Source organism: Serinicoccus hydrothermalis, from assembly GCF_001685415.1.
Lineage (GTDB): Bacteria > Actinomycetota > Actinomycetes > Actinomycetales > Dermatophilaceae > Ornithinicoccus > Ornithinicoccus hydrothermalis.
On sequence record NZ_CP014989.1, the window covers coordinates 171,096 to 286,438 of the forward strand.

91 protein-coding genes, 1 tRNA gene and 3 rRNA genes (1 of these 95 only partly in view) are annotated in these 115,343 nt (G+C 72.4%); 82 read left to right on the plus strand and 13 right to left on the minus strand.

Annotation, left to right across the window (positions count from 1 at the left end):
* Positions 1-103: 103 nt before the first annotated feature.
* Positions 104-1,018, minus strand: a complete 915-nt coding sequence (locus SGUI_RS00795) for a hypothetical protein (protein ID WP_083190398.1) — start codon at positions 1,016-1,018, stop codon at positions 104-106.
* Between the two features lie 292 nt (positions 1,019-1,310).
* Between SGUI_RS00795 and pheS the strand changes: the two genes are divergently transcribed.
* From pheS to SGUI_RS00915, 25 genes are all read left to right on the plus strand, one after another.
* Positions 1,311-2,414 carry a phenylalanine--tRNA ligase subunit alpha gene (gene pheS / locus SGUI_RS00800; RefSeq protein WP_066635023.1) on the plus strand — a complete coding sequence of 368 codons (1,104 nt, stop codon included), beginning with the start codon at positions 1,311-1,313 and terminating at the stop codon, positions 2,412-2,414.
* A complete protein-coding gene (gene pheT, locus SGUI_RS00805; protein ID WP_066635026.1) occupies positions 2,414-4,951 on the plus strand; it encodes a phenylalanine--tRNA ligase subunit beta in 2,538 nt (845 codons plus the stop codon). Before pheS ends, pheT begins: the two co-directional genes overlap by 1 nt.
* Positions 4,948-5,712 carry an SDR family NAD(P)-dependent oxidoreductase gene (locus tag SGUI_RS00810; protein ID WP_066635029.1) on the plus strand — a complete coding sequence of 255 codons (765 nt, stop codon included), beginning with the start codon at positions 4,948-4,950 and terminating at the stop codon, positions 5,710-5,712. Before pheT ends, SGUI_RS00810 begins: the two co-directional genes overlap by 4 nt.
* Before the next feature lies 1 nt (position 5,713).
* On the plus strand, positions 5,714-6,643 hold the full coding sequence (locus tag SGUI_RS00815) for an aminoglycoside phosphotransferase family protein (RefSeq protein WP_066635034.1): 930 nt from the start codon (positions 5,714-5,716) through the stop codon (positions 6,641-6,643).
* Between the two features lie 173 nt (positions 6,644-6,816).
* Entirely contained in the window at positions 6,817-7,308 is a 492-nt protein-coding gene (gene argR / locus SGUI_RS00820) for an arginine repressor (RefSeq protein ID WP_066642470.1), read from the plus strand.
* Positions 7,309-7,339: 31 nt separating this feature from the next.
* Positions 7,340-8,761, plus strand: coding sequence for an argininosuccinate lyase (gene argH / locus SGUI_RS00825; protein WP_066642467.1), 1,422 nt, complete (start codon positions 7,340-7,342; stop codon positions 8,759-8,761).
* A 4-nt stretch (positions 8,762-8,765) separates the two neighbouring features.
* Positions 8,766-9,395 carry a DNA-3-methyladenine glycosylase gene (locus SGUI_RS00830; RefSeq protein WP_066635036.1) on the plus strand — a complete coding sequence of 210 codons (630 nt, stop codon included), beginning with the start codon at positions 8,766-8,768 and terminating at the stop codon, positions 9,393-9,395.
* 59 nt (positions 9,396-9,454) lie between these two features.
* Positions 9,455-10,717, plus strand: a complete 1,263-nt coding sequence (gene tyrS / locus SGUI_RS00835) for a tyrosine--tRNA ligase (RefSeq protein ID WP_066635039.1) — start codon at positions 9,455-9,457, stop codon at positions 10,715-10,717.
* Positions 10,718-11,088: 371 nt separating this feature from the next.
* Positions 11,089-12,630, plus strand: a 16S ribosomal RNA gene (locus SGUI_RS00840).
* 483 nt (positions 12,631-13,113) lie between these two features.
* A 23S ribosomal RNA gene (locus SGUI_RS00845) occupies positions 13,114-16,248 on the plus strand.
* Positions 16,249-16,374: 126 nt separating this feature from the next.
* Positions 16,375-16,491 (plus strand): 5S ribosomal RNA (rrf, locus tag SGUI_RS00850).
* The 16S, 23S and 5S rRNA genes sit together here, the layout of an rRNA operon.
* A 117-nt stretch (positions 16,492-16,608) precedes the next feature.
* Positions 16,609-17,517, plus strand: coding sequence for a hypothetical protein (locus SGUI_RS00855; RefSeq protein WP_237141417.1), 909 nt, complete (start codon positions 16,609-16,611; stop codon positions 17,515-17,517).
* Complete coding sequence (locus tag SGUI_RS00860; RefSeq protein WP_066635046.1) at positions 17,514-18,344, plus strand: HAD-IIA family hydrolase; 831 nt, start codon at positions 17,514-17,516, stop codon at positions 18,342-18,344. Before SGUI_RS00855 ends, SGUI_RS00860 begins: the two co-directional genes overlap by 4 nt.
* Complete coding sequence (locus SGUI_RS17290) at positions 18,341-18,550, plus strand: hypothetical protein (protein ID WP_157621686.1); 210 nt, start codon at positions 18,341-18,343, stop codon at positions 18,548-18,550. The genes SGUI_RS00860 and SGUI_RS17290 overlap by 4 nt, the downstream gene beginning before the upstream one ends.
* Positions 18,547-19,410, plus strand: a complete 864-nt coding sequence (locus SGUI_RS00865) for a TlyA family RNA methyltransferase (RefSeq protein WP_066635047.1) — start codon at positions 18,547-18,549, stop codon at positions 19,408-19,410. Before SGUI_RS17290 ends, SGUI_RS00865 begins: the two co-directional genes overlap by 4 nt.
* On the plus strand, positions 19,407-20,336 hold the full coding sequence (locus SGUI_RS00870; protein ID WP_066635049.1) for an NAD kinase: 930 nt from the start codon (positions 19,407-19,409) through the stop codon (positions 20,334-20,336). The genes SGUI_RS00865 and SGUI_RS00870 overlap by 4 nt, the downstream gene beginning before the upstream one ends.
* Positions 20,294-22,183 (plus strand): DNA repair protein RecN, encoded by a 1,890-nt coding sequence (recN, locus tag SGUI_RS00875; RefSeq protein ID WP_237141418.1) that lies wholly within the window; start codon positions 20,294-20,296, stop codon positions 22,181-22,183. The genes SGUI_RS00870 and recN overlap by 43 nt, the downstream gene beginning before the upstream one ends.
* A complete protein-coding gene (steA, locus tag SGUI_RS00880; protein WP_066635053.1) occupies positions 22,180-23,352 on the plus strand; it encodes a putative cytokinetic ring protein SteA in 1,173 nt (390 codons plus the stop codon). The genes recN and steA overlap by 4 nt, the downstream gene beginning before the upstream one ends.
* Before the next feature lie 3 nt (positions 23,353-23,355).
* Entirely contained in the window at positions 23,356-24,432 is a 1,077-nt protein-coding gene (locus SGUI_RS00885) for a copper transporter (protein WP_066635056.1), read from the plus strand.
* A gap of 23 nt (positions 24,433-24,455) precedes the next feature.
* On the plus strand, positions 24,456-25,244 hold the full coding sequence (locus SGUI_RS00890) for a hypothetical protein (RefSeq protein WP_066635059.1): 789 nt from the start codon (positions 24,456-24,458) through the stop codon (positions 25,242-25,244).
* A complete protein-coding gene (locus SGUI_RS00895) occupies positions 25,241-26,887 on the plus strand; it encodes a lipid II flippase MurJ (RefSeq protein WP_066635061.1) in 1,647 nt (548 codons plus the stop codon). The genes SGUI_RS00890 and SGUI_RS00895 overlap by 4 nt, the downstream gene beginning before the upstream one ends.
* Before the next feature lies 1 nt (position 26,888).
* Positions 26,889-28,013, plus strand: a complete 1,125-nt coding sequence (locus tag SGUI_RS00900) for a glycosyltransferase (RefSeq protein ID WP_066642482.1) — start codon at positions 26,889-26,891, stop codon at positions 28,011-28,013.
* 66 nt (positions 28,014-28,079) lie between these two features.
* Positions 28,080-29,780, plus strand: a complete 1,701-nt coding sequence (locus SGUI_RS00905) for a CTP synthase (protein ID WP_066635064.1) — start codon at positions 28,080-28,082, stop codon at positions 29,778-29,780.
* Entirely contained in the window at positions 29,777-30,382 is a 606-nt protein-coding gene (locus SGUI_RS00910) for an NUDIX domain-containing protein (RefSeq protein WP_066635067.1), read from the plus strand. Before SGUI_RS00905 ends, SGUI_RS00910 begins: the two co-directional genes overlap by 4 nt.
* 102 nt (positions 30,383-30,484) lie before the next feature.
* Positions 30,485-31,864 (plus strand): sugar porter family MFS transporter, encoded by a 1,380-nt coding sequence (locus tag SGUI_RS00915; RefSeq protein WP_066635070.1) that lies wholly within the window; start codon positions 30,485-30,487, stop codon positions 31,862-31,864.
* 53 nt (positions 31,865-31,917) lie between these two features.
* Here the strand turns inward: SGUI_RS00915 and SGUI_RS00920 are convergent, their stop codons facing one another.
* Complete coding sequence (locus SGUI_RS00920; protein WP_066635072.1) at positions 31,918-32,727, minus strand: hypothetical protein; 810 nt, start codon at positions 32,725-32,727, stop codon at positions 31,918-31,920.
* 329 nt (positions 32,728-33,056) lie between these two features.
* Between SGUI_RS00920 and aspS the strand changes: the two genes are divergently transcribed.
* Complete coding sequence (aspS, locus tag SGUI_RS00925) at positions 33,057-34,859, plus strand: aspartate--tRNA ligase (protein ID WP_066635073.1); 1,803 nt, start codon at positions 33,057-33,059, stop codon at positions 34,857-34,859.
* 84 nt (positions 34,860-34,943) lie between these two features.
* Here aspS and SGUI_RS00930 read toward each other — a convergent pair whose 3' ends face one another.
* Complete coding sequence (locus SGUI_RS00930) at positions 34,944-35,732, minus strand: GNAT family N-acetyltransferase (protein ID WP_066635075.1); 789 nt, start codon at positions 35,730-35,732, stop codon at positions 34,944-34,946.
* An 18-nt stretch (positions 35,733-35,750) separates the two neighbouring features.
* Here SGUI_RS00930 and SGUI_RS00935 point away from each other — a divergent pair, with 18 nt between their 5' ends.
* From SGUI_RS00935 to nusB, 11 genes are all read left to right on the plus strand, one after another.
* Positions 35,751-37,151, plus strand: coding sequence for a replication-associated recombination protein A (locus SGUI_RS00935; RefSeq protein ID WP_066635078.1), 1,401 nt, complete (start codon positions 35,751-35,753; stop codon positions 37,149-37,151).
* A gap of 64 nt (positions 37,152-37,215) precedes the next feature.
* Positions 37,216-39,906 (plus strand): alanine--tRNA ligase, encoded by a 2,691-nt coding sequence (gene alaS / locus SGUI_RS00940; protein WP_066635080.1) that lies wholly within the window; start codon positions 37,216-37,218, stop codon positions 39,904-39,906.
* Positions 39,903-40,439: a Holliday junction resolvase RuvX gene (ruvX, locus tag SGUI_RS00945; protein WP_066635088.1), complete on the plus strand. Its 537-nt coding sequence runs from the start codon at positions 39,903-39,905 to the stop codon at positions 40,437-40,439. The genes alaS and ruvX overlap by 4 nt, the downstream gene beginning before the upstream one ends.
* A complete protein-coding gene (gene mltG, locus SGUI_RS00950) occupies positions 40,436-41,707 on the plus strand; it encodes an endolytic transglycosylase MltG (RefSeq protein WP_066635091.1) in 1,272 nt (423 codons plus the stop codon). The genes ruvX and mltG overlap by 4 nt, the downstream gene beginning before the upstream one ends.
* The gene (locus tag SGUI_RS00955) at positions 41,701-42,540 is read left to right on the plus strand and encodes a shikimate dehydrogenase (RefSeq protein ID WP_191090930.1); all 840 of its coding nucleotides are present in this window, start codon (positions 41,701-41,703) and stop codon (positions 42,538-42,540) included. The genes mltG and SGUI_RS00955 overlap by 7 nt, the downstream gene beginning before the upstream one ends.
* Complete coding sequence (locus SGUI_RS00960) at positions 42,537-43,256, plus strand: prepilin peptidase (protein WP_066635096.1); 720 nt, start codon at positions 42,537-42,539, stop codon at positions 43,254-43,256. The genes SGUI_RS00955 and SGUI_RS00960 overlap by 4 nt, the downstream gene beginning before the upstream one ends.
* A gap of 55 nt (positions 43,257-43,311) precedes the next feature.
* The gene (aroC, locus tag SGUI_RS00965) at positions 43,312-44,574 is read left to right on the plus strand and encodes a chorismate synthase (RefSeq protein ID WP_066635098.1); all 1,263 of its coding nucleotides are present in this window, start codon (positions 43,312-43,314) and stop codon (positions 44,572-44,574) included.
* Positions 44,571-45,083, plus strand: a complete 513-nt coding sequence (locus tag SGUI_RS00970; RefSeq protein WP_066635104.1) for a shikimate kinase — start codon at positions 44,571-44,573, stop codon at positions 45,081-45,083. The genes aroC and SGUI_RS00970 overlap by 4 nt, the downstream gene beginning before the upstream one ends.
* The gene (gene aroB / locus SGUI_RS00975; RefSeq protein ID WP_066642487.1) at positions 45,080-46,186 is read left to right on the plus strand and encodes a 3-dehydroquinate synthase; all 1,107 of its coding nucleotides are present in this window, start codon (positions 45,080-45,082) and stop codon (positions 46,184-46,186) included. The genes SGUI_RS00970 and aroB overlap by 4 nt, the downstream gene beginning before the upstream one ends.
* Before the next feature lie 37 nt (positions 46,187-46,223).
* Positions 46,224-46,784 (plus strand): elongation factor P, encoded by a 561-nt coding sequence (gene efp / locus SGUI_RS00980; RefSeq protein WP_066635107.1) that lies wholly within the window; start codon positions 46,224-46,226, stop codon positions 46,782-46,784.
* A gap of 3 nt (positions 46,785-46,787) precedes the next feature.
* Positions 46,788-47,201: a transcription antitermination factor NusB gene (gene nusB, locus SGUI_RS00985; protein WP_066635110.1), complete on the plus strand. Its 414-nt coding sequence runs from the start codon at positions 46,788-46,790 to the stop codon at positions 47,199-47,201.
* Between the two features lie 133 nt (positions 47,202-47,334).
* Here the strand turns inward: nusB and SGUI_RS00990 are convergent, their stop codons facing one another.
* Entirely contained in the window at positions 47,335-48,477 is a 1,143-nt protein-coding gene (locus SGUI_RS00990) for a hypothetical protein (protein WP_157621687.1), read from the minus strand.
* 186 nt (positions 48,478-48,663) lie between these two features.
* Between SGUI_RS00990 and pyrR the strand changes: the two genes are divergently transcribed.
* From pyrR to SGUI_RS01105, 23 genes are all read left to right on the plus strand, one after another.
* Positions 48,664-49,242, plus strand: a complete 579-nt coding sequence (pyrR, locus tag SGUI_RS00995) for a bifunctional pyr operon transcriptional regulator/uracil phosphoribosyltransferase PyrR (protein WP_066635116.1) — start codon at positions 48,664-48,666, stop codon at positions 49,240-49,242.
* On the plus strand, positions 49,239-50,171 hold the full coding sequence (locus tag SGUI_RS01000) for an aspartate carbamoyltransferase catalytic subunit (protein WP_066635120.1): 933 nt from the start codon (positions 49,239-49,241) through the stop codon (positions 50,169-50,171). The genes pyrR and SGUI_RS01000 overlap by 4 nt, the downstream gene beginning before the upstream one ends.
* Positions 50,168-51,502: a dihydroorotase gene (locus SGUI_RS01005; protein WP_066635123.1), complete on the plus strand. Its 1,335-nt coding sequence runs from the start codon at positions 50,168-50,170 to the stop codon at positions 51,500-51,502. The genes SGUI_RS01000 and SGUI_RS01005 overlap by 4 nt, the downstream gene beginning before the upstream one ends.
* Positions 51,499-52,656, plus strand: coding sequence for a glutamine-hydrolyzing carbamoyl-phosphate synthase small subunit (carA, locus tag SGUI_RS01010; protein WP_066635126.1), 1,158 nt, complete (start codon positions 51,499-51,501; stop codon positions 52,654-52,656). Before SGUI_RS01005 ends, carA begins: the two co-directional genes overlap by 4 nt.
* Positions 52,657-52,659: 3 nt before the next feature.
* A complete protein-coding gene (carB, locus tag SGUI_RS01015; RefSeq protein ID WP_066635133.1) occupies positions 52,660-56,004 on the plus strand; it encodes a carbamoyl-phosphate synthase large subunit in 3,345 nt (1,114 codons plus the stop codon).
* 10 nt (positions 56,005-56,014) lie between these two features.
* Positions 56,015-56,827 carry an iron-sulfur cluster-binding protein gene (locus SGUI_RS01020; protein WP_191090931.1) on the plus strand — a complete coding sequence of 271 codons (813 nt, stop codon included), beginning with the start codon at positions 56,015-56,017 and terminating at the stop codon, positions 56,825-56,827.
* Positions 56,814-57,632 carry a hypothetical protein gene (locus SGUI_RS01025; RefSeq protein WP_066635138.1) on the plus strand — a complete coding sequence of 273 codons (819 nt, stop codon included), beginning with the start codon at positions 56,814-56,816 and terminating at the stop codon, positions 57,630-57,632. Before SGUI_RS01020 ends, SGUI_RS01025 begins: the two co-directional genes overlap by 14 nt.
* A complete protein-coding gene (gene pyrF / locus SGUI_RS01030) occupies positions 57,629-58,498 on the plus strand; it encodes an orotidine-5'-phosphate decarboxylase (RefSeq protein ID WP_066635141.1) in 870 nt (289 codons plus the stop codon). The genes SGUI_RS01025 and pyrF overlap by 4 nt, the downstream gene beginning before the upstream one ends.
* Positions 58,499-58,624: 126 nt before the next feature.
* Positions 58,625-58,942, plus strand: coding sequence for an integration host factor, actinobacterial type (gene mihF / locus SGUI_RS01035; protein ID WP_010148593.1), 318 nt, complete (start codon positions 58,625-58,627; stop codon positions 58,940-58,942).
* A gap of 62 nt (positions 58,943-59,004) precedes the next feature.
* Positions 59,005-59,577 carry a guanylate kinase gene (gene gmk / locus SGUI_RS01040; RefSeq protein ID WP_066635144.1) on the plus strand — a complete coding sequence of 191 codons (573 nt, stop codon included), beginning with the start codon at positions 59,005-59,007 and terminating at the stop codon, positions 59,575-59,577.
* A 7-nt stretch (positions 59,578-59,584) separates the two neighbouring features.
* Positions 59,585-59,854, plus strand: a complete 270-nt coding sequence (rpoZ, locus tag SGUI_RS01045) for a DNA-directed RNA polymerase subunit omega (RefSeq protein WP_022924097.1) — start codon at positions 59,585-59,587, stop codon at positions 59,852-59,854.
* Positions 59,855-59,895: 41 nt separating this feature from the next.
* The gene (coaBC, locus tag SGUI_RS01050) at positions 59,896-61,143 is read left to right on the plus strand and encodes a bifunctional phosphopantothenoylcysteine decarboxylase/phosphopantothenate--cysteine ligase CoaBC (RefSeq protein WP_066635147.1); all 1,248 of its coding nucleotides are present in this window, start codon (positions 59,896-59,898) and stop codon (positions 61,141-61,143) included.
* 84 nt (positions 61,144-61,227) lie between these two features.
* The gene (gene metK, locus SGUI_RS01055; RefSeq protein WP_066635149.1) at positions 61,228-62,442 is read left to right on the plus strand and encodes a methionine adenosyltransferase; all 1,215 of its coding nucleotides are present in this window, start codon (positions 61,228-61,230) and stop codon (positions 62,440-62,442) included.
* A 23-nt stretch (positions 62,443-62,465) separates the two neighbouring features.
* Entirely contained in the window at positions 62,466-64,592 is a 2,127-nt protein-coding gene (locus SGUI_RS01060; protein WP_066635154.1) for a primosomal protein N' family DNA-binding protein, read from the plus strand.
* A gap of 251 nt (positions 64,593-64,843) precedes the next feature.
* Positions 64,844-66,676, plus strand: a complete 1,833-nt coding sequence (locus SGUI_RS01065; RefSeq protein ID WP_083190403.1) for an ABC transporter substrate-binding protein — start codon at positions 64,844-64,846, stop codon at positions 66,674-66,676.
* A 250-nt stretch (positions 66,677-66,926) separates the two neighbouring features.
* The gene (locus SGUI_RS01070) at positions 66,927-68,459 is read left to right on the plus strand and encodes an ABC transporter permease (RefSeq protein ID WP_066635160.1); all 1,533 of its coding nucleotides are present in this window, start codon (positions 66,927-66,929) and stop codon (positions 68,457-68,459) included.
* Between the two features lie 67 nt (positions 68,460-68,526).
* The gene (locus SGUI_RS01075; protein ID WP_066635162.1) at positions 68,527-69,522 is read left to right on the plus strand and encodes an ABC transporter permease; all 996 of its coding nucleotides are present in this window, start codon (positions 68,527-68,529) and stop codon (positions 69,520-69,522) included.
* Position 69,523: 1 nt separating this feature from the next.
* A complete protein-coding gene (locus SGUI_RS01080; protein WP_066635164.1) occupies positions 69,524-71,365 on the plus strand; it encodes an ABC transporter ATP-binding protein in 1,842 nt (613 codons plus the stop codon).
* A 6-nt stretch (positions 71,366-71,371) separates the two neighbouring features.
* Positions 71,372-72,313 carry a methionyl-tRNA formyltransferase gene (fmt, locus tag SGUI_RS01085; RefSeq protein ID WP_066635166.1) on the plus strand — a complete coding sequence of 314 codons (942 nt, stop codon included), beginning with the start codon at positions 71,372-71,374 and terminating at the stop codon, positions 72,311-72,313.
* Positions 72,306-73,817: an RsmB/NOP family class I SAM-dependent RNA methyltransferase gene (locus SGUI_RS01090; RefSeq protein WP_066635172.1), complete on the plus strand. Its 1,512-nt coding sequence runs from the start codon at positions 72,306-72,308 to the stop codon at positions 73,815-73,817. Before fmt ends, SGUI_RS01090 begins: the two co-directional genes overlap by 8 nt.
* Positions 73,818-73,821: 4 nt before the next feature.
* Entirely contained in the window at positions 73,822-74,499 is a 678-nt protein-coding gene (gene rpe, locus SGUI_RS01095; RefSeq protein WP_066635174.1) for a ribulose-phosphate 3-epimerase, read from the plus strand.
* Positions 74,500-74,501: 2 nt separating this feature from the next.
* On the plus strand, positions 74,502-75,227 hold the full coding sequence (gene pnuC / locus SGUI_RS01100) for a nicotinamide riboside transporter PnuC (RefSeq protein WP_066635176.1): 726 nt from the start codon (positions 74,502-74,504) through the stop codon (positions 75,225-75,227).
* Positions 75,224-75,673, plus strand: coding sequence for a PH domain-containing protein (locus tag SGUI_RS01105; RefSeq protein WP_066635179.1), 450 nt, complete (start codon positions 75,224-75,226; stop codon positions 75,671-75,673). Before pnuC ends, SGUI_RS01105 begins: the two co-directional genes overlap by 4 nt.
* Positions 75,674-75,677: 4 nt before the next feature.
* Here the strand turns inward: SGUI_RS01105 and SGUI_RS01110 are convergent, their stop codons facing one another.
* A complete protein-coding gene (locus SGUI_RS01110) occupies positions 75,678-76,832 on the minus strand; it encodes an FUSC family protein (RefSeq protein WP_066635184.1) in 1,155 nt (384 codons plus the stop codon).
* Between the two features lie 39 nt (positions 76,833-76,871).
* Positions 76,872-77,519, minus strand: a complete 648-nt coding sequence (locus tag SGUI_RS01115; protein ID WP_083190404.1) for a TIGR03085 family metal-binding protein — start codon at positions 77,517-77,519, stop codon at positions 76,872-76,874.
* Between the two features lie 97 nt (positions 77,520-77,616).
* Here SGUI_RS01115 and SGUI_RS01120 point away from each other — a divergent pair, with 97 nt between their 5' ends.
* The 12 genes from SGUI_RS01120 to SGUI_RS01175 all read left to right on the plus strand — a co-directional run bounded on the left by SGUI_RS01120 (position 77,617) and on the right by SGUI_RS01175 (position 88,460).
* The gene (locus SGUI_RS01120; protein ID WP_066635189.1) at positions 77,617-79,458 is read left to right on the plus strand and encodes an ABC transporter ATP-binding protein; all 1,842 of its coding nucleotides are present in this window, start codon (positions 77,617-77,619) and stop codon (positions 79,456-79,458) included.
* A complete protein-coding gene (locus SGUI_RS01125; protein WP_066635190.1) occupies positions 79,455-81,272 on the plus strand; it encodes an ABC transporter ATP-binding protein in 1,818 nt (605 codons plus the stop codon). The genes SGUI_RS01120 and SGUI_RS01125 overlap by 4 nt, the downstream gene beginning before the upstream one ends.
* A 2-nt stretch (positions 81,273-81,274) precedes the next feature.
* Positions 81,275-81,703, plus strand: a complete 429-nt coding sequence (locus tag SGUI_RS01130) for a hypothetical protein (RefSeq protein WP_066635191.1) — start codon at positions 81,275-81,277, stop codon at positions 81,701-81,703.
* 17 nt (positions 81,704-81,720) lie between these two features.
* Positions 81,721-81,933, plus strand: coding sequence for an HGxxPAAW family protein (locus tag SGUI_RS01135; RefSeq protein WP_066635193.1), 213 nt, complete (start codon positions 81,721-81,723; stop codon positions 81,931-81,933).
* Positions 81,934-81,982: 49 nt separating this feature from the next.
* The gene (gene trpC / locus SGUI_RS01140) at positions 81,983-82,816 is read left to right on the plus strand and encodes an indole-3-glycerol phosphate synthase TrpC (protein WP_066635195.1); all 834 of its coding nucleotides are present in this window, start codon (positions 81,983-81,985) and stop codon (positions 82,814-82,816) included.
* Complete coding sequence (gene trpB, locus SGUI_RS01145) at positions 82,813-84,087, plus strand: tryptophan synthase subunit beta (RefSeq protein WP_066635197.1); 1,275 nt, start codon at positions 82,813-82,815, stop codon at positions 84,085-84,087. Before trpC ends, trpB begins: the two co-directional genes overlap by 4 nt.
* A complete protein-coding gene (gene trpA / locus SGUI_RS01150; RefSeq protein WP_066635199.1) occupies positions 84,084-84,869 on the plus strand; it encodes a tryptophan synthase subunit alpha in 786 nt (261 codons plus the stop codon). The genes trpB and trpA overlap by 4 nt, the downstream gene beginning before the upstream one ends.
* Positions 84,866-85,372, plus strand: coding sequence for a MauE/DoxX family redox-associated membrane protein (locus SGUI_RS01155; RefSeq protein WP_237141419.1), 507 nt, complete (start codon positions 84,866-84,868; stop codon positions 85,370-85,372). Before trpA ends, SGUI_RS01155 begins: the two co-directional genes overlap by 4 nt.
* A gap of 1 nt (position 85,373) precedes the next feature.
* Positions 85,374-86,105, plus strand: coding sequence for a DsbA family protein (locus tag SGUI_RS01160; RefSeq protein WP_066635205.1), 732 nt, complete (start codon positions 85,374-85,376; stop codon positions 86,103-86,105).
* Positions 86,106-86,158: 53 nt separating this feature from the next.
* Positions 86,159-87,619 carry a pyruvate kinase gene (gene pyk / locus SGUI_RS01165; protein ID WP_066635207.1) on the plus strand — a complete coding sequence of 487 codons (1,461 nt, stop codon included), beginning with the start codon at positions 86,159-86,161 and terminating at the stop codon, positions 87,617-87,619.
* 55 nt (positions 87,620-87,674) lie between these two features.
* Positions 87,675-87,760, plus strand: a tRNA-Leu gene (locus SGUI_RS01170).
* Between the two features lie 166 nt (positions 87,761-87,926).
* A complete protein-coding gene (locus SGUI_RS01175) occupies positions 87,927-88,460 on the plus strand; it encodes an ANTAR domain-containing response regulator (protein WP_237141485.1) in 534 nt (177 codons plus the stop codon).
* 57 nt (positions 88,461-88,517) lie between these two features.
* Here SGUI_RS01175 and SGUI_RS01180 read toward each other — a convergent pair whose 3' ends face one another.
* On the minus strand, positions 88,518-88,976 hold the full coding sequence (locus SGUI_RS01180) for a PaaI family thioesterase (RefSeq protein WP_066635210.1): 459 nt from the start codon (positions 88,974-88,976) through the stop codon (positions 88,518-88,520).
* Between the two features lie 19 nt (positions 88,977-88,995).
* Here SGUI_RS01180 and polA point away from each other — a divergent pair, with 19 nt between their 5' ends.
* The 5 genes from polA (at position 88,996) to SGUI_RS01205 (ending at position 95,865) form a co-directional block, all read left to right on the plus strand.
* The gene (gene polA, locus SGUI_RS01185) at positions 88,996-91,701 is read left to right on the plus strand and encodes a DNA polymerase I (RefSeq protein WP_066635216.1); all 2,706 of its coding nucleotides are present in this window, start codon (positions 88,996-88,998) and stop codon (positions 91,699-91,701) included.
* 136 nt (positions 91,702-91,837) lie between these two features.
* Positions 91,838-93,157: a branched-chain amino acid ABC transporter permease gene (locus tag SGUI_RS01190; protein ID WP_083190405.1), complete on the plus strand. Its 1,320-nt coding sequence runs from the start codon at positions 91,838-91,840 to the stop codon at positions 93,155-93,157.
* Positions 93,158-93,168: 11 nt separating this feature from the next.
* Positions 93,169-94,158 (plus strand): branched-chain amino acid ABC transporter permease, encoded by a 990-nt coding sequence (locus tag SGUI_RS01195; RefSeq protein ID WP_066635218.1) that lies wholly within the window; start codon positions 93,169-93,171, stop codon positions 94,156-94,158.
* The gene (locus SGUI_RS01200; protein WP_157621688.1) at positions 94,148-95,080 is read left to right on the plus strand and encodes an ABC transporter ATP-binding protein; all 933 of its coding nucleotides are present in this window, start codon (positions 94,148-94,150) and stop codon (positions 95,078-95,080) included. Before SGUI_RS01195 ends, SGUI_RS01200 begins: the two co-directional genes overlap by 11 nt.
* The gene (locus SGUI_RS01205) at positions 95,077-95,865 is read left to right on the plus strand and encodes an ABC transporter ATP-binding protein (protein ID WP_066635221.1); all 789 of its coding nucleotides are present in this window, start codon (positions 95,077-95,079) and stop codon (positions 95,863-95,865) included. Before SGUI_RS01200 ends, SGUI_RS01205 begins: the two co-directional genes overlap by 4 nt.
* 116 nt (positions 95,866-95,981) lie before the next feature.
* On the opposite strand, the gene SGUI_RS01210 is transcribed toward SGUI_RS01205, so the two are convergent.
* On the minus strand, positions 95,982-97,331 hold the full coding sequence (locus SGUI_RS01210) for an ABC transporter substrate-binding protein (protein ID WP_066635224.1): 1,350 nt from the start codon (positions 97,329-97,331) through the stop codon (positions 95,982-95,984).
* Between the two features lie 69 nt (positions 97,332-97,400).
* Entirely contained in the window at positions 97,401-98,273 is an 873-nt protein-coding gene (locus tag SGUI_RS01215; RefSeq protein WP_066635230.1) for a class I SAM-dependent methyltransferase, read from the minus strand.
* 160 nt (positions 98,274-98,433) lie between these two features.
* Here SGUI_RS01215 and rpsA point away from each other — a divergent pair, with 160 nt between their 5' ends.
* The 4 genes from rpsA to SGUI_RS01235 all read left to right on the plus strand — a co-directional run bounded on the left by rpsA (position 98,434) and on the right by SGUI_RS01235 (position 105,289).
* Positions 98,434-99,894, plus strand: a complete 1,461-nt coding sequence (gene rpsA, locus SGUI_RS01220) for a 30S ribosomal protein S1 (RefSeq protein WP_066635233.1) — start codon at positions 98,434-98,436, stop codon at positions 99,892-99,894.
* A 171-nt stretch (positions 99,895-100,065) separates the two neighbouring features.
* Positions 100,066-101,853, plus strand: a complete 1,788-nt coding sequence (locus SGUI_RS01225) for a BCCT family transporter (RefSeq protein WP_066635239.1) — start codon at positions 100,066-100,068, stop codon at positions 101,851-101,853.
* A 104-nt stretch (positions 101,854-101,957) separates the two neighbouring features.
* A complete protein-coding gene (gene uvrB / locus SGUI_RS01230; protein WP_066635241.1) occupies positions 101,958-104,066 on the plus strand; it encodes an excinuclease ABC subunit UvrB in 2,109 nt (702 codons plus the stop codon).
* A gap of 89 nt (positions 104,067-104,155) precedes the next feature.
* On the plus strand, positions 104,156-105,289 hold the full coding sequence (locus SGUI_RS01235; RefSeq protein WP_237141420.1) for a TerC family protein: 1,134 nt from the start codon (positions 104,156-104,158) through the stop codon (positions 105,287-105,289).
* Here the strand turns inward: SGUI_RS01235 and SGUI_RS01240 are convergent.
* The 4 genes from SGUI_RS01240 to gltB are packed head-to-tail and all read right to left on the minus strand — an operon-like array spanning position 105,261 to position 112,901.
* The gene (locus tag SGUI_RS01240) at positions 105,261-106,154 is read right to left on the minus strand and encodes an EamA family transporter (RefSeq protein ID WP_066642517.1); all 894 of its coding nucleotides are present in this window, start codon (positions 106,152-106,154) and stop codon (positions 105,261-105,263) included. The two genes, SGUI_RS01235 and SGUI_RS01240, sit on opposite strands and share 29 nt — an antisense overlap.
* Entirely contained in the window at positions 106,148-106,834 is a 687-nt protein-coding gene (locus tag SGUI_RS01245; protein ID WP_066635244.1) for an MBL fold metallo-hydrolase, read from the minus strand. Before SGUI_RS01245 ends, SGUI_RS01240 begins: the two co-directional genes overlap by 7 nt.
* A gap of 27 nt (positions 106,835-106,861) precedes the next feature.
* A complete protein-coding gene (locus SGUI_RS01250) occupies positions 106,862-108,322 on the minus strand; it encodes a glutamate synthase subunit beta (protein ID WP_066635248.1) in 1,461 nt (486 codons plus the stop codon).
* A complete protein-coding gene (gene gltB, locus SGUI_RS01255) occupies positions 108,315-112,901 on the minus strand; it encodes a glutamate synthase large subunit (RefSeq protein WP_202816596.1) in 4,587 nt (1,528 codons plus the stop codon). Before gltB ends, SGUI_RS01250 begins: the two co-directional genes overlap by 8 nt.
* Positions 112,902-113,072: 171 nt before the next feature.
* On the opposite strand from gltB, the gene uvrA reads away from it, so the two are divergent.
* On the plus strand, positions 113,073-115,343 hold the 5' portion of the coding sequence (uvrA, locus tag SGUI_RS01260; protein WP_083190408.1) for an excinuclease ABC subunit UvrA. The gene runs 732 nt beyond the window's last position; the window shows 2,271 of its 3,003 coding nt (coding positions 1-2,271); its start codon is at positions 113,073-113,075; the stop codon falls past the right edge of the window.

Below are 115,343 nucleotides of genomic sequence, written 5' to 3' on the forward strand. Positions count from 1 at the left end.
CGGGTATGCGGTGAGGATGGGGGCGGGTGCCCGGATCCTCGCCTGGGTGGGGCCGGGTATGCCGTGAGCATGGGGGCAGGTGCCCGGATCCTCCCCGGGTGGGTCAGGCCCTGTCCTGGCCCGGGAAGTACCGGCGCCACTCGTCGGACAGGGCACCAAACGCCATACCTCGATCCTGGAAGATGCGGGCCAGTCGGTTCACCGTGTGACCGGGGTGCTGGAAGATGTCCGGGGAGATGAGGGTGACGATGCGCCAACCGTCGTCCTCGAAGCCCTCCCGGCGCTGCAGGTCCCCCTCCCACTGGCCTTCCCGTTGTATGTGGTGGCGCCCGTCGTACTCCACTGCGGTCCTGGTGGCGCGGTCTCCGGCATCGAGGCGCCGCATGAGCTCGCCGTGCTGGTCGTAGAACCGGAGGTCAGTCTCGAGCTCGGGCAGACCAGCGAGCACCCGCAAGAGCCGAGCCCGGGTCTCCATCGGGGAGTCGACGCCCGACCGGGCCAGGGACGCCGCTCGGCGCGCGAGTCGGGGAGCGGCGGACAGCGAGCTCTGTGCAGCCTCGACCAGGGCGTCGGGGGTGGTGCGCTGCCGACGGATCAGGGAGTCCGCCAGGACGACGAGGTCCACCAGGCCGAGTCGATCCGCAAGGTCGAGGAAGGTGTCCTCCGGTGTGGTGACCGACAGCCCCCGGAACCGGCGTGGCGCTCGTTGCGAGGCGTGGGCTCGCGCATCGCGCCGTTCGGTCCGGGACGACCTTCCCGGAACGCTGGAGTGGAGCAGGTCGGACTGGGGGACGACGCCTCCCCACAGCTTGGCGGCCTGGTGGTGGGAGGCGAAGGAGTGTGGACCGCCGACCAGCACCGCGGCCTTGGCCTCGATCAGCGCATCCACCGTGACGTCCGCGCTCAGGTAGACCCCGTAGCCCAGTCGGACGAACTCCCCGGAACGCAGGCGGCGGTCGGAGAGGCCGTGCTGTCTTCCGGTATGCCACAGGAAGGGCTCTCGCGGGTCGAAGGTCATGCTCTGCACCTTGCCAGTGCTGGGAGGTTGGCCTTCACCGTCATCCACAGGGCCGCCGTCCCGGCCCCGCCCGCTGGTGAGGATGGAGGCAGGTGCCCGGATCCTCCCCCGGGTGGGCCGGGTATGTGGTGAGGATGGGGGCAGGTGCCCGGATCCTCCCCCGCGAGGGGGCGGCCGCCCGGCGGGCAGACAACCCGGTCGAGGGCAGCCCGGGAGCGCACCTAGACTGGCCGCCGTGTCTGCGCCCGATGCTCCCGACCCCGCGTCCGACCCTGCCGACCCCGCCGACGGTATGCCCCCGGCCGGTTCTCCCGGAGGCGCCGGCGACGCGGACCCGGCGGCCGAGCTGAGCCAGGAGTCGGTGGACCAGCACGTGGCCGCCGCGCTGGGCGCGATCGAGCAGGCCACGGACCTCGACCAGCTCAAGGAGACACGGCTCGCGCACGCGGGCGACCGGTCCCCGCTGGCCCTCGCGAACCGCGCCATCGGCTCGCTCCCCGGCCCGGACAAGGCCGCGGCGGGCAAGCTCGTCGGCCAGGCCAGGGGCAGGGTCAACAAGGCCCTCGCCGCCCGCCAGGTCGAGCTCGAGGCGGAGCGCGACGAGCGCATCCTCACCGAGGAGGCGATGGACCTCACGGTCGCACCGGGCCGTCGCCCGCTCGGCCGCCGGCACGTCCTCACGGTGACCGCCGAGCGGATGGCCGACGCGATGGTCGGCATGGGCTGGGAGATCGCCGAGGGCCCGCAGGTCGAGGCGGAGTGGTTCAACTTCGACGCCCTCAACTTCGACAAGGACCACCCGGCCCGGCAGATGCAGGACACCTTCTTCGTCGACCCGGCGAAGGCCGGCCTCGTGCTGCGGACCCACACCTCCCCGGTGCAGGCCCGCTCGCTCATCGAGCGCGGCGTGCCGCTCTACGTCGCCGTCCCCGGCAAGACGTTCCGCACCGACGAGCTGGACGCCACGCATACCCCCGTCTTCCACCAGCTCGAGGGGATCGCCATCGACGAGGGCCTGACGATGGCCCACCTCAAGGGGACCCTGGACCGGCTCGCCGAGGCGATGTTCGGCCCGGGCATCGTCAGCCGGCTTCGCCCCGCCTTCTTCCCCTTCACCGAGCCGAGCGCGGAGATGGACTTCCGCTGCTTCGTCTGCCGCGGCGAGGACCCGTCCTGCCGGACCTGCGGCGGCACCGGCTGGATCGAGTGGGGCGGCTGCGGCATGGTCAACCACAACGTGCTGCGCGCCGCCGGGGTGGACCCGGAGCGCTACCAGGGCTTCGCCTTCGGTATGGGCGTGGAGCGGACCGCGATGTTCCGCCACGGCATCGCCGACATGCGGGAGCTGATCGAGGGAGACGTGCGCTTCAACGCGCAGTTCGGGATGGAGATCTGATGCGGGTTCCGGTCGACTGGCTCGGCGACTACGTCGCGCTGCCCGAGGGCGTCACCGGCGAGCAGATCGCCGCGGACCTCGTGGCGGTCGGGCTCGAGGAGGAGGGTCTGCACACCAGCGGGGTGGGCGGACCGCTCGTCGTCGGGCGGGTGCTGGAGATGAGCCCCGAGCCGCAGAAGAACGGCAAGACGATCAACTGGTGCCAGGTCGACGTCGGTGACGCCAATGGCACCGGCGAGCCGCAGGGCATCGTCTGCGGCGCCCACAACTTCGCGGCCGACGACCTCGTCGCCGTCATCCTGCCCGGGGGCACGCTGCCGACGCCGCAGGGACCGCTGACGATCAGCGCGCGCAAGACCTACGGGCACGTCTCGGCCGGCATGATCTGCTCGGTCCGCGAGCTCGGGATCGGGGAGGACCACGACGGCATCCTCGTCCTGCCGCGCCTGCTGCCGGCCGAGGCGGTCGCCCGCCTCTCGCCCGGTGACGACCTCATCGGTGTCCTCGGCCTGGACCGGGAGACCGTCGAGGTCAACGTCACCCCGGACCGCGGCTACTGCTTCTCGATCCGCGGCATCGCCCGCGAGTACTCCCACTCCACCGGTGCGACCTTCACCGACCCCGCGTCGCTGCCGCTCGACGCAGGACAGGGCGAGGGGTATGCCGTCCGCCTCGCCGACGAGGCGCCGCTGGAGGGCGTGCCCGGGTGCGACCGCTACCTGGCACGGGTGGTGCGGGGCATCGACCTGACCCGCACCACGCCGGAGTGGATGGCGCGCCGGCTCACCGAGGCCGGCATGCGGCCCATCGGCCTCGCCGTGGACGTCACCAACTACGTCATGCTCGCCCTCGGCCAGCCCCTCCACGCCTTCGACCTGGCGACGCTGGGGGGACCCGTCGTCGTCCGTCGGGCCCGCCCCGGCGAGCGGCTCACGACGCTGGACGACGTGGACCGCTCGCTCGATCCCGAGGACCTGCTCATCACCGACGGCGGCGAGCGCGTGCTCGCCCTCGCCGGGGTCATGGGTGGCGAGGACGGCGAGGTCACGCCGGGCGTCACCACCGACGTGCTCATCGAGTCCGCCCACTTCGACGCGCGGACCGTCGGGCGGACCTCGCGGCGGCACAAGCTGTCCAGCGAGGCCGCGAAGCGGTTCGAGCGAGGCGTGGACCCGGACGTCACCGCGGCCGCCGCCCAGCTCGCGGTGGACCTGCTCGTCGAGCACGGCGGCGGCACCGCCGACCCCGCGATCACCGACGTGGACCAGCGGCCGGGACGCGACCCGATCGAGCTCGACCTGACGCTGGCCACCCGCTACGTCGGCGTCAACTACTCCCTCGACCGGGTCCGCGAGGTGCTGCGCATGATCGGCTGCGAGGTGTCGGAGACGGGCGACGAGCGCCGGGTCTCGGTGCTGCCGCCCACCTGGCGGCCCGACCTCACCGACGCCCCGACCCTGGTGGAGGAGGTCGCCCGGGTCGACGGCTACGACAAGATCCCCTCGGTCGTGCCGCGCGCCGTGGGAGGCCGTGGCCTCACGCACGGCCAGCGTGCCCGGCGGGCCGTCGCCACGGCCCTGGCCGGGCAGGGCCTGCAGGAGGTCCTCACCTACCCCTTCGTCGGCGCCGGACGCTTCGACGAGCTGGGTCTGCCCGAGGACGACCCGCACCGCCAGGCCGTCCGCCTGGCCAACCCGCTCTCCGACGAGGCCCCCCTCATGCGGACGGCGCTGCTGCAGACGCTGCCGGAGGCGCTGCTGCGCAACGTCTCCCGCGGCAACCGCGACGTCGCGCTCTTCGAGATCGACACGGTCACGCAGCCCGAGCCGGACGCCATGGCCCCGGTCCCGGGGGTGGGCGAGCTGCCCGCCGAGGACGTCCTGGCCCAGATCTGCGGCGCGGTGCCGGCCCAGCCCTGGCACGTGGCCGTCATGGCCGCCGGGCAGGCCGACCGCGCCGGATGGTGGGGCCGGGGCCGCCCGGTGGATGTCGTCGACGTGGTCGGCTGGGCCCATGCCGTGGCGGACGCCCTCGGCGTCGAGGTCCGGCGCGAGCAGAGCGCCCGCGCCCCCTTCCACCCGGGGCGCTGCGTCGACCTCACGCTCGCCGACGGCACCCGGGTCGGCTGGGCCGGGGAGCTGCACCCCAAGGTCGTGCAGCGGCTCGGCCTGCCCCCGCGGACCAGCGCCGCCGAGCTCGACCTCGACGTCCTCGTCCGGGCCAGCGACCACCGCACCCAGGTCGACCGGCTCTCCACCCACCCCGTGGCGACCTCGGACGTCGCGCTGGAGGTGCCCCGCGGGGTCCGCTTCAGCGAGGTGGAGTCCTCGCTGCGCGGCGGCGCCGGTGACCTGCTCGAGAGCCTGGAGCTCTTCGACGTCTACGCCGGGGACCAGGTGGCGCAGGACAAGCACTCGCTGGCCTGGCGGATGCACTTCCGGGCGCCGGACCGGACCCTGACGACCCAGGAGGTCAACGCCGCGCGCGACGCGGCGGTGGCCCGGGTGGTCGCCGAGCGCGGGGCGGTGCAGCGATGAGCGTGGCGCTGGTCACCGGGGCCTCCCGGGGCATCGGGGACGTGCTGGTCCGGGCGCTGCTCGAGGACGGCTGGTCGGTCGTCGGGCTCTCCCGCTCGGGGCACGTCGCCGACGGCGCGGAGGGTATGCCGTGCGACGTCACCGACGCCGGCGAGGTCGACGCGGCCGTCGCCGAGGTGGTGTCCCGGCACGGCCGGATCGACCTGCTCGTCAACAACGCCGGTCTCATCGAGACCGAGCAGCCCCTGTGGGAGTCCGACGTCGACGAGTGGTGGCAGGTCATGGTCACCAACGTGCGCGGTCCGTTCCTGCTGACCCGGGCGGTCGTCCCGCACATGATCGCCGGCGGCGGGGGACGCGTGGTCAACCTCAACTCCGGCTCGGGCACGCGGGAGAGCCCGGTGCTCACGGCATACCACGCGTCGAAGTCCGCCCTCGCCCGGCTGACGGGCGGCACCGCGGTCGCCGGGGAGGAGCACGGCGTGCACGCCTTCGACCTGGCGCCCGGCGTCGTGCGCACGGACATGACCCGGTCCATGAAGATGCACGCGGACCGCACCGAGTGGACCGCGCCCGAGGAGGTCGTCGAGCTCTTCCTCGCCCTGGCCCACGGCGAGCTGGACGCCTTCTCCGGCCGGATGGTGCGCGCGGGCGCGGACGACCTGGAGGCCCTGCGCCGCCACGCCCGCGAGGGTCTGCCCGACGGTGCCCGGATGCTGCGGCTGCGGCCCTGGGGACCGGACGACCCCGTCGCCGGCTGAGATGGCCGACTTCGGCAGCCGGCTGACCTGGGCCGACCTGCCGCCGCACGTGCACTCCTGGGCCGCGGAGGCGCTCGGGTCGCCGGTCGTGAGCGCGCGCTCGCAACCGGCCGGATTCTCGCCCGGCTCCGCCGATCGCATCAGCACCGCTGCCGGTGACCGGGCCTTCGTCAAGGCCGTCAGCACCGCGCAGAACCCGGACACCCCCGGTCTGCACCGCCGCGAGATCGAGGTCCTGCGCAGCCTCGCCCGGGAGGGGGTGACGGTCGCGCCGGCGCTGCTGGCCGATCTCGACGACGGCACCTGGGTCGCGCTCCTGACCGAGGACGTCGACGGGCGTCACCCGCACGCCCCGTGGACCGACCCCGAGCTCGACGCGACGCTGGAGGCCCTCACGCAGATCGCGACGCGCCGGGCGCCGGCCTCGTGGCCGGACCTCTCCGCGGAGCTGCAGGCGGAGTTCGGCCTGTGGGCCCGGCTGCGCGACGAGCCGCCCGCCGAGCTGGACCCGTGGGTCGCCGACCGGCTGGACGACCTGCACGAGGCCTCGCAGCGCACCCTGGCCCGGCTGTCCGGTGACGCCATCGCCCACACCGACGTCCGCGCCGACAACCTGCTCGTCCAGGGCGACGGGAGCGTCCGGGTCGTGGACTGGCCCTGGGCCAGCCGCGGTGCGCCGTGGTTCGACGCCGCGAGCCTGCTCCTCGACGTGGGCGCGGTCGGCGAGGTGCACCTGGAGGTGGCCCTGCCGCGTCTGCACGCGCTCGGCGCCACCACCGACGACGTCGTGGGCGTGGTGGCCGGCGTGGCGGGCTTCCTGCTTCACCAGTCCCGCAGGCCCGCACCGCCGGGGCTGCCGACGCTGCGCGCCTTCCAGCGCTCCCGCGGCGAGGCCGCGGTCGGGCTCCTGCGCGACCTCTGGACGGACTGAACGCCTCGATGTCACTCGGGAGCCTGTTCAAGGGGGCTCGGGAGTGACGAACCGGCGCAAGCATGACGAACCGGCGCCCAGATGCTGCGGGACGAGGACCACGGCCGCTCCGGGACGCGGACCGCATACTCATGCAGGACTCGGTATACTCCTGCACCGTGACCTCGATCCCCATGACCCGCGCCGCGCGGCACCAGCGGATCTCGGACCTGCTCGAGCGGCACGCGGTGGGCTCGCAGGGCCAGCTGCTCGACCTGCTGGAGGAGGACGGCATCTCGGTCACGCAGGCCACGCTGTCCCGCGACCTCGTCGACCTCGAGGCGGTCAAGGTCCGCCGGGGACGCCAGCTCGTGTATGCCGTGCCCGGCGAGGGTGGCGACGCCACCCCGCGCCCGGCCCAGGACGTCGTCGAGGTGAGCCACCGGCTGGCGCGGCTGTGCCAGGAGCTGCTCGTGAGCGCCCGCTACGTGGGCAACCAGGTCGTCCTCCGGACGCCCCCCGGCGCGGCGCAGTTCCTCGCCTCGGCGATCGACCGCAGCGACGCACCGGACATCCTGGGCACCATCGCCGGTGACGACACGATCCTCGTCATCACGACCGAGATCGACGGCGGAGCCGCGACCGCGGGGCGCCTGCTCGGGCTCGCCGCGGAGCCCGAGCACTGACCAGTCCGCCCCGTCAGGGACAATGGGCGCCATGACCGTGAGCCTGTGGGGAGGCCGCTTCACCGGCGGCCCCAGCGATGCCTTGGCCGCTCTGAGCAAGAGCACGCACTTCGACTGGCGGCTGGCGCCCTACGACCTCGCCGGGTCGCGGGCGCACGCCCGGGTGCTGCACCGCGCCGGCCTGCTCTCCGACGGCCACCTCGAGGAGATGCTCGACGCGCTGGGTCGGCTGCGGACGGACGTCGAGACGGGCACCTTCGTGCCGCTGGAGAGCGACGAGGACGTGCACACGGCGCTGGAGCGTGGCCTCATCGAGCGTGCCGGCCCGGACGTCGGCGGCCGGCTGCGCGCCGGCCGGTCGCGCAACGACCAGGTGGCCGCGCAGTTCCGGATGTACCTCCGCGACCAGGCCCGCCTGCTCGGCGCGAAGGTCCTGGACGTCGTGCAGGCTCTGGTGGACCAGGCCGCTGCCCACCCGGACGTAGCCATGCCCGGCCGCACCCACCTGCAGCACGCCCAGCCGGTGCTGCTCGCGCACCACCTGCAGGCGCACGCGTGGGCGCTGCTGCGGGACGTGGAGCGGCTCGTGGACTGGGACCGCCGCGCGGCGGTCTCGCCCTACGGGTCGGGCGCTCTCGCCGGCTCCTCCCTCGGTCTCGACCCGCTCTCCGTCGCCCACGACCTGGGTATGCCCGCGGCCTCCGAGAACTCCATCGACGGCACCGCCTCGCGCGACTTCGCCGCCGAGTTCTCCTTCGTGCTGGCCATGACCGGCGTGGACCTGTCGCGGCTGAGCGAGGAGGTCATCCTCTGGGCGACAGCGGAGTTCGGCTTCGTCACGCTGGACGACGCCTTCTCCACGGGGTCCAGCATCATGCCGCAGAAGAAGAACCCGGACGTCGCCGAGCTGACCCGGGGCAAGGCGGGTCGCCTCGTCGGAGACCTCGCGGGGCTGCTCGCGACGCTCAAGGGGCTGCCGCTCGCCTACAACCGGGACCTGCAGGAGGACAAGGAGCCGGTCTTCGACGGCGTCGACACGCTGGAGGTCCTGCTCCCGGCCGTCTCCGGGATGGTGGCCACCCTGCAGTTCCACGAGGAGCGGCTGGAGGAGCTCGCGCCCCAGGGCTTCTCCCTGGCCACGGACGTGGCGGAGTGGCTCGTGCGCGAGGGTGTGCCGTTCCGGGTCGCGCACGAGGTGGCCGGCGCCTGCGTGCGAGCGTGCGAGGAGCGCGGCATCGGGCTGGAGGACCTCTCGGACGCCGACCTCGCCTCGATCAGCGAGCACCTGCACCCCGGGGTGCGCTCGGTGCTGACCGTCGCCGGGTCGCTCGCCTCGCGCAACGCCCACGGGGGCACGGCGCCGGTCCGGGTGACCGAGCAGCGGGCGCACCTGCTCAAGCAGGTGGCGCGGCTGCGGCACTGGGTCGGCGAGATGCCCACGATCCGGGACTGACCCGGTGCCCGGTGCGTGCCCCTGGTCCCGGGAGGAGCTCGCGGGTCCGGTCCTGGAGGTGGCGCCGGCGCTGCTGGGCACGCTGGTGGTCCACGGGCCGGTCGTCGTGCGGCTGACCGAGGTCGAGGCGTATGCCGGGAGCGACGACCCCGGCTCGCACGCCTACCGCGGACCCACCCGGCGCACCGCGGTGATGTTCGGGCCGGCCGGACACCTCTACTGCTACTTCAGCTACGGGATGCACTGGGCCGCCAACGTGGTCACCGGCACGGACGGCACCGCCTCGGCGGTCCTGCTCCGGGCCGGCGAGGTGGTGGCGGGTGCCGGGACCGCGCGCGAGCGGCGGGAGCGGGGGCGCCGGACCCCGGTGCCGGACCGCGATCTGGCGCGGGGACCGGGCAACCTGGGACGGGCGCTGGCGCTGGGCCGTGACCAGGACGGCCTGGACCTGTGCGCCCCGGCGGCTCAGGTCTCGCTGCACCACCCCGACCCCGGGCACCCCCGAGGGACCGTGCGCACGGGGCCGCGCGTGGGGGTCAGCGGCGACGGTGGATCCGGTGACCGGTTCCCCTGGCGGTTCTGGCTGGACGATGAGCCGACGGTCTCGGCATACCGTGCCGGGAGCCGCCGCTAGGCTGGGCGCGCGGCGTGGCCGGACGGCGACGCGCAGGGACGACGGAAGGACCGGGAACGGTGACCAACATCCTCGACGAGCTGCAGTGGCGGGGCCTGGTGGCGCAGACCACCGACGAGGCCGCGCTGCGCCAGGCACTCGACGACGGGCCGGTCACGGTCTACTGCGGCTTCGACCCCACGGCGCCCTCGCTCCACTTCGGCAACCTCGTGCAGCTCGTCGTCCTGCGCCACCTGCAGCGGGCCGGGCACCGGGTCATCTGCCTGGTGGGTGGGTCGACCGGCCTCATCGGCGACCCCAGGCCGACGTCGGAACGGGTGCTCAAGACCAAGGACGAGGCGGCGGCCAACGTCGCCCGGATCCAGCAGCTGGTCGGGCCGTTCCTGGAGTTCTCCGGGGACAACCCGGCGCTCCTGGTCAACAACCTGGACTGGACCGCCCCCCTGAGCGCGCTGGACTTCCTGCGCGACGTGGGTCAGCACTTCCGGGTCAACCAGATGATCCGCAAGGACGCGATCGCCGCCCGGCTGGAGAGCCAGGAGGGCATCTCCTACACCGAGTTCAGCTACCAGCTGCTCCAGGGCCTGGACTACCTGCACCTGTACCGGGAGTACGGCTGCACGCTGCAGACCGGTGGCCAGGACCAGTGGGGCAACCTCACGGCGGGCGTGGACCTCATCCACCGGGTCGAGGGTGCCTCGGTGCAGGTGATGACCACACCCCTGCTCACCGACGAGAGCGGCAACAAGTACGGCAAGTCCGAGGGCAACGCCGTCTGGCTGTCGGCCGACATGACCTCGCCGTACGCCTTCTACCAGTACTGGATCAACGTGGCCGACGGGGAGACCGGCAAGCTGCTCCGGGTCTTCACCGACCGGACCCCGGAGGAGATCGCCGCCCTGGAGACCTCGGCCCGTGAGCAGCCGCACCTGCGCGAGGCGCAGCGGGCGCTGGCCGGCGATGTCACCACCCTCGTCCACGGGGCGACGGCGACCGAGCAGGTCGAGGCGGCCAGCCAGGTGCTCTTCGGGCGGGGGGACCCGCACGCCCTCGACGCGCAGACGCTGCGCGACGCGACCGCCGAGCTCCCGGGGGCGGAGGCGGCGTCCGGCACCGCCGTGGTCGACGCCCTCGTGGCGACCGGTCTGGCTGCGAGCCGGGGAGCGGCGCGCCGGCTCCTCGCGGACGGGGGAGTGAGCGTCAACAACGCGAAGGTCGCGGACCCGGACGCGGTGCTCGCCGACGCGGACTTCCTCCGCGACGAGGTGGCGCTCCTGCGACGTGGCCGCAAGAGCCTCGCCGCACTGCGAAAGACGTCCTGACCAGCGGATTTGTCCCCTGCGCAGGACGTGTCCTAGAGTTGATCCTCGCCGCACCGACAGGGAGGCACGGACACCGACTCAGGTGGCCGGTCCCGGGTCCGGCAGCACGCCTCTCGGCACCAGGTTTCGGCCTGGACGCGGATTTGACTCGCAGAAGTCGGGATGCGTAACCTTGAAGAAAGCCCCGGACATCACGGTGCCACAAGCGCCTGGTTATGGTGTGTGTCCGATTCTTGAGAACTCAACAGCGTGTTTGTTTTTTGATGCCATGTTTTGTTTTGCCATGGCCTGCCCCACCCCCGTGGGGTGTGGTTGTGGTTTTTGCCGGGTTTGTCTGGCTTTCCGAGGCTCATGTTTATGGGTTTTTGGTTTTTTCGGAGAGTTTGATCCTGGCTCAGGACGAACGCTGGCGGCGTGCTTAACACATGCAAGTCGAACGCTGAAGCTCCAGCTTGCTGGGGTGGATGAGTGGCGAACGGGTGAGTAACACGTGAGTAACCTGCCCTCCACTTCGGGATAAGCACTGGAAACGGTGTCTAATACTGGATGTGACATCAGCCTGCATGGGTTGGTGTGGAAAGATTTTTTGGTGGTGGATGGACTCGCGGCCTATCAGCTTGTTGGTGGGGTAATGGCCTACCAAGGCGACGACGGGTAGCCGGCCTGAGAGGGTGACCGGCCACACTGGGACTGAGACACGGCCCAGACTCCTACGGGAGGCAGCAGTGGGGAATATTGCACAATGGGCGAAAGCCTGATGCAGCGACGCCGCGTGAGGGATGACGGCCTTCGGGTTGTAAACCTCTTTCAGCCTTGACGAAGCCCTTTTGGGGTGACGGTAGGGGCAGAAGAAGCACCGGCTAACTACGTGCCAGCAGCCGCGGTAATACGTAGGGTGCGAGCGTTGTCCGGAATTATTGGGCGTAAAGAGCTTGTAGGCGGTTTGTCGCGTCTGCTGTGAAAGCCCGGGGCTTAACTCCGGGTCTGCAGTGGGTACGGGCAGGCTAGAGTGTGGTAGGGGAGACTGGAATTCCTGGTGTAGCGGTGGAATGCGCAGATATCAGGAGGAACACCGATGGCGAAGGCAGGTCTCTGGGCCATTACTGACGCTGAGAAGCGAAAGCGTGGGGAGCGAACAGGATTAGATACCCTGGTAGTCCACGCCGTAAACGTTGGGCGCTAGGTGTGGGTCCCATTCCACGGGGTCCGTGCCGCAGCTAACGCATTAAGCGCCCCGCCTGGGGAGTACGGCCGCAAGGCTAAAACTCAAAGGAATTGACGGGGGCCCGCACAAGCGGCGGAGCATGCGGATTAATTCGATGCAACGCGAAGAACCTTACCAAGGCTTGACATACACCGGACGACTGCAGAGATGTGGTTTCCCTTTGTGGCTGGTGTACAGGTGGTGCATGGTTGTCGTCAGCTCGTGTCGTGAGATGTTGGGTTAAGTCCCGCAACGAGCGCAACCCTCGTTCCATGTTGCCAGCAACACCTTTTGGGTGGTTGGGGACTCATGGGAGACTGCCGGGGTCAACTCGGAGGAAGGTGGGGATGACGTCAAATCATCATGCCCCTTACGTCTTGGGCTTCACGCATGCTACAATGGCCGGTACAAAGGGCTGCGATCCCGTGAGGGGGAGCGAATCCCAGAAAGCCGGTCTCAGTTCGGATTGGGGTCTGCAACTCGACCCCATGAAGTCGGAGTCGCTAGTAATCGCAGATCAGCAACGCTGCGGTGAATACGTTCCCGGGCCTTGTACACACCGCCCGTCAAGTCACGAAAGTCGGTAACACCCGAAGCCGGTGGCCTAACCCCCTTTGTGGGGAGGGAGCTGTCGAAGGTGGGACTGGTGATTGGGACTAAGTCGTAACAAGGTAGCCGTACCGGAAGGTGCGGCTGGATCACCTCCTTTCTAAGGAGCATCGTTCACACCCGCCACCTGGTGGTGGGTGTGGGTGGCCTCGTGGTGCACCCGAGTGTGGTGCCCGGGGTTGCTCGTGGGTGGAACATCGAAGAACTGTCGCTGCACCTGTGTGTGCTGCTGATCGGTCGAGTACGGCCACGTGTCCTTGCTTCTCCCTTGGTGGAGGGGCCGGGATGCTGTGGTGGGGAAAGGCCGGCTGGTGGTGGCTGGGTGTGGTGCAAGCACGCTGTTGGGTCCTGAAGGATCGGACCCCCTGTGCACCTGGACCGCCGTCGTTGGTGGTGGTCGGGGTGTGGGGGGTTGGGTTTTTCTGGTGGCTGGGGCTCACCCTGGTGGTCGTACCCGTTCATTCCCTCCTCGCTGTTGTGTGTGGGGTGGGGGTGGGTGTGTGGCGGCCGGTGGTGGTGGGTGGCTGGTTGTTGGTTGAGAACTGTACAGTGGACGCGAGCATCTGTATCTTTGTGGCTTTTTTGTTAAGTTTTTAAGAGCGCACGGTGGATGCCTTGGCACGAGGAACCGAAGAAGGACGTAGGAATCTGCGATAAGCCTCGGGGAGTCGATAACCAGACTGTGATCCGAGGGTGTCCGAATGGGGAAACCCGGCCAGCTTCATCGCTGGTCACCCGCACCTGAATGTATAGGGTGTGTGGAGGGAACGTGGGGAAGTGAAACATCTCAGTACCCACAGGAAGAGAAAACAACATGTGATTCCGTGAGTAGTGGCGAGCGAAAGCGGATGAGGCTAAACCGTAGTTGTGTGATACCTGGTAGGGGTTGCAGCTGCGGGGTTGTGGGAGCGTGACGACCGGGACTACCATCCTGGTGCGTAGTGAGAAATCGTGTGGTGTAGGTGAAGGGTCTGGAAAGGCCTGGCGTAGACGGTGAGACCCCGGTAGCCGAAACACCCGCGACTGCGTGTTGCGCCTCCCGAGTAGTACGGGGCCCGAGAAATCTCGTACGAATCTGGCAGGACCACCTGCTAAGCCTAAATATTACCTCGTGACCGATAGCGGACAAGTACCGTGAGGGAAAGGTGAAAAGTACCCCGGGAGGGGAGTGAAATAGTTCCTGAAACCGTGCGCTTACAATCCGTCGGGGCTCACACCTTGTGTGTGGGTGACGGCGTGCCTTTTGAAGAATGAGCCTGCGAGTTAGTGCTCAGTGGCGAGGTTAACCCGTGTGGGGGAGCCGTAGCGAAAGCGAGTCCGAACAGGGCGTATGAGTCGCTGGGTCTAGACCCGAAGCGGAGTGATCTACCCATGGCCAGGGTGAAGCGCGGGTAAGACCGCGTGGAGGCCCGAACCCACTTAGGTTGAAAACTGAGGGGATGAGCTGTGGGTAGGGGTGAAAGGCCAATCAAACTCCGTGATAGCTGGTTCTCCCCGAAATGCATTTAGGTGCAGCGTCATGTGTTTCTTGCCGGAGGTAGAGCTACTGGATGGCTGATGGGCCTTACCGGGTTACTGACGTCAGCCAAACTCCGAATGCCGGTAAGTGAGAGCATGGCAGTGAGACTGCGGGGGATAAGCTTCGTAGTCGAGAGGGAAACAGCCCAGATCACCAGCTAAGGTCCCTAAGCGTGTGCTAAGTGGGAAAGGATGTGGAGTTGCGAAGACAACCAGGAGGTTGGCTTAGAAGCAGCCACCCTTGAAAGAGTGCGTAATAGCTCACTGGTCAAGTGATTCCGCGCCGACAATGTAGCGGGGCTCAAGCACACCACCGAAGCTGTGGCACCAGCACTTTCGCTCAGCATCACCCTCGGGTGGTGTTCAGGCGTGCTGGTGGGTAGGGGAGCGTCGTGCCGGGAGTGAAGCATCCGAGTGATCGAGGTGTGGATCCGGCACGAGTGAGAATGCAGGCATGAGTAGCGAATGAAGAGTGAGAAACTCTTCCGCCGAATCACCAAGGGTTCCAGGGTCAAGCTAATCTGCCCTGGGTAAGTCGGGACCTAAGGCGAGGCCGACAGGCGTAGTCGATGGACATCCGGTTGATATTCCGGAACCGGCGAAGAACCGCCCAGTACCGAGGCCGGGGATGCTGAGCGCCTGAAGCCACCCACAACCTTGACCGTTCGCGGTCGGGGGCGGGTGGTGGAACGCGTGACCCAATCCGGTAGTAGGTAAGCGATGGAAGGACGCAGGAAGGTAGCCTCCGCGTGGCGATGGTTGTCCACGTCGAAGAGCGCAGGGCCGGGGAGTGGTAAGTCCGCCCCAGTAGTGCCCGAGGCTTGATCGTGACCGCGTATGCGGGAAGCAGGGTGATCCTATGCTGCCAAGAAAAGTTCCTAGCGAGGTTCGAGCCGCCCGTACCCCAAACCGACTCAGGTGGTGAGGTAGAGAATACCGAGGCGATCGAGTGAATCGTGGTTAAGGAATTCGGCAAAATGCCCCCGTAACTTCGGGAGAAGGGGGGCCCGAGACGTGAAACCCCTTGCGGGTTAGCGTTGAGGGCCGCAGAGACCAGGGAGAAGCGACTGTTTACTAAAAACACAGGTCCGTGCGAAGTCGCAAGACGATGTATACGGACTGACGCCTGCCCGGTGCTGGAACGTTAAGGGGACGGGTCAACCCATTCGTGGGTGAAGCTCTGAACTTAAGCGCCAGTAAACGGCGGTGGTAACTATAACCATCCTAAGGTAGCGAAATTCCTTGTCGGGTAAGTTCCGACCTGCACGAATGGCGTAACGACTTCTCCACTGTCTCAACCGCGAACTCGGCGAAATTGCACTACGAGTAAAGATGCTCGTTACGCGCAGCAGGACGGAAAGACCCCGGGACCTTTACTATAGCTTGGTATTGGTGTTCGGTACGGCTTGTGTAGGATAGGTGGGAGACTGTGAAGCAGCCACGCCAGTGGTTGTGGAGTCAACGTTGAAATACCACTCTGGTCGTTCTGGATTCCTAACCTCGGTCCGTGATCCGGATCAGGGACAGTGCCTGGTGGGTAGTTTAACTGGGGCGGTTGCCTCCCAAAAAGTAACGGAGGCGCCCAAAGGTTCCCTCAGCCTGGTTGGCAATCAGGTGTCGAGTGTAAGTGCACAAGGGAGCTTGACTGTGAGACAGACATGTCGAGCAGAGACGAAAGTCGGGACTAGTGACCCGACGGTGGCTCGTGGAAGCGCCGTCGCTCAACGGATAAAAGGTACCCCGGGGATAACAGGCTGATCCTGCCCAAGAGCTCATATCGACGGCATGGTTTGGCACCTCGATGTCGGCTCGTCGCATCCTGGGGCTGGAGTCGGTCCCAAGGGTTGGGCTGTTCGCCCATTAAAGCGGTACGCGAGCTGGGTTTAGAACGTCGTGAGACAGTTCGGTCCCTATCCGCTGCGCGCGCAGGAAACTTGAGAAGAGCTGTCCCTAGTACGAGAGGACCGGGATGGACGAACCACTGGTGTGTCAGTTGTTCCGCCAGGAGCACCGCTGATTAGCTACGTTCGGACGTGATAACCGCTGAAAGCATCTAAGCGGGAAGCACACTTCAAGATGAGGTTTCCAACACCCATTGGGTGGAGAGGCTCCCAGCTAGACTACTGGGTTGATAGGCCGGACGTGGAAGCACAGCAATGTGCGTAGCTGACCGGTACTAATAAGCCGACAACTTAACAAAACACACCCACAGGGGGCTTCGCCCCCCGTGAACCCCCGAAGACACACAGACTGCTCGCGTCCACTGCACGGTTCCCGACCCACAAACACACCCCCACCACGCGTGTGTGAACATGGTCGATATTGTTACGGCGGTCATAGCGTCAGGGAAACGCCCGGTCACATTCCGAACCCGGAAGCTAAGCCTGACAGCGCCGATGGTACTGCACCGGAAACAGTGTGGGAGAGTAGGACACCGCCGGACCACTATTCACCGAAAGGGCCCACCCACCAGGGTGGGCCCTTTCGCATGTCCGGGGCCGGCACCCTCGCCCGTCCTGAGAGGATGGGACCCGACAGCAGCTTGAGGAGAGGAACGCACGTGGACGAGCGTCGTCAGACCGGTCGCCGTGGCCCCGAGCGCGGCGAGCGCCGTGGAGCAGGGCGTGGTGCCCCCGAGCGGGGGCGTGAGGATCGGGGTCGTGGGGGCCCGGCCTCACCGGAGCGGCCTGCTCGGGACGACCGCGACATCCGGCGCCCGCCACGGGTCCCAGAGCCGCCGCTGCCCGAGGATGCGGACGCAGGCGGCCTGGACCGCTCGCTCCGCTCGGAGCTGCGGACGCTGAGCAAGGAGAACGCGGAGGGTGTGGGCGGTCACCTCGTCATGGTCGGCCGGGCGCTCGACGCGGAGGACTTCGACCTCGCCCTGGCCCATGCCGAGGCCGCGGCGCGGCGCGCCGGTCGCGTGGCGGGCGTGCGGGAGGCGCTCGGGGTGGTGCACTACCGGCGCGGCGAGTGGGCCAAGGCGCTGGCCGAGCTCCGGACCGCGCGCCGGCTGAGCGGCTCCCAGCACCTGCTGCCGCTGCTCGCGGACGTCGAGCGGGGCCTCGGCCGCCCGGAGCGGGCGCTGGAGCTCGCGGCCACCCCGGAGGCGGCCCAGCTGGGCCCGGCCGAGCTGGTGGAGCTGGCCATCGTCGTCGCTGGGGCCAGGGGCGACCTCGGGCAGCACTCCGCTGCCGTCCTGCACCTGGCGGAGCCGGCCCGCCGCAGCACCGCGAAGCAGCCCTGGGCCGCGCGGTTGCGCTACGCCTACGCCGCGGCGCTGGAGGCCGACGGTCAGGACGAGCAGGCGCAGGAGTGGTATGCCCGGGCCGCCGAGGTGGACGCCCTGGGCGAGACGGACGCGGCCGAGCTGCTGGGCCGCGGCGACGACACCTGGGTGGTCGACCTCGGGGACGACGAGGACGACGACGCCGCTCCGGACGGCACCGAGGAGGTCCGGGACTCGTGATCACCGGCATGCTGTGCGACCTCGACGGTGTGGTCTACCGCGCGCACGAGGCGTGCGAGGGCGCGGTCGAGGCCCTGGCCGACGCGCGGGACGCCGGCGTCCGGATCCTCTACCTCACCAACAACGCCTCCCGCACCCCGCAGGAGGTCGCCGACCAGCTCAGCGACCTCGGGGTGCAGGCAGGGCCGGAGGACGTGCTCACCGCGTCGCAGGTCGCGGCCGCGGTGCTGCAGGAGCAGCGTGCCGACCTCCTGGACGACGGTCACGTGCTCGCGGTCGGCGGCCCCGGCGTCGCGGACGCCCTGCGCGAGGCCGGCTTCTCGACCCTCACCCCGCACGAGGTCGCCGACGCCGCCCGCCGGGGCGAGACGCCGGCGATCGGGGCCGTGGTCCAGGGCTACGGGCCGCAGGTGGGCGTGGCCGACCTGACGGAGGCAGCCTACGCCCTGCGCTCGGGGGCCGACTGGATCGCGACCAACGACGACGCCACGCTCCCGACCGAGCGCGGGCAGGCTCCGGGCAACGGCTCCCTGGTCGCCGCTGTCGCGCACGCGACCGGGGCGACGCCGCTGGTCGTCGGCAAGCCGCACGCGCCGGCCTACCACGCGGCCCTGGACCGGCTGGGCACCTCGCCGGAGGACACGCTCATGGTGGGCGACCGGCTGGAGACCGACATCGCCGGGGCCGGGGCGACCGGGCTGCGCAGCGCCCTGGTGCTCACGGGCGTCTCGACGCGTGCGGAGGCGCGAGAGGCGCCGGAGGGACAACGACCGGACCGGGTCGCGGAGACGATGCTGGACCTGACCGACCTCTGGAGGACCACATGAGCGAGCAGCAGGGATCAGAGCAGCGCCCGAGGACCGGCGACGACACCGTCGACGCCGCCCTGGACCGGCTGGACCAGGCCCTCGCGCAGGACGACGAGGGCGCACCCGACGCCCTGGCCCGGGCCCACCGCGACCTGCAGCAGCGGTTGCACGACCCGTCTCCTGCCGGTCCAGGGACGAGCGACGGCTCACCAGCCGAGAGGTGAGCACCCGTCTGGACCGAGCCCTGGTGCAGCGCGGCCTGGCCCCGACCCGCACCCAGGCGCAGCTGCTGGTGCGGGACGGCCTCGTGCACGTCGACGGGGAGGAGACCCGGCGGGCGGCACACCCCGTCCCGGACGACGCAGAGATCACCGTCGTCGGTGCCGGGACGGGCACCGAGGCCGAGTGGGTGCGCCGCGGCTGGGTCGGGAGAGGGGCGGTCAAGCTCGCGGCCGCCCTCGAGGCCTGGCCGGATCTCGTCGTGCGGGGCCGCCGGTGCCTCGACGTGGGCGCGTCGACCGGGGGCTTCACCCAGGTGCTCCTCGAGCACGGGGCCGCGAGCGTGGTCGCGCTCGACGTGGGCCACGACCAGCTGGCGCAGGCGCTGCGGGACGACCCCCGCGTCCTCGACCTCTCGGGGGTCTCGGTCCGCGACGTCGACGAGGACGCCGTCGGCGGGCCGGTCGACGTGCTCGTCGGCGACCTGTCCTTCATCTCCCTGCGCCTGGTCCTGCCGGTCCTCGCCGGTCTCGTCCGGCGGGACGGAGACCTCGTCCTGCTCGTCAAGCCGCAGTTCGAGGTGGGGGCCGACGCCCTCGGGCGCGGCGGGGTGGTGCGCTCGGCACGCCAGCGCGAGGAGGTCCTGCTGGCCCTGGACGACGAGGCACGCCGGTGCGGCCTCGCGCCGCAGGACCTGCGGCGTTCCCCGCTGCGCGGGGGCACGGGCAACGTGGAGTTCCTCTGGCGGCTGCGCCGGTGCAGCCACCCCGCCCCCTGCCCTCCCTCAGCAGGCATGATGGGGTGCGGACCCGGGCGCACGCAGATGGCCGCCCTGGCACGCACCCGAGCACAGGAGGACGGATGAGTCGGCGCATCATGCTGGTCACCCATCCGACGCGCCCGGACATGCCCGAGCTCGCGGGCGTCTTCGCCGAGCGGCTGGGCCGTCACGGGATCGAGGTGGAGACCGTCCCGGAGGCCGACCCGACCCACCAGGTGGTCACCGACAGCGAGGTGGTCGCGCTCAAGAGCCCAGTGCCGCCGCACGTGGACGCGGCCGGGTGCGAGCTCGTCGTGGTGTTCGGCGGGGACGGCACGATCCTGCGCGGGGCGGAGATCGCACGACCCGCGGGGACACCGTTGCTCGGCGTCAACCTCGGCCGGGTGGGCTTCCTCGCCGAGGCGGAGAAGGACGACATCGCCGCGATCATCGAGCGCATCGTCGCGCGTGACTACCAGGTGGAGGAGCGGATGACCCTCGAGGTCGACGTCCTCCACGACGGCCGGGTGGTCTGCCACAACTGGGCGCTCAACGAGGCCAGCGTGGAGAAGTCCGCCCGCGAGCGGATGCTCGAGCTCGCCGTGGAGGTGGACGGACGGCCGCTGTCCACCTGGGGCTGCGACGGGGTCGTCATGGCGACGCCGACCGGCTCGACCGCGTATGCCTTCTCCGGCGGCGGGCCGGTCGTGTGGCCCGACGTGGAGGCCCTCTTGGTGGTGCCCATCTCGGCACACGCGCTCTTCGCCCGCCCGGTCGTGCTGAGCCCGGAGGCGCACCTCGCGGTCGAGGTCGTCCCGCACAGCCACGTCACCGGCGTCATGTGGTGCGACGGACGCCGCACCGTCGAGCTGCCGCCCGGCGCACGCATCGAGGTGCGCCGCTCGGACACGCCGGTCCGGCTGGCGCGGCTGGGGGTCGAACCGTTCACCGACCGTCTGGTCGCCAAGTTCGCCCTGCCCGTGTCCGGGTGGCGCGGTCCGGCGAGCGGCCCTCCCGGGGGGCGCCGGTGACGCTGCGCCGGATCCGCATCCAGCAGCTGGGCGTCATCGAGGAGGCCGAGCTCGACCTGGCCCCCGGCCTCAACGTCATCACGGGGGAGACCGGGGCCGGCAAGACCATGGTCGTCAGCGGTCTGGGCCTGCTGCTCGGCGAGCGGGCGGACGCCGGGCTCGTCCGTGCCGGGGCCGCGCGCGCCGTGGTCGAGGGTGAGGTCGACGTCCCCGAGGACCACCCGGCGGCCCGCCGCGTCACCGAGGCCGGCGGGGACGCCGCCGACGGTCTCATCCTCGTGCGCTCGGTGGCCGCCGAGGGGCGCTCCCGCGCCAGCGTCGGAGGCCGCAGCGCCCCGGTGTCGGTGCTCACCGAGGTCGGTGAGCACCTGGTCGCGGTGCACGGACAGGCCGACCAGTGGCGGCTGCGCAGCGCCGACCAGCACCGGGTCCTCCTGGACGCCGCGGGCGGACCGGGGCTCGCCGGGGCAGCGCAGCGGTATGCCGCGGCGTGGGACAACTGGCAGGAGAGCCGGCGGCGGCTGCACGAGCTGGGGCGGACCTCCACCGAGCGTTCGCTGCGGGTCGGGGCGCTGCGCCGTGCCCTGGAGGAGATCGAGCAGGTCGACCCGCGGCCGGGCGAGGAGGACGCCCTCCGCCTCGAGGCGGACCGGCTCACCCACGCCGAGGACCTGCGCCGCGCGGCGCAGGAGGCGCACGAGGCGCTGGCCGGTGCGGATCCTGCGAGCGCCGCGACCGAGGCGCCCTCGGTCGCCTCGCTGCTCGCCACCGCCACGGACGCGCTCACCCCGGCCGCGGGGCACGACGAGGAGCTCGCGGCGCTCCTGGCCCGGGTCCGCGAGCTGGCCTACCTCGCCACCGACCTGGCCCCGGACCTCGCGGCCTACGCCTCGGGCGTCGAGGTCGACCCGGAGCGGCTGGATGCCGTGCACGCCCGGCGGGCCGAGCTGACCGGTCTCCTGCGGCGCTACGGCACGTCCGCGGAGGAGGTGCTGCGCTTCGCCCAGCAGGCGGCCGCGGAGCTGGACGAGATCGACGTCTCCGACGACGACCTGGCGGAGCTGCGGGCACGCAGCGAGCACCTGCGGGGCGAGGTCGCGCGGGCGGGTCAGGAGCTCAGCACGCTGCGTGCGGAGACCGCGCGACGGGTGGGGGAGGCCGTCACCGAGGAGCTGGCCCACCTGGCCATGGGTTCGGCGACCGTCGTGGTCGACGTCGCTCACCGCGCGGCCGGGCACGAGGCCGGGCACAAGGACAGGGACGGCGGCAGCGACGGCGAGGACGCCGCCGACGACGGGACGGCGGACCCGGCAACGGCCAGCGGCGGGGAGGCGTCCGGCAGCACGGTCGAGCTCGTGGACGGCGCCCGGGTGCGCGCCTGGCGGCACGGTCTCGACGTCGTCGAGATCCGGCTCGCCGCCAACCCCGGGGCCCCGGCACGCTCGGTGACCCGCGCCGCGTCCGGCGGTGAGCTCTCGCGGGTCATGCTCGCGCTGGAGCTGGTGTGCGGTGCCGGGGCGGCGCCGACCTACGTCTTCGACGAGGTGGACGCCGGTGTCGGGGGCGCGGCGGCCCTGGACCTCGGGGCCCGCCTCGCGCGGCTGGCCCGGCAGGCCCAGGTCGTGGTGGTCACCCACCTGGGGCAGGTGGCCGCGTATGCCGACCAGCACCTGGTCGTCCGCAAGAGCACGGACGGCCAGGTCACGAGCAGCGGCGTCGTCGTCGTGGACGGCCCGGAGCGGGAGGCCGAGCTGGCCCGCATGCTGGGCGGCGTGGCCGACTCGGGTGCCGCCCTCGAGCACGCCCGGGAGCTGCTCGCGCAGCGTGGCGCCGTGGGTGCCGGATGAACGGGCGACGATCCCGGTCCCCCGACCCCGACGTGCCGCTGAGCGGCACGGTGCGGGTGGACCCGCGCACCAAGCGGCTCACCTCCCGCCTGCAGGCGGGCGACGTCGCCGTCATCGACCACGCCGACCTCGACCAGGTGAGCGCCAACGCGCTGGTCGCCTGCCGCCCGGCGGCGGTCGTCAACGCCGCCGCCTCGACGACCGGGGCCTACCCCAACATGGGCCCGCAGATCCTCCTGGACGCCGGCATACCCCTGCTCGACGCCGCCGGACCGGAGGTCATGAGCCTCGAGGAGGGCTCGCACGCCACCGTCGTCGGCGACCAGGTGCGCGTCGACGGCGTCGTCGTCGCCGAGGCGACCCGCCTGACCGCGGACATGGTCGCGCAGAGTCGGGAACGGGCCCGCGACAACCTGTCGGAGCAGATCGAGGCCTTCTCCCACAACACGATGGAGTACGTCCGGGCCGAGCGGGAGCTCCTGCTGGACGGGATCGGGATCCCCGAGCTGCGCACCGACTTCACCGGGCGGTACGCGCTCGTCGTCGTGCGCGGCTACCACTACAAGGAGGACCTGCAGACGCTGCGTCCCTTCCTGCGCGAGGCCCGGCCCGTGCTCATCGGGGTCGACGGCGGTGCGGACGCGCTGCTGGAGATGGGGCACCGCCCCGACCTGGTCGTCGGCGACATGGACTCGGTCTCCGACGCCGCGCTCACCAGCGGCGCCGAGCTCGTGGTCCACGCCTACCGCGACGGGCGTGCCCCCGGCCTGGAGCGCGTCGAGGCCCTGGGCGTGACCGACGCCGTCGTCCTGCCCGCACCGGGGACCAGCGAGGACATCGCCATGCTCATCGCCGACGAGCTCGGTGCCGAGCTCATCGTGGCGGTCGGCAGCCACGCCACGCTGGTCGAGTTCCTCGACAAGGGCCGCCAGGGGATGGCCAGCACCTTCCTCACCCGGCTGCGGGTCGGCAGCAAGCTCGTCGACGCCAAGGGGGTGAGCCTGCTCTACCGCTCCCGCGTCCCTGCCGTGTCCCTGGTATGGCTGGTGCTGGCGGGTCTGCTCGCCCTGCTGGTGGCGCTGGCCGTCACCCCCGGCGGACGGGCCCTGCTCGGGGTGCTGGCCGTACGATGGGACGACGTCTGGGCTTGGATCGAGGGGCTGTTCTGAAACGTGGTCGACTTCCGCTACCACCTGGTGTCGCTCGTCGCGGTCTTCATCGCGCTGGCGATCGGGATCGTGCTGGGGGCCGGTCCGCTGCGTGAGGGCATCTCGCAGCGGCTCGACGACGAGGTGGCCGAGCTGCGCACCGAGCGCACCGAGCTGCGCAGCGAACTGGACGTCCAGTCCCGGCAGGCCAGCGCCAAGGACGAGGCGGTCGACCTGCTCAGCCCGCGCGGGGTCGCGGGCACGCTCAACGGCATCAGGGTCGGGCTGGTGCTCCTGCCCGGCGCGGACCGCAACCACGTCGCCCAGCTCGAGGATCGGGTGGCGGACGCCGGCGGCACGCTCGCCGTGCAGGTGGAGGTGGACCAGTCCTTCGAGGCCGGCGACGCCGACCCCGAGGTGCTCGCCGAGGCCGGGTCGCGCCTGGCGCTGCCGGAGGGCGACGGAGGGTCGGACGACGACGCCTCCGGCCCGGGCCAGGTGCTCGCCGCGACGCTGGCCGGCGCTGACCGCGAGGGCGAGGCCGGCGCGTGGCTGGCAGCGGGGGAACGGCTGCGGGACGAGGGATGGATCGACGTGGAGTGGCAGGACGCGCAGGCCCCGGTCACCGACCGCCGGCCGCCGGAGGTGCTGCTCGTCGTGGGCGGTGGGCTGAGCGCGGCCGAGCTCGCGCCCGAGGACGACGCCGCGCAGGACCGGCTGGCGGTCCGCGAGGAGCTCGTCGAGGGACTGGTCCAGCTGGACGTGCCGCTCGTGGTGGCCGCAGCCGGGACCGAGGCCGGGGCGCTCACCGAGGGTGGGGGCCAGGACGGCCTGGTCAGCGCCGTGCGCGACGACGGCGCGCTGCGTGGCGAGGTCTCGACGGTGGACGACCTCGAGGGCGCCAGCGGGCGCGCGGCCGCCGTGCTGGCGCTGGCCTGGGAGCTCCAGGACGAGTCCGGGCACTACGGGCTCGGTGAGGACGCGCAGTCGCCGGTCCCGGCGCCACCACCGCTGCGGCTGACGTCGGTCCCGGGAACAGGGCAGGAGCCGCCGGCCTCCGACCCGGTGCCCGCCGACCCCGCGTCGACGACCGCGCCGTGAGGCCGGGGCCGCCACCGCGCCTCGTGAGCGGGATCGCCGGCGCGGGCTCCGCCGCGCTCTCGGCCGCGGTGATGCGTGCCGAGCGGCGCGGCCGGCTCCCCGGCGGCGGCTCACGATGGGTGCGACGCAACCACCGGGGTGACGAGGTCACCCTGGTCGAGGGGCTGGCCCTCGGGGGCGGGGTCGCGGCACCGCTGGTGCTCCTCGACCCGCCGGTCGCGGCCGCGGTCCTCCTGGCGGGGGCCGCCGGCGCGGTGGACGACCTGGGCGCCGGGGGACAGGCCGACGTCAAGGGCCTGCGCGGCCACCTCGGCGCCCTGCGCCGCGGCGAGCTGACGACCGGGGCGCTGAAGATCGCGGTCCTCGGCGCGGCCGGGACGGTCGTCGCGGTGGCCGGCGACCGGCATACCTCCTCCGGGACGGCGGCCGCGAGGGTGGCGACGGCCGGGCTCGTGGCCGGCGGCGCCAACCTGGCCAACCTGCTCGACCTGCGACCCGGCCGCGCCCTCAAGGCCGGGCTGCTCGTGGCCGCCCCGTTGGCCGGCCGCCCGCCCGCGGCGGCCGTGCTCGGCGCCACGCTCGCCCTGCTGCCGGAGGACCTGCGCGGACGGACGATGCTCGGGGACACCGGGGCCAACGCCCTGGGTGCGGCCCTCGGGGCGGCGGCCGCGAGGGCGCTGCCGCCGGCCGGACGCTGGGGCGCCCTGGCCGCCGTCACCGCGCTGACGCTCGCGAGCGAGCGGGTGAGCTTCACCCGGGTCATCGAGTCCACCCCCGTCCTGCGGGAGCTGGACGCCTGGGGCCGCCGGTGAGCGGGGCCCCCAGCGCCCGGATCGGGGGGCAGCACCTGCTGGCCGCCGCCGGCCTCGTCGCCGCCCTCACCCTGCTCTCCCGCGTCGTCGGCGTCGCCCGCTGGTTCGCCTTCTCCAGCAGCGTCGGCACGACCTGCGTGGGGCAGGTCTACGCGACGGTCAACCAGATCCCCAACGTGCTCTTCGAGATCGCCGCCGGCGGTGCCCTGGCCGCCGTGGCGGTGCCGCTCGTGGCACGGCACCTGCACCGGGGCGAGGAGGAGCTGGCGGACCGGACCGCCTCCGCGCTGCTCGGCTGGACCCTGGTCGTGCTGCTGCCGCTCACGCTGGTCGTCGCCCTGGCGGCCGGGCCGCTCGCCGGGGCGCTGCTGGCCGCGCAGACCGAGGGCCCGGTGTGCAGCGCCGAAGACCTGCGGGCGGCAGGCCGCCTCATGCTGCTGCTCTTCGCCCCGCAGGTGCTGCTCTACGGGCTGGGCATCGTCCTCACCGGGGTGCTGCAGGCCCACCGCCGCTTCCTCGCGGCGGCCCTGGCCCCGCTGCTCTCGAGCGTGGTGGTCATCGCCACCTACCTCCTCTTCGGGCTCGCCTACGACCCCGCGGTCCCGGTCGCCGATCTCCCCCGCAGCGGTCTGGTCCTGCTCGCCCTCGGCACCACGCTCGGGGTCGCGGCGCTGAGCCTGCCGCTGCTCCTCCCGGTGTCCCGCCTCGGGGTGCGGTGGCGGCCCACGCTGCGCTTCCCCGAGGGCTCGGGCCGGGTCGCGGGTGCGCTCGCGGTGGCGGGCCTGGTCACCGTCGGCGCCCAGCAGGTCTTCACCGTCGTGGTCCTCGTCGTGGGCAACAGCGTGGGAGTGGGCGCCGTCCCGGTGTGGACCTACGCCCAGACCGTCTACCTGCTGCCCTACGCCGTGCTCGTCGTGCCGCTGGCCACCGCGGCCTTCCCGCGGCTGACGGCGGACCGCAGCGAGGCCACCGTGACCCTGCGGCGCACCACGCGGGCGGTCGTGGTGGGTGCGCTCGCCGGTGCCGCGGCGCTCGTCGCGGCCCGGCGCGAGGTGGGCCAGGTCTTCCTCTCCCACGACCGGGGTGCCGAGGGTGCCGGCCGTGCCACGCTGGAGGCGCTGCCCACGACGCTGGCGGCCCTGGCGCCGGGGCTGCTCGGCTTCGGTCTCGTCGCGCTCCTCACCCGGGCCCTGTATGCCGTGGGCCGGCCGGGGTGGGCCGCCGCCGGTGCCGGTGGTGGCTGGGTGCTGGCGGCCGTCGTCGGTCTCGCGGTCTCCGGTCCGGCGGCCGAGGCGGGGGTCGGGGGAGTCCTGCTCCTCCTGGCGCTCGCCTCCTCCGCCGGGATGCTCGTCTCGGGCGGGGTGCTGCTGACGCTGACCGCCCGGGCGTGGGGCGGCGCCGTCCTCGCCGGCCTGGCGCGCACGGCGGTCGTGGCTCTCGCGGGGACGGGCCTGGGCGTGGGCGTGGCCCAGATCCTCCCGGTCGACGCGCAGACCCTGCCGGCGGCCCTCGCCTGGGGCACGGTGCGCGGGCTGCTCGCGATGGCGTGCGTGGCCGTGGCGGTGGCCCTCCTGGACCGGGAGACGTGGTCCCTCGTGCGCGAGCGGGTCCTGCGCCGTGCGGGCCGTGGAGAGGGTGGCTGAGGTGCGCGTCCTGCTCGTGACCGCGGTCGTGGCCGGCGGGGTCGGCCGCCACGTGCGCCAGCTCGCGGACGACCTCGTGGCCGCCGGCCAGGACGTCGTCGTCGCCTGCCCCGCAGCGGTCGCCGAGGCCTTCGACATGGCCGCGTCCGGCGCCCGGGTGGCGGAGCTCGACGTGGGTACCACCCGCCCGGCGCAGCTGGCCGCCACGCACCGGGCACTGCGCCGGCTGCTGCGCGGTGCCGACGTCGTGCACGCGCACGGTGTGCGCGCCGGGGCGGCGATGGCGCTCGCCTCGTCGGGCCTCCGCTCCCGTCCGCAGCTGGTCGTCACCACCCACAACGGGCCACCACCCGGCAGGGCGGCGGCGCTGGTCTACGAGGGCCTGGAGCGGCTCGTCTGCCGCCGCGCCGACCTCGTGCTCACCGTCTCCGACGACCTGGCGGTGCGCGCGCGGCAGCGTGGCGCGCGCGCCGTGGCCACCGCCGTCGTCCCGTCGTCGGCGGCGGCGCCGGTCGACGACGCCGCCCGGCGAAGGGCGGGGGAGGACCTGCGCGCGGAGCTGGGCCTGGCCCGCGGTGTGCCGGTCGTCGTCACGGCGGGGCGGCTGGCGGAGCAGAAGCGGGTGGACGCGGTGGTCCGGGCGCACCACCGGCTCGTGGCCGACTCCCCGGCCGGCGGTCCGCCCCCCGTCCTGCTCGTCGTCGGTGACGGACCGCTGGAGGGCCGGTTGCGGGCTCTCGCCGCCACCGGTCCCGGGGACGTGCGCCTCCTCGGCCGGCGCGCCGACGTGCCCCGTCTGCTCGCGGGTGCCGACGTCGTCGTCTCCGCCGCCCGGTGGGAGGGTCAGCCGCTGGTGCTGCAGGAGGCGCTGGCCGCCGGCGCCCCCGTCGTCGCCACGGACGTCGGCGGCACGGCCGCGCTGCTGGACGGTGCCGGGCTCCTCGTCGCCGGCGACGACGACGGGCTCGCCACCCGGCTGGCCACCGCCGTCCGCGACCTGCTCGACGACCCCGGCGCCCGGGCGGCCCTCGGCGAGCGCGCCCGACGCAGGGCCGCCCGGCTGCCCACCCGGCGGGACGCCCTCGCCGCGGTGCTCCGGGCATACCGGCGGGTCGTCGGTGGGTGACCGGACGCCACGCCGTGTGCGGACCCCTTCGCCGGACGCCGCGCCGGTCACGTAGACTGCAAGCCCGTGGCGGAGACGACGACGAAGCACATCTTTGTGACCGGAGGCGTCGCCTCCTCGCTCGGGAAGGGACTGACGGCCTCGAGCCTGGGATTCCTGCTCCGCAGCCGGGGGCTGCGGGTGACGATGCAGAAGCTGGACCCCTACATCAACGTTGACCCGGGCACGATGAACCCGTTCCAGCACGGCGAGGTCTTCGTCACCGAGGACGGCGCCGAGTGCGACCTCGACATCGGGCACTACGAGCGCTTCCTCAACACCGACCTGTGGGGCCGCTCCAACGTCACCACCGGGCAGATCTACAACGACGTCATCGCCAAGGAGCGGCGCGGGGACTACCTCGGGGACACGGTGCAGGTCATCCCGCACATCACCAACGAGATCAAGGCCAGGATGCGGGCGGCCGCCGAGCGTCCCGAGGGGGAGCGCCCGGACATCATCATCACCGAGGTGGGCGGGACCGTCGGCGACATCGAGTCGCTGCCCTTCCTCGAGGCCGCGCGCCAGGTGCGCCACGACATCGGCCGCAGCAACGCCTTCTTCCTGCACGTCTCCCTCGTGCCCTACCTCGCGCCCAGCGGGGAGCTGAAGACCAAGCCGACCCAGCACTCGGTCGCAGCGCTGCGACAGGTCGGCATCGCGCCGGACGCGCTGGTGCTCCGCGCCGACCGGGAGATCCCGGCCGGGATCAAGCGCAAGATCTCGATGATGTGCGACGTCGACTCCGACGCGGTGGCCGCCTGCGTCGACGCCCCGTCGATCTACGACATCCCCAAGGTCCTGCACCGCGAGATGCTCGACGCGTATGTCGTGCGTCACCTGGGCCTGCCGTTCCGCGACGTCGACTGGTCGGCCTGGGACGCGCTGCTGGAGCGGGTGCACGAGCCGGAGCACCGGGTGGAGATCGCGCTGGTCGGCAAGTACGTCGACCTGCCCGACGCCTACCTCTCGGTCACCGAGGCGATGCGGGCCGGGGGCTTCCGGCACGACGCCAAGGTGGACATCCGCTGGGTGGCCTCGGACGAGTGCCGCACCGAGGCCGGCGCGACCCGGGCGCTGGCCGGGGTCGACGCGATCCTCGTGCCCGGCGGCTTCGGCGTGCGGGGGATCGAGGGCAAGGTCGGCGCGCTGCGCTGGGCCCGGGAGCGCCAGGTGCCGACCCTGGGCATCTGCCTGGGGCTGCAGGCCATGGTCATCGAGCACGCGCGCAACGTGGCGGGGATCGAGGGCGCGAGCTCGACCGAGTTCGACCCGGACAGCCCGGCGCCGGTCATCGCCACGATGGAGGAGCAGAAGTCCTTCGTCGAGGGCGCAGGCGACCTCGGCGGGACGATGCGCCTGGGGTCCTACCCCGCCGTGCTCACCGAGGGCTCGGTCGTCGCGCAGGCCTACGGCCAGACCGAGGTCACCGAGCGGCACCGGCACCGCTACGAGGTCAACAACGCCTTCCGGGACCAGCTCACCGACGCCGGTCTCGTCGTCAGCGGCCGGTCCCCGGACGGCGGGCTGGTGGAGTTCGTCGAGCTGCCCCGTGAGGTGCATCCCTACTACGTCTCGACCCAGGCCCACCCCGAGTTCAAGTCGCGCCCGGACCACGCGCACCCGCTCTTCGCCGGGCTCGTGGCCGCCGCGCTCGAGACGCAGCGCAGCCAGCGCCTGGTGGAGGTCGAGGGGCGCCAGCACCAGCACGCGCTGCCGGGAGCATGACGCTCGACGCGCCCAGGCTGGCGCTGGCGGAGCTGCGCGACCACCCCGGAACCCGGCCGGTGCGCCGCTCCGAGGTGGCCATGGAGGGTGCCGTCTGGAACGTCCACCGGGACGAGGTGGAGCTGGACGACGGGCCGGCGACGAGGGAGTACGTCCACCACACCGGTGCCGTCGCCGTGCTCGCGGTGCGCGAGGACCGGGGCGAGCCGGAGATCTTCGTCATCCGGCAGTACCGCCACCCGATCGGCGCCGAGGACTGGGAGATCCCGGCCGGCCTGCTCGACGTCGAGGGCGAGCCGCCGGTCGACGCCGCGCGGCGCGAGCTGGCCGAGGAGGCCGACCTGCGGGCCGAGCACTGGGAGCCGCTGGTCTCCTTCACGCCCTCCCCGGGCGGGCTCGACGAGACCATCCACACCTTCGTGGCGACCGACCTGTCCGACGTGCCGGTGGGGGAGCGGCACGCCCGCGCGGGCGAGGAGGCCGGTATGCCGACCGGCTGGGTGACCCTGCGCGACGCGGTGGCCGCGGTGCTCGGGGGCCAGGTGCACAACGGGCCGCTCATGCTGTCGGTGCTGGCGCTGCACACCCGGGGGGTGCGGTAGCCCGGACCTGCTGGTTCGTCCCCGTGGTGGGTCGGTTCGCCGTGCCGCGGCTCTGACGCGGGGTCATGCTGGGGGCCCTGACCGTCGGCGAAGGGGAGGAACATGCAACCGCTCGTCATCCGGAGTGCGATCATCGCGGCCCTGGGCGGGCTGCTGTTCGGGTTCGACACCGCGGTGATCTCCGGGACCACCAGCAACCTCACGGAGGTCTTCGACCTCAACGGCTTCGAGCTCGGGTTCACCGTGGCGACCGCGCTCATCGGGACCGTGGTCGGCGCCGCCTACGCGGGGCTGGGGAAGCCGGCCGACCGCTACGGGCGCAAACCGGTGCTCATCGTCATCGGCGTGCTCTACGTCGTCTCCGCCCTGGGGAGCGCCCTGGCCACCGACTGGATCACCTTCATGGTCTTCCGCTTCGTCGGCGGGCTCGGTGTCGGCGCCGCCACGGCGGTCGCACCCATCTACAACGCCGAGGTGGCACCTCCGCGCCACCGGGGACGCCTGGTCGGGCTGTTCCAGTTCAACATCGTGCTGGGCATCCTGCTGGCCTACCTGTCCAACTTCGCGATCCTCGGGCTGTTCCCCGAGGAGACCGCCTGGCGGTGGATGTTCGGGGCGGAGGCGCTCCCGGCGCTGGTCTTCGCGCTCCTGGTCTTCTTCATCCCGGAGAGCCCGCGCTGGTTGATGGCGGTCGGCCGCGACGACGAGGCGCGGACGATCATCGACCAGCTGACCTCGGACGAGACCGAGGCCCGGACGCAGCGCGAGGAGATCAAGGAGGCCCTGGAGTCCGAGGGCGACAGCGCGCACGTGCCGTTCTTCACCTCGGGGCACCGCAAGGTCATCCTGCTCGCGTTCGCGATCGCCGCCTTCAACCAGCTCGGCGGCATCAACGCGGTGCTCTACTACGCGCCGTCCATCTTCGAGAGCGCCGGGCTGGAGGAGAGCGCCGCCTTCCTCAACAGCGCCGGCGTGGGCCTGGTGAACCTCGTCGCGACCGTCCTGGCGCTGACGCTGATCGACCGGGTCGGACGCAAGTTCCTCATGTATGTCTGCTCGGCCGGATATCTGGTCACCCTGGGCCTCCTCACGGTGCTCTTCTTCCTCTACGAGGGCGACTTCAGCGGCGTGACCAGCGGTCTCGTGGTGGCCAGCATCATGCTCTTCGTCGGCGTGCACGCCTTCGGCCAGGGCGCGGTGATCTGGGTGTTCATCTCCGAGATCTTCCCCAACGCGATCCGGGCGCGCGGGCAGTCCTTCGGGGCGTTGACGCACTGGACCTTCGCGGCCGCCATCTCCTGGACCTTCCCGGCGATCGCCAGCGGGCTGGGTGCAGCCTTCGCCTTCGGGCTCTTCTTCCTCGGCGGTGTCGCGATGACGGTGTGGACCATCACCGTCATGCCGGAGACCAAGGGCATCCCGTTGGAGGAGATGCAGGAGAAGCTCGACCTGGTGGGCAGCGCGGCGATGAAGGAGCAGTAGGCAGACCCGGGCCGGACGCTTCGCCCCGTGAGCGGCGGGACGGGCGCGCCAGCTCAGAGCGGGATGACGGTCGCGCCCAGGAGCCCGTAGAGCGTCTGGGCGGCCACGGCGATGAGCACTCCGCCGGCGAACATGACGAGGAAGCCGTACCCGCCTCGGGCCCGACGCTCCGGGGCGGGGGCGCGGTGGTCCCGCCACCCGCCGATCTCCCAGACGGCATACGCCAGCACCCCGAGGCCGGCGGGCAGGCCGATGAGCCAGAACCAGAACCACCGGTTGCCGTGCCGGGGCACCGGGCCGAAGAGGACGAGGGCCAGCATGCCGCCGGCCAGCACCACCCTCAGCACGGCGTGCACCTGCGCGGTCGTCCCGAGCCGGAGGTTCGCGACCCCGGAGGGGATCTCGCTGCCGACGACCTGCTGCTGGAGCCAGGTCGTCTCGGCCTCGGACCAGCTGCTCCACACGCGCGGGCTCGGGTCCACCTGCTCGGAGACGGCGATGCGCGGGCTGCCGGCGGCGAGGGTGTAGACGAGCTCGCTGTACTGCGGCTCCACAGGCTCGGAAGCGTCGGTCAGACCGTCGAGGGAGCCCTGCCACCAGCCTCCTGTCCCGGTGCCCGGCCGTGACTCAAGGAAGGCGTAGCTCGTGACGCGGCCCTGCGCGAAGTCGCGCTCGGCGGAGGTCTGGCCGACGAGCTGGAACCCGCCGGCCAGGGAGGTGAGGACCATGACGAGCCACGACCCGGCGACCAGGAGGGCGAACGCCGGCCGGAGGACGGTCCACGGACGGCGCCGTCCACCGGAGGAGGCGCGGTCGGACCGGGCCTCCTCGACGTCCTCGGCACTGCGGGCGTCCCACGGCATGCCGCCATGCTGGCACGGCAGGACGCACACGTCCCGCCGAGCCGCGGCCGTGGGATGCCCGAAGCACGATGCTCGGGGCCTCGCACGACCCGTAGACTGGACCGGTGCCCGGGGCGGCGTGACGACCCGCGGGGCGCGCGGACGGCATACCTGCCCGATGCGTGACCACCCACGGCACCGCGCGTCCGGCGTCACCGACGAGAGCGCCACGTGGACCCCACGCGGCGAAGGTGTGGTGGCACCGCGACCTGGCCCCCGCCCACACCTCCCGGGCTGCCTTCGCGTCAGGGCAGCGTCCCTGCGCGGAACGACCCGAGAGGACTGGATTCATGTTGCGCACGCACGACGCCGGGGCCCTGCGCCCCGAGCACGTCGGATCGACCGTCACCCTCACCGGCTGGGTGGCCCGACGCCGCGACCACGGCGGTGTCGCCTTCATCGACCTGCGGGAGGCCAGCGGCGTCGTCCAGGTCGTCGCCCGCGACGAGGTGCTCACCGGCACCGCCCACGACCTGCGCAGCGAGTACTGCGTCCAGGTCACGGGCGAGGTCACCGCCCGCGCGGACAAGGACGTCAACCCCGAGCTCCCGACCGGCGGCATCGACGTCGTCGCCACGCAGATCGAGGTGCTGAGCGAGGCCGCCCCGCTGCCCTTCCAGATCGACGAGCGGGTCAGTGTCGGGGAGGAGGCGCGGCTGCGGCACCGCTACCTCGACCTGCGTCGACCCGGTGCGAGCTCCGCCGGCGCCAACCTGCGGCTGCGCTCCAAGGTCAACGCCGCGGCACGGAACCTGCTGGCCGAGCGTGACTTCGTCGAGGTCGAGACCCCGACGCTCACGCGGTCCACGCCCGAGGGGGCGCGCGACTTCCTCGTCCCCGCCCGGCTCCGGCCGGGCAGCTGGTACGCCCTGCCGCAGTCGCCGCAGCTGTTCAAGCAGCTGCTCATGGTGGCCGGGATGGAGCGGTACTACCAGATCGCCCGGTGCTACCGGGACGAGGACTTCCGCGCCGACCGGCAGCCGGAGTTCACCCAGCTCGACATCGAGATGAGCTTCGTCGAGCAGGACGACGTCATCGAGCTCGGCGAGGCGATCGCGGCGGCTGTGTGGCGCACGATCGGCGTCGAGCTCACCACCCCCTTCCCGCGGATGACGTATGCCGAGGCCATGCGCCGCTACGGCTCGGACAAGCCGGACCTGCGCTTCGAGGTCGAGCTGACCGAGTGCACCGACTACTTCGCCGACACCTCCTTCCGGGTGTTCCAGGCGGACTACGTCGGCGCCGTCGTCATGCCCGGCGGCGGGAGCCAGCCCCGGCGCCAGTTCGACGCCTGGCAGGAGTGGGCCAAGCAGCGCGGCGCCAAGGGCCTGGCCTACGTCACCGTGGGCGAGGACGGCACGCTCGGCGGCCCGGTCGCCAAGAACCTCTCCGACACCGAACGGGACGGTCTCGCCGCCCACGTCGGCGCGGAGCCGGGCGACTGCGTCTTCTTCGCCGCCGGTGCCACGAAGTCGTCCCGGGCGCTGCTCGGCGCGGCCCGGCAGGAGATCGCGCGCCGGTGCGAGCTCATCGACGAGGACGCCTGGAGCTTCCTCTGGGTCGTCGACGCGCCGCTCTTCGAGCCTGCCTCGGAGGCGGTGGCCGCCGGGGACGTGGCCGTCGGCGGTGGCGCGTGGACAGCGGTGCACCACGCCTTCACCTCGCCCCAGGCAGAGTTCCTCGACACCCTCGAGTCCGACCCCGGGTCGGCCCTCGCCTACGCCTACGACCTCGTGTGCAACGGCAACGAGATCGGTGGCGGGTCGATCCGTATCCACCGCCGCGACGTGCAGGAGCGGGTCTTCGCGATCATGGGGCTCTCGCCGGAGCAGGCGGAGGAGAAGTTCGGCTTCCTGCTCGAGGCGTTCAAGTACGGCGCGCCCCCGCACGGTGGGATCGCCTTCGGCTGGGACCGCATCGTCGCGCTGCTGGCCGGGACCGACTCGATCCGCGACGTCATCGCCTTCCCGAAGTCGGGCGGCGGCTTCGACCCGCTGACCGCCGCACCGGCCCCGATCACCCCCGAGCAGCGCAAGGAGGCCGGCGTGGACGCCACGCCCGAGCCGGCCGACGCGTCCGGCGCGGCGCAGTAGCGGGGTCGTCACGGCATACCGAGTGGCCCACTCCGGTGCAGGTCTGAGTCCTCTCAGGCCGCCGGAGTGGGCCACTCGATGCGCTCAGGAGACGGGGACGAGCATGCGGGAGTGCCAGGCGCGGGCGGTGCGGTAGCCGAGCCGCGCATACAGGCTGCGGGCCGCGGCGTTGTCGCTGAACATTCCGAGCGTGCAGACGCCGTGCTCCTCCAACGCCCACCGGGTGAGCGCCGCACTGACGACCCGCGCCAGGCCGGTGCCGCGGCGGTCGATCGCCGTGACGATCCCCGCCAAATGGGGTATGCCCGTGGCCTCCCGCTCGGCGCCGCCGACGGCCACGAGCGCCCCGTGCCCGTCCCGCAGCCCGACCCAGCGGTGGACCCGGCCGGTCCCGATCTCGGTCCACTGCCGCGGGTTGTGCGCCTGCGTGAACGCCGTCAGCTCGGCCGCGTCCGCGCTGTCGTCGAGGGGGATGACGTCGCGCTCGCGGGCGTCGACCTGAGGAGGCTCCTGCGTCCACATCCACTCCCAGTCGCCGCCGTCGCCGAGCTCGAGGACCTCGTGCGCGACCTCGGCGTGCGCCTGCGGCACCGAGACCGACCGCGAGCCCAGTCGCGCCAGGTGGCCCCCGTCGCGCAGCTCGGTCAGGGCCGCCCGCACACGAGCAAGCTCGCCACGAGACGGCGAGGTTCCCTGCATACCGGAGCACAACGGCACCACCCAGAAGCCCGGGCGTGCCCCGAGCCGTTGCACCAGCGCGACCTCCTCGTGCACCCACACCTCGCCGGGCAGCGGGTCCGGGACGGACCACCGCACCCACGGGTCGCCGCCGGAGAGCGCCAGCAGGTCGGCGTGCCGGGTGAGTCGGTCCACGGCGTTAGCCTGACATCCGTGTCCGACCTGTTCACCTCCGCCCAGGGCGACCCGACCACCGGTGCAGGTGCCGGCGACGCCGGGGGAGCGCTGGTCGCGCCGCTCGCGGTGCGGATGCGGCCCCGCTCGCTCGAGGAGGTCGCGGGCCAGCGGGAGGCGCTGCGGCCCGGGTCGCCGCTGCGCCGCCTCATCGAGGGCGGCGGGGGAGCCGCCGGGCCGCTCTCGGCGATCCTCTGGGGCCCCCCGGGGACGGGCAAGACCACCCTGGCGCACCTCGTCGCGCACGCCGCCGACCGCACCTTCGTCGAGCTGTCCGCCGTGACGGCCGGGGTCAAGGACGTCCGCGCGGTCATGGACCAGGCGGTCCGGGAGCGCTCGCTGCACGGCCGCCAGACCGTCCTCTTCCTCGACGAGATCCACCGCTTCACCAAGGCCCAGCAGGACGCGCTGCTGCCCGGCGTGGAGAACCGCACCGTCATCCTCGTCGCCGCGACGACCGAGAACCCGTCCTTCTCCATCATCGCGCCCCTGCTGTCCCGCTCGGTGCTCGTCACGCTCGGCTCGCTCGACGACGACGACGTCCGCGGCGTGGTGGCCCGGGCGCTGACCGACGAGCGCGGCCTCGCCGGTGCCCACACCCTGGGCGAGGAGGCCACCGAGCACGTCGTCCGGATGGCCGGCGGCGACGCCCGCCGCGCCCTCACGACCCTGGAGGCCGCCGCCGGGGTGGCCGCCGACGAGCGTGCCGCGGGTCGGGAGGACGAGGTCACCGAGATCACGCTCGCCCAGGTGGAGCAGGCGATGGCCCAGGCCGCGGTCCGCTACGACCGCGCCGGCGACCAGCACTACGACGTCGCCAGCGCCTTCATCAAGTCGATGCGCGGCTCGGACGTCGACGCCGCGCTGCACTACCTCGCCCGCCAGCTCGAGGCCGGCGAGGACCCGCGCTTCATCGCCCGCCGCATCGTCATCGCCGCGAGCGAGGACGTCGGCATGGGCGACCCGACCGCGCTGCAGACCGCGGTCGCCGCGCTGCACGCCGTCGCCCAGATCGGTATGCCCGAGGCCCGGATCATCCTCGCCCAGGCCGTGGTGCACAACGCTGTCGCGCCGAAGTCCAACGCCGCCTACGCGGCGATCAACGCCGCCATCGCCGACGTCCGGGCGGGCAAGGGCGGGCCGGTGCCGCCGCACCTGCGGGGCACGGGGTATGCCGGTGCCGCGCGCCTCGGCCACGGCGAGGGCTACCGCTACACCCACGACGAGCCGGCCGGGGTGGGGGAGCAGCAGTTCCTCCCCGACGACCTGCGCGACGCCGACTACTACCGACCCACCGGCCGCGGCTGGGAGGAGCGCCTCGGCCCCCGCTGGGCCGAGCTGCGCCGGATCATCCGGGGACGCCCGCGCGGCGGGGAGTGAGGGCATACCGGGTGGCGCCCGTCGTCTAGAGTGGATCAGTCCCGATCCGCCTCGTGAGGAGACCATGGAAACCGCCGAGATCCGCCGTCGCTGGCTGTCGTTCTTCGAGAGCCGGGGGCACGCCGTGGTGCCCAGCGCCTCGTTGGTCAGCCAGGACCCGACGCTGCTGTTCACGGTCGCCGGCATGGTGCCCTTCATCCCCTACCTCACCGGGCAGCAGACCCCGCCGTGGAACCGCGCCACCAGCGTCCAGAAGTGCGTCCGGACCCTGGACATCGAGGAGGTCGGCAAGACCACCCGGCACGGCACGTTCTTCCAGATGAACGGCAACTTCTCCTTCGGCGACTACTTCAAGGAGGAGGCCATCACCTACGCCTGGGAGTTCGTCACCGGCTCCCAAGACGAGGGCTGCCTCGGGTTCGACCCGGAGAGCATCTGGGTGACCGTGCTCAAGGGCGACGACGAGGCGCGCGGGTTCTGGGAGCGCGTGGCCGGGCTGCCGCCGGAGCGGATCCAGGAGCGCGGGCTGGAGGACAACTACTGGCACACCGGCGTCCCGGGACCGGGCGGCCCGTGCAGCGAGATCTACGTCGACCGGGGCCCGGAGTACGGCCCGGACGGCGGCCCGGTCGTCGACGAGGACCGCTTCCTGGAGATCTGGAACCTCGTCTTCATGCAGGAGGAGCTGAGCGAGGTCCGCTCCAAGACCGACTTCGACGTCGCGGGCGAGCTGCCGAGCAAGAACATCGACACCGGCATGGGGCTGGAGCGCGTCGCCTACCTGCTGCAGGGGGTGGACAACCTCTACGAGATCGACGAGGTCTACCCCGTCATCGAGCGCGCCGAGGAGCTCGCCGGCCGGACCTACGGCGACTCCGAGGAGGACGACGTGAGGTTCCGCGTCGTCGCCGACCACGTGCGCTCCGGGCTCATGCTCATGGGCGACGGCGTGGTCCCCGGCAACGAGGGCCGCGGGTATGTCCTGCGTCGCCTGCTGCGCCGCGCCGTGCGCTCGATGCGCCTGCTGGGCGTGGAGGAGCCATCGCTGCCGGAGCTGCTCCCGGTGAGCAAGGACGTCATGAAGGCGTCCTACCCCGAGCTCGAGGAGCAGTGGGCCCGCATCAGCGAGGTCGCGTATGCCGAGGAGGAGGCCTTCCGCCGTACCCTCGCCAGCGGCACGAGCATCCTGGACGGCGCGGTGGCCCGCGCCAAGCAGTCCGGGGCAACCCGGCTCGCCGGCTCCGAGGCCTTCGCGCTGCACGACACCTACGGCTTCCCCATCGACCTCACCCTGGAGATGGCCTCCGAGCAGGGGCTGTCGGTCGACGAGGACGGCTTCCGCACGCTCATGACCGAGCAGCGCGAGCGGGCCAAGGCCGACGCCAAGGCGAAGAAGACCGGCCGCGGCGGGGCAGGCGTCTACCGCGGGCTGGCCGACCGGCTGGGCACCGCGACCGAGTTCACCGGCTACGAGCAGATGAGCGGCGAGGGCCGCGTGGTCGGGCTGTTCTCCGGCGGCCGCGAGGTCGAGCGGACCCGGGTCGAGGGCGGCGCCCTCGAGGAGGGTGCCGAGCTGGAGATCGTGCTCGGCAGCACCCCGTTCTACGCCGAGGCGGGCGGCCAGCTCGCCGACCACGGCACCATCCGGCTCGGTGGCGGCGGGGTCGTCGAGGTCACCGACGTGCAGCGTCCGGTGCCCGGGCTGGTCGTGCACCGGGGCCGGCTCGTCGAGGGCGAGGTCGCGGTGGGCGAGGGCGCGCACTCCGAGATCGACGTCGTGCGCCGTGCGTCGGTGTCGCGCGCGCATACCGCCACCCACATCGTGCACAAGGTGCTGCGCGAGACCCTCGGCGACACCGCCACGCAGGCGGGCTCGGAGAACGCCCCGGGCCGGCTCCGCTTCGACTTCCGCGCCACCCGGGGGATGGACGCCGCCGAGCTGGCGGCGGTCGAGGCCCGCATCAACGAGCGCCTCATGGACGACCTGCAGGTCAGCGCTGCGGAGATGAGCTACGACGAGGCCCGGGAGATGGGCGCGATGGCCCTCTTCGGGGAGCGCTACCCCGACCTCGTGCGGGTCGTCTCCGTCGGCGGGCCCTGGAGCCTGGAGCTCTGCGGTGGCACCCACGTGCTCAACAGCGCCCAGCTCTCCCTGGTCAAGATCATGGGCGAGTCCTCGATCGGCTCCGGCGTGCGCCGCGTGGAGGCGCTCGTCGGTGCGGACGCCTACAGCCAGCTCGCGCGCGAGAACATCATCGTCAACCAGCTCACGGACACCCTCAAGGTGCGCCCGGACGAGCTGTCCGACCGGGTCGCGCAGCTCGTCTCGCGGCTCAAGGACGCGGAGAAGGAGATCGCCCAGGCCAAGGCCTCCCAGGTGCTCTCCTCGGCGGCCGGGCTGGTGGAGCAGGCGCGCGACGTCGACGGCACCACCTTCCTCGCCCACGACCTCGGCGAGGGCGTCGGGGCCGACGACCTGCGCCGGCTCGTCACCGACCTGCGCACGCGCCTGGGCCAGGACCGGCCCTCGGTCGTGGCGCTCACCGGGGTCACCGGGGGCCGGCCCGTCGTGGTCGTCGCCACCAACGAATCGGCGCGCGAGCGCGGCACCCGGGCCGGGGCCCTCGTCAAGGCCGGTGCCGGGGCGCTGGGCGGCGGTGGCGGCGGCAAGGACGACCTCGCGCAGGGCGGGGGCCAGGACGCCGCGGCCACCGGGGCCGCGCTCCGCGCGGTCGAGGACGCGTTGCGCGGGTGAGCGACCCGCACGGGGCGCCGCCGGAGGGGCCGGCCGGCGTCCTGCTGGGGATCGACGTCGGCGAGGCCCGGGTGGGCCTGGCCGCCTCCGACGCGCTCGGGCTGCTGGCGCACCCGGTGGAGACCCTGCCGCGGGACCACGAGCACGGCAGCGACCTCGACCGGGTCGCCGACGAGGCGCGCGAACGGGACGCGGTGATGGTCGTCGTCGGCCTCCCGCGCTCGCTCGACGGGCAGGAGCGAGTGGCCGCCGGGCGGGCGCGCGGGTACGCTGAGCGGTTGCAACGGTGCCTGGAGGTGCCGGTCCGCCTGTGGGACGAACGCCTGACCACGGTCGACGCGCACCGGGCGCTGCACAGCAGCGGCGTCCGGGGCCGTGACCAGCGTGGCGTCGTCGATCAGGCGGCCGCCGTGCTTATCCTCCAGGCAGCCCTGGACGCTCGCCGAGCCGGCCGCCCCGTCGGCTCGTCCCTGAAGGCGAGGAAGCCACGGGCCCGACGGTCTCGCGACCCTGACGCGAAGGACGCCACATGAGCCAGCCGCCCGGCGGGCACGAGGACCACGACGGTCCAGGCCACCACCGTGACACCGGTGGCCACGTCGACGAGCACGACCCGGACCACTTCGACGACGACGTCTTCGCGCTGCGCGGCGCCCGGCACCACGACGAGTCGCTCGCCGACCACGTGCTGTCGCCCGAGGAGGAGCTCGCCTACCGACCCCGCCGCCGCCGGCGCAGCCCGCTCCTCAAGGGCCTGGCGCTGACGTTGGCCGCGGTCGTCGTGGTCGTCGCCGCCGTCTACTCCTTCGGGTCGCTGCGCTCGGTCCTCCCGGACCTGTCCGCGGGGGAGTCGGTCGACACCACGGACTACAAGGGCAAGGGCAGCGGCGAGGTGATGGTCGAGATCCCGCAGGGGGCGGCCGGCCAGCAGATCGCCCAGATCCTCACCGACGAGGGGGTCGTGGGCTCGGTCGCCGCCTTCTCCACCGCGCTGCAGGCCAACCCGGACGCCGCGGCGATCCAGCCCGGGACATACCGCATGGCCAACGAGATGAGCTCGGAGGCGGCGCTCGGGCGGCTGCTGGACCCGCAGTTCCGCGAGCGCAACGGGGTGACGGTCCGCGAGGGGCTGTGGGTCGCCGAGACCTTCGAGGTGCTCGCCGAGGGCACCGACCACGAGGTCGCCGACTACGAGGCCGTCGACCCGGCGGACCTGGACCTGCCGGCGGCGGCGGACGGCGAGCTCGAGGGCTTCCTCTACCCCAGCACCTACGACTTCGGGGCCGACAGCACGCCGCAGGAGCAGCTGCAGACGATGATCGACCAGGGTCAGCAGGTGTATGCCGACATCGGCATCCCGGACGAGGACCTGCGCGAGGTCGTCATCAAGGCGAGCATCGTCCAGGGCGAGGGGCAGTTCGCCCAGGACCTGCCCAAGATCGCCCGGGTCATGGAGAACCGCCTCGAGGGCAACTCCGAGACCAGCGGCTTCCTGCAGATGGACTCCACGGTGCACTTCGTCTTCCAGGAGCGCGGCCGGGCCGGGACCACCGAGGAGCAGCGTCAGGACGACAGCCCCTACAACACCTACCAGCACCCGGGCCTGCCGCCGGGGCCGATCAACTCCCCCGGGGAGGACGCGCTGCGGGCGGCCTTCGAGCCCGAGCCGGGCGACTGGGTCTACTTCGTCACGGTCGACCCCTCGACCGGTGAGACGAAGTTCGCCGAGACCTACGACGAGCACCTGGTCAACCAGGAGGAGTTCCTCCAGTGGTGCGAGGACAACCCCGACCAGTGCTGAGCCGGGCCGCGGTCGTCGGCTCGCCCGTCGCCCACTCCCTGTCACCGGTGCTGCACCGCGCGGCCTACGCCGAGCTGGGGCTCACCGACTGGTCCTACGACCGGATCGAGATCGACGCCGCCGACCTCCCCGAGGTGGTCGCCGGGCTCGGGCCGGAGTGGGTCGGGCTGTCGGTCACCATGCCGGGCAAGGAGGTCGCCCTGACCCTGGCGCAGGGCGAGGTCTCCGTCGAGGCCACGCTGTCGGGCGCCGCCAACACGCTCTACCGCACGCCGCAGGGGTGGGCCGCCGACAACACCGACGTGCGCGGCCTCGTCGTCGCCCTCGAGGAGGCGGGGGTCCGGGCCTTCGAGCGTGGAGTCGTCGTCGGCGGTGGGGCGACCGCGCGCTCGGCGGTCGTGGCGCTGAGCGCGCTCGGTATGCGGGAGGTCACCTTCTGCCTGCGCGGCGAGCTGCGGGGGCGGACGCGCGAGCTGCTGGAGGCCACCGGGATCGAGGCGGACGTCGTGCCCCTGGCCCACGGCATACCGCTGGGGGCGGGGGAGGTCGTCGTGAGCACGCTGCCCGGGCACGTGCCGTCACCGGTGGTGCGGGCGCCCCTGGACGGCGGGCCGTCACCGGTCGTCATGGACGTCAGCTACGAGCCGTGGCCGAGCGCCCTCGCCACGGCGGTGGCGTCGGCGACGGGCGGTAGGGTCCAGGTCGTGAGGGGAACACGCATGCTGCTGCACCAGGCCGTGCGCCAGGTCGAGGTGATGACGGGGCGTCCGGGGCCGACCGCCGCGATGGACCGCGCGCTGACCGAGCACCTGGCCGCGCGAGGGGCGTCGTGACCGATCTGGTCCTGCCCTCGGTGGTCGCGGTCGTCGTCGCGGTGCTCGGCCTGCCGGTCGCCCGCTGGCTGGAGCAGACGACCTATCGCAAGCCGGACGAGGTCGACGAGCCCTCGCCGGGGCGTCGGTGGTGGGTGCCGGTCGCTCTGGGCCTGTCCTGCGCCGCCCTGCTGCACCGGGTGTGGCAGGTGCCCGACGACGCCGTGCCCGGGTGGCCGGTGGCGCTGGTGCTCAGCCTCACCCTGCTGCCCGTCGTCCTCGCGTGCGTGTGCCTGGCCGCCATGGACCTCGACGTGCACCGGCTGCCGGACCGGATCATGTGGCCGACGATGGGCCTGCTGGCGGTCGGCCTGCCCCTCGCCGCACTGGTCGGCGGAGGCGTCGACCCGCTGCTCCGGGCGCTGCTGGCCGGGGTCAGCGCCGGCGGGTTCTACCTGCTCGTCGCGCTGGTCTCGCTCGCGCGGGGATCGCTCGCCCTCGGGCTCGGCGACGTCAAGCTGGCCGTGGTGCTGGGGGCCGGGCTGGGCTGGTTCGGCTGGGCCGAGGCGATCCTCGGCATCTATGCCGGGTTCCTGGTCGGCGGGCTCTTCGCCGTCGGTCTGCTCGTCGGGCGCCGGGTCAGCTGGAGGGGCGAGTTCGCCTACGGTCCGGCGATGATGCTCGGGGCGCTGGTGGGGCTGCTCATGGGCCAGGGGATGCTCGTCGGCCTGGCCTGAGCCGTGCGGGTGGTGACCTCCGGGGGCCGGTGACCTGCGTGGGAGGATGGCGTCCATGCTGCGTTGGTTGACCGCCGGTGAGTCGCACGGCCCTGCCCTGACCGCCGTGATGGAGGGACTGCCCGCCGGGGTCCGGGTGGAGCGCGAGGCCGTCGAGGGCGCCCTCGCCCGGCGCCGGCTGGGCCACGGCCGGGGCGCGCGGATGAGCTTCGAGGCCGACCGGCTGCACTTCCTCGGCGGGATGCGGCACGGGGTCTCGCTGGGCTCGCCGCTGGCCCTGCAGATCGAGAACAGCGAGTGGCACAAGTGGGAGGCGGTGATGGGGCCCGAGCCGGTCGAGGCGCAGTCCCTCCAGGGCTCGGACGACGTCGGTGCCCCGCAGGAGCTGGCCCGCAACCGGCCGCTCACCCGCCCCCGACCCGGCCACGCCGACCTCGTGGGGATGACGAAGTACGGCTTCGACGAGGCCCGCCCCGTGCTGGAGCGGGCCTCGGCGCGCGAGACCGCGGCGCGGGTGGCCCTCGGGGCGGTCGCGGCGGCCTTCCTCGAGCAGGCCACGGGCATACGCCTCGTGTCGCACACCGTGAGCATCGGGCGCGCCGGTGTCCCGGGGATCGACGACGACGCGCCGGACCCCGCGACCCTGCCCGGGCCCGGGGACGTGGAGCGGGTGGACGCCGATCCCGTGCGCACGCTGGACGCCGAGCTGTCCGCCGCCATGGTGGCCGAGGTCGACGCCGCCAAGAAGGCCGGAGACACCCTCGGCGGGGTCGTGGAGGTGCTGGCCTACGGCCTGCCGCCCGGGCTGGGCTCGCACGTGCACTGGGACCGACGGCTGGACTCCCGGCTGGCCGGGGCGCTCATGGGCATCCAGGCCATCAAGGGCGTCGAGGTCGGCGAGGGCTTCCGCACGGCGGCCCGTCGCGGCAGCCTCGCTCACGACGAGATCGACCGCGACGAGGTCGGGCTGATCCGCCGCGCGACGCTGCGCAGCGGCGGCACCGAGGGCGGCATGAGCACGGGTGAGGTGCTGCGGGTCCGGGCCGCGATGAAGCCGATCTCCACGGTGCCGCGTGCGCTGCGGACGGTCGACACCGCCACGGGGGAGCCCGGCACGGCGATCCACCAGCGCTCCGACGTCTGCGCGGTCCCGGCGGCGGGCGTCGTCGCCGAGGCGATGGTGGCGCTCGTCCTGGCCGACGCCGTGCTGGAGAAGTTCGGGGGTGACTCGGTGCCCGAGGTGGCGCGCAACCACGCGGCATACCTCGCCTCCGTCGCCGAGCACCAGCGCACGCCGGCCACGGAGCCGGTCCGATGACCCGGCCCGTCGTCGTCCTCGTCGGTCCGCCGGGGGCGGGCAAGTCCACGGTCGGGCAGGTCCTCGCCGAGCGCCTGTCGGTCGCGCTGCACGACGTGGACGTGGCGATCGAGGCGGCCCAGGGCCGCACCGTCAGCGACATCTTCGTCGAGGACGGCGAGCCGGCCTTTCGCGCCCTGGAGCGGGCCGAGGTGCTCCGGGCGCTGACGGAGCACGAGGGGGTCCTCGCGCTCGGCGGCGGGGCGGTGATGCAGCCCGACGTCGCGACCGCTCTGCAGGAGGGCGGGCACGCCGTGGTCTTCCTCGACGTGACGATCGCCGACGCCTCCTCCCGGGTCGGCTTCGACGCCTCGAGGCCGCTGCTGCTGGTCAACCCCCGGGCCGCGTGGACCCGGCTCATGAACGCGCGCCGCGAGACCTACGAGACGGTGAGCGGGACCCGGGTCGACACCGCCGGACGCACGCCGGAGCAGGTCGCGGACGAGGTGACGGCGTGGCTGGGCCGGTGAGCCGCACGATCCAGGTCGGGGGCGAGCGGCCGTATGCCGTGCACGTCGGCCCTGGTGTGGTGGAGCGGCTGGCCGCGCACGCGGGGGAGGAGCCCGGCCGGCAGGTGCTCGTCGTCCACCAGCGGGGGCGGGAGGAGCTCGCCGAGCAGGCGGCGCAGACGCTGCGCGGGGCCGGCGCCCGCCCGCTGCTGGCGGCGGTCCCCGACGCCGAGTCGGCCAAGACCGCGGCCGTCCTGGCGGGGCTGTGGGACACCCTCGGCGAGGCGGGCTTCACCCGGTCCGACCTCGTCGTCGGCATCGGCGGGGGAGCCACGACCGACCTCGCCGGCTTCGTCGCCGCGACCTGGCTGCGGGGCGTGGAGGTGGTGCAGCTGCCCACCTCGCTGCTGGCCGTCGTCGACGCCGCCGTCGGGGGCAAGACGGGCATCAACACGGCCGCGGGCAAGAACCTCGTCGGTGCCTTCCACCCGCCGGTCGAGGTGCTCTGCGACCCGGCCTGGCTGACCGGCCAGGCCCGCGCCGACTACGTCTCGGGCCTCGCCGAGGTCATCAAGTGCGGCTTCATCGCCGACCCGGTCATCCTCGACCTCGTCGAGGCGGACCCGGCCGGGGCGGGGGACCCGCTCGCCGACCCGGCGCGGACGCTGGAGCTCGTGGCGCGGGCCGTCCAGGTCAAGGCCGACGTCGTTGCCGCCGACCTCACCGAGACCTCGCTGCGGGAGATCCTCAACTACGGCCACACCTTCGGGCACGCCATCGAGCAGGTGGAGGACTACCGCTGGCGGCACGGCGACGCGGTCGCCGTCGGCATGGTCTTCGTCGCCGAGCTCGCCCACCGGGTCGGGCTCCTGCCCGCCGGTCTGCTGGAGCGCCACCGGCGGGTGCTGGACGCCGTCGGCCTGCCGACGGCATACCTCCCGGGGCGGTGGGAACAGCTGCGGGCCGCGATGGCGCGGGACAAGAAGTCGCGCGGCGCCACCCTGCGGTTCGTCGCGCTCGAGGGGCTCGCCTCGCCGACCCGGCTGGTCGCACCGGCGGAGGAGGACCTCGTCGCGGCGTATGCCGCCGTGTCCGGCGCCCCGGGTAGACTTGACCGGGTTTGAGCACGCGAGACCGGCATACCGAAGGAAGACACACGACGTGGCAAGCACGAACGACCTGAAGAACGGCATGGTCCTGGACATGGACAACGGGCTGTGGCAGGTGCTGGAGTTCCAGCACGTCAAGCCCGGCAAGGGCCCCGCCTTCGTGCGGACCAAGCTGAAGAACGTCCTGACGAACAAGATCGTCGACAAGACCTTCAACGCCGGCACCAAGGTGGAGACGGCGACCGTGGACCGGTCGGACTACCAGTACCTCTACAACGACGGCACCGACTACATCTTCATGGACGAGAAGACCTACGAGCAGGTGCCGGTCAGCCCCGAAGCGATGGGCGACGCGGCCGGCTACCTGCTCGAGAACAACCGGGCGATGATCGCCCAGCACGAGGGCCGGGTGCTCTACGTCGAGCTGCCGCCCTCGGTCGTGCTGGAGATCAGCCAGACCGACCCCGGCCTGCAGGGCGACCGCTCCACCGGCGGCACCAAGCCCGCCACGCTGGAGACCGGCGCCGAGATCCAGGTGCCGCTCTTCCTCGAGACCGGCACGAAGGTCAAGGTGGACACCCGCGACGGTTCCTACCTCGGCCGCGTGAACTGACCCGTGGCGGCACGCACCCGGGCCCGCAAGCGGGCCCTGGAGCTGCTGTTCGAGGCCGAGCAGCGCGGGGTCAACGTCGGTGAGCTGCTGGAGCAGCGGATCGAGGCCCCGACCACCCAGCACGCGCTGCCGGACTACACCGTGGAGATCGTCCGTGGGGTGGTGAGCCGCTGGGGCCAGATCGAGGAGGTCCTCGCCACCTGGTCGCAGGGCTGGAGCCTGGAGCGGATGGCCGCCGTGGACCGCGCCGCCCTGCGCGTCGGCACCTGGGAGATCCTCTGGAACGACGAGGTGCCGGACATGGTCGCCGTGTCCGAGGCCGTCGAGCTGGTCCAGCGGATGAGCACCGACGAGTCCCCCGGCTTCGTCAACGGCCTCCTCGCCCGCATCTCCGAGGTCAAGCCCACCATCGTCTGACCGACCGGCCGCACGGTTTGCTCCGACTGGCCGCGCGGTTTGCGTCGACCGGCCGCGCGGTTTGCGTCGACCGGCCGCGCGGTTTGGTCCGACTGGCCGCGCGGTTTGGTCCGACTGGCCGCACGGTATGCCGTCAGCCAGCCCGGCGCTTCCGGCGGCGGTAGCGAAGGTCCTCGGCGTCGACCGACGGTGTCTCCACGGAGAAGGGGAGCCGGCGCGCCTCGCCCTGATAGACGACATACCCCCGGAACTGCTCAGGACGGGAGGCCGCGAAGGCACCGCGCACGCGGGCGCACACGGCCTCAGGCTGATCGCGGACCTCGTCTGGCGTCCACCGCACGAAGGGCAGCCCCAGCTCCTCGATCGGCGCCTGTCGCCGCCGCTCCGCCTCGAGCCGGTCCCGCGCCACCTCCTCGAGTGGGCGATCGTCGCCAGGTTCGCGCAGGAAGTACTTGCTCTGCCCGTCGCACTCGCCCGCCACACCGACGTGCGGCCAGAGGCCGTCGAGCCGCGCCATCCATCGCTGGTGCTCGTCGAGGACGTCCACCTGGTGCAGCGGCATGGGTATGCCCAGGAGGTGGAGGCGCCCGAACGTGTACGACTCGGCCCACGACTCGCGGAGAGGGTCGGCCAGCCTGAGCACGGCCAGGGCGCGAGGGCGTCCTCGCCAGCGCCGCTGGGTGTCCAGCGCTCGTCGGACCTCGTCCATCGTGACCTGGCCCTCGCGCAGCGCGGCGTCGAGCAGTGCCAGGCCGTGCGGCACCGTGCGCACCCGCAGGAAGTCCGCGACGGTTCGCGGCCTCGTCGTCGTGAGGCGGCCGTCGATCTCCTCGACCGGGGTCTCGATCTTGGCGCTGTGCAGGCCGAGCTCGGGCTCACGTCGTGAGACCGGGGCACGTCGCACGGCGGTGAGGTCGACCTCGGCCCCAGGACGAATGCTGACGGCGAACCGGTGGACGATCGCGCCACTCGTGTGGCTCGCGGCATGGCCGGGGCGCCTCCGGAGTTCGAGGTCAAGCTGCGCGAGATGGTCGGCGCGGTGCTCCTCCCACTTCTCCGTCAGCGGCGGTGCGGGCCCTGCCTTGGCATACCAGCCGTGGCGGAGCCACCGGATCTCGCCACGGTCGATCGCGCGATCGACATCGGCTCGGGTGGCCCCGGTGCCCAGCGCCTCGCCCAGTCGGAACACGTCAGGGAGCAGCGTCAGGTCCATGCCGACGATCATGTCCAGGTATGCCCAGGAGTGGGACGGTGCGAGCGAATCTGTGGATAACACGCGCAGACCGTGCGGCCGGTCGACGCATACTGTGCGGCCGGTCGAACCAAACCGTGCGGTCGGTCGACGCAAACCGTGCGGCCGGTCGGGGGTTGGGGGGAGGCAGGGTTCGGGGGTAGTAGGGTGGGGTGCACCGACACGTCCTTTAACCACCGTCCTGTGAGGCGGGGAAGGAGAGTGGGCCCTATGAGCCCTGCCCGTGAACCCGAGACGGCACCGCCGCCGCAGCCGCCGGACCACGGAGGACGTGAGGTCCTCGCCAGCGACGACATCCGGCGCGCCCTCAAGCGGATCGCGCACGAGATCCTCGAGGGCAACAAGGGGCACGCCGACCTCGTGCTCCTCGGGATCCCGACCCGCGGCGTCCCGCTCGCGCACCGGCTCGCCGAGGCGGTCGAGGCGGTCGAGGGCACCACGGTGCCGGTCGGCTCGCTGGACATCACGATGTACCGCGACGACCTGCGCACCCAGCCCACCCGCGCGCCGGAGCCGATGAGCGTGCCGCGCGGCGGCATCGACGGCAAGGTCGTCGTCCTCGTCGACGACGTGCTGTACTCCGGCCGCACGGTCCGCGCCGCCCTCGACAGCCTGGCCGACCTCGGCCGGCCGAGCGCGGTCCGGCTCGCCGTCCTCGTCGACCGCGGCCACCGCGAGCTGCCGATCCGCGCGGACTACGTCGGCAAGAACCTCCCCACCTCCCGCGCGGAGCGGGTCATGGTGCGGCTGCAGGACCTGGACGGCGTCGAGGGGGTGTGGATCGCGTGAAGCACCTGCTCTCGATCGCCGACCTCGACCCGCAGGAGATCACCTCGATCCTCGACACCGCGGTCTCCATGCACGAGGTCCAGGACCGCCAGGTCAAGAAGCTGCCGACCCTGCGCGGCCGCACGATCATCAACTTCTTCTTCGAGGACTCCACCCGCACCCGCGCCTCCTTCGAGATCGCCGGCAAGTGGATGAGCGCCGACACGATCAACCTCACCGGCAAGGGCACCTCGGTCTCCAAGGGCGAGTCGCTGCGCGACACGGTGCTGACGATCGACGCGATGGGCGTCGACATGATGATCATCCGGCACCCCGCGAGCGGCGCTCCCGCGCAGATCGCGGACTGGGTCGACTGCTCCATCGTCAACGCCGGTGACGGGACGCACGAGCACCCCAGCCAGGCCCTGCTCGACGCCTACACCCTGCGCCGCGCGCTCGGGGACCTCGCGGGACGGCACGTCGCCATCGTCGGCGACCTCACCCACTCCCGGGTGCTGCGCTCCAACCTGCTCTGCCTGCGCGCCCTGGGCGCCCACGTCACCCTCGTCGCGCCGCCCACCCTCATGCCCAGCGGCGTGACGTCCTGGGCGGCCGCGGACGGCTTCGACGTCTCCTACGACCTCGACGACGTGCTCCCGCGGGTGGACGCCGTGATGATGCTGCGGGTGCAGCGCGAGCGGATGAGCGGCGGCTACTTCCCCACCGCCCGGGAGTATGCCGTGACCTACGGCCTCACCCCCCGTCGCCTCGGCCTGCTGCAGGACCATGCGGTCATCTGCCACCCCGGCCCCATGAACCGCGGCCTGGAGATCTCCGCGGACGCCGCGGACGCCGCCCGCTCGCTGGTGCTCGACCAGGTCAGCGCCGGGGTCGCGGTCCGGATGTCGATCCTCTACCACCTCCTCGCCGGGGAAGGAGACGCGCAGTGAGCACCACACCACCCCTGCTCATCACGGGTGCCGACATCGCGGGGGAGGGAGCCGGCGACGTGCTCGTCGTCGACGGCACCATCCGCGCCGTGGGCGCCGACGCCGCGGGGCAGGCCCCGCAGGGCACCTCCCGCCTCTCCGCCGACGGGCTGGTCCTCCTGCCCGGCCTCGTCGACCTGCACACGCACCTGCGCGAGCCCGGCCGCGAGGACGCCGAGACCGTCGAGACCGGCTCCCAGGCCGCGGCGCTGGGCGGCTTCACCGCGGTCCTCGCCATGGCCAACACGAGCCCGGTCACCGACAGCGCCGAGGTCGCCGAGACGGTCCTCGACCTGGGCCGCCGCGCCGGGTATGTCGACGTCCAGCCGGTCGGCGCCGTCACCAAGTCCCTGGCCGGCGAGGAGCTCGCCGAGCTGGGCCTCATGGCCCGCTCCCGCGCGCGGGTCCGGGTCTTCTCCGACGACGGCCGGTGCGTCCACGACGCCCGGCTCATGCGCCGTGCGCTGGAGTACGTCAAGACCTTCGACGGCGTCGTCTCGCAGCACGCGCAGGACCCCCGGCTCGCCGACGGGTCGGCCTGCTGCCACGAGGGCGAGCTCTCCGGGCGGCTCGGGCTGCCCGGCTGGCCCGGGGTGGCCGAGGAGACGATCGTCGCCCGGGACGTCATGCTGGCCCGGCACACCGGCTCGCGGGTGCACGTGGCGCACGTCTCCACCGCGGGCAGCGTCGAGGTGGTGCGCTGGGCCAAGGCCCAGGGCATCGCGGTGACCGCGGAGGTGACCCCGCACCACCTCATGCTCACCCAGGACGAGCTGGTCGGCTACGACCCGACCTACAAGGTCAACCCGCCGCTGCGCCCGACCGAGGACACCCTGGCCCTGCGCGAGGCGCTGGCCGACGGCACGATCGACGCGGTCGCGACCGACCACGCCCCGCACGTCCGCCAGGACAAGGAGCACGCCTTCGCCGACGCGGCCTTCGGCATGCTCGGGCTGGAGACCGCCCTCCCGGTGGTGTCCACGACGATGGTCGCCGAGGGTCGCATGACCTGGGCCGACGTCGCCCGCACCATGTCGACCGCGCCGGCGCGGATCGCCCGGCTCGAGCACCACGGGCGGGGGGTCGTCGCCGGCGCACCGGCCCACCTCACGCTCGTCGACCCCACCCGCACGCGCACGATCGACCGGGCCCTGTCCCGCTCGCTCTCCCGCAACAACCCCTGGCACGGTCGCGAGCTGACCGGCACCGTGCACCTGACGATGCTCCGCGGCCAGGTGACGGCGCGCGAGGGCCTGGTCTGGGCAGACACCACCACGAAGGAGCAGCGGTGACCCCCACGGCACACGAGCCCGCCGTCCTCGTCCTCGAGGACGGCCGGACCTTCCGCGGCGAGGCCTACGGCGCCCGCGGCGAGACGGTCGGCGAGGCCGTCTTCTGCACCGGCATGACCGGCTACCAGGAGACGCTCACCGACCCCTCCTACCACCGGCAGGTCGTCGTCATGACGGCGCCGCACATCGGCAACACCGGGGTCAACCAGGCCGACATGGAGAGCCAGCGCATCTGGGTGGCGGGGTATGTCGTCCGCGACCCCGCGGTCCGGCCCTCCAACTGGCGCTCCCAGGGCGACCTCGGCGACGCCCTGGACGGCGCGGGGGTCGTGGGGATCAGCGGCGTGGACACCCGCGCGCTCACCCTGCACCTGCGCGACCGGGGCGCGATGCGGGTCGGCATCTTCTCCGGCGAGGCGGCGCGGGCCCCGCACGAGGAGCTGCTGCGCACCGTCACCGAGACCCCGCGGATGGCCGGCTCCGCCCTGGCCGCCGAGGTCTCCACGCAGGAGGCGTATGTCGTCGCCCCGCCGGAGGGGACGCCCACCCGTTTCCGGGTCGCGGCCCTCGACCTCGGGATCAAGGGGATGACCCCGGCCCTGCTGGCCCGGCGCGGCATCGAGGTGCACGTGCTCCCCAGCACGACGACCAGCGAGGAGCTGCTCGCGCTGGAGCCGGACGGGGTCTTCTTCTCCAACGGCCCCGGCGACCCGGCCACCGCGGAGCACGAGGTGGCGCTGCTGCAGGACGTGCTCGAGCGGCGCATCCCCTTCTTCGGCATCTGCTTCGGCAACCAGCTGCTCGGCCGCGCCCTGGGCCTGTCCACCTACAAGCTCGCCTTCGGGCACCGCGGCATCAACCAGCCGGTGCTGGACCGCACCACCGGCAAGGTGGAGGTCACCAGCCACAACCACGGCTTCGCCATCGCCTGGCCCGAGGGCATACCGACCGACCAGCCGGTCGACACGGCCTACGGCGCCGTCCGCTGCGACCACGTGGCCCTCAACGACGACGTGGTCGAGGGGCTGTCCTGCGTCGACGTGCCCGCCTTCAGCGTGCAGTACCACCCCGAGGCCGCGGCCGGCCCGCACGACGCGGAGTACCTCTTCGACCGCTTCGTGGACCTTCTGCAGACCTCGACCAAGGAGTCCTGAGCAGTGCCCAAGCGCGACGACATCACCAGCGTCCTGGTCATCGGGTCGGGCCCGATCGTCATCGGCCAGGCCGCCGAGTTCGACTACTCGGGCACCCAGGCGTGCCGCGTCCTGCGCGAGGAGGGCATCCGGGTCATCCTCGTCAACTCCAACCCGGCGACGATCATGACCGACCCCGGGGTGGCGGACGCGACCTACGTCGAGCCGATCACGCCGGAGATCGTCGAGTCGATCATCGAGCGGGAGCGGCCGGACGCCGTCCTGGCCACGCTCGGCGGCCAGACCGCGCTCAACACGGCCATCGCCCTGCACGAGTCCGGCGCCCTGGAGCGCCTCGGCGCCCCGCTCATCGGCGCCAACGTCGAGGCGATCCAGCTGGGCGAGGACCGCCAGGCGTTCAAGGGCGTCGTCGAGCGCTGCGGCGCCGAGTCCGCCCGGTCGGCGATCTGCCACACCATGGACGAGGTGCTCGCCGCCGCGGACGAGCTCGGCTACCCCGTCGTCGTGCGCCCCTCGTTCACCATGGGCGGCCTCGGCTCGGGCTTCGCCTTCGACGAGCCCAGCCTGCGCCGCATCGCCGGGGCCGGGCTGCAGGACAGCCCCACCACCGAGGTGCTGCTCGAGGAGTCGATCCTGGGGTGGAAGGAGTACGAGCTCGAGGTCATGCGCGACCGCGCCGACAACGTGGTCGTCGTCTGCTCGATCGAGAACCTCGACCCCATGGGCGTGCACACCGGCGACTCGATCACCGTGGCCCCCGCGATGACCCTCACCGACCGGGAGTACCAGCGGCTGCGCGACATCGGCATCGCCGTCATCCGCGAGGTGGGCGTCGACACCGGCGGCTGCAACATCCAGTTCGCGGTCAACCCGGCCGACGGGCGGATCATCGTCATCGAGATGAACCCCCGGGTCTCGCGCTCCTCGGCCCTGGCCTCCAAGGCCACCGGCTTCCCCATCGCCAAGATCGCGGCCAAGATGGCGCTGGGCTACACCCTCGACGAGGTCCCCAACGACATCACCCGCAAGACCCCGGCGAGCTTCGAGCCGACGCTGGACTACGTCGTGGTCAAGGTGCCGCGCTTCGCCTTCGAGAAGTTCCCGCTCGCGGACCCCACGCTGACCACGACCATGAAGTCGGTCGGCGAGGCGATGGCCCTGGGCCGCAACTTCACCGAGGCGCTGCAGAAGGCGCTGCGCTCGACCGAGGCGGCGCACACCAGCTTCCACTGGCGCGAGGAGGAGACGCCGACCCGGGAGATGGCCCTGGCGCTGCTGCAGCAGGCCCGCACCCCGACCGACGGTCGTCTCGTGCTCGTCCAGCAGGCGATGCGCGGCGGCGCCAGCGTCGAGGAGGCCCACGAGGCGACCGGGATCGACCCCTGGTTCCTCGACCAGGTCGCGGTGATCAACGAGATCGCCGCGACGGTGCGCGCCGAGGCCCGTTCGACCTCCGGAGGCCGGCTCACCCCCCAGCTGCTGCGGCTGGCCAAGCGGCACGGCTTCTCCGACCCGCAGCTGGCCCAGCTGACCGGCCTCAAGGAGGCCGTGGTGCGCGGGGTGCGGCAGGCGCTCGGCGTCCGCCCGGTCTACAAGACGGTGGACACCTGCGCCGGCGAGTTCGAGGCCCAGACTCCCTACCACTACTCCTCCTACGACGAGGAGACCGAGGTGCGGCCGCGGGAGCGTCCCGCCGTCCTCATCCTGGGCTCGGGACCCAACCGCATCGGCCAGGGCATCGAGTTCGACTACTCCTGCGTGCACGCCTCGCTCACGCTGCGCGAGCACGGCTTCGACACGGTGATGGTCAACTGCAACCCCGAGACGGTGTCCACCGACTACGACACCTCCAGCCGGCTCTACTTCGAGCCGTTGACGCTGGAGGACGTCCTGGAGGTCGTGCACGCCGAGCGGGAGGCCGGCCCGGTCGCCGGTGTCGTCGTCCAGCTGGGCGGGCAGACCCCCCTCGGCCTCGCCGCCGCGCTCAAGGCGGAGGGGGTGCCGATCGTCGGCACCCCGCCCGAGGCCATCCACCTCGCCGAGGACCGCGGTGCCTTCGGCCGGGTGCTCGCCGAGACCGGGCTGACCGCGCCCCGGCACGGGACGGCATACACCGTGGACGACGCGCTGGAGGTGGCCCGGGAGATCGGCTACCCGGTGCTCGTCCGCCCGTCCTACGTCCTCGGCGGCCGGGGTATGCAGATCGTCTACGACGACGAGTCCCTCGCCTCCTACGTCGGCCGGGCGACCGCGGTCACCGGCGAGGACGAGGCCCACCCGGTGCTCATCGACCGCTTCCTCGACACCGCCGTGGAGATCGACGTCGACGCGCTCTACGACGGCACCGAGCTCTACGTCGGCGGGATCATGGAGCACATCGAGGAGGCCGGCATCCACTCCGGCGACTCGGCCTGCGTGCTGCCGCCCTTCACCCTGGGCCGCTCCGAGCTGGAGGCGGTCCGCGAGGCGACGCGCTCCCTGGCCGACTCGATCGGGGTCCGCGGGCTCATCAACGTGCAGTTCGCCCTGGCCCAGGACGTGCTCTACGTGCTCGAGGCCAACCCGCGGGCCAGCCGCACCGTGCCCTTCGTCGCCAAGGCGACCGGCGTGCCCCTGGCCCGCGCTGCGGCGCGGGTCATGCTCGGCGCGACCATCGCCGACCTGCGCGAGGAGGGCATGCTGCCCCGGGAGGTCGACGGCGGCTCGCTGCCCGCCGACGCGCCCTTCTCGGTCAAGGAGGCGATCCTGCCCTTCCGCCGCTTCCGGACGCAGACCGGGGAGGCGATCGACTCCATCCTCGGCCCCGAGATGCGCTCCACCGGCGAGGTGATGGGGATCGACGCGGCCTTCGGCTCGGCCTTCGCCAAGAGCCAGCTGCGGGCCGGGTCGAGCCTGCCGACCCAGGGCACGGTCTTCGTCTCGGTCGCCAACCGCGACAAGCGCTCGATGATCTTCCCGGTGAAGCGGCTGGTCGACCTCGGCTTCTCCGTGCTGGCCACCGAGGGCACCGCCGACGTGCTGCGACGCAACGGCATCCCCGCAGAGGTGGTGCACAAGCACAGCGAGGGCCGCGCCGATGGCTCGCTCCGCACGATCGTGGACCGGATCGGCGCGGGCGAGGTGGACATGGTCATCAACACGCCCTCCGGCCGCGACGCCCGGGCCGACGGCTACGCCATCCGGGCGGCCACGACCTCGCTCGACAAGCCGATCATCACCACCGTGCAGCAGCTCGCGGTCGCGGTGCTGGGGATCGAGGCCATGCGCGCCGGTCCGCTGTCGGTGGCCCCGCTGCAGGAGCACGCGCAGGCGCTCGACCTGTATGCCCGTGCCGCGGGCGGGCGCTGAGGCCGCCGGGATGACCTCGCCGGACCGGGACCGCCACCACCACGGCTCGGTGCTCGAGGCCGAGGTCACCCTGACCAGACCGTCCGGGGCCTACGACGTCGTCAGCCTCGCGGTGCCCTCGGACCCGGTGTGGGAGCGGTGCCGCCCCGGGCAGTTCCTCGTGCTGCCCGGCGACCTCGGTCGGGGGGAGCCGTTGCCCACCCTGCTCTGGGTGGCCGGGGTGTCGGTGGACCCGCTGCACGGCACCGCGGTGGAGGTGGTGCTGCCCGCGGCGGAGCGACACCGTTTGACCGACGGCCGGCGCCACCGGCTGCTCGGGCCGCTGGGCCGCGGCTTCGGCCTGCCCGCCCACCCGGTGCCCGTCCTCGTCGCCGGGCACGAGGCGGCGACGGTCCCGCTGCGCTGGCTCGTCCCGCTGCTCCGGGAGCGGGGCAGCGAGGTGCACCTCGTGCTCTCCGCGGACGACCCCGACCGGCACCTCGACGTCGGGCTGCTGCGGCGCCAGGCGGCCACCGTGGTGCTCACCGACGGCGCCGAGCTCGGGCCGACCGTCGCCCGGAGGCTGGACGAGGAGCAGGACGTCGCCGTCGTCTACGCCGCCGGGTCGCGCGACCAGGTCCACGAGCTCGCGGGCGCCTCGCGTCAGCGGGGCAGGGTGTCCCGGGTGCTGGCCCTGGACCTGCAGGAGCCGGTGCTGTGCGGGACGGGCCTGTGCGGGCAGTGCGACCTGCTGGTCGAGGCCGAGCGGTCGGCGCGCCTGCTGCGGGCGTGCCTGGAGGGACCGGTCGTGCCGGGGGAGCTGGTGGCCGATGCCGCGCGGTGACCTGCTTCCCCGGGTGCTCGTCGCCCCGGGTGCCGTCGACGACGCGCGCGGGCTGGTCCGCTTCGGGACCCTCGACGGGCTGCTGGTCCCGGTCGGTCCCGTGGTGGGCGAGCCGGAGCGCGTCGGGCCGGCGGTCGTCCACGGCGCCGGCCCGGGAGGACTGGAGCACGGCTCGGCCCCGGGAGTCGGGCTGCTGACCGCGGTCGACCGGTTGCGCTGGTGCGCCACCCGGGGGCTGCGTGCCGTGGTGGCGGTGCGGGGCACCGTCCACGGCCCGCGTGAGCCGGCGGTGCTCGCCGGGCGCCTGTGCCGGGGTCTGGAGGGCGACGCCGTCGCCGCGGTCGAGGTCGACCTGCGGGAGGCCGACGACCAGCACGCGCTGCGCGTCCTGGCGCGGCTGCGCGAGGAGACGCCCCGGGACCTGCTGCTGCTCGCCCGGCTCTCGGCGCTGCAGCCGGACCTGGTCGGGGTGGCACGAGGTGCGGTCGCCGGTGGCGCGGGAGGGGTCGTGGTCTGCGGCTCGGTGCCGCTGGACGAGGGCCGCTGGTGGTCCGGCCCCTCGACCGGTGCGGTCAGCCGCGCCGGCGTGCGCCGGCTGGCGTCAGCGGCCCGCGAGCAGCGCTGGCCGGTGGTCCCCCTCGTCGCCGCCGGCGGCGTCCACGACCTCGCCAGCGCGCGGAGCGCCCTTGCCGCCGGCGCGACGTCGGTCCAGCTCGGCACCGCGCTGTGGGCCGACCCCACGCTGCTGTGGACCATCGCCCACGACCTCGAACGGCTGCCGGAACCCCCGGAGGAGAACCCATGACCACGAGCCCGCACGACCCGCAGACCCGGTCCGGTCCCCGGCCGCGCTTCGGCAGCCGCCTCGTCGAGGCGATCGACCGGCACGGCCCGCTGTGCGTCGGGCTGGACCCGCACCGCGAGCTGCTGGAGCGGTGGGGCCTGCCGGACACCGCCGAGGGCGTCGGGGAGCTGTGCTCGGTGGTCCTGGACGCCGCCACCGGCCGCTGCGCCGCGGTCAAGCCGCAGTCGGCCTTCTTCGAGCGGCACGGGGCGGCGGGCATCGCCGTCCTCGAGGACGTCCTGCGCACCTGCCGCGAGCAGGGCCTGCTGACCGTGCTCGACGTCAAGCGCGGCGACATCGGCTCCACCATGGCCGGGTATGCCCAGGCCTACCTCGCCGACGACGCCCCGCTGGCGGCCGACGCGGTCACGCTGAGCCCCTTCCTCGGGTACGGGTCGCTCGCCCCGGCCGTGGACCTCGCGCGTGCCACCGGCCGGGGGGTCTTCGTCCTGGTGCGCACCTCCAACCCGGAGGGCGGCGAGGTGCAGCGCGCCGGCGATCCCGCGGTGGCGCACCGGCTGATGCAGCAGGTCGGCCGGGACAACGCCGGGCAGGAGCCCTGCGGCGACGTCGGCGTGGTCGTCGGGGCGACGCTCGACCCGGTCGGGGAGCAGCTGGACCTCGAGGGCTCGCTCGCACCCGTCCTCGCGCCGGGCGTCGGGGCCCAGGGTGCCGACGAGCACGACGTCGCGCGCGCCTTCGCCGGTGCCCGCGGCCGCGTGCTCGTGCCCGTGTCGCGGGGCCTCCTCGGGGAGGGCCCGGACGGCGTCGGGACGGCCGTGGAGTCCTGGGCGCAGCGGCTGGCCGGGGCCGTGGGGGACCCCTGAGGGTCCTGCCTCCGCAGGTCAGCCGGACGGGCCGGGGACGCACGGGTTGGCACCAGCCGGAGAGGGTCGCTATGTTCGACGGCACCAGGGTTGTCCCCTGGCACTGGACGATCAAGGAGTTGGACCGTGGCCCTTCCTGAGCTGACGCCGGAGCAGCGCGCCGACGCACTCGCCAAGGCGGCCGCCGCCCGTCGCGAGCGGGCAGCCGTCAAGAACCGCCTGAAGAACTCCCAGGGCTCTCTCAAGGACGTCATCGCCGAGGGCAAGGAGAACGACGTCATCGGCAAGATGAAGGTCTCCGCGCTCCTGGAGTCGATGCCCGGCGTGGGGCGGGTGCGTGCCCGTCAGCTCATGGAGGAGATCGGCATCTCCGAGAGCCGCCGCGTGCGCGGGCTGGGCGCCAACCAGGTGCACCACCTGCTCGACCACTTCAGCGACCGCTGAGCACCGCGGGGACGGCCGGCCCGCCGCAGGGCGCCCCGGCCGGCGGCGCGCGACGCCGTCTCGTGGTGCTGGCCGGGCCCACGGCGGTCGGCAAGGGGACGGTCGCGGCCTACGTCCGCGAGCACCACCCGGACGTGTGGCTCTCGGTCTCGGCGACCACCCGGCGTCCGCGTCCGACCGAGCGCGAGGGGGAGCACTACTTCTTCGTCGACGACGCGGAGTTCGACCGGCTCCAGGAGTCCGGCGAGCTGCTCGAGTGGGCCACGGTGCACGGCCGGGCGCGCTACGGCACGCCGCGCGGCCCGGTGGAGCACTCCCTGGAGCGGGGGCGGCCCACCATGCTGGAGATCGACCTCCAGGGCGCCCGCCAGGTGCGGGAGGCCATGCCCGAGGCGCTCTTCGTCTTCCTCGCGCCCCCCACCTGGGAGGAGCTGGTGCAGCGGCTCGTGGGTCGGGGCACCGAGACCGAGGCCGAGCGCACCCGCCGGCTGGAGACCGCCCGGACCGAGCTGGCGGCCGCGCAGGAGTTCGACGTGACCATCGTCAACGACGATGTCGCCCGGGCGGCCGAGGAACTCGTATCATTGATGGTCGACCCCCCAGCACCCACCCGAACGACGACGACGAAGGACTGAGAGCACCGTGAGCGGAACCGGCACCATCGCCCACCCCGACGGCATCACCAACCCCCCGATCGACAGCCTGCTGCAGCGCGCGGACAGCAAGTACGCGCTGGTCATCTACGCCGCCAAGCGCGCCCGGCAGATCAACGCCTACTACTCCCAGCTGAGCGAGGGCCTGCTGGAGTACGTCGGCCCGCTCGTCGAGGCCGACGCCACCGACAAGCCGCTGTCGATCGCCCTGCACGAGATCGACCAGGGCAAGCTGCACACCAGCTCGCCCGAGAGCTGAGCGACCCCCACCACGACCCGCGGACGGGAGGCGACGGCGGTATGCGTGTGGTCCTGGGTGTCTCCGGCGGCATCGCCGCCTACAAGGCCTGCCTGGTCCTGCGCCTCCTGACCGAGGCGGGGCACGAGGTCACCGTCGTGCCCACCGCCGCCGCGCTGCGCTTCGTCGGCGCACCCACCTGGGAGGCGCTCAGCGGCCGCCCGGTGGCCAGCGACGTCTGGGAGGACGTCCCCCAGGTGCCGCACGTCCGGCTCGGCCAGCAGGCCGACCTCGTGCTCGTCGCCCCCGCCACGGCCGACCTGCTGGCCCGCGCGGCGCACGGCCTGGCCGACGACCTGCTCACCTCGACGCTGCTCACCGCCCGCTGCCCCGTCGTCGTGGCGCCGGCGATGCATACCGAGATGTGGCAGCACCCCGCGACCCGGGCCAACGTCGCGCTGCTGCGCGAGCGGGGGGTGCACGTGGTCGAGCCCGCCTCCGGGCGGCTCACCGGCGCGGACACCGGCCCGGGGCGTCTGCCCGAGCCGGAGGACATCGTCGCCGCCGCGCTGGGGACCGTGCCGCAGGGATCGACCCACGACGCCGCAGGAGGCGCCACCGGCGACCTCTCCGGCCGCCACGTCGTCGTCACCGCCGGGGGGACGCGCGAGCCGCTGGACCCGGTCCGCTACCTCGGCAACCGTTCCTCCGGCAAGCAGGGGTATGCCGTGGCCGCCGAGGCCGCGCGCCGTGGCGCCCGGGTGAGCCTGGTCGCCGCCAACGTCGCGCTCGACACGCCGCCCGGGTGCGACCTGGTGCCGGTGGAGACCGCGCTGGAGCTGGAGCGGGCGGTGACCGACCTGGTCGACGGCGGTGGGGTGGACGCGGTGGTCATGGCCGCGGCGGTCGCGGACTTCCGCCCGGCGCGCTACGCCGAGGCCAAGATCAAGAAGACCCACGGCGACGGGGACGACAGCGCACCGACGATCGAGCTGGTCCGCAACCCGGACATCCTCGCCGGCCTCGTGGCCGCGCGCGGGGGAGCCACCTCGCCCTACCTCGTCGGTTTCGCCGCGGAGACCGGTGACGGCACTGGCGACGTGCTGAGCCTGGCCCGCGCCAAGCTCGCGCGCAAGGGCTGCGACCTGCTCGTCGCGAACGAGGTCGGGGTAGGCAGGACCTTCGGCCAGGACAGCACCACGGCGCACCTCCTGCGGCCGGGCACGGAGGAGATCCGCACAGTCGGCCCGGGCAGCAAGACGCTCGTCGCGCAGGCGATCTGGGACCACGTGGCGCCGTCGCTGCGCTGACCCTGCCGCCGTGCGAGAGGTGTCGGCGGTGGACCGTAGACTCGCCGCGTCAGTCAGCAGCCGCTGCCCCGAAGGAGCCCTTCCATGACCCGCCTGTTCACCTCGGAGTCCGTCACCGAGGGACACCCCGACAAGATCTGCGACCAGATCAGCGACGCGATCCTGGACGACCTGCTCGCCCAGGACCCGCACTCGCGCGTGGCGGTCGAGACGTTGGTGACGACCGGCCTGGTCCACGTGGCCGGCGAGGTGCGCACCCAGGGCTACTCCAACATCGCCCAGCTCGTCCGGCAGACGATCCTCGACATCGGCTACGACAACTCCTACAAGGGCTTCGACGGGCGCACCTGCGGGGTGGAGATCTCCATCGGTGACCAGTCGGTGGACATCGCCACCGGTGTCGACGACGCGGTCTCCAGCCGCGGGGCGGAGCTGGCCGACCCCTTCGACCAGCAGGGCGCGGGCGACCAGGGCCTCATGTTCGGCTACGCCTGCGACGACACGCCCGAGCTCATGCCGCTGCCCGCCTTCCTCGCGCACCGGCTGGCCGAGCGCCTCGCCGACGTCCGCAAGAGCGGTGAGCTGGACTACCTGCGCCCCGACGGCAAGACGCAGGTGACCATCGCCTACGACGGTGACCGGGCCGTGCGCCTCGACACGGTCGTGCTGTCCACCCAGCACGCGCACGGCATCGACCTCGCCGAGCAGCTCACCCCGGACATCCGGGAGCGGGTCATCACGCCGGTGCTGGACCAGGCGCACGAGGCCGGGGTGGAGCTCAAGACCGACGGCTACCGCATGCTCGTCAACCCCACCGGGGTCTTCACCATCGGCGGGCCGATGGGTGACGCTGGCCTAACCGGGCGCAAGGTCATCGTCGACACCTACGGCGGCATGGCGCGCCACGGCGGCGGTGCCTTCTCCGGCAAGGACCCGTCCAAGGTCGACCGCAGCGCCGCCTACGCCATGCGCTGGGTGGCCAAGAACGTCGTCGCCGCGGGTCTGGCCCGCCGGTGCGAGATCCAGGTCGCCTACGCCATCGGCTACCCGCACCCCGTCGGGCTCTACGTCGAGACCTTCGGCACCGAGACGGTCCCCGTGGACCGCATCCAGGACGCGGTGCGCCGCGTCTTCGACCTGCGGCCCGCCGCGCTGGTCGCGCAGCTCGACCTGCTGCGGCCGATCTACCGTCCGACCGCCGCCTACGGCCACTTCGGCCGGACGCAGGCCGCCGGCCTCGTCGACGGCTTCACCTGGGAGCGGCTGGACCGCGTCGACGAGCTGCGCGCCGCGGTCTGAGCCAGGGGTCCGCGGGGGTCGAGATGGCCGAGCAGCTCGAGCTGGTCCCGCCTCCGGCGACGCCGCGGCGGCGCACGACCCGCCCGGCCTCGCAGGTGCCCCTGGCCGAGGTCGACCCGGTGGCCACCGTGCTCGTCGACACGCCCCTGCCGCACCTGGACCGGCCGTTCGAGTATGCCGTCCCGGCCGAGCTCGACGACCGGGCACGACCGGGCGTGCGGGTCCGGGTGCGCTTCGCCGGGCGGGACCACGACGGCTTCCTGCTCACCCGAGCGGCGAGCGCCGAGCACCAGGGCAGGCTCACCCCCTTGCGCTCGGTCGTCAGCCCGGAGCCGGTGCTCACGCCCGAGGTGCTGCACGCCGCCCGCGAGGTCGCCGACCGCTACGGCGGCACCCTCGCCGACACGGTGCGCCTGGCCGTCCCACCCCGGCACGCCCGGGCCGAGCGCTCCGTCCCCGACCGCATCGAGGTCGGCGTGGGGGCACCCGACGCCGGGCGAACCGGGGGGGCGAGGCACGGAGACGAAGGAGCGAGCGGGTCCGGCGAGGACGCCTGGGCGGACTACGAGGCCGGCCCGGCCCTCCTGCGACGCCTGCGCGACGGCGGTGCACCGGCAGCCGCCTGGCTCGCGCTGCCCGGGCGGGCACCGGGACTGGACTGGCCGGACGCCCTCGCCGCCGCGGTGGACGCCACGCTGGCGGGCGGCCGCGGCGCGCTCGTGGTCGTGCCGGACCGCCGGGACGTGGAGCGGCTCATGGGGCCGCTGACCGCGGCGGTCGGGGAGGACCAGGTCGTCCGGCTGACGGCGGACCTCGGGCCGGAGGCTCGCTACGCGGCCTTCCTGCGGGTGCTCCGGGGCCACGCCCGGGTCGTGGTCGGGACCCGCGCGAGCGCCTTCGCCCCGGTCCCGGACCTGGGCCTGGTCGCCTGCTGGGACGAGGCCGACGACCTGCACCAGGAGCCGCGTGCCCCCTACCCGCACGTGCGCGAGGTGCTCCGGCTCCGTGCCCGGCGCGAGGGGGCGGCGCTGCTCGTCGGGGGGTTCACCCGCAGCGTGGCCGTGCAGCAGTGGGTGGGGGAGGGCGTCGTCGCGCCGGTGACGGCCGAACCACCGGTGCTGCGGCGGACGGCGCCGGCGGTCCTCGTCGCGGGGGAGGGCCACCAGGAGGAGCGGGACGCGGCCGCCCGGACGGCCCGGTTGCCGAGCGTGGCCTGGCGCGCCCTGCGGGCCGGGCTCGAACAGGGCGCTCCGGTGCTCGTGCAGGTCCCGCGGCAGGGCTACGTCCTCGGCCTGGCCTGCCAGGACTGCCGCACGCCTGTGCGCTGCGCGCGCTGCCAGGGCCCCGTGGGTGCGGGCGAGGGGCGGGCGGCACCCGCCTGCCGGTGGTGCTCCTCCGAGGTGCCCGCGACCTGGTCATGCCCGGAGTGCGGATCGCGCCGGCGGCGGGCGACCGGTGTGGGGGAGCGGCGGACGGCCGAGGAGCTCGGGCGCGCCTTCCCCGGGACCCGGGTCGTCAGCTCCGGGGGCGAGCACGTGGTGGACGAGGTGGGGCCCGCGCCGGCGCTGGTGGTGGCCACGCCCGGTGCGGAGCCGTGGGCCGCCACGGGATATGCCGCGGTCGTGCTCCTCGACGGCTGGATGGTGCTGGAGCGGGCCGCCCTCGACGCCCCCGTGGAGGCGCTACGGCGGTGGTGCGCGGCTGCCGCGATGGTCCGTACCCGTGTGCCCGAAGACGAGCAGGGTCCGTCGCGCCGGCGCGCCCCCGCGGTCGTCCTCTGCGGGGTGCCGCCGCACGGTTCCCTCCCTGCCGTCGAGGCGCTGGTGCGCTGGGACCCCGCCTGGCTCGCCCGCCGGGAGCTGGGGGAGCGTGCCACCCTCGGCCTGCCCCCGGCGACCCGTCAGGTCGAGGTCACCGGGCTGGTCGGGGCGGTCGACGAGGTGGGCCGAGCTCTCGTCGCGGACGGCCACCGGCTGCTGGGCACGGTGCCGCTGGGTGGGTCCGAGGGGGAGGACGCTCGCGCCCGGGCGACGGTGCGGGAGGCGCCGGAGCACGACCTCGCCCGGTCGGTGCATACCGTGCGCGCCGAGCGCAGCGCCCGCAAGGCGCAGGAGACCGTGCGCCTGGTCCTGGACGGGGAGAGCCAGTAGGCGCGCGGCACCCCGTGCACGCGCGCCGCGGCGCCCTGTTCCGGTTGACGTAGCGTCACTGCTACGGAAGTCTCAAAAGCGTAACGATCCCGTCACCGTGTGGGCACGATGCTGGCGTGGCGGGGTCCGGGGTGTCTAAGTTGCCACTGCAACCCCCCGGCGCGTCGATGGTGCGTGCGGTGGACCAGGGCGGTCCGCCGGCGTGAGACGCCCATTCACTAGGAGGAACATTGAAGATCAGGCGCGCGACCATGGCCGTTGTGGCGGCCGGTGCCCTGGCCCTGGCCGGATGCACGTCCGACACCGGTTCGGACGACACCGACAACGCCGCCGAGGGCGGCGGCGACGGCGCGGAGGAGAGCGAAGGCTCCGAGGACATGGGGTCCGAGGAAGACATGGGCGGGGAGGACGGCTCCACCGAGCGGGCCGACATCGACTTCACCACCAACGACGACTCCGTCTCCTTCTCCAGCGGCGCCGAGGAGTACAACGCCTACAACGGCAACACCGCGGCGACCAACTCGACCTACAACGCGGTCGTCAACAACCAGCTGCAGACCGGCTTCTGGTACTGGGGCACCGACGGCACGGTCTACCAGAACGAGTGGTTCGGCTCCTACGAGCAGACCTCCGAGGACCCGCTGACGGTGGAGTACACCATCTCCGACGACGCGGTGTGGTCCGACGGCACGCCGATCACCTCCAACGACTTCCTCCTCGACTGGGCGTCGACCAACCCCGAGTCCATGGGTGGTGCCGAGGAGCTCGGCTTCGACCCGGTCTCGACCTGGTCCACCTACGCCACCGAGGGCCTGGAGACCGAGCCCAGCAGCAAGACCTTCACGGTCGTCTACCCCGAGCCCTACCCGGACTGGGAGATCTCGGTGTCGGCCCCGCTGCCCGCGCACGTCGCGGCGGAGCAGGCCGGCATGGAGCCCGACGAGCTCGCCCAGGCGATCCTCGACGGCGACGCGGAGACCGTCTCCCAGGTGTCCGAGTTCTGGAACACCGGCTGGCTCTTCCCCAACTACCAGGTCGAGGACGAGGCTGTCGTCCCCTCCTCCGGTCCCTACACCCTCGAGGGTGCGGCCTGGGAGAGCGGCAACCAGCTCGCGCTGGTCCCGAACGAGAACTTCTTCGGCCCCGCCCCGGCGACCGGCAACCTGGTCTTCAAGTTCGCCGCCCCGGAGACCCACGTCCAGGCGCTGCAGAACGGTGACATCAACGTCATCGAGCCGCAGGCCACGGTCGACACCCGCCAGCAGCTCGAGGGCATGGGCGACCAGGTGGCGGTCGAGAGCAACCAGCAGATGACCTGGGAGCACCTCGACTACAACTTCGCCGAGGACTCGGTCTTCAACGACGACAACGGCGGCCTGGCCGCCCGCGAGGCCTTCGCGATGTGCGTGCCGCGGCAGAACATCATCGACAACCTCATCGCGCCGATCAGCGAGGACGCGGTCGTCCTCAACGCCCGCGAGCGGTTCCCCTTCCAGGAGGGCTACCAGGAGATCGTCGACGCCGCCTACAGCGGTCAGTACGACGAGGTCGACATCGAGGGTGCGAGCGCCAAGCTGGAGGAGGCCGGGCTCGAGACCCCGGTCGAGGTCCGCATCGGTTACTCCGCCCCGAACCAGCGTCGTACCGAGGAGGTCGCCCAGATCAAGTCCTCCTGCGACGAGGCGGGTTTCGAGATCGTCGACGCCGGCAACCCCGACTTCTTCGAGGCGGGCGGCACGCTGGAGCAGGGTGACTGGGAGGTCGCGCTCTTCGCCTGGGCCGGCTCGGGCCAGATCGCCTCGGGCGAGCCGATCTACTCCACGGACGGGTCGCAGAACTTCGGCGGCTTCTCCAACGAGGAGGTCGACGCGGCCTGGGACACCCTGGCGTCCTCGCTCGACGAGGAGGTCCAGACCGAGCAGCTCAAGATCATCGAGAAGCTGCTGTGGGACAACCTCTACGGCATCCCGCTGTTCACCCACCCGGGTGTCATCGGCTACGACAGCACCCTGGAGAACGTCCGGCCCACCTCGGTGCAGACCGGTGTCTCCTGGAACGCCGACCAGTGGGTCCGCGCCAGCTGACGCGCCTCACCTGAGCGTGCGGCGGGCCTGAGCCCGCCGCACGCTCCGGCACCGGCAGACGGGGCGGGAGGGTAGACGCCCTCCCGCCCCGTCCGCTGTCCAGATCACCTCTCCACCACCCACCCGGACCCCGTGCCCGGTGGCGACACGCGTGGACCGGTGCCCGTGGTCACCACCCCGGATGAGGGGTTAGAGTCTGCGGGCAGTCCGTCACACCGCCGTGAACACTCTCACCGCAAAGGTCAGACCCGTGCTCCAGTTCATCCTCCGCAGGATCGCGATCTCCGCGCTGATCATGTTCCTCGGCTCCGTGCTGATGTACGTCCTCACGATCAACTCCGGGGACCCGCTCTCGGACCTGCGCGAGTCGCGCGCCGAGAACCGGGACCAGCTCATGGCCGCGCGGACGGCGAACATGGGGCTCGACGACCCGTGGTGGCTGCGCTACCTCGGGTGGCTCACCGGCGTCAGCCGCTGCTTCGTGCTGCAGTGCGACCTCGGCGACACCCGGGACGGCAGCGACGTCAACAACCTGCTGCTGGCCTCCGCCGGCGCCAGCCTGCGCCTCGTGACGGTTGCGACCTTCCTGGCGATCTTCATCGGCGTCACCCTCGGTGTGCTCTCCGCGATCCGGCAGTACTCCGGCTTCGACTACGCCGTGACCTTCATCGCCTTCCTCTTCTTCTCGCTGCCGGTCTTCTGGGCGGCGGTGCTGCTCAAGGACTTCGGCGCCATCCGTTTCAACAACTGGATCGCCGACCCGACCGTCTCGACGACGGCGACAGCCGTCGTCGCCCTACTGTTCGCCCTGGCCGTGGCCTCGGTGCTCGGCGGCGGGTTACGACGTGAGCTCATCACCGGCGCCGTCACCTTCGTCGTGGTCTTCGGCCTCGTCTTCGGCTTCGACCAGGTGACCTGGTGGGTGCAGCCGGCCATCGGGCTGCCGCTCATCATCGTCGGGGCCCTGGCTGCGCTCGGCTTCATGCTCGTCATGACGGTGGGGCTGTCGAACCGCAAGGTCATGTATGCCGGGCTGGTGACCATCGGCCTGGGCCTGGTCGCCTACTTCGTCACCGGCCCGATCCTGGACGACCCCTCCGGCTGGCTGGTCATCATCGCCATGGCCCTGCTCACCGTCGCGGTCGGGCTCGCCGTGGGATGGGTCATGGGGGGTTACGAGCGGCGCACCGCCATGATCGTCAGCGTCGGCACCGGGCTCGGGATGGCCTTCCTCGTCTTCATGGACTACCTGCTGCGCGGCTGGGCGGGCTTCCTGGAGCTCTCCGGCAACCGACCGGTGAGCACCATCGGGGAGAACCGGATCATCCCGGAGCGCTTCACCGGCGACTTCTGGGAGGGCATCTTCAACTGGGGGGTCCAGCTGGTCCTGCCCACCATCGTGCTGACCCTCATCTCGATCGCCTCCTACAGCCGCTACACCCGAGGCTCGATGCTGGAGACCATCAACCAGGACTACATCCGGACCGCGCGCTCCAAGGGGCTGTCGGACCGGGTGGTCTTCACCAAGCACGCGCTGCGCAACGCACTCATCCCCATCACGACCATCGTCGCCTTCGACTTCGCCTCGCTGCTCGGGGGAGCGGTCATCACCGAGTCCGTCTTCGGCTGGCGCGGCCTCGGAGCGATGTTCCGGCAAGGCCTGGACCAGGTGGACCCCAACCCGGTCATGGCCTACTACCTGGTGGCCGGCGGTGCCGCGGTGCTCATGAACATGCTGGCCGACATCGCCTACGCCTCCCTCGACCCGCGGATCCGGCGGTGAGTCAGATGCGGATGACGCCCCTCCCCGACGACCTCCCTGCCCCCACGACCGACCTGAGGATCCCGCGATGACCGACAGCCACCGCCCGGACGACCCGGAGTCCACCCCGGCCGCCAGCACGGTCGAGGAGACCTACTCGGTCGAGAAGCAGCTCGACTTCAGCCAGAAGTCCTACTCCCAGGGCCAGCTCGTGCGGCGCCGCTTCTTCCGGCACCGGGGCGCCATGGCCTCGCTCATCGTCCTCGTCGTCATCACGCTCGTGGCCTTCACCTCGATCGGCTACGGCCTCATCCCCGCGTGGTGGAACAAGACGTTCTACGAGGCGGGGACGGCGGTGGACGGCGGCAGGCCGACGCTCCAGCTGTGGCCGTTCCAGATCGGCGAGCACCCCTTCGGCCAGGACACCATCGGCAAGGACTACTTCGCGCTGACGATGCGCGGCACCCAGCGCTCGCTCATCGTGGCCTTCACCGTGGGGCTGCTGTCGACGCTGCTCGGCACGATCATCGGCGCGGTCGCCGGGTTCTACCGCGGCTGGGTCGAGGCCGTGCTCATGCGCGTCACCGACCTCTTCATCATCATCCCCCTGCTCGTCCTCGCCGCCGTCCTCGGCAAGATGGCCGGCGGCGGCATCTGGTCGCTCGCCCTGGTGCTGAGCCTGGTCTCCTGGACCGGCCTGGCCCGGCTGGTGCGCGGCGAGGTGCTCTCGCTGCGCGAGCGCGAGTTCGTCACCGCCGCCGAGGCGATCGGGACCGGCTCGGGGCGCGTGATCTTCAAGCACATCCTGCCCAACACCATCGGCACGATCATCGTCAGCGCCACGCTCACCATCGCGACGACGATCCTGCTGGAGTCCGCGCTGTCCTTCCTCGGCTTCGGGGTGCGGCCACCGGACACCTCTCTCGGGCTGCTCATCTCCGAGTACCAGAACGCCTTCCTCACCCGACCCTGGCTCTTCTGGTGGCCCGGCCTCATGATCCTGGCGATCGCGCTGTCGGTGAACTTCCTCGGCGACGGTCTGCGCGACGCCTTCGACCCCCGGCAGAACAGGACGGCCGACTGACATGACCACGACCACGCAGAGCGACTCCGGCCAGCCGGTCTACACCGGGTCCGGCACCCCCACGGGCGACGAGGAGGTCGTCCTCGGGTTCAGCGACGTCGACGTGCGCTTCAAGACCGAGTTCGGGAGCGTGCACGCCGTCAAGGGGGTCGACCTCAAGGTGCGCCCCGGCGAGGTCGTCGCCCTCGTCGGCGAGTCCGGCTCCGGCAAGTCGGTCACCTCGATGACCGCGATGCGCCTGCTGCCGCGCAACGCCACGATCGGCGGTCAGGTCGACGTCGCGGGCCGCGACGTGGGCCGGCTCTCGGAGTCGAGCATGCGGCGGCTGCGGGGCAACGACGTCGCCATGGTCTTCCAGGAGCCCATGACCGCGCTCAACCCGGTGCTCACCGTCGGCACCCAGATGGTGGAGTCCATGGAGCTGCACCGGGTGGCCCGCGGCGCGGCGGCATGGAGCCGGGCCATCGAGCTGCTGGGCATGGTCGGCATCCCCGAGCCCGAGCGGCAGATGAAGAAGTACCCGCACGAGCTCTCCGGCGGTCAGCGCCAGCGCGTCGTCATCGCCATCGCGATCAGCTGCGACCCCAAGGTCATCATCGCCGACGAGCCGACCACGGCGCTGGACGTCACGGTCCAGGCCGACATCCTCGACCTGCTCCGCTCGCTCAAGGACAAGCTCAACACCGGCATCCTGCTCATCACCCACAACATGGGCGTCGTGGCCGACATGGCCGACCGGGTCGCCGTGATGTTCAAGGGGGAGATCGTCGAGCGCGGGACGGTCGAGGAGGTGCTGCTGCACCCCAACCACGACTACACCAAGATGCTGCTGGGCTCGGTCCCGCGCATGGGCGCCGGCCGCGGGCAGATGGGCATCAGCGTCAAGGAGGAGATCGACGAGCAGGCGCCGCTCGCGATCGAGCTGAAGAACCTCGTCATCGAGTACCAGCGCCTGGGCAAGGCACCGTTCCGGGCGGTCGACGACGTGAGCTTCGACGTGCGCCAGGGCGAGATCGTGGGTCTCGTCGGCGAGTCCGGCTCGGGCAAGAGCACCATCGGTCGCTGCGCCCTCGGCCTCATCCCGGCGGCCTCCGGCGAGTTCCGGCTCCTCGGCCAGGACATCACCGGGGCCCGTCGGCGCGACCTCAAGCCGCTGCGCAAGCGGATCGGCGTGATCTTCCAGGACCCGGCCGCCTCGCTCAACCCGCGGCTGCCCATCGGCGAGTGCATCGCCGAGCCGCTCGTCGTGCACAAGGTCGGCGACCGCAAGTCGCGGGAGAACAAGGTCTACGAGCTGCTGGACGCCGTCCAGCTGCCCCGCGAGGTCTACAACCGCTACCCGCACGAGGTCTCCGGCGGGCAGCGGCAGCGCATCTCGGTCGCGCGCGCCCTCACCCTCGACCCCGAGCTGCTCGTCGCCGACGAGCCCACCTCGGCGCTCGACGTGTCCGTCCAGGCGCGGGTGCTCAAGATCTTCGCCGACCTGCAGGAGCAGTACGGCTTCGCCTGCCTGTTCATCAGCCACGACCTGGCGGTCATCGACCTGCTCGCGCACAAGGTGGTCGTCCTCCAGAACGGCAAGGTCGTCGAGGCCGGGCCGCGCGAGCAGATCATGGAGAACCCCCAGGAGGACTACACCCAGCGGCTCATCGCCGCCGCGCCCGTGCCCGACCCGGTGGAGCAGGGTCGACGTCGCCGCGACCGGCACGAGCTGCTGCTCGAGCAGGGCGAGGAGATCGTCGAGCTCAACGTCGACGCGGAGGAGTTCCACCAGTCCGCCGGCGAGGCCGAGGTCGTGGACGTGGACGAGACCGGGAGCACCGGCGACCGGAAGAGCCGCTGAGCGTCGGTGCGTCTCGTCTTCGCCGGGACCCCCGACGCGGCGGTCCCCAGCCTGCGTGCCCTGCTCGCCTCCGACCACGAGGTCGTCGGTGTGCTCACCCGGCCGGACGCCCGCGCCGGGCGCGGCCGGTCGCTGCGCCCCTCAGCGGTCCGCGAGGTGGCCCAGGAGGCGGGCATACCCGTCCTCACGCCGCGGTCCCTGCGTGACCCGGAGGTGCGGGACCAGCTCCTCGCCTGGGCCCCCGACGCCTGCCCGGTCGTCGCCTACGGGCTCCTGGTGCCCCCCGACCTGCTCGCGCTGCCCCGGCACGGGTGGGTGAACCTGCACTTCTCGCTGCTGCCGGCCTACCGCGGCGCCGCCCCCGTGCAGCACGCGCTGCGGGCCGGGGAGGACGTCACCGGGGCCGTGACCTTCCTGCTCGAGGAGGGGATGGACACCGGTCCGGTCCTCGGCCGGCTCACCGAGACCGTGCGGCCGCGGGACACCTCGGGCGACCTGCTCGCGCGCCTCGCCGACGCCGGCTCCCACCTGCTGGTGGGCACCCTCGACGCGCTCGAGGCCGGCGCGGTCGTGCCGCAGCCGCAGCCGGCCGACGGGGTGAGCCTCGCGCCCAAGGTCGAGGTCGACGACGCCCGCGTGTCCTGGGAGCAGCCCGTCCAGGCGGTCGACCGGCTCGTGCGCTCCTGCACCCCCGCACCGGGGGCGTGGAGCACCTTCCGTGGTGCCCGGCTCAAGCTCGGACCGGTCCACCCCGTGGAGGGCGGGCCGCAGGACCCTGCGGAGCTCGCCCCGGGCGAGGTGCTCGTGGCACGCGACGAGGTCCTCGTCGGCACCGGCAGCGGGCCGGTGCGGCTGGGCCAGGTGCAGGCGCAGGGCAAGCGCGCCATGGACGCCACGGACTGGGCCCGCGGGGTCCACCCGGAGCCCGGTGAGGTGCTCGGTGGCTGAGGGTGGCTCGTCCCAGCGTGGAGGTGCTCCCGGGCGGGGCGGGGCGCCGGACCGCGGGCGACGCGGCCCCCGGCGCCGGTCCGCGCAGACCCCGGCCCGGCGGGCCCGCGAGGCCGACCCGGCACGGTCGGTCGCCTTCCGGGTCCTGCGGCAGGTGGACACCGACGAGGCCTTCGCCAACCTCGTCCTGCCCGGGGCCCTGCGCGCAGCCTCGCTCTCCGGCCGCGACGCGGCCTTCGCCACCGAGCTGACCTACGGCACCCTGCGGATGCGCGGGCTCTACGACGCCGTCCTCGCGCAGGCCGCGGACCGCCCGGTCTCCGAGATCGACAGCCCGGTCCGCACCGTCCTGCGGCTGGGTGTGCACCAGCTGCTCGGGATGCGCGTGCCCGACCACGCGGCGGTCAGCGCCACCGTGGCGCTGGCCCGGCAGCAGGTCAGCCAGGGGGCCGGCGGCTTCGTCAACGCCGTCCTGCGTCGGGTCAGCAGCCAGGACCGCGAGGCCTGGGTGGCCTCGCTCACCGAGGGGGTCGAGGACCCGGTGGCGCGGCTGGCGCTGGAGCACTCGCACCCCGAGTGGGTCGTGCGTGCGCTGCGGGCCGCCCTCGTCTCCGGCCGCGGCACCGACGCGGTGGAGCGGGGCGAGCTGTCGGACCTGCTGGCCGCGCACAACCGCCCCGGTCCGCTGACCCTGGTCGCCCGGCCAGGCCTCGGCGCCGAGGAGGAGCTCGAGGCCGCCGGCGCCCGCCCCGCACCGGTCGGCCGCACCGCCTGGGAGCTGGGGCAGGGCGACCCCGGTGCCCTCGAGGCGGTCCGGGACGGTCGGGCGGCGGTGCAGGACGCCGGGTCCCAGCTGCTCACGCTCGCCCTCGCGGAGGCCCCGCTGGAGGGCTCCGACGAGCGCTGGCTCGACCTGTGCGCCGGCCCGGGCGGCAAGGCCGGCCTGCTGGCGGCCCTGGCGACGGAGCGCGGCGCCCGGCTGCGGGCCAACGAGGTGAGCGAGCACCGGGCCGAGCTCGTGCGGCACACCCTCGTGGGCCCGGTGCACGGCGGCGCGCGGGTCGAGGTGACCGTGGGCGACGGCCGGGACGTGGGCCCGCAGGAGCCGGACACCTACGACCGGGTCCTCGTCGACGCGCCGTGCACCGGCCTGGGCGCGCTGCGCCGACGCCCCGAGGCGCGCTGGCGACGCTCCCCCCAGGACCTCGGCACCCTCGGTCCGCTCCAGCGTGCCCTGTTCGACTCCGCGCTCACGGCGGTGCGCCCGGGCGGCCTCGTGGCCTACGCCACCTGCTCCCCGCACCTCGCGGAGACCGAGCTGGTCGTCAAGGACGTGCTCAAGCGGCGACCGGACGTCGAGCCGGTGGACGTCCGCCCCCTCCTGCGGGACCGGGCCGGCATACCGCTGCCGGACACGGGGGAGGGTCCGTGGGCCCAGCTGTGGCCGCACCTGCACGGCACCGACGGCATGTTCGTGGCCCTGCTCCGGCGCTCTCTAGACTGAGCTCATGGCCGAGCCCGCGCACCTCCAGATCAGCCCCTCCATCCTCGCCGCGGACTTCGCCCACCTGGCCCGCGAGCTGCAGGCCATCGAGACCGCGGACTGGGCGCACGTGGACGTCATGGACGCCCACTTCGTGCCCAACCTCACCCTGGGCCAGCCGGTCGTGGAGGCGCTGGCCAAGGTCAGCCCGGTCCCGCTCGACTGCCACCTCATGATCGACGACCCAGACCGATGGGCGCCGGACTACGCCGAGGCGGGGGCCTCCTCGGTGACCTTCCACGTCGAGGCCGTGGCCGACCCGGTCGGCACCGCCCGGGCCATCCGCGCCGCCGGCGCCCGGTCCGCCATGGCGCTCAAGCCCGGCACGCCCTTCGGGCCCTACGTCGACCTCCTGCCCGAGCTCGACATGGTCCTGGTCATGACGGTCGAGCCCGGCTTCGGCGGCCAGTCCTTCATGGAGGACCAGCTCGCCAAGGTGCGCGAGGTGCGCGCGGCCGTGCGCCGGCGCGGCGGCGAGATCTGGGTGCAGGTCGACGGGGGAGTGGCGCAGGACACCATCGGGCGCTGCGCCGAGGCGGGTGCCGACGTCTTCGTCGCCGGCTCGGCGGTCTACGGCGCCGAGAACGTCGCCGCGGCCATCGCAGACCTGCGGCGGGCGGCGGCGGACCCCTCGGAGGTGTGAGCGTGGACGTGTGGGGCGACCTGTTCTACGCCGAGGTCTCCGTCCTCGGGCACACCGTGGCCTGGCGGGAGGTCGTCGGCAACGTCTTCGGCTTCGCCTCGGCCCTGCTCGGCATGCGCCGCACCGTGTGGGCGTGGCCGGTGGGGATCATCGGCAACCTGCTGCTCTTCACCGTCTTCATGGGCGTGTGGTTCACCAACCCGCAGGAGCACAGCCTCTTCGGGCAGGCGGCACGGCAGGTCTTCTTCATCGCGACCAGTGTCTACGGCTGGTGGCGGTGGCAGGCCTCGCGCCGCACCCGCGCCAAGGGTGAGCCCGCCATCACGCCGCGCTGGGCGACCCTGCGGGAGCGGACGGCATACCTGGTCGGGGCGGTGCTGCTCATCGTGCTGGCGCAGTGGGTCTTCGCGCAGGTCGGCGCGGGCTGGCCGGCGCCGCGCTGGTACTACTGGACCGACGCGTGGATCTTCGTCGGGTCGATGCTCGCGACCTTCGCCATGGCCCGCGGCTGGGTGGACTTCTGGCTCGTCTGGATCGCGGTGGACCTCGTGGGGATCCCGCTGCTGTGGCACTCGGGCTACTACCCCTCCGCCGTGATGTATGCCGTCTACGGCGGCCTCGTGCTCTGGGGCTTCGTGGTCTGGGCACGAGCGGCGCGTGACGAGGCGCCCCAGGGAGCGGTCACGGGGGCGGGACCGGCGGCCGGGGACGCGGCGGTGCACCGGTGAGCGACGCGACCGGCCCCTACGCGCCCTTCCGGCCGGTGACCGGTGCACGGGTGGCACGGGTCGCCGCCCTCGCCTCGGTCCTCCTCTTCGGCCTCATCGCCCTCTTCGGGCCCAGCTACGCCGGGTCGAGCCCGACCATGTCCCTGCTCAACCGGATCTTCATCCTCCTCTTCGGGCTGGTCATGGGAGCCTTCCTCTGGAGGTATGCCCTCATCCGCGCGATTCCCTCGCCCACCGGGCTCACCGTGGTCAACCTCGTGCTGCGGCGCGACCTCGAGTGGTCCCAGGTCGCGTCCGTGACCTTCGCCGACGGGGCGCCGTGGGTGGTGCTCGAGCTGACGGACACCGAGGAGCTGGCCGTCATGGCGATCCAGCGGGCCGACGGACGACGGGCCAAGGAGGAGGCCTCCCGGCTGGCGGCGCTCGTCGAGCACCACCAGCGCTGAGCGCCTACGCCGGGTCGATCTCGTCTCGCGTCGGCGGCACCCGGCGGCGCGCCTCGGCCATGGTCATCCCGGACAGGACCAGCAGGTCCACGACCGTCGAGCGCACCTGGGCCCGGAGCACCTCGGCCGAGAGCCCCGCCCGCGAGTGGGGCCAGGTGGACTGCCGGGCCAGGTGCACCAGGTCCTCCTGCGCGCCACCGAGCGGCTCGCGCTGCTCCAGCTTCTCCTGCAGCACGGCCGTGGCCTCGGCCAGTCCCTCCACCATGTCGGTGTAGGAGTCGGGCACGAACTCGCCGGCGTCCACCGCCGCCTCGGCGCGCCGCGCCAGCACGCGGACGTTGCGGATCGCGAGGTCGAGCGGGGACAGCAGTGCCTTGATCTCCTGGACCTCGGCCCGGTGGACACCGGAGAGCAGCGGGGCCATGCGGGCCGCCGCGGCGGCCTCGGCGGTGGTGCTCTGCAGTGCCTCGAGCTCGGCCGACAGCTGCCGGGCGGTCCGCAGCGCCCGGGTGGCGCGGCCGACGTCCCGGTTGCGCAGGCTCTGCGTGGTGTCGGTGAGCACCTCCGCCAGGTGGCCGACGAGGGCGATGATCCGCTCGCGGGGCCGCTTGGTGGTCGAGCGCATGGGGGCCAGCATGGCGATGATCAGGGCGATGCCGCCGCCGACGGCGGCGTCCAGCCAGCGGCTGAAGGCCTGCCCGTCGTCGGCCACGAGGGTGGTGATGATGACGCCCTGGATCCCGGCCTGCATCATGAGCAGCTGGCCCGCGCCGGCGAGGACGGCCAGGGACATCGCGACGACGCAGACCGCGAAGATCTGCCACAGCCCGGTGCCGAGGTAGTGGACGAAGAGGTCGCCGATCCCCACCCCGATCGCCACCCCGAGGGTCAGCTCGACGATCCGGCGGAGCCGGTCCCCGTAGGTCAGCCCCAGGCAGATCATGGCCGTGATCGGCGCGAAGAAGGGCAGCGGGTGCCCGAGGAGGTCGTGCGCGACGAACCACGCCAGGACCGCCCCGGTGGCGGCCTGGAGGATGAGCCAGGCGCGTGCCCGGAGTCGCAGCACCCGGGTGCGTGCCGCGCGGGGGCTGATCTCCTCGCGGAGCGGGTCGAGGACCACGTGCCCGGCGGCCCGGGCGTGCTCGCGCGCGCTGCTCATGGCACCAGTGTGTCCTAACCCCCTGACCCCCGGCTGGGCTCAGGCGCCCCGGCGGTGGGCGGCGAGGGCGGCGACGTCCTCCTCCTCGCCGGTGACCTCGACCCGGGCCACCTGGTCCCGGCCGAAGGCGTGCAGCAGCAGCTCCAGCGGGGTGCCGGTGATCACGACGCTGCCCTGCCCCTGCCCCGGCCGGTGCAGCGCCGCCCTCCCGTGCGAGGGCGCGACCGCGACGACGCCGCAGGGCGCACTGCGGTAGAGCATCCTGCCCGCGGTGCGGACGGTGCCCCACAGCTGGGAGGGCACCGGGTCGGGGAGCGGGGTCGGCTCCCACCCCGGCTGCGCCCGGACCAGGTCCTCGTGGTGGACCGCGAGCTCGGCGACGTTGACCGCACGGTCCAGGGCCGGGATCCGGGTCGGCCACCAGGCCGGCGGACCGCTGCGCACCTGGTCCACCAGCTCGGCGAAGGGTCGGGCGGCGATCTGCTCCTGCACCTTGTCGGTGTGCCGCTGCAGCGGCGGCACCGGCAGCCCGATGCCGGGCAGGGTGTCGGGCCGCGACTCGCGGGCCACGAGGTGGGCCAGGAGGTCGCGCACGGTCCACGGGGGGCACAGGGTGGGCGCGTCCGGGCCGAGGTCGGTGGCGGTCGTCGCGACGAGGTCGCGCATCAGGTCGGGGGAGTGCGGCATACCGCTCATCGAACCACGCCGGAAGTGTGTCGGTCGTGCGTGGGAGGATAGGACGAACCACCACCACCCGCCTCGTTCCACGGAGGTCCCCTGCCCCATGCCCTCGTCTGCCGCCACCGCACCGGTGCCCCGACCCGTCACCGACCGCGCGGTGCTGCGTCGTGGGCTCCGCGTCATCGGCGGCGGGATGGCGGCCCAGCGCGGCCCGGTGGCGGTCGCGGTGGTCGGCTCGGTGCTCTGGGCCGGCGCCACCGTGGCGACGGCGTGGGCGATCGGCTGGCTCACGGACGAGGTCGTCGAGCCCTCGGTCCAGGCCCGCCAGGTCGAGGCCGCCGGTCTCTGGACCATCTTCGGTGTGCTCGCCGGCGTGCTGCTCGTCAACGTCCTGGGCGTCATCCTGCGCCGCGTCTGGGCCACCGTGGCCGGCTTCAACCTGCAGGCGGACTACCGCCGCAGGGTGACGCGGCAGTACCTCCGGCTGCCGCTGTCCTGGCACCACGCCCATCCCTCGGGCCAGCTGCTCTCCCGGGCGCACGCCGACGTCGAGGCGACCTGGCAGGTCTTCAACCCGCTGCCCATGGCCATCGGCGTCATCTTCATGCTCGTCATCGCCGGCACCATGATGGTGCTCGTCGACCCGCTGCTGGCCGTCCTGGGGCTGCTCGTCTTCCCCGGCCTGTTCGCCGCCAACCTCGTCTTCCAGCGGGTGATGTCGCCCCGGATCACCCGCGCCCAGCAGCTGCGGGCCGAGGTCGCCGAGGTCGCGCACGAGTCCTTCGAGGCGGGCCTGGTCGTCAAGGCGATGGGCCGCGAGGACCAGGAGACCGAGCGCTTCCGGTCCAAGGCCTACGAGCTGCGGGACTCGCTCATCCTCGTCGGCCGGACCCGGGGCGTCTTCGAGCCGGTCATCGAGGCCATCCCCACGCTGGGGACGCTCGCGGTCCTGGGGGTGGGCACCTGGCAGGTGTCGCGGGGCGCCCTGGACGCCGCCGACGTGGTGCAGATGGCCTACCTCTTCTCCATCCTGGCCTTCCCGGTGCGGGCGCTGGGGTGGGTGCTCGCCGAGATCCCGCGCTCGGTGGTCGGGCACGACCGCGTGCAGCACGTGCTCCGCGCCGGTGGGGGTATGCCCTACGGCTCGGCCACGCTGCCGGCGCGTGAGCGGCCCGCCGAGTCCGTGCTGCGCGGCGTCACCTACGCCCACGCGGGGGAGGAGCGGCCGACGATCCGCGGGGTCACGCTGGAGGCGCCGCAGGGCAGCACGGTGGCCCTCGTCGGGCCCACCGGCTCGGGCAAGAGCACCCTCACCAACCTCGCGCTGCGCCTCGTGGACGCCGACGACGGGTCGGTGCGCCTCGACGGGGTCGAGGCGCGCGAGCTCGCCCACGGCGAGCTCCCGGCGAGCGCCTCGCTCGTGGCGCAGCAGACCTTCATGTTCGACGACTCGGTGCGCGGCAACATCACCCTGGGTGAGGAGGCGGACGACGCGAGCGTCTGGGAGTCGCTGCGCATCGCGCAGGCCGACGACTTCGTGCGCTCCCTGCCGCAGGGTCTGGACACGGTCATCGGCGAGCGCGGCGGGAGCCTGTCCGGCGGGCAGCGCCAGCGCATCGCCCTGGCCCGGGCCATCTGGCGCCACCCGCGCCTGCTCGTGCTCGACGACGCCACGAGCGCGGTCGACCCCTCGGTGGAGCAGGCCATCCTGGCCGGCCTCCGCGAGGCCCGCGGCGGCATGACGGTGCTCGTCGTCGCCTACCGGATGGCGACCATCCTGCTGGCCGACGAGGTGGTCTACCTCGAGCACGGCCGGGTCGTCGACCAGGGCTCGCACGCCGAGCTCCTCGGGCGCTGCCGCGGCTACGTCGACCTGGTGCAGGCCTACTCCCGGGAGGCCGCGGAGCGGGCCGCGCTCACCCGGCAGGAGGAGGTGGCACCATGAGCGAGGAGCAGGAGCGCGGGCACGAGGGCCCGGTGTCCAGCCGCATCGCCGGGCGGTCCCAGCTCAGCACCGGCGCGACCCTGCGCCGGGGGCTGGAGCTCTCGCCCGAGCTGCGTGACGGGCTGCTGCTGACGCTGCTGCTGGCGGTGGTGGCGACCGTGGGGCGGGTGGTCATCCCGTTCGTCGTGCAGCAGACGACCGACAACGGCATCAACGCCGAGGGCGGGCCGGACGTCGGCTTCGTCGTGCGGGCCATCGCGCTCGCCGGGGGAGTGGTCGTCCTCACCTCGATCGCGCAGTACGCCGTCAACGTCCGGCTGTTCACCGCTGCCGAGTCGGGCCTCGCCACGCTCCGGCTCAAGGCCTTCCGGCACATCCACGACCTGTCCGTGCTCACCCAGAGCACCGAGCGGCGCGGTGGGCTGGTCTCGCGGGTGACGAGCGACGTCGACACGATCTCGCAGTTCGTGCAGTTCGGCGGTCTCATGCTGCTCGTGAGCTCGGTGCAGATCGTGCTGGCCACGATCCTCATGCTCTTCTACAGCCCGATCCTGGCGGGCGTGGTCTACCTGTGCCTGGTGCCCCTGGCCCTCCTGGTGCGCCGGTTCCAGCCGGTCCTGGGCCGGGCCTACGGCACGGTGCGGGAGCGGGTCGGGGACCTCCTGGGCTCCATCGGCGAGTCGATCGTCGGCGCCACGACCATCCGCGCCTACGGCGTGGAGGAGCGGACCGCCGCCCGGATCGACGAGGCGGTCGAGGCGCACCGCGTCTCCGCCATCCGGGCGCAAGTGCGTTCGGTCATGGCCTTCGTCTCCGGCCAGGCCTTCGCCGGCATCACCATGGCGGTCGTCCTCGTCGTGGGCACGGTCCTCGCCGCGAACGGGCAGCTGACCCTCGGCAAGCTGCTGGCCTTCCCCTTCCTCGTCAACCTCTTCACCCAGCCGGTGCTCATGGCGACCGAGATCCTCAACGAGATGCAGAACGCCATCGCCGGCTGGCGCCGGGTCATCGGGGTCATCGACACGCCCGCGGACGTGTCCGACCCCGGCCCGGACGGGGTGGTGCTCGACCGCGGCCCCATCACCGTGGACTTCGAGGACGTGTCCTACGCCTACCCCGGCGGGGCCCGGGTCCTCGAGGACGTCGACCTGCACATCGCCCCGCACACCCGGGTGGCGGTCGTGGGGCAGACCGGCTCGGGCAAGACGACCCTGGCCAAGCTGCTGACGCGCCTCATGGACCCGCTCGAGGGCGTGGTCCGGCTGGACGGGGTGGACCTGCGCGAGGTGTCCTTCGCCAGCCTGCGGCAGCGCGTCGTGCTCGTCCCGCAGGAGGGTTTCCTCTTCGACGCCGACCTCGCCGACAACATCCGCGTCGGGCGCCCGGAGGCCTCGGACGACGACCTGCGGCTCGCGGTCACCGAGCTGGGGCTCGACGCCTGGGTCGACTCCCTGCCGCACGGGCTGGGGACGCAGGTGGGCCAGCGCGGTGAGTCGCTGTCGGCGGGGGAGCGCCAGCTGGTCGCGATCGCGCGCGCCTACCTCGCCGACCCCGACCTGCTCGTGCTCGACGAGGCCACGAGCGCGGTGGACCCCGCCACCGAGGTCCGGGTGCAGCGCGCTCTGGAGGGGCTCACCACCGGTCGCACCTCGGTCGCCATCGCGCACCGCCTCTCCACGGCGGAGGCCGCGGACGTCGTCGTGGTCGTGGACGCCGGCCGCATCGTCGAGCTCGGCCACCACCGCGACCTCGTGGACGCGGGCGGTGTCTACACCCGGATGCACGCGTCCTGGGCCGCCCAGCAGGCGGTCTGAGCATGCGCCGGCTGCAGCGGCCCGTGCTGCCCGCCACCCTCCTGGCCCTCGGTCTGGCGCTGCTCGCCGCCGGGCAGCCGTGGTCCCGGCGCACCGTCGTCGACGCCGCCGGCGTCGCCTGGGAGGAGGTCCGCACCGGCCACGACCTCACCCCGGTGGTCACCGCCCTGCTGCTCGTCGCGGCGGCCGCCTCCCTCCTCGGCGTCCGGCTGGGCGGCGCCGCCGGCACGGCCGTGCGGCTCCTCACCGTCCTCGCCGCCGCCGGTGCGGCCCTGGCCACCGTCGGTGCGTCCCCGCCGGAGCCCACGGGCTGGTTCTGGCTCAGCGCGGTCGCGGCACTGGTCGCGACCTGCGGCGCGCTGGTGCTGGTTCCCACGGCGGGGGCTGGCAGAATGTCCGCCGAGGGTCCGGTCGGCCCCGTCACCCGCTGAGTCGAGGAGAACGCCACATGCACGAGGACAGCCACGGTCACAGCGTCGCCGCCTGGGTGGGCGTGGCGATCATGCTCGTCGGGAGCGTCGTCGGTGCCTGGGGCGTCGTCCTGTCCCCGGACTGGCTGCTCTACCTCGGTCTGGCCCTCGGTGTCGTCGGCGCGCTGGCGTGGTACCTCCTGGACCGGGCCGGCATGGGTGAGCCCGAGCACGACGCCGCCCACCGCTGACCGCGCCCCCCGTGCCGCGGGACCGTCGGCGGCGTTCTACGCTGGGGGAGTGTCCACGGTGCTAGAGCAGATCGTCGAAGGAGTCCGGGAGGATCTCGACCAGCGGCGCGCCGCAGTGCCCCTGCCGACGGTGCAGGAGCGTGCACGGGCCGCCGCCCCCTGCCGTGACGCCTTCGCCGCCCTCTCGCGCAAGGACCGTATCCACGTCATCGCCGAGGTCAAGCGCAGCAGCCCCTCCAAGGGGGCCCTGGCGGCCATCGCCGAGCCCGCGGGGCTGGCGGCGGACTACGCCGCGGGGGGCGCCACCGTCATCAGCGTGCTCACCGAGGGGCGACGCTTCGGCGGCTCCCTCGCCGACCTCGACGCCGTGCGTGCGCGGGTCGACGTCCCCGTGCTGCGCAAGGACTTCATCGTCGACCCCTACCAGCTCTGGGAGGCCCGCGCCCACGGCGCGGACCTCGTGCTCCTCATCGTGGCCGCCCTCGAGCAGGAGGTCCTGGTGAGCCTGCTGGAGCGCACCGAGTCGCTCGGGATGCACGCCCTCGTCGAGGTGCACGACGAGGAGGAGCTGGAACGCGCCCTCACAGCAGGCGCCCGCATCGTCGGGGTCAACAACCGTGACCTGCGGACCCTGGAGGTGGACCGCGACACGTTCGCGCGCCTCGCGCCCCGTGTCCCGGCCGACCGCGTCGCGGTCGCCGAGTCCGGCGTGCGCGGACCCCTGGACGTCATGAGCCTCGCCGAGGCCGGCGCCCAGGCCGTCCTCGTCGGGGAGGCGCTGGTCACCTCGGGCTCGCCGCAGGAGGCGGTGCGGGAGATGGTCGCCGTCGGGGCGCACCCGGCCCTGCACACCACGAGCGCACGGGCGGGGCAGTCCCGGTGACCGCGGCCCGCGGTCCCGCTGCGGACGCCGCGGCCGCGCCGGAGCGGTTCGGCGACTTCGGCGGACGCTATGTCCCCGAGGCCCTGGTCGCCGCGCTGGAGGAGCTGGACGAGGCACGCCTGGCGGCGATGGCCGACCCCGACTTCCGCACCGAGCTCGACCGCCTGCAGCGCGACTACACCGGCCGGCCCAGCGCCCTCACCGAGGTGCCGCGCTTCGCCGAGCACGCCGGGGGCCCCCGGGTCTTCCTCAAGCGCGAGGACCTCAACCACACGGGGTCGCACAAGATCAACAACGTCCTGGGCCAGGCCCTGCTGGCGGTCCGGATGGGCAAGCGCCGGGTCATCGCGGAGACCGGCGCCGGCCAGCACGGCGTCGCCACCGCGACCGCCGCGGCGCTCATGGGGCTGGAGTGCACGGTCTACATGGGCCGGGTCGACACCGAGCGCCAGGCGCTCAACGTCGCCCGCATGCGGCTGCTCGGGGCCGAGGTCGTCGCCGTCCCCACCGGGAGCGCGACGCTCAAGGACGCCATCAACGAGGCGATGCGGGACTGGGTCACCAACGTCGACCACACGCACTACCTGCTCGGCACCGTCACCGGCCCGCACCCCTTCCCCACGATGGTCCGCGACTTCCACGCGGTCATCGGCGACGAGGCGCGCAAGCAGCTCGACGAGACCGTGGGCGGGCTCCCCGACGCGGTCTGCGCGTGCGTCGGCGGCGGGTCCAACGCCATGGGCATCTTCCACGCCTTCCGCGACGAGCCGTCGGTCGCGCTGTGGGGCTTCGAGGCCGGCGGCGAGGGCGTGGACAGCGGCCGCCACGCCGCCCGCTTCTCCGGCGGGGAGCCGGGGGTGCTGCACGGGGCCTCCACCTACGTCCTGCAGGACGAGGACGGCCAGACCCGCGAGACCCACTCGGTCTCCGCGGGCCTGGACTACCCGTCGGTGGGGCCGGAGCACGCCTTCCTCCACGACACCGGCCGCGCCCGCTACGCCCCGGTCACCGACCAGGAGGCGATGGACGCCTTCGCGCTGCTGTGCCGCACAGAGGGGATCATCCCCGCCATCGAGAGCGCCCACGCCCTGGCCGGTGTGCTGAAGATCGGGCCCGAGCTCGGCCCCGGCACCACGGTGCTCGTCAACCTCTCCGGCCGCGGCGACAAGGACGTCGACACCGCCGCGCGCTGGTTCGGTCTCGTGGACGAATCCGGTGAGGCCGAGGTCGACGCGCAGACCGGCACGGGGCAGCAGGAGGACGGGTCGTGAGCGACCTCGACGCCGTCTTCGCGCAGTGCCGTGAGGAGGGTCGGGCCGCCCTGGTCGGCTACCTCCCGGCGGGCTACCCCGACCTGGCCACGTCGCTCGCCGCCGTCCGGACGCTGGCCGAGCACGGCTGCGACGTCGTCGAGGTCGGCGTGCCCTACACCGACCCCCTCATGGACGGGCCCGTGGTCGAGCGCGCCGCGAGCACCGCCCTGCAGGCGGGCTTCCGGCTGCGCCACGTCTTCGAGGTGGTCGCCGCGGTGCGCGAGGCGGGCGCGGTGCCCGTCGTCATGACGTACTGGAACCCGGTGCTGCGCTACGGCGTCGACCGGTTCGCGGCCGACCTCGCCGCCGCCGGTGGGGCCGGCCTCATCACCCCGGACCTCATCCCCGACGAGGCGCAGGCCTGGCTGGCGGCGGCCCGGCAGCACGGTCTCTCCCCGGTCTTCCTCGTCGCTCCCAGCTCCACCGACGGGCGGCTGGGCATGACGACGCAGGCCTGCGGCGGTTTCGTCTACGTCGCCTCGACCATGGGGGTCACCGGCGTGCGCGACAGTGTCGGCGACGCCGCGCAGTCCCTCGTGGCGCGCACCCGCGAGGTCACCGACCTGCCGCTGTGCGTCGGTCTCGGCGTGAGCACCGGCCCCCAGGCCGCCGAGGTCGCCGGCTTCGCCGACGGGGTCATCGTCGGCTCGGCCCTGGTGCGCGCCCTCGGCGAGGACCCGTCCCTCGACCGCCTGGCCGAGCTCACCGAGGAGCTGGCCGCAGGGGTGCGCGCGGGGTGACGCAGGTGCAGGGACGTCGGCCGGCGACGCGGCGCGCGAGCCCGCGCGTCCTGGACGCCGTCGGGCTCCTCCTGCGCCTCGGTCTGGCTGGCGTGCTGGGGTATGCCGGCTGGACCAAGATCACCGACCTCACCGGCTCGGTCCAGAACGTCGTGGCCTACCAGCTGTTCCCCTACGAGCTGGCCCGGGCGATCGGCGTGCTGCTGCCGGTGGTGGAGCTCGCGCTGGCGGCCCTCCTGCTGGTGGGCCTGCTCACCCGGGTCTCCGCGCTCCTCGCCGCCCTGCTCATGGTGGCCTTCATCGCCGGGATCGCCTCGGCGTGGGCGCGCGGCCTCGCCATCGACTGCGGCTGCTTCGGCACGGGCGGCCCGGTCGCCCCCGAGGACACCCGCTATCTCGCCGAGATGGTCCGCGACACCGGCTTCCTGGCGATGGCCCTCTGGCTGGCCGTGCGCCCGCGCACCCTGGCCTCCCTCGACACCACCGTCCGGAAAGGCTCCTGAGATGCCCCGTCCCCCCGCTCCCGACGTCAGGCCCGTCTCCTCCCGCGGCCCGGGCCTGCCCCTCATCGGCGGGGTGGTCCTGCTCGTCGTCGCGCTCGTGGGAGGCCTCGTCCTGTGGGCCGTCAGCCGCGAGGCCGGCCTCGGGTCGCCGGGCAGCGCCAACGCGCTGCCCGAGGGCGGCGGCATACAGGTCGGTGCGGCGCCCTCCGAGGACGTCCCGCAGGTGCAGCTCTACGAGGACTTCCAGTGCCCGTTCTGCGGCGTGCTCGAGGAGGCGGTCGGCGCCGAGCTGGCGCAGCGGGCCGAGGCGGAGGAGATCACCCTCACGGTGACGACGATGTCGTTCCTCGACGGCAACCTCGGCAACGACTCCTCCAGCCGCGCCGCGAACGCCGCCCTCTGTGCCGACGACCAGGGGGCCTTCCTGCCCTACCACAGCGCCGTCTTCGCCGGTCAGCCGGCGCAGGAGGGGGCCGGGTGGACCGACGAGCAGCTGCTCGGCTTCGGGGAGACCGCCGGCCTCACGGGCGAGGCGATGACCGCCTTCACCAGCTGCGTCCAGGACGGGACCTACGACGACTACGTGGCGGACATGCAGGAGCGCGCGAACCGCGACGACATCACCGGCACCCCCCGGGTGCTCGTCGACGGCGAGCAGCTGGAGGACACGCAGATGCAGGGGCTCATGGACGGCTCGACCAGCCTGGACCAGGTGCTCGGCAGCGGCTCCTGACGCTGCGGCAGCCGATGCGGAGGACGAGCCGGTCCGCGTCTAGGCTGGCCCCCATGCGTCGCGCGAAGATCGTCTGCACCCTCGGCCCAGCCACCGCCTCCTCCGAGCAGATCGAGGCGCTCGTCACCGCCGGGATGGACGTGGCCCGGCTCAACCTCTCGCACGGCTCCTACGAGGAGCACTACGAGCGTTACATCAAGGTCCGGGAGGCCAGCGACGCGACCGGCCACGCGGTCGCCGTGCTGGCCGACCTGCAGGGTCCCAAGATCCGCACGGGCACCTTCGCCGGTGGGCCGGTGACCCTGGCCACGGGAGCCACCTTCACCATCACCAACCGCACGGTGCCCGGCGACCAGGACTCCGTCGGGACGACGTATGCCGGGCTCCCCGGCGACGTGGCGCCCGGTGACGACCTGCTCATCGACGACGGCAAGGTGATGCTCCGCGCCACCGAGGTCACCGACACCGACGTCGTCTGCGAGGTGGTCGTCGGCGGGGTCGTCTCCAACAACAAGGGCATCAACCTGCCCGGGGCCGCCGTGAGCGTCCCGGCCATGTCGGAGAAGGACGAGGAGGACCTGCGCTGGGCGGTCCGCAGCGGGGTCGACTTCATCGCGCTGTCGTTCGTGCGCTCGGCCGCGGACGTGCAGGACGTGCACCGGATCATGGACGAGGAGGGGCGGCGCCTGCCGGTCATCGCCAAGATCGAGAAGCCGCAGGCGGTCGACAACCTCGAGCAGATCGTGGACGCCTTCGACGGGGTCATGGTCGCCCGCGGCGACCTGGGTGTCGAGCTCCCGCTCGAGCAGGTGCCGCTGGTGCAGAAGGACGCCATCCAGCTGTGCCGCGAGAAGGCCAAGCCGGTCATCGTGGCCACCCAGGTCCTGGAGTCCATGGTCGACAACCCCCGCCCGACCCGCGCCGAGGCCAGCGACTGCGCCAACGCCGTGCTCGACGGCGCGGACGCGATCATGCTCTCCGGGGAGACCTCCGTGGGGGCCTGGCCGATCCGGGCGGTCGAGACCATGGCCAGCATCATCTCGAGCACCGAGCAGCACGGCATGCACCGGATCCCGCCGATCACCACCAAGCCGAAGACCCCGGGTGGCGCCGTCACCCGGGCGGCGATCTCGCTCGCTGACGCGTTGGGCGACCAGGTGAAGTTCCTCGTGACCTTCAGCAAGAGCGGTGACACGACCACCCGCATGGCCCGGGTGCGTCCGACGACGCCCATGCTCGCCTTCACGACCGAGCAGCACACCCGCTCCCGGCTGGCGCTCACCTGGGGCGCGGAGACCTTCCTCGTGCCCTTCGTCTGGCACACCGACCAGATGGTCAAGCAGGTGGAGGAGACGCTGCTGCGCGAGAAGCGGTGCGTCGAGGGCGACATCGTCGTCATCGTCGCCGGCTCGCCCCCGGGCGTCTCGGGCACCACCAACGCGCTGCGCATGCACCGCGTCGGTGACGCCATCCTCGGCGAGGCACCGGCATACACCCACGACCCCGAGGTCTGAGACCGGGGCCGGTATGCTGGACCGGCTTCCCGGCGCGGTCCGCCCGCGCCGACCCGCCGGGGTGGTGGAATGGCAGACACGGAGCACTCAAAATGCTCTGCCCGAGAGGGCGTGCGGGTTCGAGTCCCGCTCCCGGCACCACCCCCTGGTCCGCGCCGTGCTGGCCGGGGTCAGCCGCGACAGATAGGGTGCCACCGTGAGTGAGACGACGCCGCAGGAGCAGGGGGAGCAGGTCCAGCCGGAGGCCACGGAGGCCGCCGAGACCGGTCTGCGCATCCTGCTGGCCGAGGACGAGGCCCTCATCCGGATGGACCTCGCCGAGATGCTCAGCGAGGCGGGCCACACCATCGTGGGCCAGGCCGCCGACGGCGAGCAAGCGGTCGCGCTGGCCCAGGAGACCTCCCCGGACCTCGTCGTCATGGACATCAAGATGCCGGGCATGGACGGGCTCACCGCGGCCGAGCAGATCGGTCGCGACGGCATCGCCCCGGTCGTCATGCTCACCGCCTTCAGCGACAAGAACCTTGTCGAGCGGGCGCGCGACGCCGGGGTCATGTCCTACGTCGTCAAGCCGTTCAGCGCCGCAGACGTCCTCCCGGCGATCGACATCGGCCGGGCCCGCTGGGCCGAGCGCAAGGCCCTCGAGGCCGAGGTGGCCGACCTCGGCGAGCGCTTCGAGACCCGCAAGCAGGTGGACCGCGCCAAGGGGCTGCTCATGAGCCAGCTCAAGCTCAGCGAGGCCGACGCCTTCCGGTGGATCCAGAAGGCCGCCATGGATCGCCGGCTGTCGATGCGCGAGGTCGCCGACGCGGTGATCTCGGGCATGCCCGCCAAGAAGTAGGCACCCCCGGCGGGCCCTGCCGACCGACCCCTCAGGCGCCGGGTGCGCCGCGGCCTCTCAGGGGCCGGGCGGACGCTCGCGCAGGACGCAGGTCAGCCGGGCGGTGCAGATCCTCCGGTCCTGCTCGTCGGTGACAGCGATCTCGTAGGACGCGACCGAGCGACCCAGCGACAGCGGGGTCGCCACCGCGGTGACCACGCCCTCGCGTGCGCCCCGGTGGTGGGTGGCGTTGAGGTCCACACCCACGGCGATGCGGCCCTCGCCCGCGTGGAGGGCGGCGGCGACCGAGCCCACCGTCTCCGCGAGGGCCGCCGAGGCACCGCCGTGCAGCAGGCCGTAGGGCTGGGTGTTGCCCGCCACCGGCATCGTGGCGACGGTGCGCTCGGCACCGACCTCGAGCAGCTGCATACCCATCCGCTCGGCGAGATCTCCCCGGGGGATCTCGCGCCACGTCCGGGGGTCCGTGCCCGGGTCGTCGGGGGTGGCCGGGGGCCGCGGGCTCGCACTGTCGGTCATGGGACATAGGCTGCCATGCGTGAGTCGCTTGCTGCTGCTGGACGGACACTCGTTGGCCTACCGCGCCTTCTTCGCGCTACCGGTGGAGAACTTCTCCACGACGACGGGGCAGAGCACCAACGCGGTCTACGGCTTCACCTCGATGCTCATCAACGTGCTGCGCGACGAGGCACCCACCCACCTCGCCGTGGCCTTCGACGTGTCGCGACAGACGTTCCGCACGCAGGAGTACGCCGAGTACAAGGCGGGTCGCTCCGCCACGCCGGACGAGTTCCGCGGCCAGGTCGACCTCATCAAGGAGGTGCTCGACGCCCTGCGGATCGCGCACGTGGAGGTCGACGGCTTCGAGGCCGACGACGTCATCGCGACGCTCACCGCGCGGGGCGGCGAGGAGGGGATGGAGGTGCTCATCTGCTCCGGGGACCGGGACGCGCTGCAGCTGGTCGACGACCGCACGACCGTGCTCTACCCGCGCAAGGGCGTCTCCGACCTCGCGCGGATGACGCCCGAGGCGGTCCAGGAGAAGTACGGCGTGCTGCCCGAGCGCTACAGCGACCTCGCCGCGCTGGTGGGGGAGTCCAGCGACAACCTCCCCGGGGTGCCGGGCGTGGGGCCCAAGACGGCGGCCAAGTGGCTCGGCCAGTTCGGCGACCTGTCCGGCATCGTCGACCACGCCGACCAGCTCACCGGCAAGGCCGGGCAGTCGACCCGGGACCACCTGGACCAGGTGCTGCGCAACCGTCGCCTCAACCAGCTGGTGGCCGACGTGGAGCTGCCCGTCGGCGTCGAGGATCTCGCGGCGCGGGGCTGGGACCGCGAGGAGGTCCACCGCGTCTTCGACGGGCTGGAGTTCCGGGTCCTGCGGGAGCGGTTGTTCTCGACGCTGGAGTCGGCGGAGACCGAGGCGGACGAGGGCATCGAGGTCGTCGGGGAGACCCTGGAGCCCGGGGCGCTGCCGGCCTGGCTCGAGACGCACGCGCAGCAGGGGCGGCTGGCGGTCGTCGTGGACGCCGAGCCCCGGACCACCGCCGGACCGGGGGAGGCGACCGGGCTCGCGCTCGCCGGGCCGGAGGAGGCGGTCCACCTCCGCCTGGCCGACCTGGAGCCGGCCGACGAGCAGGCGCTGGCGGCGTGGCTCGCCGACGCGGAGCGGCCCAAGGCGCTGCACGGCGGCAAGGAGCAGGTCGCCTCGCTCGAGGCGGTCGGGCTGCCCGTGGAGGGCGTCGTCAGCGACACCGCGCTCGCCGCCTACCTCGCGCGGCCGGACCAGCGCTCCTACGACCTGGCGGACCTCGCGCTGCGCTACCTCCACCGCGAGCTGCGGCTGGACGCGGACCAGGGGGCCTCGGCGTCGGACTCGCAGGGCCAGCTCGACCTGGCCTTCGACGAGGGCGAGCAGGAGGCGCGGGCCGCCGCCGCCCGGTCCGCGATGGTGCACGCCCGCGCGGTCCACGACCTCGCCGACGCCCTGGACGCCGAGCTGGCCGACGAGGAGGAGCGCCACCTGCTCCAGCAGGTCGAGCTGCCCCTCGTGGGCGTGCTCCGTCGGATGGAGCGCGCCGGCATCGCCGTCGACCTGCCCGCGCTGAGCACCCTCGAGCAGGAGTTCGCCGACGGCGTCGCGCAGGCCCAGCAGGACGCCTGGAGCGCCATCGACGACGACACCGTCAACCTCGGCTCGCCCAAGCAGCTGCAGACGGTGCTCTTCGAGACGCTGGGACTGCCCAAGACGCGGCGCACCAAGACCGGCTACACCACGGACGCCGACGCCCTGGCCGGGCTCTACGCCCAGACCGAGCACCCGTTCCTCGAGGCGCTCCTCCGGCACCGTGACGTCACCCGGCTCCGCGTCACGGCCGAGGGGCTCATCAAGTCGGTCGCGGACGACGGGCGCATCCACACCACCTTCCAGCAGACGATCGCGGCGACCGGCCGCCTCAGCTCCACCGACCCCAACCTGCAGAACATCCCCATCCGGACCGCCGCCGGACGGCGCATCCGGGAGATCTTCGTCGTGGGGGAGGGCTACGCCTCCCTCATGTCCGCGGACTACAGCCAGATCGAGATGCGCATCATGGCCCACCTCTCCGGCGACGAGGGGCTCATCCAGGCCTTCCGGGAGGGGGAGGACCTGCACCGGTTCGTCGGGGCGCGGGTCTTCCGGGTGGACCAGTCCGAGGTGACCGCGGAGATGCGGTCCAAGGTCAAGGCGATGAGCTACGGGCTCGCCTACGGGCTGTCCGCCTTCGGGCTGTCCAAGCAGCTGGGCATCTCCACCGCGGAGGCCAAGGACCTCATGGAGGAGTACTTCGAGCGCTTCGGCGGGGTCCGGGACTACCTGCGCGACGTCGTGCAGGAGGCCCGGCGCACCGGCTTCACCGAGACCATCCTGGGACGTCGTCGTCACCTGCTCGACCTCACGAGCGACAACCGGCAGCGTCGGGAGATGGCCGAGCGCATGGCGCTCAACGCCCCCATCCAGGGCTCGGCGGCGGACATCATCAAGGTCGCCATGCTGCGCACCGAGGCGGCCCTGCGCGAGGCGGACCTCGCCACCCGGGTCCTGCTGCAGGTGCACGACGAGCTCGTCCTGGAGGTCGCCGCGGGGGAGGAGGAGCGCGTCGAGGAGGTCGTCCGCGCGCAGATGGGGTCGGCCGCCGACCTGTCGGTCCCGCTCGACGTCAGCGTCGGTCTGGGGCGCAGCTGGCACGACGCCGCGCACTGACCGGCGGCACGGTCGCCCGGCGCGCCCGCACCCGACGCGGGCGGCCGTGGCGTCAGGCTCGGACCGTGACCTTCCCGTGCTGGGCAGGGGGGCTGACGTGTGGTTTACTCCCGGTGACCGCATCGAAGGAGATCCCGTGACCGCCCGCCTGTGGGCAGCATTCGCTGCCGTCCTGCTGGGTCTGTTCCTCGGCGTCGGTCTGCCCGCGGGGAGCCCCGCCGCGCAGGCCGCCCCGGCCTCGGTGAGTGCGTCCGAGGAGGCGGCGGAGTCCGTGCAGGGGACGGTGCGCGACCCGGACCGCGAGCCGTTGGAGGGCATCACCATCACGGTGGCCCAGGACGGGGCGGAGGTCGGGAGCACCACCACCGACGCGGAGGGCAGGTGGTCGGTCCCGCTGCCGGGACCCGGGGCATACACCGTGACGCTTGACGTCTCCGGGCTGCCGGAGGGCGTGGCGCCCACGACCGAGGACGGTGAGGTCCTCGATGACGTCCAGGTCCGCCCGGGGGCCTCCCAGGGCGTCATCTTCCAGCTCGGGACCGGGGAGACGGAGCAGGGCAGGGGCGGCGTGCCCGTGGGGCGGGTCCTCCAGCTGGTCGTCGACGGCATCAAGTTCGGCGCGATCATCGCCATCACCGCGGTCGGGCTCTCGCTGGTCTTCGGCACCACCAAGCTCATCAACTTCGCCCACGGCGAGCTCGTGACGATCGGCGCGGTCGCGGCCTACTTCCTCAGCACCTCGCCGGGCAACCTGCCGATCATCCTGGCCGCGGTCCTGGCGATGGTCGTGGGCGGAGCCGTCGCCGGGGGCTTCGAGGTGACGCTGTGGCGGCCGCTGCGGCGTCGTGGCGCCGGCCTCATCCAGATGTTCATCGTGGCGATCGGCCTGTCGCTCCTGCTGCGCCACCTCATCCTCATCGTCTTCGGCTCGCGTCGTCAGCAGTACGACGAGTACTCGCTGCAGACCGCGCTCACCTTCGGCCCCGTGCGCATCACGCCCCGTGACCTCATCATCACGGTGCTGGCCTTCGCGATCATGATCGCCGTGGCCGTCATGCTGCAGCGGACGAGGATCGGCACGGCGATGCGCGCGGTCAACGACAACCGCGACCTCGCCGAGGCCTCCGGCATCGACGTGCAGCGGGTGGTCCTCGTGGTCTGGGTCCTGGGCGGGGCCCTGGCGGCGATCGGCGGCGTCTTCTTCGGCCTGACCCAGGCGATCTACAGCGAGATGGGCTTCGAGCTGCTGCTCCTGATGTTCGCCGGCGTCATCCTCGGCGGGCTGGGCAGCGCCTACGGCGCGATGCTGGGCTCGGTGGTCATCGGCCTGGTGTCGCAGCTGTCCACCCTGTGGTTCCCCGCCTCGCTGGCCTACATGTGGGCGCTGCTGGTCATGATCATCGTGCTCCTCGTCCGGCCCCAGGGCATCCTGGGCCGGCGTGAGCGGGTCGGCTGAGGAGGACGACGATGGACCTGCTGTCCGTGCTCTCGGTGGCGATCCGGGGCGCCCTCGGCCCGGAGGCCGCGATCTACGCCCTGGCCGCCATCGGGCTCAACATCCACTTCGGCTACACCGGCCTGCTCAACTTCGGCCAGGTCGGCTTCATGCTGGTCGGTGCCTACGGCACCGCGATCTCGGTCCTGTCCTTCGGCTTCCCGCTCTGGGCGGGGGTCCTCGTGGGCATGGCCTGCGCGGTGGTGCTCGCGCTCATCCTCGGGGTGCCCACCCTGCGGCTGCGCGGCGACTACCTCGCCATCGCCACCATCGCCGCGGCCGAGGTCCTGCGCTACGTCTACCGCTCCTCCTTCGCCGAGCCGGTGACCGGCGGGGTCTTCGGCCTCGTCCAGTTCGCCGGCGGCTTCTACGACCTCAACCCGTTCACCGGACCGCTCGAGCTGGGGCCGCTGCGCTTCGGGGAGCGGGCCCTCTGGCTCATGACGGTCGCCTGGACGGCGACCTTCCTGGCCGCCGGTCTGGTGTGGCTGCTGGTCCACAGCCCCTGGGGGCGGGTCCTGCGGGCGGTCCGCGAGGACGAGGAGGCGGCGCGCAGCCTGGGCAAGAACGTCTTCGCCTACAAGATGCAGGCCCTCGTCCTCGGCGGCGTGCTCGGCGCGCTGGCCGGCGCGCTGCTGGCCATCAACAGCCAGGCCATCACCCCGGACGCGTTCATCCCGATCATCACCTTCTACCTGTGGACGATCATGATCCTGGGCGGCGCCAGCCGAGTGCTCGGACCGATCCTCGGCTCCGTGGTCTTCTGGTTCCTGCTGACCTTCCTGGACGCCTTCCTGCGGTCGGCCATGGCCGCGGGGTGGATCCCGGGAAGCCTGCTCGTCCCCAGCGACATCGGGGCCGTGCGCTTCGCGGCGGTCGGCCTCGGCCTGATGCTGCTCATGATGTTCCGACCCGCCGGGCTGATCGGCAACCGGAAGGAGCTGCGTCTCGATGTCCGATGACACGCACCCCGATCTCGTCGCGGAGCGGGAGGCCCTGCACGAGCAGGAGCGGACCCACGAGGCCGAACCCTCCGTCGGGGCCCGGCGCGCCGCAGAGGCCCTGGCCGGCGTCGCCAACACCCCCGGGGTCGCCAAGCCGGACCCGATCCTCGTCGCGGACGACATGGCCCGGCACTTCGGGGGCGTGCGCGCGGTCGAGGTGGAGCACCTCGAGGTGCAGCGCGGCACGATCACCGCGCTCATCGGCCCCAACGGTGCCGGCAAGTCGACCTTCTTCAACCTCATCACCGGCTTCGACCGGCCGGACAGCGGCCGCTGGTCCTTCGACGGGGGCGACGTCACCGGGCGTCCGCCGCACCGGATCGCGAGGAAGGGCATGGTCCGCACCTTCCAGCTGACCAAGGCCCTCACCCGGCTCACCAGCCTGGAGAACCTCATGCTCGGCGCCACCGGTCAGCGCGGCGAGGGCATGCTCGCCTCGCTGCTGCGCCCGCTCTGGGCGGCCCAGGAGGCCCAGATCCGCGGCCGTGCCGAGGAGCTGCTCGAGCGCTTCAACCTCGCGCACATGCGGGACGAGTTCGCGGGCACCATGTCCGGCGGTCAGCGCAAGCTGCTGGAGATGGCCCGGGCCCTCATGGTCGAGCCGCGGATGATCCTGCTCGACGAACCCATGGCCGGGGTCAACCCCGCGCTGACGCAGTCGCTCCTGGGGCACATCGAGGCGCTGCGCGACGAGGGGATGACGATCGTGCTGGTCGAGCACGACATGGACGTCATCATGTCGATCAGCGACTGGGTGGTCTGCTTCGCCCAGGGCAAGGTCATCGCCGAGGGACGACCCGACGACATCCGCAAGGACCCCGCGGTGATCGAGGCATACCTGGGCAGCCACCGGGGGCTGCCCACGGAGGAGGACCGATGAGTCCAGCAGGCCAGGACGGCGAGGCGGAGGCCGCGGTGGACGGCGGCGCGTCCACCCAGCCGGTGCTGTGGACCGAGGACCTCGTGGCGGGCTACATCCCCGACGTCGACATCCTGCGCGGCTGCTCGGTGGAGGTCCGTCCCGGGGAGCTCGTGGGCATCATCGGGCCGAACGGCGCGGGCAAGTCCACGCTCATCAAGGCGATGTTCGGGCTCGTGCCGGTCCGGTCCGGCCGCGTGATGCTGCAGGGGGAGGACATCACCTCCCGCCCGGCGCACCGGCTGGTCGCCGACGGGCTGGGCTACGTCCCGCAGAACAACAACGTCTTCCCCTCGCTCACCGTCGAGGAGAACCTCCAGATGGGGCTCTACCTGCGGCCCAAGGAGTATGCCGCGCGCTTCGCCGAGGTGAGCGACCTCTACCCGCTGCTCGCCGACCGGCGGGCGCAACGGGCCGGCTCGCTCTCCGGGGGTGAGCGCCAGGTGGTGGCGATGGGCCGGGCCCTCATGACCGGGCCGTACGTGCTCTTCCTCGACGAGCCCTCCGCCGGGCTCTCACCCCTCATGCAGGACTCGGTCTTCGAGGCCGTCTCCCGGATCAACTCCTCCGGGGTGTCGGTGCTCATGGTGGAGCAGAACGCCCGTCAGTGCCTGGACATCTCCGACCGGGCCTACGTCCTGGACCAGGGGCAGGACGCGCACACCGGGACCGGTGCGGAGCTCGCGAACGACCCGAAGGTCATCGAGCTCTACCTCGGCACCCTGGCCCGGATCACGGACGACTGAGGGCGGGGACCGGCCGGCTCGACGGGGACGACGACGGCCCGGCACCCGAGGGGGTGCCGGGCCGTCGTCGTGGGGTGGGCCGGCGGCCGGGCCCCTGGCGGGCCCGGCCGCTCGTCTCACTCGCTCGGGTTGGACTCCACGGTCTCGACCGACTGCAGCTCCCCGGCGTCGTCGAACTCGTAGACCTCGATCGTGGCCGTGCCCGGCTCACCGGCCTCGGTGAAGTCGAGCGGACCGCTGGCACCGTTGTAGTCGACGTCCTCGCCGTCCTCGATGAGACCCTTGCACTCCTCGTAGGACGTGCACTCGGTGCCCTCGCTCGTGATGCCGTTGACCTCGGCCTTGAAGTCGGCCGCGTTCACCGACCCGGCCGCCTCCGCGGCCAGGGCCATGACGACGGCGCAGTCGTAGACCTGCGGGGCGAACTGCGTCTCCTCCAGGTCCGGCGCGAACTCCTGCAGCCGGCTGAGGAAGTCCGGGTTGTCCGCGGAGGCGGGCGCGGTGCCCTTCATGCCCGCGATGACGCTCGGGTCGGACTCGTTGACGATGCTGCCCAGGTCCGCCGAGCGCAGGCCGTCGGCGCCGTAGACACCCACGGTGTCCGGGGTCAGGCCGGCCTCGAACATCCCCTGGAGGATCTGCCCGCCCTCCTCGAAGGCGATGACCACGACCGCGTCGGGCTGGGCCGCCTCGACCGAGGAGACGACCGCGTTGAACTCCCGGGCCAGCGGGTCGTAGCTCTCGTTGAGGGAGACGGTGGCCCCGGCGTTCTCGAGGGCCGTCGCCGTCGCGTCCGCCAGGCCGGCGCCGTAGTCGTCGGCGCGGGCGACGATGGCCACGTTGCTGTAGCCGTCGTTGACGATGGTGTTGGCCAGCACCGGACCCTGGAGGGCGTCCGAGGGCGCGGTGCGCACGTAGAGCCCGTCGTCCTGATAGTCGGTGAAGGTCGGCGCGGTGTTGGAGCCGGAGCACTGCATGACGTTGGCGCCGGTCACCCGGTCGATGATCGCCAGGGACATGCCCGAGGCCGCCGCGCCGACGATGGCGCTGGGCTGCTCGGCGAGGATGCGGTCGGCGGCCTGCTGCGCTGCGGCCTCCTGCCCGGCCTCGTCGCCGGCGATCGCGTCCGGGACCTCGTTGCCGAGGACGCCACCGGCCGCGTTGATGTCCTCGATGGCCAGGCCGAGGGCCTGGATCTGCGGCGGGCCGAGGAAGGCCAGCTGCCCGGTCTCCGGGAGGACGTAGCCGAAGGTGAAGGTGTCGGAGGTGTTGCCGTCGCCGCCGGCGACCGGCTCCTCGCTCGCCATGTCGTCCTCGCCGCCGGTGTCCTCCTCGGCGCCGTCCTGCGAGCTCTCGTCCGCGGCGGAGGTGTCGTCGGTGCCGGCGTCCTCGCCGCCACCGCACGCGGCCAGCAGGGTCACCGCGGACAGGGCGGCCACCGCCCTCAGATGGGTCGTCCTACGCATGTGTTCCTCTTTCGGTTCGGGGGCGTCGTTGCCCGTCACGGGATGTCAGCCTAGGACGCCCATGCCCGGTCACGATCCCTTCGTCACCAAACTGTGACCTTGCCGTGTGTCGGGATCGTCCGCGGGGCGCACGGTGACGAGCAGGGCCGTCCCGGGCAGGAGGTCGCCACGGGTCGCGCTCCAACCGCCCCAGGCGTGCCGACCCGGGACCCAGGTGGGCTCGACCAGGTCCACGAGCACCAGCCCGGCGTCGTGCACGGCCCGCACGAGGTCACCGAGGGTGCGGTGGTGCTCGGTGTAGGTCGCCACCCCCGCAGCGGTCTCCTCGACGTAGGCGGCCCGGTCGAAGTAGCTGTGGCGTGCGACGAGCCCCTCCGGGCCCGGCACGTCCGGGAAGACCCACCGGAAGGGGTGGGGGAGGGAGAACACGACGCGTCCTCCGGGCCGCACCACCCGGGCCCACTCGCGCAGGGTCGAGGTCGCGTCGGGCACGAACGCCAGCACCCCGTGCGCGGTGAAGACGACGTCGAGACAGGCATCCGCGAGCGGCAGCGCCGCGCCGTCGCACTGCAGGTAGGCCGCCGGAGAGGCGCCGGGTCGGGAGGCGTCCAGCCGCTGCGCGACCGTGAGCATCCCCCCGCTCACGTCGCAGCTCAGCACGCGGGCCCCCTGCCCGGCGCACCAGCGCGCGCCCTGGGCCGCGCCACCACCGACCTCCAGCACGTCCAGGCCCCGGAGCGGCCCGAGCACGCCCAGCTCCGCCTCCGTGCGGCCCTCCGGGCCCCACGAGAGGTCGGCGTCACCGAGGTCCCGGCCGTGCTCGGCGTAGTAGGTCTCGGCCTCCTCGTCCCACCAGCCGCGGCCGGCGCGCACCGACTCCTCGTGCGAGGCCGCGCGTCGCACCACGCGGTCCGGGGTCTCGGGCGGTGGCGGGGCGGGCATGGGCCCAGTGTGCACGGCTTTTGACCTGCTCGTCCGGCGCCGATAGGCTGAGGGGGCTTGTCTGGTCTTTTCGTCGTGCCCGGATGCAGGGCTCGACCGGCGTCGGACAGCACCCACACATCCATCCATACGTCCAGTCCACAATCGGAGTCCCTACTACATGACTGCCACCACGGCCGAGAAGGCCACCTCCCAGATCGCCGTCAACGACATCGGCACTGAGGAGGAACTGCTCGCGGCCATCGACGCCACGATCAAGAACTTCAACGACGGCGACATCGTCGAGGGAGTGATCGTCAAGGTCGACCGCGACGAGGTCCTGCTCGACATCGGCTACAAGACCGAGGGGGTCATCCCCTCCCGCGAGCTGGCCATCAAGCACGACGTCGACCCCTCCGAGGTCGTCACCGTCGGCGACGAGGTCGAGGCCCTGGTCCTCCAGAAGGAGGACAAGGAGGGTCGCCTGATCCTGTCCAAGAAGCGTGCCCAGTACGAGCGCGCCTGGGGCTCGATCGAGCAGATCAAGGAGGAGGACGGCGTCGTCACCGGCACCGTCATCGAGGTCGTCAAGGGCGGCCTCATCCTCGACATCGGTCTGCGCGGCTTCCTCCCTGCCTCCCTGGTCGAGATGCGTCGCGTACGCGACCTCCAGCCCTACGTCGGCAAGGAGATCGAGGCCAAGATCATCGAGCTGGACAAGAACCGCAACAACGTGGTCCTGTCCCGTCGCGCCTGGCTGGAGCAGACCCAGTCCGAGGTGCGCACGACCTTCCTCAAGGAGCTCGCCAAGGGCCAGGTGCGCTCCGGCGTGGTCAGCAGCATCGTCAACTTCGGTGCCTTCGTCGACCTCGGCGGCGGCGTCGACGGCCTGGTGCACGTCTCCGAGCTGTCCTGGAAGCACATCGACCACCCGGGCGAGGTCGTCGAGGTCGGCGACGAGGTCACCGTCGAGGTGCTCGACGTCGACATGGACCGCGAGCGCGTCTCCCTCTCGCTCAAGGCGACCCTCGAGGACCCGTGGCAGACCTTCGCCCGCACGCACGCGATCGGTCAGGTCGTGCCCGGCAAGGTGACCAAGCTGGTCCCCTTCGGTGCCTTCGTCCGGGTCGAGGACGGCATCGAGGGTCTGGTGCACATCTCCGAGCTGGCGGAGCGCCACGTGGAGCTGCCCGAGCAGATCGTCACCGTCGGTGCCGAGGTCTTCGTCAAGGTCATCGACATCGACCTGGAGCGCCGGCGGATCTCGCTGTCGCTCAAGCAGGCCAACGACGCCGTCGCGGCGGAGTTCGACCCGACCCTCTACGGCATGGCCGCCGAGTACGACGAGCAGGGCAACTACAAGTACCCCGAGGGCTTCGACCCGGAGACCAACGAGTGGCTCGAGGGCCACGAGGAGCAGCGGGAGAAGTGGGAGAAGGAGTACGCCGACGCGCACGAGCGCTGGGAGGCGCACAAGGCGCAGGTCGAGGCGGCCAACGAGGCCGACAGCGCCGCCGGCGTCGAGGTCACCCCGGCCTCCACGTCCTACTCCTCGGACGACAGCTCCGGCGACGAGGACGGCGGCACGCTGGCCTCCGACGAGGCGCTGGCCGCTCTCCGGGAGAAGCTCACCGGCAACTGATCACCCTCACCGGGTAGGTCCATCACGGTCCGCCCTGCCCCGTGGCAGGGCGGACCGTGCTGTCTGCGGGCCGGGCCGCGGCGCGTGATGCGTGTTAATGTCAGGCGTCGAATGTGCTCGGCAACCGCCGAAATTCTTTTCAAGAACTCAACGACAACGGAATCGGAGATCATGAGCGAATCCGTCAAGAACACCGAACAGGCCAAGGAGCCCGTCCATCACGAAACCTCCGTGGAGCAGCAGCTGCTGGACCACGGCGTCAAGCTCGGGCCGGGCGGGATCGCCCCCCGGGTCTTCTGGCCGGCGCTCGTCGTCGTCGCTGCGGTGGCACTCTTCTCGGCCATCTTCACCGAGACCGCAGGCTCCTTGTGGAATGCCATCCAGAGCGGGATCGTCACCAACTTCGGCTGGTTCTACACGATCGTCATCGCCGGATTCGTCGTCTTCGCGCTCTTCCTGGCATTCAGCCGTTTCGGCGACATCACCCTGGGTCGCGACGGTGAGGAGGCGGAGTTCGGCCTCGGCTCGTGGTTCGCGATGCTCTTCGCGGCCGGTATGGGTATCGGCCTCGTCTTCTACGGCGTCGCCGAGCCGCTGACCTTCTTCACCTCGCCGCCGCCCGGCCTGTCGCCCGACGCGACGACGGCCGGGACGGCCGAGCGGGCCATGGCCCAGACCTTCATGCACTGGGGCTTCCACCCCTGGTCGGTCTACGTCATCATCGGGCTGGCGCTCGCCTACGCGATCCACCGCAAGGGCCGGCCGGTGTCGATCCGCTGGGCCCTCGAGCCGCTGTTCGGGGACCGGGTCAAGGGCACCCTCGGCGACGTCGTGGACGTCCTCGCCATCGTCGGCACCGTCTTCGGTGTCGCCACCTCGCTGGGCCTGGGAGTCACCCAGGTGGCCACCGGCCTGAGCGAGCTGGGGGTCGTCGACGAGGCCACCAACACGCTGCTCGTCATCCTCATCGTCTGCATCACGGCCATCGCCGTGGTGTCGGTGGTCAGCGGTGTGGGCAAGGGCATCCGCTACCTGTCGAACGCCAACCTCATCCTCGCCGGGGTCTTCCTCCTGGCCGTGCTGCTGCTCGGCCCGACGCTGTTCCTGGCGCGTGACTTCGTGCAGTCCCTGGGCGCCTACGCCGCCAACATCGTCCCGATGACCTTCGAGGGCTTCGCCTACAGCGGCGAGGAGGGCATCAGCTGGGCCAGCGGCTGGACGATCTTCTACTGGGGCTGGTGGATCTCCTGGGCACCCTTCGTGGGCGTCTTCATCGCCCGGATCTCCCGCGGCCGCACGGTGCGCGAGTTCGTCGCCGGCGCCCTGCTGGTGCCGACGCTGGTCAGCTTCGTCTGGTTCACCGTCATGGGCGGAACGGCCATCATGCGGCAGATCGAGCAGGGCGACCTCGTGGGACCGGACGGTGTCACTGCGGAGATCGCGCTGTTCGACACCCTCAACACGCTGCCGCTCGGCTCGATCCTCTCCGGGATCGCGATCGTCCTGGTCGTCATCTTCTTCGTGACGTCCTCGGACTCCGGCTCGCTCGTGGTGGACATGCTCGCCTCCGGCGGGCACCCGGACCCGCCCACCTGGAGCCGGGTGCTCTGGGCCTCGCTCGAGGGGCTGGTCGCGATCGGTCTGCTCCTGGCCGGTGGATCCGCGGGGTTGAGCGCCCTGCAGGCAGGATCGGTGGCGACCGGGTTCCCGTTCGCGATCGTCATGGTGCTCATCGCCATCTCCCTCTACAAGGCGCTGTCGAGCGAGCACCGGATCATCATGCAGAGCGAGATGCGGACGCGCCGGCGCGAGCTGACCGGGGAGCTGGAGGAGAACTTCGACGACGTCTTCGGCCCCAAGGTCGACGACCGGATCGACTACGCGCTCTCCAGCACCCACGGTGCGAACTGGCGCCTCGGTCGCCGCAAGAAGGCGCAGGAGGAGTCTCAGAGCCGGTGACGCGGCTCCAGCCGCTCGTGCCGCTGCGCGGCACGTGACCGCACGAGGGTGGTCCGGCCCCTGGCCGGGCCACCCTTGTCGGTGCCGGGGGCTACCGTGGAACCATGCGCCCGACCACCGACCTGCAACGCACGGTCAGCCCCTTCCGCGTCGTCTCCGACTACCGTCCGAGCGGCGACCAGCCGACCGCGATCGCCGACCTCGCGCGGCGGGTCCAGGCCGGCGAGGAGGACATCGTGCTGCTCGGTGCCACCGGCACCGGCAAGTCGGCGACGACGGCATGGATGATCGAGCAGGTCCAGCGGCCCACCCTCGTCATGGCGCCCAACAAGACGCTGGCCGCCCAGCTCGCCAACGAGTTCAAGGAGCTGCTCCCCAACAACGCGGTGGAGTACTTCGTCAGCTACTACGACTACTACCAGCCCGAGGCCTACGTCCCGCAGACGGACACCTACATCGAGAAGGACTCCTCGATCAACGACGAGGTGGAGCGGCTGCGCCACTCGGCGACCAACTCCCTGCTCACCCGACGCGACGTCGTGGTCGTCGCCTCGGTCTCCTGCATCTACGGCCTGGGCACGCCCCAGGAGTACGTCGACCGGATGGCCCGGCTCCGGGTCGGGGAGACGGTCGAGCGGGACGAGCTGCTGCGGCGCTTCGTCACGATGCAGTACACCCGCAACGACATGGCCTTCTCCCGCGGCACCTTCCGGGTCCGCGGCGACACCGTCGAGATCATCCCGCAGTACGAGGAGCTCGCCGTGCGCATCGAGTTCTTCGGCGACGAGATCGACCGGCTCTACACCCTCAACCCGCTGACCGGGGAGGTGGTGCGGGAGGAGCAGGAGATGTATGTCTTCCCCGCCTCGCACTACGTCGCCGGCCCGGAGCGCATGGAGCGGGCCATCTCGGGGATCGAGAGCGAGCTGGCCACCCAGCTCGAGACCTTCGAGCAGCAGGGCAAGCTGCTCGAGGCGCAGCGGCTACGGATGCGGACGACCTACGACATCGAGATGATGCGGCAGGTCGGCTCGTGCTCGGGGATCGAGAACTACTCGCGGCACATCGACGGACGGTCGGCCGGCTCCGCCCCCAACTGCCTCCTGGACTACTTCCCGGAGGACTTCCTGCTCGTCGTCGACGAGTCGCACGTCACGGTGCCGCAGATCGGGGCGATGTACGAGGGGGACATGTCGCGCAAGCGGACGCTGGTGGACCACGGCTTCCGCCTGCCCAGCGCCATGGACAACCGGCCGCTGAAGTGGGAGGAGTTCCTGGAGCGGATCGGTCAGACCGTCTACCTGTCGGCGACGCCGGGCGACTACGAGCTGGCCAAGGGAGAGGGCTACGTCGAGCAGATCATCCGCCCGACCGGTCTGGTGGACCCGCAGGTGGTCCTCAAGCCGACCAAGGGGCAGATCGACGACCTGCTGCACGAGATCGGCGAGCGCACCTCGCGCGACGAGCGCGTGCTCGTCACGACCCTGACCAAGAAGATGGCCGAGGACCTCACCGACTACCTGCTGGACAAGGGGGTGCGGGTGCGCTACCTGCACTCCGAGGTCGACACCCTGCGACGGGTGGAGTTGCTCCGCGAGCTGCGGCTGGGGGAGTACGACGTGCTGGTCGGGATCAACCTGCTGCGCGAGGGACTCGATCTGCCGGAGGTGTCCCTCGTGAGCATCCTCGACGCCGACAAGGAGGGCTTCCTGCGCTCCACGCGGTCGCTCATCCAGACCATCGGCCGCGCGGCCCGCAACGTCTCGGGCCAGGTACACATGTATGCCGACACGGTCACCCCCTCGATGGAGGAGGCGATCGAGGAGACGAACCGGCGGCGCGAGAAGCAGCTCGCCTACAACGCCGCCGAGGGGATCGACCCGACCCCGCTGCGCAAGCGCATCGCCGACATCACCGACATGCTGGAGCGGGAGGACGCCGACACCGAGGTGCTCATGGGCAGCGGGCGCAGCCAGTCACGCGGCAAGGGAGGGGCGTCGCGGCGCGGCACCCCGACGGTGGGCACGAGCGCCGTGGACCGGCGCACCGGCGACGGCCTGCCGGCCACCGAGCTGGCGCAGCTCATCCACGAGCTGACCGAGCAGATGCACCAGGCGGCGACGGACCTGCACTTCGAGCTCGCCGCCCGGCTGCGTGACGAGATCGGCGACCTCAAGAAGGAGCTGCGTCAGATGAGAGAGGCGACCGGCTGACGTGAGACGATGAGGTCGTTCGTCGGAGGACCGCTGTGGGGGACCTCCGGTCCGGCACGGCTGCCCTGATCGGAAGGGAGAACCCGCACATGGATGTCCCCGGCTGGGTGTGGACCGCCACGCTGGTCCTCATCGCGCTCGTCTTCGCCTTCGACCTGCTGGTCCTGGGTCGTCGGCCGCACGAGCCGTCGCGGCGTGAGGTCTCGATCGCGCTCTCGATCTACGTCGGTCTGGCGCTGCTCTTCGGGCTCGGCGTGCTCGTCGCCTCGGGCGGTCAGCACGCGGCCGAGTTCTACGCCGGGTGGCTGATGGAGTACTCCCTGTCGATCGACAACCTCTTCATCTTCCTCATCATCATGGCCAAGTTCGGGGTGCCGCGGAAGTACCAGCAGTTCGCGCTCATGGTCGGCATCGTCATGGCGCTCGTCATGCGTGCGATCTTCATCCTCGTGGGTGCCGCGGCGATCGAGCGCTGGTCCTGGGTCTTCTACCTCTTCGGCGCCTTCCTCATCTACACCGCGGTCAAGCTCGCGATGGAGAACCTCGGGCACGACGAGGAGGAGGACGACTTCCAGGAGAACGCCGTGCTGCGCTGGGTGGAGAAGCGCTTCCCGGTCACCCAGTCGTGGGACGGTGGGACCAGGCTGCGGGTCGTGGAGAGCGGCAAGCGGGTCCTCACGCCGATGGCGATCGTCGTCCTCGCCCTGGGGACCACCGATCTGCTCTTCGCCCTCGACTCGATCCCCGCCATCTTCGGCCTGACGCAGGAGCCCTACCTCGTGCTCATGGCCAACGTCTTCGCCCTCATGGGTCTGCGTCAGCTCTACTTCCTGCTCGGCGACCTGCTCAAGCGGTTGGTCTACCTGGGGCTCGGGCTCGCGGTGCTGCTGGCCTTCATCGGCGTGAAGCTCATCCTGCACGCCATGCACGAGAACGAGCTGTCCTTCATCAACGGCGGGGAGCACCTCGGCGTGCCCGACGTGCCGATCTGGCTCTCGCTGACGGCGATCGTCGTCATCCTGGGGGTCACCGCCCTCGCGAGCCTGGCGAAGTCCCGGCGCGACGCGGCCCGGGGCATCGTGCGCGAGGGCGACGAGGCCAACCTCGACATCAACGAGGTCGGCCTGTTCGGCTCGCAGCACCACCGCGGGCACCGGGACGACGAGGAGCAGGAGCGGAGCGACTCCTCGGCGCTCACCCGGGAGCGTCCCGAGCAGCGCTGACCTCGGCGGACCTCGGCCGCCCGAGCACGGCGATGCTGGCCAGCACGACCAGCCCCATGCCGACGAGCTGGTCCGCCCCGAGCACCTGCCCCAGGATCAGCAGACCGGCCAGCGCCGCCGCCGCCGGCTCGAGGCTGAGCAGCACCCCGAAGGTGCCGGCCGCGAGGTGCCGCAGCGCCAGCAGCTCGAGGCTGTAGGGGATCGCCGAGGACAGCAGCGCGATGCCCAGGCCCCTGGCGAGGGCCTCCGGCTCCCAGAGCGCCGACCCGGCGGTGAGGAGCCCGAGCGGCAGGGTCACGACGGCGCCGAGGGCCATGCAGATCGCGATGCCGTCCAGACCCTCGAAGCGGGCGCCGGTGCGACCGCTGAGCACGATGTAGGCGGCCCACAGGGCACCGGCCAGCGCGGCGAGCAGGATGCCGACCAGGTCGAGGTCGGCCCAGGGGGTCGTGAGGGACTCGGAGATGAGGACCACCCCCACCAGGGCCGCCAGGACGGCGACGCCGTCGCGAGCCCGGCGGGACAGCGCCGCGGCCAGGGCCAGGGGCCCGAGGAACTCGATCGTCACCGCCACACCGATCGGCAGCCGGGCGAGGCTGCCGTAGAAGGCCAGGTTCATGCAGGTCAGCGCTGCCGCGAACAGCCCCACGGTGCCCCAGTCGGCGGCGCTGCGACCACGCAGCCGCGGCCGCACGAAGACCCACAGCAGCGCGGTCGCCAGCGTGAGCCGCAGGGCCACCGAGCCGACGACCCCGACCGCGGGCAGGAGCGTCGCGGCGAGGGCGCCGCCGAACTGCACCGACACCACGGCCAGGAGGACCAGGACGACGGGGTTCGCGCGGGCGCGCGAGGAGGTGCTCACCAGCCGCGTTCGCGCCACTCGCCCAGGGACGGCCGCTCGGCGCCCAGCGTGGTGTTGTCCCCGTGGCCGGGCAGGACGACGGCGTCGTCGTCGAAGACGGCGAAGACGCGGTTCTCCAGGTCGTCCATGAGCGAGGTGAAGTCCTGGGCTCCCGTCGTCCTGCCCGGCCCGCCGGGGAACAGGCTGTCACCGGTGAAGAGCAGCGTGGTCGTCCGGTCGGCGGCCGTGCTGAGAGCCAGCGCGATCGACCCCGGGGTGTGCCCGCGCAGGTGCACGATGTCCATGACGAGGTGGCCCACGCGGACCGTGTCGCCGTCGTGCAGGCGCCGGTCGACGGGGACCGGGAGCCCGTCGGCGTCGGCCGCGCCGGCCAGGACCGCTGCCCCGGTCTGCTCGACGACGTCGGCCAGCGCGCGGTGGTGGTCCCAGTGCCGGTGGGTGGTGAGGACCGCCTCGAGCGCCCGGCCGGGCGACCGGTCGTCCTCCTCCAGGAGACGCAGGATCCGCTCCCCGTCGTCCGCCGCGTCGATGAGCAGCCGGGCGCCCGTGGCGGTGCAGGTGATGAGGTAGACGTTGTTGTCCATCTCGCTCACGCTGCACTTGCGCACCACCGCAGGGCCGAGGTCGTAGGTCCAGGTCTCACCACCGGGGGTGACGTGTCCTCGCAGGTCAGTGGGTCTCACCAGGCGATTCTAGGCGGCTCCGTCCGATCAGGCGGTGAGCGGGCGGTCGCTCGCCCGGATGGGTGAGGGCAACGTGGTGCTCCCGCTGAGGTAGCGGTCGACCGTCGCCGCGCAGGCACGTCCCTCGGCGATCGCCCACACGATGAGGGACTGGCCGCGTCCGCAGTCACCGGCCGCGAAGACCCCGTCCAGCGGCGTGGCGAAGGAGTCGTCCCGCTCGTAGGTGTTGCGGGGCGTGCGGGGCAGGGACTCGGCGGGCGCCGCCTGCTCGTCCGGCCCGACGAAGCCCATGGCGAGCAGGACCAGCTCGGCCGGGATCTCCCGCTCGGTGCCCTCGACCGGGACGAAGCGTCCGTCCGTGAACTCGCCGTCGACCATGACCAGCGCGCGCACCCGGCCCTCGTCGTCACCGAGCACCTCGAGGGTGGAGACGCCGTAGTTCCGGTCCCCGCCCTCCTCGTGCGCCTCGGTGACCTTGTAGAGCATCGGGTAGGTGGGCCACGGCTGGGCCTCGGGACGCTCGGTCGGGGGAGTGGGCATGATCTCCAGCTGGAGCACCGAGGCCGCACCGTGGCGGTGGGCCGTCCCCAGGCAGTCCGCGCCGGTGTCGCCGCCGCCGATGATGACCACGTGCTTGCCGGAGGCGTCGATGCCGCGCTCGCCACCCAGCGCCTCCTTGTTGGCGGGCACGAGGAACTCCATGGCCGGGTGCACACCGTCCAGGTCCGCGCCGGGCACCTGCAGACCGCGGGGGACGGTCGAGCCGGTCGCGAGGACGACGGCGTCGAAGCGCTCGCGCAGCTGCTCCAGCGACTCGTCGTCCGGGCCGTCACCGCCGATGGTCACGCCGGTGATGAAGCGGATGCCCTCGCCGCGGAGCTGCACGAGGCGGCGGTCCAGGACCGCCTTCTCCATCTTGAACTCGGGTATGCCGTAGCGCAGCAGCCCGCCCACGGCGTCGGACCTCTCGTAGACGACCACGGTGTGCCCGGCCCGCCCCAGCTGCTGGGCGGCGGCCAGGCCGGCGGGCCCCGACCCCACGACGGCGACGGTCCTGCCGCTGAGCCACTCCGGCTCCTGCGGGGTGACGCGCCCGTTGGAGAAGGCGCGGTCGATGATCGAGACCTCGATCTGCTTGATCGTCACTGGCGGCTGGTTGATCCCGAGGACGCAGGCCGTCTCGCACGGGGCCGGGCACAGCCGTCCGGTGAACTCCGGGAAGTTGTTGGTCGCGTGCAGCCGCTCGATGGCGTCGGCGAAGTTCGCCCGGCGCGTGTGGTCGTTCCACTCCGGGATGAGGTTGCCGAGCGGGCAGCCGGTGTGGCAGAAGGGGATGCCGCAGTCCATGCAGCGGCTCGCCTGGCGCTGCAGGACCGACGTCGCCTGCTCGCCGTGCACCTCCTCCCAGTCCATAATGCGGACCGGGATGGGCCGGGTGGGGCGGTTCTCCCGCTCGCGGTGGGTCAGGAAGCCTTTGGGGTCAGCCATGAGAGTCCTCCAGGATGAGCTGCCAGGCGTGGGGGCCGTTGGGGTCGTCGCCGCGTTCCTCGGCCTCGCGGCGGATGCGCAGGACGCTGGCGTACTGGCGGGGGGTGACGGCGGTGAGGCGCAGGGCCCAGTCGGGCTCGTCGAGCAGGGACCGTGCGACCGAGCTGCCGGTGAGCTCCACGTGCTCCTCGAGGAGCGCCCGCACCGTGTCGAGGTGCTCGGTCTCCGCCAGCGGGGTGAGGAGCAGGTCGCCGTTGGCCATCGCCAGGGGGTTCATCCTGCCCCGGTCCAGGTCCAGGACGACGGCGGTGCCGCCGGACATCCCGGCGCCCAGGTTGCGTCCGGTGCGTCCCAGGACCAGGGCCATCCCGCCGGTCATGTACTCCAGCGCGTGGTCGCCCACGCCCTCCACGACCGCGGTGGCGCCGGAGTTGCGGACGCAGAAGCGCTCGCCGACGAGACCTCGGACGTTGACCTGGCCGGCCGTCGCGCCGTAGCAGATGACGTTGCCGGCGATGACCTGGTCGGTCGCGACGAAGGGGGAGTCCTCCGGGGGCCGGACCACGATGCGCCCGCCGGACAGACCCTTGCCGACGAAGTCGTTCGCGTCACCGACCAGGCGCAGGGTGATGCCGCGGGGCAGGAAGGCCCCGAGCGACTGACCGGCCGAGCCGGTGAGGGTGAGGTCGATCGTGCCGTCGGGCAGTCCGTCCGGCCCGGCGCTGACGGTCACGTGATGACCCAGCAGCGTGCCGACGGTCCGGTTGACGTTGGTGATGGGGAAGCTGCCGGAGACGGCGGTCCCCTCCTCCAGCGCGGGCCGCGCGAGCTCGATGAGCTGGTTGTCCAGGGCGGCGGCGAGGCCGTGCTCCTGCTGGGTCGTGCAGCGGCGCGCGGCACCCTCCGGGATCTGGGTGAGGTTGAGCACCGGTGCCAGGTCGAGCCCGTCGGCCTTCCAGTGGTCCACCGCGCGGGAGGTGTCGAGCAGGTCGGCACGGCCGATGACCTCCTCGAGGCTGCGGTAGCCCAGCCCGGCGAGCAGCTCACGGACCTGCTGGGCGATGAACTCGAAGAAGGTGACGACGTACTCGGCCTTGCCGGTGTAGCGCTCGCGCAGCTCGGGGTTCTGGGTCGCGATCCCGACCGGGCAGGTGTCGAGGTGGCACACCCGCATCATGATGCAGCCGGACACCACGAGCGGGGCGGTCGCGAAGCCGAACTCCTCGGCCCCGAGCAGGGCCGCGACGAGGACGTCCCGACCGGTCTTGAGCTGCCCGTCGCACTGCACGACGATCCGGTCTCGCAGGCCGTTGAGCAGCAGCGTCTGCTGCGTCTCGGCCAGGCCCAGCTCCCACGGGGTGCCGGCGTGCTTGAGCGAGGTGAGCGGGCTCGCCCCGGTGCCGCCGTCGTGGCCCGAGATGAGCACGACGTCCGACTTCGCCTTGGACACGCCCGCCGCGACCGTCCCGACGCCGATCTGGCTGACCAGCTTGACGTGGATGCGCGCCTTCGGGTTGGCGTTCTTGAGGTCGTGGATGAGCTGCTTGATGTCCTCGATCGAGTAGATGTCGTGGTGCGGCGGCGGTGAGATGAGGCCGACGCCGGGCGTCGAGTGCCGGGTGCTCGCCACCCAGGGGTAGACCTTGCCCGGGGGGAGCTGGCCGCCCTCGCCCGGCTTGGCCCCCTGGGCCATCTTGATCTGGATGTCGTCGGCGTGCACGAGGTAGGGGGACGTGACCCCGAAGCGTCCGGAGGCGACCTGCTTGATGGCGGAGCGTCGCTCCGGGTCGAGCAGCCGCTCGACGTCCTCGCCGCCCTCGCCGGTGTTGGACTTGCCGCCCAGCCGGTTCATCGCGATCGCGAGGGTCTCGTGCGCCTCCTGCGAGATCGAGCCGTAGCTCATCGCGCCGGTGGCGAACCGCCGGACGATGTCGCTGACCGGCTCCACCTCGTCGACGTCGACGGGCTCGCGGTCCGGCTGCAGCCCGAACAGCCCGCGCAGGGTCATGAGGTCGGCGGCCTGGTCGTCCACGAGGTCGGTGTACTGCTTGAAGACGTCGTAGCGACCCTGCCGGGTGGCGTGCTGGAGGCGGAAGACCGCCTCCGGGCTGAAGAGGTGCGGGGGACCCTCCCGGCGCCACTGGTACTCGCCGCCGATGTCCAGCGCCCGGTGGTAGGGCGGGATGCCGGAGAGCGGGTAGGCCACCGCGTGCCGGCGCCGGACCTCCTCGGCGATGACGTCCAGGCCGACGCCGTCGATCTGGCTGGTCGTGCCGGTGAACCAGCGCTCGACCACGTCCTTCGACAGCCCGACGGCCTCGAAGGTCTGCGCCCCGCGGTAGGACGCGATGGTCGAGATGCCCATCTTGGACATGACCTTGAGGACACCCTTGCCCAGCGCCTTGATGAGCTGCGCGATGGCCACGTCCGGGTCCAGCCCGTCCAGCAGCTGGCCGGCGGAGCAGAGGTTCTCGACCGTCTCCATGGCCAGGTAGGGGTTGACCGCGGCGGCGCCGTAGGCCACCAGCAGGGCCACGTGGTGCGTCTCGCGGACGTCGCCCGCCTCGACGAGCAGCCCCACCCTGGTCCTGGTGTTGTTGCGCACCAGGTGGTGGTGGACGGCGCTGGTGAGGAGCAGCGAGGGGATGGGCGCGCGCTCCCGGTCGGCGTGGCGGTCGGAGAGGACGACGAAGAAGGCCCCGGCGGCGATGGCCTCGTCCACCTCCGCGCAGATCTCCTCCAGCCGCTGCTCCAGGGACTGGGCCCCGCCGTCGACCCGGTACAGGCCGCGGACGACCACGGCCGCGAACTCCGGGTGCTCACCCTCGACGTTGATCCGTCGCAGCTTGGCGAGCTGGTCGTTGTCGATGACGGGGAAGGGCAGGACGACCTGCTTGGCGTGCTGGGGGGTCTCGGAGAGCAGGTTGGGCTCGGGCCCGCTCGAGCTGCCCAGCGAGGTGACGATCTCCTCGCGGATCGCGTCCAGCGGCGGGTTGGTCACCTGGGCGAAGGCCTCGACGAAGTAGTCGAACAGCAGGCGCGGCCGGTCGGACAGGGCCGCGATCGGGGTGTCGGTCCCCATGGCGCCGAGCGGCTCGGCCCCCGCCTGCGCCATCGGGGCGAGGATGATCCGCAGCTCCTCCTCCGTGTAGCCGAAGATCTGCTGCCGGCGGGTCACCGAGGCGTGGGTGTGGCGGACGTGGACCTGGGTGGGGAGCGAGTCCATGTGGACCAGCTGCTGGTCGAGCCACTCCCGGTACGGCTGTGCCGCGGCGAGGTCCTTCTTCACCTGGGTGTCGTCGAGGATCTCCCCGGCCTCCAGGTCGACGAGGAACATGCGCCCCGGGGCGACCCGTCCCTTGCGGGCCACCTTCTCCGGGGGGATGGGCAGCAGCCCGGACTCCGAGCCGAGGACCACCATGCCGTCGTCGGTGACCCAGTAGCGGGAGGGACGCAGACCGTTGCGGTCCAGGACGGCCCCGACCTGCGTGCCGTCGGTGAAGACGAGGTTGGCCGGGCCGTCCCAGGGCTCCATGAGCATCGAGTGGTACTCGTAGAACGCCCGGACGTCGGGGTCCATGGTGTCGTCGTTCTCCCACGACTCCGGGATCATCATGAGCACGGAGTGGGGCAGGGACCTGCCCCCGAGGCTCAGGAGCTCCAGGACCTCGTCGAAGGTCGCCGAGTCGCTGGCGTCCGGCGTGCAGATGGGCAGGGCGTCCGCGAGGTCCCCCGGGAAGAGATCGCTGCTGAGCTGGGACTGCCGGGCGCGCATCCAGTTGCGGTTGCCCTTGACCGTGTTGATCTCGCCGTTGTGCGCGATGACCCGGTAGGGGTGGGCGAGCGGCCACGAGGGGAAGGTGTTGGTGGAGAAGCGCGAGTGCACCACGGCGAGCGCGCTGGTGTAGCGCTCGTCGGTGAGGTCGGGGAAGTAGGCGGGCAGCTGGTCGGTCGTGAGCATGCCCTTGTAGGTGATCGTGCGCGTGGACAGCGACACGGGGTAGGCGGTCGTGCGGCGCTCGATCCGCTTGCGGGCGAGCCAGACCCGCCGCTCCAGCTCGATCCCCTCCTCGTCGGGGCGCTCCTCGCCCGCGCCGACGACGAGCTGACGCATCACCGGCATGACCGACAGCGCGGTCGGCCCGATCATGCTCGCGTCGACCGGCACCTCCCGCCAGCCGAGGACGCTGAGGCCGGAGGTCTGCACGATCTCCTCGACCTGCGCCGCGACCTCGTCCGCCTGGCCGTCGCCCGGGAGGAAGACGATGCCGACCGCGTAGCGACCCGGGTCCGGCAGCGCGAAGGGGAGCTCCTCACGGAGGAAGGCGTCCGGCACCTGGGTGAGGATGCCCGCGCCGTCACCGGTGTTCTCCTCGCTGCCCACCGCACCGCGGTGGTCCAGGTTGTGCAGGGCGGTGAGGGCCTGGGCCACGATGTCGTGCCGGGCCGAACCGTCCAGGCGCGCCACGAAGGCCACACCGCAGCTGTCGTGCTCGTGGGCACCGTCGTACAGCCCGTCCGGGGCGGCACCGGGCACAGGACGCAGAGCAGCGGCGGTCGGGACGATCGTCTCTGTCATGGGATCACCGGTTTCGGGGACGGGGCCGTGCCGGGGAGGGGTGGCAGCGACCGAGGCTCGGGACGGGGCATGCTGACCCTGCGCGAATTTCATGCAGAGGCCAGCATACCTATGCAGTTGCCCTGACGGAAAAGCCGCGCGGCACGGGGTGTGTCAGTCTCGCGGCCTACAGTGGGGGTCGTGCCATCCTCGCCTCCTTCGTCCGCCGTGTCACGCGCCCGGCACGACCGTCTGGTCGTCCAGGGTGCGCGTGAGCACAACCTGCGCGACGTCTCGGTCGACATCCCCCGGGACGCCCTCATCGTCTTCACCGGGCTCTCCGGCTCCGGCAAGTCTTCCCTGGCCTTCGACACCATCTTCGCCGAGGGCCAGCGGCGCTACGTCGAGTCGCTGTCCGCCTACGCCCGCATGTTCCTGGGGCAGATGGACAAGCCGGACGTCGACTTCATCGAGGGGCTGTCGCCCGCGGTCTCCATCGACCAGAAGTCGACCAACCGCAACCCCCGGTCGACCGTGGGCACCATCACCGAGGTCTACGACTACCTGCGGCTGCTGTATGCCCGGGTGGGCCGACCCCACTGCCCGGTCTGCGGCGAACCGGTGGAGCGGCAGACCCCGCAGCAGGTCGTGGACCGGCTGCTCCAGCTGCCCCCGGGGGTGCGCTACCAGCTGCTGGCCCCGGTGGTGCGCGGCCGCAAGGGCGAGTTCGTCGACCTCTTCGCCGAGCTCCAGGCCAAGGGCTTCGCCCGGGCGCGGGTGGACGGCGAGCTCGTCTCCCTCAGCGACCCCCCGACCCTGGAGAAGCAGCGCAAGCACAGCATCGAGGTCGTCGTCGACCGGCTCGTGAGCAAGGTGGGCGAGGCGACCGAGGGGTCGGCCACCCCGCCGGTGGACCGGGCCTACGCCCGGCGGCTCACCGACTCGGTCGAGACCGCCCTCTCGCTCGCCGGCGGCATCATGGTGGCCGAGTTCGTCGACGCCCCCGCCACCCCGGGAGAGAAGGCCGGCTCAGGGCGGGAGGCGCCCGTGGACGAGTCCGGCGAGCCGCTGCCCCGGGAGCGGCGCTTCTCCGAGCGGATGGCCTGCCCCAACGACCACCCGCTGTCGATCGACGAGGTCGAGCCGCGCTCGTTCTCCTTCAACAGCCCCTTCGGCGCCTGCCCGGAGTGCACCGGCATCGGGGTGGAGCTCGAGGTGGACCCCGAGCTCGTCGTCCGCGAGGACCTCAGCATCCTCGGCGGCGCGCTGGTGCCCTGGTCGACGGCCTCGGGCCTGAGCGACTACTTCCTCCGGGTGCTCGGGGGTCTGTCCGACGACCTCGACTTCCGCCTCGACGTGCCGTGGAAGCAGCTGCCCGGTCGGGCGCGGGACGCGATCCTGCAGGGCTACAAGCACAAGGTGCACGTCCGCTACCGCAACCGCTTCGGTCGCGAGCGCAGCTACTCCACCGGGTTCGAGGGCGTGCTGCCCTACGTCAAGCGCAAGCACGCCGAGACCGAGTCCGAGAGCAGCAGGGAGCGCTACGAGGGCTTCATGCGCGAGGTCCCGTGCCCCGCTTGCAAGGGCGCCCGGCTCAAGCCGGAGATCCTGGCCGTCCTCGTGGGGGGTCGCAGCATCGCCGAGGTGTGCGCCCTGCCCATCGACCAGTGCGCCGAGTTCCTCGCCTCCGTCGACTACACGGAGCGGGAGGCCGCCATCGCCGGGCAGGTGAGCCGCGAGATCGACGCCCGCCTCGGCTTCCTGCTCGACGTGGGTCTGGACTACCTCTCGCTCGACCGCCCGGCGGGGACCCTCTCCGGTGGCGAGGCCCAGCGCATCCGGCTCGCGACCCAGATCGGCTCGGGCCTGGTCGGCGTGCTCTACGTCCTGGACGAGCCCAGCATCGGCCTGCACCAGCGGGACAACCGGCGCCTCATCGAGACGCTCACCCGGCTGCGCGACCTCGGCAACACACTCATCGTGGTGGAGCACGACGAGGACACCATCGCCACCGCGGACTGGGTCGTCGACATCGGTCCCGGTGCGGGCGAGCACGGCGGCCACGTGGTCCACAGCGGCCAGGTGAAGGACCTCCTGACGCATCCCACCTCCCTCACCGGGCAGTACCTCTCGGGCCGCAAGGCCATCGAGACGCCGCCGCAGCGACGCCCGCAGGACGGTCGCGCCGTCACGGTCCGCGGGGCGCGCGAGCACAACCTGCAGCAGATCGACGTCGCCTTCCCGCTCGGCAACCTCGTCGCGGTCACCGGGGTCAGCGGCTCGGGCAAGTCCACGCTGGTCAACGACATCCTGTACCGCGTCATGGCCAACCAGCTCAACGGTGCCCGTCACGTCCCGGGTCGGCACCGCAAGGTGGAGGGCCTGGACCAGCTGGACAAGGTGGTGCACGTCGACCAGAGCCCCATCGGCCGGACGCCGCGGAGCAACCCGGCCACCTACACC

Excerpts from the sequence above, each read along its gene's own strand:
- SGUI_RS00795 (WP_083190398.1), bottom strand. The coding sequence starts at position 1,018 with ATGACCTTCGACCCGCGAGAGCCCTTCCTGTGGCATACCGGAAGACAG.
- pheS (WP_066635023.1), top strand. The coding sequence starts at position 1,311 with ATGCCCCCGGCCGGTTCTCCCGGAGGCGCCGGCGACGCGGACCCGGCG.
- pheT (WP_066635026.1), top strand. The coding sequence starts at position 2,414 with ATGCGGGTTCCGGTCGACTGGCTCGGCGACTACGTCGCGCTGCCCGAG.
- SGUI_RS00810 (WP_066635029.1), top strand. The coding sequence starts at position 4,948 with ATGAGCGTGGCGCTGGTCACCGGGGCCTCCCGGGGCATCGGGGACGTG.
- SGUI_RS00815 (WP_066635034.1), top strand. The coding sequence starts at position 5,714 with ATGGCCGACTTCGGCAGCCGGCTGACCTGGGCCGACCTGCCGCCGCAC.
- argR (WP_066642470.1), top strand. The coding sequence starts at position 6,817 with ATGACCCGCGCCGCGCGGCACCAGCGGATCTCGGACCTGCTCGAGCGG.
- argH (WP_066642467.1), top strand. The coding sequence starts at position 7,340 with ATGACCGTGAGCCTGTGGGGAGGCCGCTTCACCGGCGGCCCCAGCGAT.
- SGUI_RS17290 (WP_157621686.1), top strand. The coding sequence starts at position 18,341 with ATGAGCGAGCAGCAGGGATCAGAGCAGCGCCCGAGGACCGGCGACGAC.
- SGUI_RS00870 (WP_066635049.1), top strand. The coding sequence starts at position 19,407 with ATGAGTCGGCGCATCATGCTGGTCACCCATCCGACGCGCCCGGACATG.
- steA (WP_066635053.1), top strand. The coding sequence starts at position 22,180 with ATGAACGGGCGACGATCCCGGTCCCCCGACCCCGACGTGCCGCTGAGC.
- SGUI_RS00910 (WP_066635067.1), top strand. The coding sequence starts at position 29,777 with ATGACGCTCGACGCGCCCAGGCTGGCGCTGGCGGAGCTGCGCGACCAC.
- SGUI_RS00915 (WP_066635070.1), top strand. The coding sequence starts at position 30,485 with ATGCAACCGCTCGTCATCCGGAGTGCGATCATCGCGGCCCTGGGCGGG.
- SGUI_RS00920 (WP_066635072.1), bottom strand. The coding sequence starts at position 32,727 with ATGCCGTGGGACGCCCGCAGTGCCGAGGACGTCGAGGAGGCCCGGTCC.
- aspS (WP_066635073.1), top strand. The coding sequence starts at position 33,057 with ATGTTGCGCACGCACGACGCCGGGGCCCTGCGCCCCGAGCACGTCGGA.
- alaS (WP_066635080.1), top strand. The coding sequence starts at position 37,216 with ATGGAAACCGCCGAGATCCGCCGTCGCTGGCTGTCGTTCTTCGAGAGC.
- mltG (WP_066635091.1), top strand. The coding sequence starts at position 40,436 with ATGAGCCAGCCGCCCGGCGGGCACGAGGACCACGACGGTCCAGGCCAC.
- aroC (WP_066635098.1), top strand. The coding sequence starts at position 43,312 with ATGCTGCGTTGGTTGACCGCCGGTGAGTCGCACGGCCCTGCCCTGACC.
- SGUI_RS00970 (WP_066635104.1), top strand. The coding sequence starts at position 44,571 with ATGACCCGGCCCGTCGTCGTCCTCGTCGGTCCGCCGGGGGCGGGCAAG.
- pyrR (WP_066635116.1), top strand. The coding sequence starts at position 48,664 with ATGAGCCCTGCCCGTGAACCCGAGACGGCACCGCCGCCGCAGCCGCCG.
- SGUI_RS01020 (WP_191090931.1), top strand. The coding sequence starts at position 56,015 with ATGACCTCGCCGGACCGGGACCGCCACCACCACGGCTCGGTGCTCGAG.
- SGUI_RS01025 (WP_066635138.1), top strand. The coding sequence starts at position 56,814 with ATGCCGCGCGGTGACCTGCTTCCCCGGGTGCTCGTCGCCCCGGGTGCC.
- pyrF (WP_066635141.1), top strand. The coding sequence starts at position 57,629 with ATGACCACGAGCCCGCACGACCCGCAGACCCGGTCCGGTCCCCGGCCG.
- coaBC (WP_066635147.1), top strand. The coding sequence starts at position 59,896 with ATGCGTGTGGTCCTGGGTGTCTCCGGCGGCATCGCCGCCTACAAGGCC.
- metK (WP_066635149.1), top strand. The coding sequence starts at position 61,228 with ATGACCCGCCTGTTCACCTCGGAGTCCGTCACCGAGGGACACCCCGAC.
- SGUI_RS01060 (WP_066635154.1), top strand. The coding sequence starts at position 62,466 with ATGGCCGAGCAGCTCGAGCTGGTCCCGCCTCCGGCGACGCCGCGGCGG.
- SGUI_RS01065 (WP_083190403.1), top strand. The coding sequence starts at position 64,844 with ATGGCCGTTGTGGCGGCCGGTGCCCTGGCCCTGGCCGGATGCACGTCC.
- SGUI_RS01075 (WP_066635162.1), top strand. The coding sequence starts at position 68,527 with ATGACCGACAGCCACCGCCCGGACGACCCGGAGTCCACCCCGGCCGCC.
- SGUI_RS01080 (WP_066635164.1), top strand. The coding sequence starts at position 69,524 with ATGACCACGACCACGCAGAGCGACTCCGGCCAGCCGGTCTACACCGGG.
- rpe (WP_066635174.1), top strand. The coding sequence starts at position 73,822 with ATGGCCGAGCCCGCGCACCTCCAGATCAGCCCCTCCATCCTCGCCGCG.
- SGUI_RS01110 (WP_066635184.1), bottom strand. The coding sequence starts at position 76,832 with ATGAGCAGCGCGCGCGAGCACGCCCGGGCCGCCGGGCACGTGGTCCTC.
- SGUI_RS01115 (WP_083190404.1), bottom strand. The coding sequence starts at position 77,519 with ATGCCGCACTCCCCCGACCTGATGCGCGACCTCGTCGCGACGACCGCC.
- SGUI_RS01120 (WP_066635189.1), top strand. The coding sequence starts at position 77,617 with ATGCCCTCGTCTGCCGCCACCGCACCGGTGCCCCGACCCGTCACCGAC.
- SGUI_RS01125 (WP_066635190.1), top strand. The coding sequence starts at position 79,455 with ATGAGCGAGGAGCAGGAGCGCGGGCACGAGGGCCCGGTGTCCAGCCGC.
- SGUI_RS01130 (WP_066635191.1), top strand. The coding sequence starts at position 81,275 with ATGCGCCGGCTGCAGCGGCCCGTGCTGCCCGCCACCCTCCTGGCCCTC.
- SGUI_RS01135 (WP_066635193.1), top strand. The coding sequence starts at position 81,721 with ATGCACGAGGACAGCCACGGTCACAGCGTCGCCGCCTGGGTGGGCGTG.
- SGUI_RS01160 (WP_066635205.1), top strand. The coding sequence starts at position 85,374 with ATGCCCCGTCCCCCCGCTCCCGACGTCAGGCCCGTCTCCTCCCGCGGC.
- pyk (WP_066635207.1), top strand. The coding sequence starts at position 86,159 with ATGCGTCGCGCGAAGATCGTCTGCACCCTCGGCCCAGCCACCGCCTCC.
- SGUI_RS01175 (WP_237141485.1), top strand. The coding sequence starts at position 87,927 with ATGGACCTCGCCGAGATGCTCAGCGAGGCGGGCCACACCATCGTGGGC.
- SGUI_RS01180 (WP_066635210.1), bottom strand. The coding sequence starts at position 88,976 with ATGACCGACAGTGCGAGCCCGCGGCCCCCGGCCACCCCCGACGACCCG.
- SGUI_RS01195 (WP_066635218.1), top strand. The coding sequence starts at position 93,169 with ATGGACCTGCTGTCCGTGCTCTCGGTGGCGATCCGGGGCGCCCTCGGC.
- SGUI_RS01200 (WP_157621688.1), top strand. The coding sequence starts at position 94,148 with ATGTCCGATGACACGCACCCCGATCTCGTCGCGGAGCGGGAGGCCCTG.
- SGUI_RS01205 (WP_066635221.1), top strand. The coding sequence starts at position 95,077 with ATGAGTCCAGCAGGCCAGGACGGCGAGGCGGAGGCCGCGGTGGACGGC.
- SGUI_RS01210 (WP_066635224.1), bottom strand. The coding sequence starts at position 97,331 with ATGCGTAGGACGACCCATCTGAGGGCGGTGGCCGCCCTGTCCGCGGTG.
- SGUI_RS01215 (WP_066635230.1), bottom strand. The coding sequence starts at position 98,273 with ATGCCCGCCCCGCCACCGCCCGAGACCCCGGACCGCGTGGTGCGACGC.
- rpsA (WP_066635233.1), top strand. The coding sequence starts at position 98,434 with ATGACTGCCACCACGGCCGAGAAGGCCACCTCCCAGATCGCCGTCAAC.
- SGUI_RS01225 (WP_066635239.1), top strand. The coding sequence starts at position 100,066 with ATGAGCGAATCCGTCAAGAACACCGAACAGGCCAAGGAGCCCGTCCAT.
- uvrB (WP_066635241.1), top strand. The coding sequence starts at position 101,958 with ATGCGCCCGACCACCGACCTGCAACGCACGGTCAGCCCCTTCCGCGTC.
- SGUI_RS01235 (WP_237141420.1), top strand. The coding sequence starts at position 104,156 with ATGGATGTCCCCGGCTGGGTGTGGACCGCCACGCTGGTCCTCATCGCG.
- SGUI_RS01250 (WP_066635248.1), bottom strand. The coding sequence starts at position 108,322 with ATGGCTGACCCCAAAGGCTTCCTGACCCACCGCGAGCGGGAGAACCGC.
- gltB (WP_202816596.1), bottom strand. The coding sequence starts at position 112,901 with ATGACAGAGACGATCGTCCCGACCGCCGCTGCTCTGCGTCCTGTGCCC.